This is a genomic window from Aeribacillus sp. FSL K6-8394, from assembly GCF_038008865.1.
Taxonomy (GTDB): Bacteria; Bacillota; Bacilli; order Bacillales; family Aeribacillaceae; genus Aeribacillus; species Aeribacillus composti.
Genome location: NZ_JBBPAA010000001.1, coordinates 2,077,672 through 2,193,014, shown reverse-complemented (window position 1 = coordinate 2,193,014; position 115,343 = coordinate 2,077,672). Strand labels below are relative to the sequence as shown.

At 36.9% G+C, this 115,343-nt stretch carries 102 protein-coding genes, 10 pseudogenes and 2 riboswitches (2 of these 114 only partly in view); of the genes and pseudogenes, 55 read left to right on the top strand and 57 right to left on the bottom strand.

The genetic code is table 11. The annotated features are described in order from the left end of the window. The 4 genes from NSR00_RS10445 to NSR00_RS10430 all read right to left on the bottom strand — a co-directional run. On the bottom strand, positions 1-445 hold the beginning of the coding sequence (locus NSR00_RS10445) for an ABC transporter substrate-binding protein (protein ID WP_340788567.1). The gene continues 536 nt to the left of window position 1, outside the view; only the first 445 of its 981 coding nucleotides appear in the window; its start codon is at positions 443-445; its stop codon lies beyond the left edge, outside the window. A 186-nt stretch (positions 446-631) separates the two neighbouring features. Then, positions 632-1,747, bottom strand: a complete 1,116-nt coding sequence (locus NSR00_RS10440; RefSeq protein WP_340786703.1) for an IS4 family transposase — start codon at positions 1,745-1,747, stop codon at positions 632-634. 168 nt (positions 1,748-1,915) lie between these two features. After that, a complete protein-coding gene (locus tag NSR00_RS10435; RefSeq protein ID WP_340788564.1) occupies positions 1,916-2,707 on the bottom strand; it encodes an ABC transporter ATP-binding protein in 792 nt (263 codons plus the stop codon). A 638-nt stretch (positions 2,708-3,345) separates the two neighbouring features. Continuing rightward, positions 3,346-3,792: a winged helix-turn-helix transcriptional regulator gene (locus tag NSR00_RS10430; protein WP_066247718.1), complete on the bottom strand. Its 447-nt coding sequence runs from the start codon at positions 3,790-3,792 to the stop codon at positions 3,346-3,348. A gap of 126 nt (positions 3,793-3,918) precedes the next feature. Between NSR00_RS10430 and NSR00_RS10425 the strand changes: the two genes are divergently transcribed. Together NSR00_RS10425 and NSR00_RS10420 are read left to right on the top strand one after the other, a co-directional pair. Beyond that, positions 3,919-4,452 carry a DUF4242 domain-containing protein gene (locus tag NSR00_RS10425; protein ID WP_066247720.1) on the top strand — a complete coding sequence of 178 codons (534 nt, stop codon included), beginning with the start codon at positions 3,919-3,921 and terminating at the stop codon, positions 4,450-4,452. A gap of 387 nt (positions 4,453-4,839) precedes the next feature. Next, positions 4,840-5,895: an acyl-CoA dehydrogenase family protein gene (locus NSR00_RS10420; RefSeq protein WP_311066519.1), complete on the top strand. Its 1,056-nt coding sequence runs from the start codon at positions 4,840-4,842 to the stop codon at positions 5,893-5,895. 169 nt (positions 5,896-6,064) lie between these two features. Here NSR00_RS10420 and NSR00_RS10415 read toward each other — a convergent pair whose 3' ends face one another. From NSR00_RS10415 to pdxR, 4 genes are all read right to left on the bottom strand, one after another. Then, positions 6,065-6,232: an Arc family DNA-binding protein gene (locus tag NSR00_RS10415; protein ID WP_065095528.1), complete on the bottom strand. Its 168-nt coding sequence runs from the start codon at positions 6,230-6,232 to the stop codon at positions 6,065-6,067. 15 nt (positions 6,233-6,247) lie between these two features. Continuing rightward, positions 6,248-7,090, bottom strand: a complete 843-nt coding sequence (locus tag NSR00_RS10410; RefSeq protein ID WP_339197507.1) for an SPFH domain-containing protein — start codon at positions 7,088-7,090, stop codon at positions 6,248-6,250. Positions 7,091-7,338: 248 nt separating this feature from the next. Further along, entirely contained in the window at positions 7,339-7,587 is a 249-nt protein-coding gene (locus tag NSR00_RS10405; RefSeq protein WP_063386782.1) for a hypothetical protein, read from the bottom strand. Between the two features lie 65 nt (positions 7,588-7,652). Beyond that, on the bottom strand, positions 7,653-9,092 hold the full coding sequence (gene pdxR, locus NSR00_RS10400) for a MocR-like pyridoxine biosynthesis transcription factor PdxR (protein ID WP_340788560.1): 1,440 nt from the start codon (positions 9,090-9,092) through the stop codon (positions 7,653-7,655). Positions 9,093-9,949: 857 nt separating this feature from the next. Here pdxR and NSR00_RS10395 point away from each other — a divergent pair. Both NSR00_RS10395 and menC read left to right on the top strand, forming a co-directional pair. Continuing rightward, positions 9,950-10,906, top strand: coding sequence for a carbon-nitrogen hydrolase family protein (locus NSR00_RS10395; RefSeq protein ID WP_340788558.1), 957 nt, complete (start codon positions 9,950-9,952; stop codon positions 10,904-10,906). A gap of 265 nt (positions 10,907-11,171) precedes the next feature. Beyond that, positions 11,172-12,281, top strand: a complete 1,110-nt coding sequence (gene menC / locus NSR00_RS10390) for an o-succinylbenzoate synthase (protein ID WP_340789218.1) — start codon at positions 11,172-11,174, stop codon at positions 12,279-12,281. A 41-nt stretch (positions 12,282-12,322) separates the two neighbouring features. On the opposite strand, the pseudogene thiT reads toward menC, so the two are convergent. Then, positions 12,323-12,870 (bottom strand): annotated as a pseudogene (gene thiT / locus NSR00_RS10385) (energy-coupled thiamine transporter ThiT). A gap of 69 nt (positions 12,871-12,939) precedes the next feature. Then, positions 12,940-13,043, bottom strand: a riboswitch (TPP riboswitch). A gap of 172 nt (positions 13,044-13,215) precedes the next feature. Here thiT and NSR00_RS10380 point away from each other — a divergent pair. The 3 genes from NSR00_RS10380 (at position 13,216) to NSR00_RS10370 (ending at position 15,493) form a co-directional block, all read left to right on the top strand. Beyond that, the gene (locus tag NSR00_RS10380) at positions 13,216-14,451 is read left to right on the top strand and encodes a DUF418 domain-containing protein (RefSeq protein WP_340788556.1); all 1,236 of its coding nucleotides are present in this window, start codon (positions 13,216-13,218) and stop codon (positions 14,449-14,451) included. A 103-nt stretch (positions 14,452-14,554) separates the two neighbouring features. Continuing rightward, the gene (locus tag NSR00_RS10375; RefSeq protein WP_340788554.1) at positions 14,555-15,100 is read left to right on the top strand and encodes a DUF2179 domain-containing protein; all 546 of its coding nucleotides are present in this window, start codon (positions 14,555-14,557) and stop codon (positions 15,098-15,100) included. 21 nt (positions 15,101-15,121) lie between these two features. Continuing rightward, the gene (locus NSR00_RS10370; protein ID WP_340788551.1) at positions 15,122-15,493 is read left to right on the top strand and encodes a DnaJ family domain-containing protein; all 372 of its coding nucleotides are present in this window, start codon (positions 15,122-15,124) and stop codon (positions 15,491-15,493) included. A 41-nt stretch (positions 15,494-15,534) separates the two neighbouring features. Here NSR00_RS10370 and NSR00_RS10365 read toward each other — a convergent pair whose 3' ends face one another. Both NSR00_RS10365 and NSR00_RS10360 read right to left on the bottom strand, forming a co-directional pair. Further along, entirely contained in the window at positions 15,535-15,717 is a 183-nt protein-coding gene (locus NSR00_RS10365) for a hypothetical protein (RefSeq protein WP_063386775.1), read from the bottom strand. 511 nt (positions 15,718-16,228) lie between these two features. After that, on the bottom strand, positions 16,229-16,459 hold the full coding sequence (locus NSR00_RS10360) for a DUF1128 domain-containing protein (protein WP_063386774.1): 231 nt from the start codon (positions 16,457-16,459) through the stop codon (positions 16,229-16,231). 150 nt (positions 16,460-16,609) lie between these two features. Here NSR00_RS10360 and NSR00_RS10355 point away from each other — a divergent pair, with 150 nt between their 5' ends. Genes NSR00_RS10355 through NSR00_RS10345 form a run of 3 tightly spaced genes read left to right on the top strand, consistent with a single transcriptional unit; the run spans position 16,610 to position 18,280 of the window. Continuing rightward, positions 16,610-17,083, top strand: coding sequence for a low molecular weight protein-tyrosine-phosphatase (locus tag NSR00_RS10355; protein WP_066247737.1), 474 nt, complete (start codon positions 16,610-16,612; stop codon positions 17,081-17,083). A 16-nt stretch (positions 17,084-17,099) separates the two neighbouring features. Continuing rightward, on the top strand, positions 17,100-17,423 hold the full coding sequence (locus tag NSR00_RS10350; RefSeq protein ID WP_063386772.1) for a YtxH domain-containing protein: 324 nt from the start codon (positions 17,100-17,102) through the stop codon (positions 17,421-17,423). Positions 17,424-17,452: 29 nt separating this feature from the next. After that, positions 17,453-18,280 carry a YihY/virulence factor BrkB family protein gene (locus NSR00_RS10345; protein WP_063386771.1) on the top strand — a complete coding sequence of 276 codons (828 nt, stop codon included), beginning with the start codon at positions 17,453-17,455 and terminating at the stop codon, positions 18,278-18,280. Between the two features lie 414 nt (positions 18,281-18,694). On the opposite strand, the gene NSR00_RS10340 is transcribed toward NSR00_RS10345, so the two are convergent. Further along, positions 18,695-18,841 carry a BH0509 family protein gene (locus tag NSR00_RS10340; protein ID WP_063386837.1) on the bottom strand — a complete coding sequence of 49 codons (147 nt, stop codon included), beginning with the start codon at positions 18,839-18,841 and terminating at the stop codon, positions 18,695-18,697. A gap of 184 nt (positions 18,842-19,025) precedes the next feature. Between NSR00_RS10340 and NSR00_RS10335 the strand changes: the two genes are divergently transcribed. Next, entirely contained in the window at positions 19,026-19,412 is a 387-nt protein-coding gene (locus tag NSR00_RS10335; RefSeq protein ID WP_063386769.1) for an OsmC family protein, read from the top strand. A gap of 90 nt (positions 19,413-19,502) precedes the next feature. Further along, the gene (locus NSR00_RS10330; RefSeq protein WP_063386768.1) at positions 19,503-20,093 is read left to right on the top strand and encodes a nitroreductase family protein; all 591 of its coding nucleotides are present in this window, start codon (positions 19,503-19,505) and stop codon (positions 20,091-20,093) included. A gap of 173 nt (positions 20,094-20,266) precedes the next feature. Here NSR00_RS10330 and NSR00_RS10325 read toward each other — a convergent pair whose 3' ends face one another. Both NSR00_RS10325 and NSR00_RS10320 read right to left on the bottom strand, forming a co-directional pair. Continuing rightward, positions 20,267-22,642 carry a YhgE/Pip domain-containing protein gene (locus NSR00_RS10325; RefSeq protein ID WP_340788548.1) on the bottom strand — a complete coding sequence of 792 codons (2,376 nt, stop codon included), beginning with the start codon at positions 22,640-22,642 and terminating at the stop codon, positions 20,267-20,269. A gap of 77 nt (positions 22,643-22,719) precedes the next feature. After that, positions 22,720-23,292, bottom strand: a complete 573-nt coding sequence (locus NSR00_RS10320) for a TetR/AcrR family transcriptional regulator (RefSeq protein WP_066247743.1) — start codon at positions 23,290-23,292, stop codon at positions 22,720-22,722. Between the two features lie 461 nt (positions 23,293-23,753). On the opposite strand from NSR00_RS10320, the pseudogene cax reads away from it, so the two are divergent. Beyond that, a pseudogene (gene cax, locus NSR00_RS10315) lies at positions 23,754-24,807 on the top strand (calcium/proton exchanger). Between the two features lie 89 nt (positions 24,808-24,896). Then, positions 24,897-25,646 (top strand): YfkD famly protein, encoded by a 750-nt coding sequence (locus NSR00_RS10310; protein WP_420534710.1) that lies wholly within the window; start codon positions 24,897-24,899, stop codon positions 25,644-25,646. A gap of 57 nt (positions 25,647-25,703) precedes the next feature. On the opposite strand, the gene yfkAB is transcribed toward NSR00_RS10310, so the two are convergent. Then, a complete protein-coding gene (yfkAB, locus tag NSR00_RS10305) occupies positions 25,704-26,825 on the bottom strand; it encodes a radical SAM/CxCxxxxC motif protein YfkAB (RefSeq protein ID WP_063386763.1) in 1,122 nt (373 codons plus the stop codon). An 804-nt stretch (positions 26,826-27,629) separates the two neighbouring features. On the opposite strand from yfkAB, the pseudogene NSR00_RS10300 reads away from it, so the two are divergent. The 3 genes and pseudogenes from NSR00_RS10300 to NSR00_RS10290 form a co-directional block, all read left to right on the top strand. After that, positions 27,630-28,335, top strand: a pseudogene (locus tag NSR00_RS10300) (UPF0236 family transposase-like protein); the annotation flags it as partial. Beyond that, complete coding sequence (locus tag NSR00_RS10295) at positions 28,313-29,029, top strand: SAR2788 family putative toxin (protein ID WP_340788542.1); 717 nt, start codon at positions 28,313-28,315, stop codon at positions 29,027-29,029. The pseudogene NSR00_RS10300 and the gene NSR00_RS10295, both read left to right, overlap by 23 nt. A 109-nt stretch (positions 29,030-29,138) precedes the next feature. After that, the gene (locus NSR00_RS10290; protein WP_340788539.1) at positions 29,139-30,320 is read left to right on the top strand and encodes an IS701 family transposase; all 1,182 of its coding nucleotides are present in this window, start codon (positions 29,139-29,141) and stop codon (positions 30,318-30,320) included. A gap of 136 nt (positions 30,321-30,456) precedes the next feature. Here NSR00_RS10290 and NSR00_RS10285 read toward each other — a convergent pair whose 3' ends face one another. The 11 genes and pseudogenes from NSR00_RS10285 to NSR00_RS10240 form a co-directional block, all read right to left on the bottom strand. Beyond that, entirely contained in the window at positions 30,457-31,179 is a 723-nt protein-coding gene (locus NSR00_RS10285) for a LytR/AlgR family response regulator transcription factor (RefSeq protein ID WP_340788537.1), read from the bottom strand. Between the two features lie 3 nt (positions 31,180-31,182). Beyond that, positions 31,183-32,463 (bottom strand): sensor histidine kinase, encoded by a 1,281-nt coding sequence (locus NSR00_RS10280; protein ID WP_340788535.1) that lies wholly within the window; start codon positions 32,461-32,463, stop codon positions 31,183-31,185. Positions 32,464-32,612: 149 nt separating this feature from the next. After that, positions 32,613-33,245: an ABC-2 transporter permease gene (locus NSR00_RS10275; RefSeq protein WP_340788534.1), complete on the bottom strand. Its 633-nt coding sequence runs from the start codon at positions 33,243-33,245 to the stop codon at positions 32,613-32,615. Next, entirely contained in the window at positions 33,242-33,673 is a 432-nt protein-coding gene (locus NSR00_RS10270) for a hypothetical protein (RefSeq protein ID WP_340788532.1), read from the bottom strand. The genes NSR00_RS10275 and NSR00_RS10270 overlap by 4 nt, the downstream gene beginning before the upstream one ends. Then, entirely contained in the window at positions 33,670-34,083 is a 414-nt protein-coding gene (locus tag NSR00_RS10265; protein WP_340788530.1) for an ATP-binding cassette domain-containing protein, read from the bottom strand. The genes NSR00_RS10270 and NSR00_RS10265 overlap by 4 nt, the downstream gene beginning before the upstream one ends. Before the next feature lie 325 nt (positions 34,084-34,408). Beyond that, positions 34,409-34,528, bottom strand: a complete 120-nt coding sequence (locus tag NSR00_RS10260) for a class III lanthipeptide (RefSeq protein WP_340788528.1) — start codon at positions 34,526-34,528, stop codon at positions 34,409-34,411. Between the two features lie 98 nt (positions 34,529-34,626). Next, positions 34,627-34,743, bottom strand: coding sequence for a class III lanthipeptide (locus NSR00_RS10255; RefSeq protein WP_340788527.1), 117 nt, complete (start codon positions 34,741-34,743; stop codon positions 34,627-34,629). 29 nt (positions 34,744-34,772) lie between these two features. Then, entirely contained in the window at positions 34,773-37,391 is a 2,619-nt protein-coding gene (gene lanKC, locus NSR00_RS10250) for a class III lanthionine synthetase LanKC (RefSeq protein ID WP_340788524.1), read from the bottom strand. Next, positions 37,384-39,120: an ABC transporter ATP-binding protein gene (locus tag NSR00_RS10245; RefSeq protein ID WP_340788521.1), complete on the bottom strand. Its 1,737-nt coding sequence runs from the start codon at positions 39,118-39,120 to the stop codon at positions 37,384-37,386. Before NSR00_RS10245 ends, lanKC begins: the two co-directional genes overlap by 8 nt. Before the next feature lie 257 nt (positions 39,121-39,377). Then, positions 39,378-39,653: a DUF6044 family protein gene (locus NSR00_RS18085; RefSeq protein WP_445659564.1), complete on the bottom strand. Its 276-nt coding sequence runs from the start codon at positions 39,651-39,653 to the stop codon at positions 39,378-39,380. Between the two features lie 188 nt (positions 39,654-39,841). Then, positions 39,842-40,210, bottom strand: a pseudogene (locus tag NSR00_RS10240) (transposase); the annotation flags it as partial. A 754-nt stretch (positions 40,211-40,964) separates the two neighbouring features. On the opposite strand from NSR00_RS10240, the gene NSR00_RS10235 reads away from it, so the two are divergent. Beyond that, positions 40,965-41,120, top strand: coding sequence for a hypothetical protein (locus NSR00_RS10235; RefSeq protein WP_340788518.1), 156 nt, complete (start codon positions 40,965-40,967; stop codon positions 41,118-41,120). 368 nt (positions 41,121-41,488) lie between these two features. Here NSR00_RS10235 and NSR00_RS10230 read toward each other — a convergent pair whose 3' ends face one another. Beyond that, positions 41,489-42,715 carry an IS110 family transposase gene (locus NSR00_RS10230; RefSeq protein ID WP_044897903.1) on the bottom strand — a complete coding sequence of 409 codons (1,227 nt, stop codon included), beginning with the start codon at positions 42,713-42,715 and terminating at the stop codon, positions 41,489-41,491. Between the two features lie 305 nt (positions 42,716-43,020). Here NSR00_RS10230 and NSR00_RS10225 point away from each other — a divergent pair, with 305 nt between their 5' ends. The 7 genes and pseudogenes from NSR00_RS10225 to NSR00_RS10195 all read left to right on the top strand — a co-directional run. Next, on the top strand, positions 43,021-44,037 hold the full coding sequence (locus NSR00_RS10225; protein WP_263115627.1) for an FtsX-like permease family protein: 1,017 nt from the start codon (positions 43,021-43,023) through the stop codon (positions 44,035-44,037). After that, positions 44,030-45,115 carry a hypothetical protein gene (locus NSR00_RS10220; RefSeq protein ID WP_094245971.1) on the top strand — a complete coding sequence of 362 codons (1,086 nt, stop codon included), beginning with the start codon at positions 44,030-44,032 and terminating at the stop codon, positions 45,113-45,115. Before NSR00_RS10225 ends, NSR00_RS10220 begins: the two co-directional genes overlap by 8 nt. Before the next feature lie 2 nt (positions 45,116-45,117). Beyond that, entirely contained in the window at positions 45,118-45,813 is a 696-nt protein-coding gene (locus NSR00_RS10215) for an ABC transporter ATP-binding protein (protein WP_094245972.1), read from the top strand. A 120-nt stretch (positions 45,814-45,933) separates the two neighbouring features. Beyond that, positions 45,934-46,122: a hypothetical protein gene (locus NSR00_RS10210; protein ID WP_263115623.1), complete on the top strand. Its 189-nt coding sequence runs from the start codon at positions 45,934-45,936 to the stop codon at positions 46,120-46,122. Positions 46,123-47,375: 1,253 nt separating this feature from the next. Beyond that, positions 47,376-48,723 (top strand): annotated as a pseudogene (locus NSR00_RS10205) (IS4 family transposase). 45 nt (positions 48,724-48,768) lie between these two features. After that, a complete protein-coding gene (locus NSR00_RS10200) occupies positions 48,769-49,191 on the top strand; it encodes a DUF4304 domain-containing protein (protein WP_144598486.1) in 423 nt (140 codons plus the stop codon). A gap of 65 nt (positions 49,192-49,256) precedes the next feature. Beyond that, positions 49,257-50,411 (top strand): annotated as a pseudogene (locus NSR00_RS10195) (IS3 family transposase); the annotation flags it as partial. Between the two features lie 248 nt (positions 50,412-50,659). On the opposite strand, the gene NSR00_RS10190 reads toward NSR00_RS10195, so the two are convergent. Beyond that, on the bottom strand, positions 50,660-50,914 hold the full coding sequence (locus NSR00_RS10190) for a BREX system ATP-binding domain-containing protein (protein WP_242009363.1): 255 nt from the start codon (positions 50,912-50,914) through the stop codon (positions 50,660-50,662). Further along, positions 50,914-51,498, bottom strand: coding sequence for a hypothetical protein (locus NSR00_RS10185; RefSeq protein ID WP_144598484.1), 585 nt, complete (start codon positions 51,496-51,498; stop codon positions 50,914-50,916). Before NSR00_RS10185 ends, NSR00_RS10190 begins: the two co-directional genes overlap by 1 nt. Before the next feature lie 364 nt (positions 51,499-51,862). Further along, positions 51,863-51,968, top strand: a riboswitch (SAM riboswitch). Between the two features lie 78 nt (positions 51,969-52,046). On the opposite strand from NSR00_RS10185, the gene NSR00_RS10180 reads away from it, so the two are divergent. The 6 genes from NSR00_RS10180 to mtnA all read left to right on the top strand — a co-directional run bounded on the left by NSR00_RS10180 (position 52,047) and on the right by mtnA (position 58,123). After that, complete coding sequence (locus tag NSR00_RS10180; protein WP_340788509.1) at positions 52,047-53,270, top strand: 2,3-diketo-5-methylthiopentyl-1-phosphate enolase; 1,224 nt, start codon at positions 52,047-52,049, stop codon at positions 53,268-53,270. Next, complete coding sequence (locus tag NSR00_RS10175) at positions 53,267-53,956, top strand: 2-hydroxy-3-keto-5-methylthiopentenyl-1-phosphate phosphatase (protein ID WP_186439276.1); 690 nt, start codon at positions 53,267-53,269, stop codon at positions 53,954-53,956. Before NSR00_RS10180 ends, NSR00_RS10175 begins: the two co-directional genes overlap by 4 nt. Further along, positions 53,953-54,600, top strand: a complete 648-nt coding sequence (locus NSR00_RS10170) for a methylthioribulose 1-phosphate dehydratase (protein WP_063386760.1) — start codon at positions 53,953-53,955, stop codon at positions 54,598-54,600. The genes NSR00_RS10175 and NSR00_RS10170 overlap by 4 nt, the downstream gene beginning before the upstream one ends. Before the next feature lie 22 nt (positions 54,601-54,622). Then, on the top strand, positions 54,623-55,153 hold the full coding sequence (locus NSR00_RS10165) for a 1,2-dihydroxy-3-keto-5-methylthiopentene dioxygenase (protein WP_063386759.1): 531 nt from the start codon (positions 54,623-54,625) through the stop codon (positions 55,151-55,153). A gap of 671 nt (positions 55,154-55,824) precedes the next feature. After that, entirely contained in the window at positions 55,825-57,102 is a 1,278-nt protein-coding gene (gene mtnK, locus NSR00_RS10160) for an S-methyl-5-thioribose kinase (protein WP_082830237.1), read from the top strand. After that, complete coding sequence (mtnA, locus tag NSR00_RS10155) at positions 57,062-58,123, top strand: S-methyl-5-thioribose-1-phosphate isomerase (protein ID WP_063386758.1); 1,062 nt, start codon at positions 57,062-57,064, stop codon at positions 58,121-58,123. The genes mtnK and mtnA overlap by 41 nt, the downstream gene beginning before the upstream one ends. 66 nt (positions 58,124-58,189) lie before the next feature. Here mtnA and NSR00_RS10150 read toward each other — a convergent pair whose 3' ends face one another. Then, positions 58,190-58,972, bottom strand: coding sequence for a carbon-nitrogen family hydrolase (locus NSR00_RS10150; protein ID WP_063386757.1), 783 nt, complete (start codon positions 58,970-58,972; stop codon positions 58,190-58,192). Positions 58,973-59,059: 87 nt separating this feature from the next. Here NSR00_RS10150 and NSR00_RS10145 point away from each other — a divergent pair, with 87 nt between their 5' ends. The 5 genes from NSR00_RS10145 (at position 59,060) to rlmD (ending at position 65,171) form a co-directional block, all read left to right on the top strand. Continuing rightward, positions 59,060-60,223: a pyridoxal phosphate-dependent aminotransferase gene (locus NSR00_RS10145; RefSeq protein ID WP_063386756.1), complete on the top strand. Its 1,164-nt coding sequence runs from the start codon at positions 59,060-59,062 to the stop codon at positions 60,221-60,223. 147 nt (positions 60,224-60,370) lie between these two features. Continuing rightward, positions 60,371-61,915, top strand: a complete 1,545-nt coding sequence (locus NSR00_RS10140; RefSeq protein WP_063386755.1) for a fumarate hydratase — start codon at positions 60,371-60,373, stop codon at positions 61,913-61,915. Positions 61,916-62,038: 123 nt separating this feature from the next. Beyond that, entirely contained in the window at positions 62,039-62,836 is a 798-nt protein-coding gene (gene pdaA / locus NSR00_RS10135; protein ID WP_327019714.1) for a delta-lactam-biosynthetic de-N-acetylase, read from the top strand. 59 nt (positions 62,837-62,895) lie between these two features. Then, complete coding sequence (locus NSR00_RS10130; RefSeq protein ID WP_063386754.1) at positions 62,896-63,786, top strand: DNA-3-methyladenine glycosylase family protein; 891 nt, start codon at positions 62,896-62,898, stop codon at positions 63,784-63,786. Beyond that, complete coding sequence (gene rlmD, locus NSR00_RS10125) at positions 63,783-65,171, top strand: 23S rRNA (uracil(1939)-C(5))-methyltransferase RlmD (protein WP_327856985.1); 1,389 nt, start codon at positions 63,783-63,785, stop codon at positions 65,169-65,171. The genes NSR00_RS10130 and rlmD overlap by 4 nt, the downstream gene beginning before the upstream one ends. Positions 65,172-65,205: 34 nt before the next feature. On the opposite strand, the gene NSR00_RS10120 is transcribed toward rlmD, so the two are convergent. From NSR00_RS10120 to NSR00_RS10105, 5 genes are read right to left on the bottom strand one after another with little or no spacing between them, the layout of a single operon-like run. Continuing rightward, a complete protein-coding gene (locus NSR00_RS10120; RefSeq protein WP_340788500.1) occupies positions 65,206-65,733 on the bottom strand; it encodes a hypothetical protein in 528 nt (175 codons plus the stop codon). Next, positions 65,679-65,891 (bottom strand): recombinase zinc beta ribbon domain-containing protein, encoded by a 213-nt coding sequence (locus tag NSR00_RS18080; protein WP_445659577.1) that lies wholly within the window; start codon positions 65,889-65,891, stop codon positions 65,679-65,681. The genes NSR00_RS10120 and NSR00_RS18080 overlap by 55 nt, the downstream gene beginning before the upstream one ends. Then, positions 65,866-66,009: a recombinase family protein gene (locus NSR00_RS10115; protein WP_327856987.1), complete on the bottom strand. Its 144-nt coding sequence runs from the start codon at positions 66,007-66,009 to the stop codon at positions 65,866-65,868. Before NSR00_RS10115 ends, NSR00_RS18080 begins: the two co-directional genes overlap by 26 nt. After that, entirely contained in the window at positions 66,006-66,680 is a 675-nt protein-coding gene (locus NSR00_RS10110) for a recombinase family protein (protein ID WP_340788496.1), read from the bottom strand. The genes NSR00_RS10115 and NSR00_RS10110 overlap by 4 nt, the downstream gene beginning before the upstream one ends. Further along, on the bottom strand, positions 66,677-66,847 hold the full coding sequence (locus tag NSR00_RS10105) for a hypothetical protein (RefSeq protein ID WP_340788493.1): 171 nt from the start codon (positions 66,845-66,847) through the stop codon (positions 66,677-66,679). The genes NSR00_RS10110 and NSR00_RS10105 overlap by 4 nt, the downstream gene beginning before the upstream one ends. A 607-nt stretch (positions 66,848-67,454) precedes the next feature. Here NSR00_RS10105 and NSR00_RS10100 point away from each other — a divergent pair. The 5 genes from NSR00_RS10100 (at position 67,455) to NSR00_RS10080 (ending at position 76,720) form a co-directional block, all read left to right on the top strand. Continuing rightward, entirely contained in the window at positions 67,455-68,918 is a 1,464-nt protein-coding gene (locus tag NSR00_RS10100) for a type I restriction-modification system subunit M (RefSeq protein ID WP_340788491.1), read from the top strand. Positions 68,919-68,922: 4 nt separating this feature from the next. Beyond that, entirely contained in the window at positions 68,923-70,122 is a 1,200-nt protein-coding gene (locus tag NSR00_RS10095; protein WP_340788488.1) for a restriction endonuclease subunit S, read from the top strand. Positions 70,123-70,140: 18 nt separating this feature from the next. Beyond that, complete coding sequence (locus NSR00_RS10090) at positions 70,141-73,479, top strand: DEAD/DEAH box helicase family protein (protein ID WP_340788483.1); 3,339 nt, start codon at positions 70,141-70,143, stop codon at positions 73,477-73,479. A gap of 832 nt (positions 73,480-74,311) precedes the next feature. Further along, complete coding sequence (locus tag NSR00_RS10085; RefSeq protein WP_340788480.1) at positions 74,312-75,931, top strand: DUF4435 domain-containing protein; 1,620 nt, start codon at positions 74,312-74,314, stop codon at positions 75,929-75,931. A 297-nt stretch (positions 75,932-76,228) separates the two neighbouring features. Further along, entirely contained in the window at positions 76,229-76,720 is a 492-nt protein-coding gene (locus NSR00_RS10080) for a hypothetical protein (RefSeq protein ID WP_251246392.1), read from the top strand. 74 nt (positions 76,721-76,794) lie between these two features. Here NSR00_RS10080 and NSR00_RS10075 read toward each other — a convergent pair whose 3' ends face one another. The 5 genes from NSR00_RS10075 to NSR00_RS10055 form a co-directional block, all read right to left on the bottom strand. Next, positions 76,795-78,426 carry a recombinase family protein gene (locus NSR00_RS10075; protein WP_340789215.1) on the bottom strand — a complete coding sequence of 544 codons (1,632 nt, stop codon included), beginning with the start codon at positions 78,424-78,426 and terminating at the stop codon, positions 76,795-76,797. Next, on the bottom strand, positions 78,401-79,825 hold the full coding sequence (locus NSR00_RS10070) for a recombinase family protein (protein WP_340788477.1): 1,425 nt from the start codon (positions 79,823-79,825) through the stop codon (positions 78,401-78,403). Before NSR00_RS10070 ends, NSR00_RS10075 begins: the two co-directional genes overlap by 26 nt. A 6-nt stretch (positions 79,826-79,831) precedes the next feature. After that, positions 79,832-80,002: a hypothetical protein gene (locus NSR00_RS10065; RefSeq protein WP_172967550.1), complete on the bottom strand. Its 171-nt coding sequence runs from the start codon at positions 80,000-80,002 to the stop codon at positions 79,832-79,834. A 59-nt stretch (positions 80,003-80,061) separates the two neighbouring features. Continuing rightward, positions 80,062-80,196, bottom strand: coding sequence for a hypothetical protein (locus tag NSR00_RS10060; RefSeq protein ID WP_268235420.1), 135 nt, complete (start codon positions 80,194-80,196; stop codon positions 80,062-80,064). A 352-nt stretch (positions 80,197-80,548) separates the two neighbouring features. After that, the gene (locus NSR00_RS10055; protein WP_340788464.1) at positions 80,549-80,941 is read right to left on the bottom strand and encodes a hypothetical protein; all 393 of its coding nucleotides are present in this window, start codon (positions 80,939-80,941) and stop codon (positions 80,549-80,551) included. 501 nt (positions 80,942-81,442) lie between these two features. Between NSR00_RS10055 and NSR00_RS10050 the strand changes: the two genes are divergently transcribed. From NSR00_RS10050 to NSR00_RS10035, 4 genes are all read left to right on the top strand, one after another. After that, positions 81,443-84,439: a DEAD/DEAH box helicase gene (locus NSR00_RS10050; RefSeq protein WP_340788462.1), complete on the top strand. Its 2,997-nt coding sequence runs from the start codon at positions 81,443-81,445 to the stop codon at positions 84,437-84,439. Positions 84,440-84,470: 31 nt separating this feature from the next. After that, entirely contained in the window at positions 84,471-86,024 is a 1,554-nt protein-coding gene (locus NSR00_RS10045) for an RNA-directed DNA polymerase (RefSeq protein ID WP_340788459.1), read from the top strand. 153 nt (positions 86,025-86,177) lie between these two features. Next, complete coding sequence (locus NSR00_RS10040) at positions 86,178-87,293, top strand: IS4 family transposase (RefSeq protein ID WP_340788456.1); 1,116 nt, start codon at positions 86,178-86,180, stop codon at positions 87,291-87,293. A gap of 143 nt (positions 87,294-87,436) precedes the next feature. Further along, entirely contained in the window at positions 87,437-87,814 is a 378-nt protein-coding gene (locus NSR00_RS10035) for a hypothetical protein (protein ID WP_340788454.1), read from the top strand. Between the two features lie 94 nt (positions 87,815-87,908). Here the strand turns inward: NSR00_RS10035 and NSR00_RS10030 are convergent, their stop codons facing one another. The 7 genes and pseudogenes from NSR00_RS10030 to NSR00_RS10000 form a co-directional block, all read right to left on the bottom strand. Next, positions 87,909-88,493, bottom strand: coding sequence for a zinc ribbon domain-containing protein (locus NSR00_RS10030; RefSeq protein ID WP_340789205.1), 585 nt, complete (start codon positions 88,491-88,493; stop codon positions 87,909-87,911). 29 nt (positions 88,494-88,522) lie between these two features. Further along, the gene (locus NSR00_RS18075) at positions 88,523-88,630 is read right to left on the bottom strand and encodes a recombinase family protein (RefSeq protein ID WP_157727858.1); all 108 of its coding nucleotides are present in this window, start codon (positions 88,628-88,630) and stop codon (positions 88,523-88,525) included. A gap of 341 nt (positions 88,631-88,971) precedes the next feature. Beyond that, positions 88,972-89,317: pseudogene (locus NSR00_RS10025) on the bottom strand (transposase); the annotation flags it as partial. A 147-nt stretch (positions 89,318-89,464) separates the two neighbouring features. Then, complete coding sequence (locus NSR00_RS10020; RefSeq protein ID WP_340788452.1) at positions 89,465-89,707, bottom strand: hypothetical protein; 243 nt, start codon at positions 89,705-89,707, stop codon at positions 89,465-89,467. A gap of 16 nt (positions 89,708-89,723) precedes the next feature. Continuing rightward, complete coding sequence (locus NSR00_RS10015; protein WP_340788449.1) at positions 89,724-89,906, bottom strand: hypothetical protein; 183 nt, start codon at positions 89,904-89,906, stop codon at positions 89,724-89,726. A gap of 124 nt (positions 89,907-90,030) precedes the next feature. Then, a complete protein-coding gene (locus tag NSR00_RS10010; protein ID WP_340788446.1) occupies positions 90,031-91,167 on the bottom strand; it encodes an IS701 family transposase in 1,137 nt (378 codons plus the stop codon). Between the two features lie 610 nt (positions 91,168-91,777). Next, positions 91,778-92,931, bottom strand: a pseudogene (locus NSR00_RS10000) (IS256 family transposase). A 223-nt stretch (positions 92,932-93,154) separates the two neighbouring features. Here NSR00_RS10000 and NSR00_RS09995 point away from each other — a divergent pair. The 3 genes and pseudogenes from NSR00_RS09995 to NSR00_RS09985 all read left to right on the top strand — a co-directional run. Then, entirely contained in the window at positions 93,155-93,466 is a 312-nt protein-coding gene (locus NSR00_RS09995; protein ID WP_130158900.1) for a nucleotidyltransferase family protein, read from the top strand. Further along, a complete protein-coding gene (locus NSR00_RS09990; RefSeq protein ID WP_063389150.1) occupies positions 93,454-93,849 on the top strand; it encodes an HI0074 family nucleotidyltransferase substrate-binding subunit in 396 nt (131 codons plus the stop codon). Before NSR00_RS09995 ends, NSR00_RS09990 begins: the two co-directional genes overlap by 13 nt. Positions 93,850-94,144: 295 nt before the next feature. Next, positions 94,145-94,643 (top strand): annotated as a pseudogene (locus NSR00_RS09985) (transporter associated domain-containing protein); the annotation flags it as partial. A gap of 1,055 nt (positions 94,644-95,698) precedes the next feature. Here NSR00_RS09985 and NSR00_RS09980 read toward each other — a convergent pair. Continuing rightward, positions 95,699-96,816: pseudogene (locus tag NSR00_RS09980) on the bottom strand (IS3 family transposase). A 420-nt stretch (positions 96,817-97,236) separates the two neighbouring features. On the opposite strand from NSR00_RS09980, the gene NSR00_RS09975 reads away from it, so the two are divergent. After that, complete coding sequence (locus NSR00_RS09975; protein WP_340788443.1) at positions 97,237-98,028, top strand: TerC family protein; 792 nt, start codon at positions 97,237-97,239, stop codon at positions 98,026-98,028. Positions 98,029-99,582: 1,554 nt separating this feature from the next. Here NSR00_RS09975 and NSR00_RS09970 read toward each other — a convergent pair. The 4 genes from NSR00_RS09970 to NSR00_RS09955 all read right to left on the bottom strand — a co-directional run bounded on the left by NSR00_RS09970 (position 99,583) and on the right by NSR00_RS09955 (position 104,888). Beyond that, the gene (locus tag NSR00_RS09970; RefSeq protein ID WP_340788441.1) at positions 99,583-100,083 is read right to left on the bottom strand and encodes a PTS sugar transporter subunit IIA; all 501 of its coding nucleotides are present in this window, start codon (positions 100,081-100,083) and stop codon (positions 99,583-99,585) included. 543 nt (positions 100,084-100,626) lie between these two features. Continuing rightward, on the bottom strand, positions 100,627-101,418 hold the full coding sequence (locus NSR00_RS09965; protein WP_340788439.1) for a MurR/RpiR family transcriptional regulator: 792 nt from the start codon (positions 101,416-101,418) through the stop codon (positions 100,627-100,629). Positions 101,419-101,724: 306 nt separating this feature from the next. After that, complete coding sequence (locus NSR00_RS09960) at positions 101,725-103,083, bottom strand: 6-phospho-alpha-glucosidase (RefSeq protein ID WP_340788436.1); 1,359 nt, start codon at positions 103,081-103,083, stop codon at positions 101,725-101,727. 188 nt (positions 103,084-103,271) lie between these two features. Beyond that, positions 103,272-104,888, bottom strand: a complete 1,617-nt coding sequence (locus tag NSR00_RS09955; protein WP_340788432.1) for an alpha-glucoside-specific PTS transporter subunit IIBC — start codon at positions 104,886-104,888, stop codon at positions 103,272-103,274. A 346-nt stretch (positions 104,889-105,234) separates the two neighbouring features. On the opposite strand from NSR00_RS09955, the gene NSR00_RS09950 reads away from it, so the two are divergent. The 3 genes from NSR00_RS09950 (at position 105,235) to NSR00_RS09940 (ending at position 107,542) form a co-directional block, all read left to right on the top strand. After that, positions 105,235-105,414: a hypothetical protein gene (locus NSR00_RS09950; protein WP_340788429.1), complete on the top strand. Its 180-nt coding sequence runs from the start codon at positions 105,235-105,237 to the stop codon at positions 105,412-105,414. A gap of 631 nt (positions 105,415-106,045) precedes the next feature. Continuing rightward, positions 106,046-106,897, top strand: a complete 852-nt coding sequence (locus NSR00_RS09945) for an ABC transporter ATP-binding protein (protein WP_340788426.1) — start codon at positions 106,046-106,048, stop codon at positions 106,895-106,897. Further along, complete coding sequence (locus NSR00_RS09940; protein ID WP_340788423.1) at positions 106,898-107,542, top strand: ABC-2 transporter permease; 645 nt, start codon at positions 106,898-106,900, stop codon at positions 107,540-107,542. A gap of 1,186 nt (positions 107,543-108,728) precedes the next feature. Here NSR00_RS09940 and NSR00_RS09935 read toward each other — a convergent pair. The 3 genes from NSR00_RS09935 to NSR00_RS09925 all read right to left on the bottom strand — a co-directional run bounded on the left by NSR00_RS09935 (position 108,729) and on the right by NSR00_RS09925 (position 111,308). Continuing rightward, positions 108,729-108,854: a hypothetical protein gene (locus NSR00_RS09935; protein ID WP_277986815.1), complete on the bottom strand. Its 126-nt coding sequence runs from the start codon at positions 108,852-108,854 to the stop codon at positions 108,729-108,731. Positions 108,855-109,186: 332 nt separating this feature from the next. After that, entirely contained in the window at positions 109,187-109,657 is a 471-nt protein-coding gene (locus NSR00_RS09930) for a YrvL family regulatory protein (protein ID WP_235600456.1), read from the bottom strand. A gap of 277 nt (positions 109,658-109,934) precedes the next feature. Further along, positions 109,935-111,308 carry an IS1380-like element ISGsp2 family transposase gene (locus NSR00_RS09925; RefSeq protein WP_044899598.1) on the bottom strand — a complete coding sequence of 458 codons (1,374 nt, stop codon included), beginning with the start codon at positions 111,306-111,308 and terminating at the stop codon, positions 109,935-109,937. A gap of 239 nt (positions 111,309-111,547) precedes the next feature. Between NSR00_RS09925 and NSR00_RS09920 the strand changes: the two genes are divergently transcribed. The 3 genes from NSR00_RS09920 (at position 111,548) to NSR00_RS09910 (ending at position 113,808) form a co-directional block, all read left to right on the top strand. Further along, a complete protein-coding gene (locus tag NSR00_RS09920) occupies positions 111,548-111,994 on the top strand; it encodes a GNAT family N-acetyltransferase (RefSeq protein WP_094244518.1) in 447 nt (148 codons plus the stop codon). Between the two features lie 246 nt (positions 111,995-112,240). Beyond that, on the top strand, positions 112,241-112,681 hold the full coding sequence (locus tag NSR00_RS09915; RefSeq protein ID WP_063388404.1) for a MarR family winged helix-turn-helix transcriptional regulator: 441 nt from the start codon (positions 112,241-112,243) through the stop codon (positions 112,679-112,681). Positions 112,682-112,716: 35 nt separating this feature from the next. Beyond that, positions 112,717-113,808 carry an SDR family NAD(P)-dependent oxidoreductase gene (locus NSR00_RS09910; protein WP_340788416.1) on the top strand — a complete coding sequence of 364 codons (1,092 nt, stop codon included), beginning with the start codon at positions 112,717-112,719 and terminating at the stop codon, positions 113,806-113,808. A 668-nt stretch (positions 113,809-114,476) separates the two neighbouring features. Here the strand turns inward: NSR00_RS09910 and NSR00_RS09905 are convergent. Both NSR00_RS09905 and NSR00_RS09900 read right to left on the bottom strand, forming a co-directional pair. After that, positions 114,477-114,887 (bottom strand): DUF5367 family protein, encoded by a 411-nt coding sequence (locus NSR00_RS09905; RefSeq protein ID WP_340788413.1) that lies wholly within the window; start codon positions 114,885-114,887, stop codon positions 114,477-114,479. Beyond that, positions 114,884-115,343, bottom strand: the 3' portion of a protein-coding gene (locus tag NSR00_RS09900; protein WP_063388407.1) for a TetR/AcrR family transcriptional regulator. The gene runs 125 nt beyond the window's last position; 460 of the gene's 585 nt are visible here — the last part of the coding sequence; its start codon lies beyond the right edge, outside the window; it ends in the stop codon at positions 114,884-114,886. Before NSR00_RS09900 ends, NSR00_RS09905 begins: the two co-directional genes overlap by 4 nt.

The following is a 115,343-nucleotide window of genomic DNA, read 5'->3' as shown; positions in this document are numbered from 1 at the left end:
GAGTGGAGAATTTGTGTGGAATAGCAAAATTTTTCCCCTTTAAGTCTTTAACACTATTAATATCATTTGCTACGACAAGTACGTTCCCATCTCGATGTCCTAATGCGACAGCTTTTAAATCTATGCCTTGCTCTTTTGCCTTCATAGCCAAAGTAACTAGCATGGAAGCTCCGTCAATATTGCCTGTGTTTAAGGCGTCTACAAGCTCAGGCCACGAACCGAATTTCACGAGTTCAAGATTGAATTTTTCATATTTTTCTAATTCCTTCTCGATAAACAGAGGTACTGCATGAGTAATCGGTAAATACCCGATCTTGATTGTTCTTTTTCCATCTTTGCCACTTTCGGAAGTATTATCGCTTCCGCTTGCTCCACAAGCAGCCATTGTCAATAACAATACTGATATAACTAATAGAAACAGTCCAGATTGAATAATCCTTTTCATCTAATTTCCCCTTTTCCTATTTTTATTTTTTATATACAATCATTAGCATTGCATAAATATAGTTAGAATTTTCTGTTAATTATTTTTTGTGAATTTGTGCCAAAAAGACAAAACCTAAAGAAAGGTGGCACTGCCCATTTGGTAAATATATACAGTTAAATCAGAGCGACAACGACAAAAGGGAGATTATGGACTGGCTCGCCCATCAAATTTTCGCAACCAAACATAAGCTGGTTTCCACAGAGCTCTCTTTAACCAACGAGTAATTCGAAGTAGGGATTTCTTACTTTTCATCTCCAATTGAATGAGAACATGTAAGCAATACGTGATAAGGGCTAAGAAAATTTGATTTTGAATAGCTGTTTCACTCATTCCATAAAAGTGCTTAATTTCTACGTGTTGCTTAAGCCATTTGAAAAAGAGTTCAATAGCCCAGCGAGATCGGTAAATATCACTTATCTCTTCTGCTTTTAAATCAAATCGGTTGGTAATTAAACGAAGTAAGTTCCCTTTTGTGTCCATAACTTCTAGTAGACGATAGACATTTTCAGTACGATTTTGTGTGGTACCAATGTAGACCATTTTATCGGATAGAACGTGACAATCATCAGGAAGTGAAAATGTATAGACTTCACGAATGACTGCGTTTTTCTTCAGTCTTGAAACGAAGAAATAGCCATCATCTGTCATCCGGTCAAAACGTTCATAGTCCACATAACCGCGGTCAAACACATACATGGCTTCTTTATCATCCACTAGGACTTCGAGTTGATTTCGGTCATGTTCTTTTGCTGTCGTAATCACTGCTTTTTCAGGATAGACGGTGTCTTTATCCATGAAAACGAGCCGTAAGTGTAGCTTTACACCAGCTTTTGTTTTACGGAATTTTGCCCATTTATAATTGGTCAAATTCAACGGGAGTGTACTCGAATCAATGATTTTCAGTGGCATATTCTTTCCGTTTTTATAATGGTACCGTTGAATTTTCCAAACAAGATCCAAGAACAAATTTGCAAGAATTAGTGGGTTGATCTGATTGTTTTTTCGGGATAGCTGAGAGGCACTTATCGATTCAAATCCGAGTGCTTTTTGAAGATCTTCGTCTACAAGTGCATCACTCATTTCCTCTAAGCTCTTAAATTCGAGCAGTTGGGCTACCAATAAAAGTTTAATATAGGCTTCTGTTGTCAGCTTTTTTGTGTAATAGTCCTGTTTCAATTCTTTGACTTGTTCGCTAAGTTTTTGAATATTTATGGGTGAAACCCATTTACCAAATGATGAAATTAGTGTATTCTTGTCCATAACAGTTATCCTTTACGATTGGATTTGGACAGGAACCACCTGTACTTCCATTGTAAAGGATTTTTTTGTTTCGAAATCAATAAAAAATTGAACATTCTTAGTATTTTGAATCATCAGATTTAATTACTGCAATGCTAGTGATATACAATGTGAGCTTGCTTTGAAAAATTAGATATAATACTCCGTTGTTACATTAGGATGGTTAAAGTGGAATTCTTCAAAAATGATTTTTCGATAATACTGAAAATCAGAATGGCTTCGGTCTCGAGGCTTCGAGAGAGCGATCTTGATCTCCCTGTGAATATGACCGGGATTTGGATGCATAATGAGAATCCGGTCTGATAAATAGATTGCTTCATCAATATCGTGGGTAACTAAAATAATAGTTGTATTTTCCTTTTGCTGGATGCGAAGCAGTTCATCCTGCAAATAATAACGATTAAACGTGTCCAATGCTGCAAACGGTTCATCCATTAAAATTAATTCTGGCTTCAGTGCAAGTGCTCTGGCAATTCCTGCTCTTTGCTGCATTCCTCCAGAAAGTTCATGAGGAAACAAATCTTCTTTTCCTTTTAGACCAACCAATGCCAAGTAATGTAACGCTCTTTCCTTTCGTTCTGCAGGATGAAGCTTGAGACCTTCCAGCCCCAATTCTACATTTTTAAGCACTGTTCGCCATGGGAGCAGTCCATAGTCTTGAAACAGCATTATGCATTTGCGATTCGGCTGATTCACCACATTCCCATCAAGCAAAACTTGACCGCTATCCGCCTTTTCAAAGCCGCCGATAATATTTAAAAAAGTGCTTTTCCCGCAGCCGCTTTCTCCTAATATGGAGATGATTTCACCTTGCTTTATTTCTAGTGAAATATTGTCTAGAACGTGTATTTCTTTATTTTTATTTGTGAAGCTCTTGCTCAAATTTTCAACTTTAATAATTGTAGACTGCTGAGAATCCATTCATTACACCGCCTCTTAGTCGTCGGATTTTCATTAATATTCGGTTAATTCATTAACAAAATAATTCTTATAAGAATAGTGAGTTTTAATATTTGTAGATCATTTTATTATACTTTGTTAGTTTTTTCAACTATATATAGAAAATATTTTTTAGTGTCAATGATTTTAATTTTTGAGAATGAATCGTGTTATTTTGATTGTGAGCGGTTTGCACCGATGTATCTGGACGTTTTGTAGAAGAAGTGATGGGAGTTCAATGAGGATAAGCTTAGTCATTGCGTTTTTATAGATTTTTATTATGATGGACGTTTGCGGATGGCATTTTTGAAGCCGGAGGCAGGAAAACATTTTAAGCTGTAAGCGGGATTTTTAAAGTGATGCTTTAAGAATAGGTAGGTGATTCAAGCATACTGGATTTTACGCAAGGTGTTGAAAAAGGAGAACAAGGGAATGATGATAACCTGGAATAGGGGATTTATAATATGGACTTCGTATTCGTTAGACAAAGGGAAATGAATTTATGTAAAAATTGGTATCTAAGAGGCTAGACGCGTGGAAAAACTCCTCCTGAAAAGGCAATTGCCGGAGCTTCCAGCACGCCTATCCTTAAACTAGTCTTAGAGGACCTGACAGCATTTTTATTTAATATTTTGAAGCTCACTTTCAATAGAAATAACTTCAACATTTTGGACAAGTTCGCCTGTTTTTTTGGAATAATAGGCAATGTCCACCTCATCACCTGTAGCCGGGTCAATCAGTTTTTTATAACATTTTTTTAAATGTTTGCTTCCCCAAATAATAAGTGCATTGAAAACATGCTCTAAATCTTTTCCGCTTTGTGTTAATACATAGCGGTATCGAGGTGGATGCTGTGAATAAAGCTCTGATTGAACAAGGCCTTCTTCTTCTAAATATCTGAGACGTTCCGAAAGCAAATTAGAAGAAATTCCCGGTAAAGCTTTTTTAATTTCATTAAAAAGTGCATTTCCGTTTAAAATTTCATGAATAATTAACAGTGTCCAACGATCTCCAATGATATTAAGTGATTGCGCGATGTTGCAAGGGATATCATATCTTATTTTCATAAACTAATCTCCTCCATTTGTTACAATCCATTTTAACATAAAATAATTTAAAAGTGATTAAGTTGATTTTTTGAACTAAGTATATTAAAATGACTTTATGATAATAAAAAAGTGGGGGATAAAAATATGGCGCTATACTTAATTGAATCATCCTTAAATGGTATTGTATCAGCAAAAGAGGAATTAGATCAAAAAGTTTCAGAGCTTCAAGGAAAATTAAACGAAAATCAGGCATCATTAATTGAACTTCAAGTATCAAAGGATTTCTCACGCGCATTCTTTATTGTTGAAGCAGAAAATCAAAAAGCTGCCACTGAAACGTTAAAAGATATTCATATACCTATTCATCTAGTAAAACAAGTTCGTCTTGTTGGAAAAGAACTCGAAGATGTAAAGAAAAATAATGAAGTTGTCAATTATTTGGTTGAATGGAATTTACCAGAAGATTTGACAATGGAACAATATTTGGAGAGAAAGAAGAAAAACTCTGTACATTATCAAGAAGTTCCTGAAGTAACATTTTCGAGAACTTATGTTTGTGAAGATATGACAAAATGCCTTTGCTTCTACGATGCACCAGATGAAGAGGCTGTTAAGCGTGCCCGCAACGCAGTAAAAACACCAATTGACTCCATTACGGAAATATTGGCAGATAAATAATAAATTTTAATAACCTTTTTTTAAGAGGCGGGGCTGTCCGATAAATCCCTAAAATGAAGCAAGTGGAGAAAAACAATGCGTTTCTCTCCACTTGCTTTTATATTTTTTCGATTTTTATCTGAAAGTAGCTTGCGGATGCCGGCTACTTTCAGGAAGTTGTAATAAACCAAGCATTGGTTTATTGTCTTTTTTTTTGCAAAGCTCTTTTGAAATACATATACAGGTTCATCTTTATCAAAAAAATAGAAGGGGCGGCAAAATAAAGATTGATTTTTTGAACCTAATATAATAAAATGACTTTAAACCGACTAAACACGTAGGAATTATTTATTTAATAATAATTGGAATGCCTGATTTCGGACATTATGAACGCGGGTGATGAATGAAATGAATAGTTTGGACGAAAAAGTTGAAACGTTGGAGCAGTTAATTGAAAAAGAATTGAAACCATATGTGAAAAAAATTGATGCGGAAGGTTTTTACCAGGAGCAATATTTGCGGGAGCTAGGGAAAGCTGGATTTTTCTCTACGAATCATAAGTCGCAAAAGGAATATATTTTACAGGAAATGAAAGTGGTAGAAGAAACAGCAAAATGGTGTATGACGACTGCATTTTGTCTATGGTGCCATCTGGCCGCTTTAACTTATGTACGAAATTCCAACAATCTTTCATTAAAAAATAAATTGCTCCCTTTGCTGGAGAGTGGAAAAATTTTAGGTGCAACAGGCTTATCGAATCCGATGAAATATTATGCAGGACTTGAAAAATTGCACTTAAAGGCAAAACCTAAAGAAGATGGTTATATACTTTCAGGTGTTTTGCCGAATGTATCCAATCTAGGTGACAATCATTGGTTCGGTGTGATTGCTGAGGTGGATGAACACAAACGAATCATGTGCTTCATTCCGAGCAATGCAGAAGGATTAATATTAAAGGAAAAAAATGATTTTCTAGGTTTAAATGGAAGCGCAACATATTCTTGTACTTTTCAAGATGTTTTTGTCCCGAATCAGTGGGTTTTATCTGACGATGCGGATCTTTTTGTGGAGAAAATCCGCCCGGTTTTCATTTTATATCAAATACCTCTTGGTTTAGGTGTTATACGATCTTCCATCGCCTCCATTGAAAAGGTTATTAATAAACAAAATGGCTGCAACAGCTTTTTGAAAATACAGCCGGGTCAATTGAAAACACAAGAGCGCAAAATTCAAGATGACATTCATGCATTGTTCAGCGATCAAAGACTCGACTGGAAAGAAATTGCAAAGATACGTTTGGAAGCTGCTTATTTAACCCTTGAAGCTGTACAGGCAAACATGCTTCATCACGGAAGTGCCGGATATCTCATGCATAGTGCACCTTCCCGCAGACTCCGCGAAGCGTATTTCTTTGCTAATTTAACACCAACAGTGAAACATTTAGAAAAAGTTCTTCACTCATAAAAAATCCCTCATGGTTCTCCATAAGGGATTTTTTGTATGTGCTGGGCATCTGTACATTCGCCAAGCTTTAAAGCAGCAGTATTTTGTTTAAGACAAGGGTGTCTAGGGCGCCAAGATCTGAAGGAAGTCAGCAGCCAATTTTCGACTTGCGGAAAAGATGATCGATGTTTTATTCTTTCTCCTTTTTTTTCTTTAACCTTCCTTCGCGTCGAGCAGCGTCCCGCAATAAAAATTCAATATGGGAATTGACGCTGCGGAATTCCTCTTGCGCCCAACGTTCAATAACGGCATACAATTCAGGATCGATTCTTAAAGGGAAATTTTTCTTTTTTGCCATGGTGCGACACAACCATTAATATAGACTTCCGGTATTTATGACCGGCTGGGTGCCGCGATCGGAGATGATCGCAACCATTAAATTATTCACCATGTTAACCTTTCTTTCTTCATCAAGCTCAATCGTTCCGTCGCTAGCCAGCTGCTCGACAGCCATTTGGGCCATACTGACGGCTCCTTCGACAATCTTTTTTCTCGCAGATAAAACGGCGGCTGCCTGCTGGCGCTGAAGCATGGCGCTGGCAATTTCAGTCGAGTAAGCTAAATGAGTCAGTCTAGCTTCTATTACTTCAACTCCAGCGACGTTCAACCGTTCTTGCAATTCATCTGCCAGCTCTTTTGAAACAACATCGGCGTTGCCTCTTAATGTAATATTGTGGTCATCAAACGTATCGTAAGGATATTTCGTTGCTACATGACGAATGGCAGCCTCGCTTTGGATTTCCACGAATTCTTCATAATCATCCACATCAAAAGTTGCTTTTGCGGAATCGATTACTTTAAAGACGATGACCGAAGCAATTTCAATCGGATTCCCTTCCACATCGTTTACTTTTAGCTTTTTGCTGTTAAAATTTCGAACGCGAAGGGACACCTTTTGTCTAATAGTTAATGGAACCGTTAAGGCAAGGCCACTTTTCCGAATGCTTCCTAAATAACGTCCGAAGAAAATGACAACGTTTGCTTGATTCGGCTGTACAATGGTAAGACCGCTTCCAAGCAGTACGGCAAGAACAACCAATACAATTGCAAGAACAATAAACTCCTGGATAAATGTAAAAGCTGCTCCGAGCAAAAGTGCAACGATTAATACAATTCCAATAAACCCGTCAATAAACCATGCCTTTTTTTCTTTCAACTTTCATTGCCCCTCTCATATTATTTTTATATTAAAATGATATCACTTTTTGAAATAAATGTAAATATATATTGTCAAAAAATTTTGGCGAAAAACGTTTTTGGAGCTATGAAAATTCAATGAAAACCAAAATAAAAAACCTCAACTAACAACCATGCTAAACGTCATTCGTTAGCAAGGGTTAGTCGAGGATTTCGGTTTAAATATATTTAGTTCATTATTGTTTGCATAGGTTCGTTTCTTTAGCATTAAAACAGAAAAATAAGACATACAATGAGGATGACAATAAACAATAAGGTATAAATCCATGTCAACGAGCGAACATTGCGAAAGGAGCTTGTTTCATATTCCCTTGACCTTGCAAGTTCATCATGGGGACTGTTCCCGATCGCTTTATATGTTTCTATTTTGTTTCCTACTTCTTTTCCGATAAACGCAGTTAAAATGAGTGCAAGTACACAAATAATAATGCCTACGGTCAATAACATACTATACATAAAACCATCTCCCTGTCTCTTTACATTGTGGTAGAGAATTTTGATAATCACCTGAAAATAGGAATTTATTTATGCTGAATATTATAAAATGCATCAGCAAATCTTTTTATTCCTTCATTTATATTTTCTTCATTTTCTCTTGCGAAGGTAAAACGGACATATTTTGTACTTGATCCAAGCGTTGAGCCCGGAACATAAATAACCCCGCGCTTGATCGACTCTTCTAGCAGCTGGATCTCATTAAAGTCTTTCTTTATTTTGCACCATAAATGAATGCCTCCTTGTGGGATATAAAAATCAACATCGTCTTTTAAGTAGAATCGAAGGCTTTTGACAATTTGATCCCTTCTGTTTTCGAGCCGTTTGACTAAGCAGTTGATATGGGCATCGAAGTCGTCAGATTCCAGAAAATCATTGGCAATCCATTGAGTAAAGCTGGCATGACCGAAATCCACTTGCTGTTTGGCATCAGACAATCTTTCAATCACAGGCTTTGGTCCAATAACCCAACCAATTCGCAAACCAGAAGCAACAATTTTTGACAATGAGCTGATATATAAGACATTTCCATGCTTATCCATTGATTTTAGCGGGTAGGTCTCTTCCCCATTAAAGGACGTTAAACTGTAAGGATCGTCTTCAACAATCGGTATTCCATACTCAGACGATATTTCCAATATTTTTTCCCGCCGGTTTTTATGAAGGAAAGCGCCTGATGGATTTTGGAAAGCAGGATTTAAAAAGATCATCCTGATTCGATGTTTTTTATGCAATAGAAGCAAATCATCCGGGTTTATACCGTCTTTGTCAACTGGTAAATAGAAAGGTCTAATTCCGGTTGATTTAAAGACCGGGAGACTGTAATAATACGAAGGCTCTTCTAATGCTATCGCATCACCCGGCTTTAATAAGCATTGGACGATTAAATATAAAGCTTGCTGCGCTCCTGATGTGATGAGAATGGAAGACGGATTTGTCTCAATTCTCCGATATCGTTTCACATGCTTTGTGATAGTTTTTCTTAATATCTCATTCCCTTGAGGATGATCATATCCTAGGCTTCCGATAAATGACCTTGTCGAAATGATTTCTCTTAAGGAGTCGATTGGAAAAAGATCTTCCGACAATTCACCGCTAGCTAAATTGATTAGTTTATGCTCTTCCATCTCTTTGCGTATTCTCTGGGTCACAGGTAAATTCGGCAAGAACGATCCTGCCTCAATATACCGATTCCAGCTTGGTACACGCTTCTTTGTCATGCCCCATATATCTTTGCTGATTGTTGTTCCGCTTCCTCTCTTTCTCTCGATAAGTCCGTTTGATTCTAATTCGTCATATGCAGCCACAACTGTGCTTCTGTTTATTTGCAGCTTATTGGCCAAAAACCGTTCAGAAGGCAGCGGTTTATCAGGGGGAAATGTGCCATCCGCAATTCCGTTTTCAATATATTCGGCCAGCTGTTTATATATAGGCTTTTTTGCATTTCGATCCGGTTTCCAGTCCATATGCTTCACCCTTTAGATTTGCTTGGCACTTCCTGCTATACGGCAAGTTAACCAGGTTCTTTGTTATTTATCTATAGAATGTTCCTATTGAACATAATCGAAAATGTTGTTATATCCATCAAAATTTGAACCTGTTCAAACATTAATTATAACGCTAGATGAAAGAAAAATGCCCATCCAATTCAGTAACATTTTACCCATCCACTTTTATTTTGACTTGGAGTTTTTAGCACATGATTTGAACGCTGCTGAAAAATCATTATCTTTTGTAACATGGACGCAATGCTTAAAGCTGTCCTGCCCGATTTTTTCTTTACTTGAAGTTGAAAACCCTTAAAATAGATGTGCGATTTTCGGCAAATTTATTTCACTTTATGGTTCATCTTGGATAAATGGCTGTTGCAGTATTGAAATTGGATGATTGACAAAATCTTTGATTGGATGGTCCAAAAATTTTTGAACATTTTTATTATGAATAATATACTCCAATTCAAACCGTTTTTCATATTTTACGCTTAATGCTTCTATAGAATTAAGTGTTGATAGTTAGTTCGACACTCAGCCACAGCTGTATTGTACAAAGGAGCATGCTAAGAAATTACCATTAAATTACTTCAGATGAGATATCACATGAAAAGCTCTCATGGAAAAACATAATCCAATTATTTTGAACTCTAATACATGGGCCGGCCCTTCTATGCTTAAAAAGAGGATTATTCAAAGTGTTTTCCTTCCTGTGCAGATTTTTTATGGAAGATGAATAGGGGGCAACTTCCGAAGGTTATTGACTTTGAAGGTTCATGAGCTTCGGCATTTAAGATGGCTTTAGATTTTTCAATTTGGTGGAGGGGAAGAATATGTCGAACAGAGCACAAAAGGTTAAAGTTGCTGTTATACAAGCCTCATCTGTTATTATGGACCGGGACGCCACGACAAAAAAGGCGGTTAGCCTCATACATCAAGCTGCTGAAAAAGGAGCAAAGATTGTTGTATTTCCTGAAGCTTTTATTCCCGCTTATCCTAGAGGCATATCTTTCGGTACAACGATTGGGAGCCGTTCGGCTGAAGGGAGGAAGGATTGGTATAGATACTGGAGCAATTCTGTAGCTGTTCCGGACGAAACGACGGAACAACCGGGCGAAGCGGCTCGAAAAGCAGGTGTCTACCTTGTGATAGGCGTTACAGAAAGGGATAATGAATTTAGCGGCGGGACTCTTTACTGTTCTGTTTTATTTTTCGATTCTGACGGACAGTTGTTAGGAAAACACCGCAAATTAAAACCGACTGCAGCAGAACGGATTGTTTGGGGGGAAGGGGATGGAAGCACATTACCAGTGTTTGACACCCCTTATGGAAGAATAGGGGCGCTAATCTGCTGGGAAAATTATATGCCGTTAGCAAGGGCTGCGATGTATGCACAAGGAATTCAAATTTATATTGCCCCAACGGCTGATGCAAGGGAAACTTGGCAGTCAACAATCCGCCACATTGCTTTGGAGGGGAGATGCTTTGTTTTGTCTGCCAATCAATATGTGACAAAAGATATGTATCCGAAAGATTTGGCTTGTTATGATGAACTTGCTTCTTCACCTGAAGTAATGAGCAGAGGTGGTAGCGCGATTGTTGGACCGTTGGGCGAATATGTGGCAGAGCCCGTATTTGGCAAGGAAGACATCATCATTGCAGAACTGGATATGAAACAAATCGCCTATAGCCAGTTTGATTTTGATCCTGTTGGGCATTATGCAAGACCTGATGTTTTTAAATTGCTAGTCAACAAAGAGAAGAAGACAACTATTGAGTGGAAAAATTAATCTCATGATGAGACTCGTTTCTACGATTGATCTCATTATTTATTTGAGATTTTTGCAGTTCAATAAACAATAAGGGAAATAAAGAAATCCCTTGCTCCTTTACATTAAGAAAGCGTTTATTTTATAATTAGTGTAAAACAAACGTTCGAGTGGATTCGCTATTTTAAGAAATATTTTCCGGGAAATATCGAGCCCTCTGGCGAATGGGAATGATTTTGTCGAACTTAGCTGAGAGCTTGGCTAAAAAAGGAGATGCTCTTAATTGATAAAAATTAAGAAAATTGTTTTGCATATATTACAGATGCGTTTGAAAGCCCCATTTTCTACTAGCTATGGAGACATTCACGATCGCGAATTGTTGATCGTAGAAGTAAAGGATGATGATGGTGCAGCCGGTTTTGGAGAAGGGGTTGCTTTTTCCATTCCATGGTATACAGAAGAAACCGTGAAAACAACTGTGCACATGATCGAAGATTTCCTCATTCCGATTTTATCAAAGACGACGTTTCATCATCCTCGTGAGTTGGCTGAATCGTTTCGTTTTATTCGCAGAAATTATATGGCAAAAGCGGCTTTGGAAGGTGCCGTGTGGGATCTATATGCAAAACAGCAAAATATACCTCTTTCACAAGCTCTCGGGGGAATGAAAAAAGAAGTTGAAGCTGGGGTGAGCATCGGTATTCAGCCAACAATAAAAGATTTAATCAGTCTTATTGAACAATATCAGGAGGAAGGATACAAGAGAGTAAAAATAAAGATTAAACCAGGTTGGGATATTGAAGTAGTTAAGGAAATACGGAAGCATTTTCCGAACTTGGATTTAATGGCTGATGCGAACAGTGCCTATACATTAAAAGATATAAATCATCTAAAACAATTGGATGAGTTTCAATTAATGATGATTGAGCAGCCTCTTGCGCACGATGATATTGTGGATCATAGCAAACTTCAAAAAGAATTGGACACACCGATCTGTTTAGATGAAAGTATTTGCTCCTTCGAAGATGCTCGAAAGGCTGTTGAACTTCGAAGCTGCAAAATTATGAATATAAAAATCGGCCGTGTTGGCGGTTTGACAGAAGCAAAAAAAATCCATGATTTTTGCAAAGAGCAAAATGTTCCAGTTTGGTGCGGAGGGATGCTTGAATCAGGGATTGGACGGGCCCATAATATATCCCTAGCGACACTTGAACAATTCACACTGCCAGGAGATATATCCAGTTCATCTAAGTATTGGGAAGAAGATATTATTGAACCGGAAATATCGGTTTATAATGGAAAAATTGCCTTGCCTGATAACCCGGGGATCGGTTTTCATGTAAGCCGTGAAAAATTAAAAAAATACACTGTTGAAACGAAAGTATTTACCCTATAAACAAAATCATCCTCTGCATGTTTTGCAGAGGATGATTTTGTTTATTTTACAACCAATCTTGGCGCTGCCATAATGAGAATAACAGTAACGACAGCGCATAATACAAACGCTCCTATCATCGTAATGCCGTTTACGATCAAAGAATAAACGACCGCTGACATTCCTTCTGGTGCATATTCTCCGAAGAAAAAGACACCGCTGATAAAATGCCAAAAATAACGTGCAAAAGCTCCGATGAAGACGCCAAAGATGATGAAAACAAGAGCAGAGCTTTTCTTTCCATCTTTCAGCTTATTTTGGATAGTTTTGCAGAAAAGACCGGCTAAACCGATAAAGGAAAATCGATGAAGCCTTGAACAGGCGTCAGGATGTATGCATCACCTAATACAATTTGCAATAATCCCCATAAAAAGCCGGAAATGAAGCCAATCTTTGCACCGGATCGAAACGATAATATGAGTACAGGCACCATGGCAATGGATATAGAAATGGCTGATGATAATTGAATGGAAGGGAGAAGATCAAGTATAACTGCCAATGCTGCAAAGATTGCTGCTTCTATTAATAGTAATAAGCGATTTTTTTCCAAAAATAAACCCCCCTGTATATTATTTGCTATCAACAAATATCCATAAGGGGGAAAAAGGCTGTATCATGGATCAGTATACTTCCACATCCCTACGCTAGCATTAACTAACAGGTTCAAAGGGTCTGGACGAAATATCCGTCCACTCTCAGCATATAGCTCCCCTTGTGGATCTGTTGATATTCGAATCTTATGTCTATCATAATAGACTATAAGAAAATTGTCATTCTTTTTTCGCTATATTCAAATAAATTTAAACACGATAAAGCTGAAATGCAGCCTTTGGACAAAAAATAATGAAAAAAGGGCGTTAACAATAAGAACTTTTTTCAGAATGGGGGTTTTGGTTTGAATCTTAATCGTGAGCGTTATGAAGTAGTGGATGTGGTGCGGGGGGCTGCGATATTTGGCATTTTACTTGTGAATATGGCGCATTTCAGCTATCCAGATGTATATTTATACCAAATAGGCAGCGAAAATTTTTTTACTGAAACATGGAGAACATGGGATTTTCTAACGAAAAATATTTTGGAAATATTTGTACAAATGAAGTTTATTACAATGTTCTCATTATTGTTCGGATTTGGAATCATCATCATGGAGGAACGGGCTTTAGGAAACGGCAGGAACTTTGTTTCTATATATATACGCAGACTGGTGGTGCTTTTTGTATTTGGACTAATTCATTCATTTTTCATCTGGGATGGAGACATTTTAATGGATTATGCTGTGCTGGGGTTTCTTCTCCTTTTTTTCCGGAAGTGTTCCTGGAAAACCCTTTTGGTATGGACTGTATGTTTATTTAGTTTATATTTGCTCCTTATTGGTTTGATGACGGCTGTATCCAATGGTGAGGATGCTTTAGTCCAAAAAAGAGAGCAGGCTGCCTTACTGGAAGAGGAGGCAAGAAACGCAATCCATTCATATCAAAACGGAAGTTTTACTGATATTTTCCATCAGCGTATTCATGATCGGCTTTTTTACATGTCTATGTCTGGCATGTGGCCTTTTCAACCGCTTGTCTATATAATAAACATGCTCCCATATATCAGCATGTTTTTAGTTGGCATGATATTTGCGAAACAAAAGCTTTTTCAAGAACCGGAGAAGCATCGAAGGTTATTAACAGCCATCTGGTTTTTCGGGCTTATCATTGGGCTTCCGTTAAATATTTTTGCGGTCACCGCTAAAAATAGTTTTTACATGGTGTTCGGTGCACCATTTCTCATGTTGTTTTATGTGATCTCTCTCATATTTTTATATTTTCACCCAATCTGTCGGCAAATTGTTAAGAAGATTGCGCCTGTTGGACGCATGTCATTGACAAATTACATCATGCAATCTGTTATTTGTACATATATTTTTTATCATTACGGATTGGGATTGTACGGTAAAGTATACCCCTTCGCCGGTTTTTGGCTTGCACTCGCAATTTTTGCCGTGCAGCTTATCATCAGCCATATTTGGTTTAAATATTTTCAATTAGGGCCGTTGGAGTGGGTATGGAGAACAGCGATGTATTTCAAGCGCCAGCCTATTCGCATGAAAAAGGAAGTTTCGAAGCATAATAACAGATCAAGATGAATTGTAAAAATGTAGTTTCAAATCTCAGATTTTGAGTTTATGATAGCTCTTTCTTTTCGAAAATAATTTATAGTATGATGGAACAAAGGAGTGTCTAGGCAACATGTTTCTACAAGCAATTTTTATTTTTTTGCTGCAATTATTGTATGTACCAGTATTGACGATCCGAACTATTTTGTTAGTGAAAAATCAAACAAAGGCTGCTGCTGGTATAGGTTTGCTAGAAGCAGCGATTTATATTGTCGCTTTAGGAATAGTTTTTCAAGATTTATCTAATATTTACAATATTAGTGCATATATTATCGGTTTTGGTGCAGGGCTGTTGTTGGGCGGTGAACTGGAGAAAAAGCTGGCTTTTGGATATGTAACATACAATGTGAATTTAATGGATAAAAATTCCGAATTAGTCAAAAAATTGAGGGAGGCTGGTTTTGGGGTTACGGTCTTTCAAGGAGAAGGAATGAATTCGATCAGGTATCGTTTGGACGTTGTTGCCAAACGGTCTCGGGAGGAAGAATTTTTAAACCTTGTCAATGAAATAGAACCAAAAGCGTTTTTAAGCTCATATGAAATTCGTTCTTTTAAAGGCGGATATTTAACAAAAGCGATGAAAAAGCGGGTAAAGCGTTTAGAAAAAGAACGAACATAACGGTCGAAGGGAGGATGAAGCGTGGATATATTTACACAAATTGCTGAGGATCGGATCAAAAAGGCATATGAAGAGGGAGAGTTTAAAGAACTTCCCGGGATGGGGAAGCCTCTCCCGCATGACGATTTGTCTGATATTCCGGAAGAACTTCGAATGGCTTATCGTCTTTTGAAAAACGCCGGAATGGTCGATCAAGAAAATGACTTGAAAAAGGAACTATTAACTATTCAAGATTTACTAAAATGCTGTGAAGATGAAGCAGAAAGGAAAAAATTACAACAAAAGCTGTCGGAAAAACAATTAGCATTGGAACGAATCGTGAAGAAAAGGAATATATTCAACACATCTGCATCTCAATTTTATAAAGATAAAGTTTATAAAAAGCTTATTTGACGTTTTCGAAAAAGAATGGTGCCTTTATTTTCGCCATTCTTTTAAATTTGCTGTTTTTTCAAGGCTTCTCTATGGAAGACATAATATAAAGCAAGATTGAAAAAGCCTAAGAAAATGACTATCACCGAAAGCGGAAGCTCCTTTGCAAAACCGACCAAAATTCCAGACAATAAACAGAAGAGAGCAACGAATAAATAAAAATATTTCATAAGTGTCACGACCATTTTTTTGACCCCCAAACAAAGAAAACGTTTTCTTTTATTATAAATCATTTGTCACAAAAACGAAACAAAAAATTCACATTTTGTTCAAAAAATAGACACCGTTTTGACAAAAAGTTATTATACAAAAAGCAGCTTATACTGAATTTATAAAGCTGCTTTAAAGTAAAAACGATTTCTTCTGAAATCTGGCATCTAAACAACAAGGAGGTCTATCTTTATTTTTCTCCTGCAAAAGAAAAAAGAGAATGATGAAAATGGAGCGCGTACACGATTCGCCTGCTTTAGAATCCAAGCTAAACCTCTGATGGATGGCAGATTGGGCGGTTCCTAATGTGACTCGAACATCGTTTTGAGAAGCGTATAGAACCACATATAACAAATCAACTGAAGCAAGCTGATGAGGACAGCAGCTGCGAGTTTTCACAACACTTCAACATCGCTAAGTTAAACACTAATTGCCGTCATTTGCACAAGCCCATTCGAAAACGAGCCAACAGAAAGCTCAATTCACTTAAAGAGTGCTCTTTCGTAGGTTCCCCAATTCCTCTGCAATTGCTTGCATTTCGCTGGGGCTGAAAGTATTTTTTTTCATTACATGGTCATAAATTTCTTTTAGGTCTTCATACATATTTACATTAAAATGTGTTGGTTGAACTGCACTGATGTTGATCATATTCAATTTTTCTGTAATTTTTTTAATCATGTATTCCATATTTTCTGCTGATTTTTCACATAAATTCAATTGATTTCATCCTCTCGTTTTTTTATTTGTTTCATTGTATCATGTATTATGAAAGATTGAATATTATGATCAAAAAAATTGATCTTTCCAAACTATTCTTTGCAGCTTATGAAAAAACGATTGAAGCAATGGTTTCAGGAGGTTTCAGCAATGATAAAAGTACTTTTTGTTTGTTTAGGAAATATATGCCGTTCGCCAATGGCTGAGGCGGTTTTTCGTGATTTAGTTAAACGGGAAGGTCTGGAAGATAAAATTTTTGTCGATTCAGCGGGAACGGGAGGCTGGCATGTAGGAAGCCCGCCACATAGAGGGACTCGAGAAATATTAGACCGTTACCAAATTTCTTATGAAGGTTTAAAAGCACGTCAAATTCATAAGAATGATTTATCAGATTTTGATTATATTATTGCCATGGATGGAGAAAACTTAGGAAATTTGCACCGGATGGCAGGATATAACAATACGGGTGAAATCAGTCGTTTAATGGATTTCGTACCAGATGCTGATATTTTGGACGTCCCTGATCCGTATTATACTGGGAACTTTGAAGAGGTTTATGACATGGTTGTCAAAGGCTGCAAAGGGCTGCTCCAGAAGATCAAAGAAGAACACCATCTTTCGTAGAAGAGGTGAAAGTCAAATGAAATCGCAAAATAAATTGTTAAAAGGGCTGTTCATCGGAGCGATCGCAGGCGCAGCGCTTTCTTTATTGGATAAAAAAACAAGGGACGATGTAATCAGCAAAAGCAGATCAGCTTTTAGCAAAATCAAGCAGTGCGCAGAAAATCCGATGGAGATTGCTGATAAAACAAAGGAAAAAATGAACTCTGTCAAAAGAACAATCGAGCAAACAATCGAAGATATTGAATTTGTTTCTGAAAAAGTGAAAGAATTAAAAGAAACGACACCGAAAGTAATGGAAATAATGAAAGAAGCAAAAGAGAAATGGAAGGAGCGCCTTTGACAGAAACTAGTTTGAAATGAGGTGCCAAGATGGATGACCACATCAACCTTCTTCAAATCGCTAAAGAGCTTTTTAAACGGTTTAAAGAAGATGAAATATCAAGTTTAGCTGCGGAGTTAGCCTACTTCTTTCTTTTGTCTCTTTTTCCATTCCTTATTTTTTTAATGAATCTCCTTGCATATTTGCCCCTCTCTTCAGATGTTGTTCTTGATTTTGTCGCACAATATGCACCGGGAAATACAATGAAATTGATCGAAAACAATGTGAGGCATATTATTGAAACTCAAAATGTGACCCTTTTGTCGTTCGGAGTCATTGGAACAATTTGGTCTGCCTCAAATGGGATTAATGCGATTGTCAGAGCTTTTAATAAAGCATATCAAGTGGAAGAAAACCGTCATTTCCTTGTAGCTCGCTTGATGTCTATTTTGTTGACTTTTGCCATGATTTTAGTCATTTTAGTTGCACTGCTGCTTCCGGTGTTTGGCAGAGAGATAGGCTTGTTTATATTTCGGGCGTTCGGATTTACAGAAGTGTTTTTAACGATATGGAATACGATAAGATGGTTATTAAGTGCTGTTATTTTGTGCATCGTTTTTACAGGACTGTATTTTATTGCGCCAAATAAACGGATGAAAATTTCTGAAGCATATCCAGGCGCTTTATTTGCTACCGTTGGCTGGATTGTTGTTTCTCTTCTATTTTCTTACTATGTCGGAAATTTTGGGAATTTCAGCGTGACATATGGAAGCCTCGGCGGGGTGATCATTCTTCTAATTTGGTTTTATCTTTCCGCGGTTATTATTATATTAGGCGGGGAGATCAATGCAATTTTATCAAAAAATTCCAATAATTAATAAAGGCCGCCATTTATTTCGAAGACTTTTTTTCATTTCACATGGTCATATTAAAAATGAGGCTGAAAAAATTGACGTAAACAGGAGGACATACGAGTGGCAAAGCAATCAAAAAAAGGCGGTCAACACAACAAGCAAAACTCAAAATCCAAGCCGAAGCATAAAACAAGCGGAAGTGCGAACGGCCAAAACGGCTACCATTAAGAGAGATATTATCAAGCGCATTCCTCGGGCTGTCGACTTTTTCGACAGCCCGGGTTTTTGTATTCAGCAAGAATTTAGCTATGTTTGCCATGAGTTCAGAGCTATTAAATAAAGTTCGGCAATAGGTGAGTGTCTGCGCGTTGAAGCTTCTTTTTTTTGCGGGAATGTTCGCATCGGACCTCCGGCGGCAGAAGGCTTCTTTTGCGTTTTCTACTCAGCCATTTCTAAATATCGATCATAAATAGAAGCATAAATGTGTTCAATGTCCGCATCCGTCATGTACATAAGCGTTTCCCGATCAATATTTCCTATTTTTTCAATAAAATCAATCATATTTTTTCTTTCCTGCCGTTTCATCATTTTTCCCCTCTCCTCTATAATGTTATGATACAGTTTTTTTATTTTGTAACTATTATATAACAGATGGAGTAGATGTTCAACTTATTTTTTAATTTTTTTCCCGCAATTTGTATTAATTGCAAATAAAAAAATTAATCAATTACAATAAAATTGTAGATATTAATGGAGGAGATGATACAGCATGGAATTTCAAATGAAGGAAATTGGATATAAAACAACTTTTGAATACGGAGAACTGCATGTGGCAGGTGATGTTACATACGGATTCCGTCCATTTCAATTGATGGTTTCCGCCATTGCTGGCTGCAGCGGAAGTGTTTTCAGAAAAATTTTAGATAAAAAAAGAATCGTTTATGACGATATTACGATTCAAGCTGAAGTTGAACGGAACGAAGAAAAAGCGAACAGAATTGAAAAAATTCATCTTCATTTCATCATTTCAAGTTCCAGCGAGGATTTGGACCGTGAGCAAATTCAAAAATGCTTGGAGCTGGCGCACAAAAATTGTCCAATGGTTCAATCAGTAGAAGGCAGCATCAACATTACGGAAACATTTGAACTAAAATAAAAGCTTTTATGAGCAAAAAAATTGTTTTTAGAAAAAAATGTAATACAATAAATGTGTATAATTCCGATCTGATTTCTAGGAGGTAATGTGATGACACAAACGAAGCTTGCCCGCCAGGCCGAATATGAAATTGATTCTATTTATTTAAAACGCTGGTCTCCGCGTTCGTTTTTAACTAAAGAGGTTCCGGAGGATGTGTTACTAAGCCTTTTTGAAGCAGCACGCTGGGCGCCTTCTGCTTTCAATTTCCAGCCATGGCGTTTTATTATCGCTCGCACAGAGGAAGACCGCAAAAGATTTATGTCATTCATTGGCGAGTTTAATCAAATTTGGTGCAAAAACGTCCCGGTTTTTGCCTTGATTATTTCTAAAAAGACTAGCGAGCGGGGGGAAATCGGTTCCCACGCCTTTGATGCAGGTGCAGCTTGGGGCTATTTATCATTAGAAGCAACAAGAAAAGGCTTGATTACGCATCCGATGACAGGCATAGACTTTGAAAAAGCACGTCAAGTTTTAAACATCCCTGAAGAGTATGCAATCAATGCGCTCATTGCAATTGGCTATCAAGGGGAAAAAGAAGCTCTGCCGGAAAGCCTGCAGGAAAGAGAGGCACCAACCCCTCGTCGTCCTATAAAAGAATCCATTTTTGAAGGCCTTTTTGGCGAATCGCTGAATGAATAAAAGTTTCAACAAAAAATAGAAGCAGATGATAGAGATCTGCTTCTATTTCATTTTTATGAAGAGGAATTGTGGCATTGCCGGTTTACCACATTTAGTTCTGAAAAATTTCCTTTCAGTTATTACGCTAGAGTCGAAGGTGTAAAAGTTCGTCCGGCAAATTCAAAAACAAATAGTTATACGGCCTCGCTAAAACGGCGTTTATGTTGGATTGTAAAGTAGGTGATCGTTGTGAGAACAAACACGATCATAAAAATGAGCAAAATAAATGCATTTTGCCACATAAACGCATAATCGCCGCTCGAAATGACTGAACGGAAGCCGGCTACGGAATATGTCATTGGCAGCCAGTTGTGGAGCGGCTGCAACGCTGTTGGGATTAACTCTAACGGGAAGGTACCGGCGCTTGTAGTTAATTGTAAGATTAAGATAATGATTGCTAAAAATCTTCCCGGATCACTTAACGTTGTGACAAGCAGCTGAATTAACGTCATGAACGTTAAGCTTGTGATGATCGTAAATACGATAAATCTCGCAATACTTTGCACTTCAATGCCTACTCCTGCTAGTAAAATTGTATCGGCTATCAACGATTGCATGACGCTGATCATAACGAGAACACCAAACTTGCTAAAAAACCAACTCATTCCCGTTTTAGGTGTAGTTGCTGGTTCACGAAGAGGGTACACAATTGTTACGAACAAGGCGCCGACAAACAATCCCAGCGATAAGAAGTACGGAGCAATCCCCGTTCCATAGTTAGGAACTTCGTTTAATTTTTCGTTTTTAATTTTAATAGGTTTTGCAAACATATCGTATATTTCTTTGTCCGCTTTGACGTTGCTGGCATCTTTGGCTCCATCGTGCAATTTTTCTGCCAATTCATTAGAACCTTTATCCAGCGTCGTCATTCCTTCCGTCAATTGACCAGACCCGTTAGAGAGCTGCTCGATTCCGTGTGAAAAGTTCCCTAACCCATTTGTGAGTTTTTCCATTCCGTTTGCTAATTCGCCGGAACCAGCAGCAAGCTGATTAGTGCCATCTTGCAGTTGATCAGAACCGGAAGCGAGATCATGCAAGCCGGCTGATAATTGTCCGCTTCCTTCCATCAGCTGGGTTATTCCGCTTTTCGCTTCATTCATTTTTTCACCGAATGTCGATAATCCTTGGGAGAGCTCCTTCTGTCCGCCAGCTAATGATTCGGCACCTGCGGCGAGCTGCTCTTGCCCTGCTACTAGTCGTTTGAGACCGTCGCTTAAAGCGACTGTTCCGCTATGCAATTGCGCTGATCCAGAAGAAAGCTGATCAGCTCCATCTTTCAATGCTGCAGCATTTTCGGAAAGCTGACTGATACCGCTTGTTACTTGTTTGCTTCCATCCGCCAGCTGCCCTACACTTGCACGCAGTTCTTTGAGTGCCGTTTTTTGCTGCGGATCAGACGTTTGAGCGATCATAGCATCAAGCCGGGCTGTCAGTTGTTCCAGTCCGGCACTCACCTGTGCCGCTCCCGTTTTCGTTTGTTCTGCTCCCTTAGCCCATTGTCCGAGTGATGACGACAGATTGCTGGCTCCGCTTCGTACTTTCTCGGCTCCGTTTGCGAGCTGAGGAGCTTTTTCATTTATTTGTTTCATTCCATGAAGTGATTGCTTTAATCCATCCGCCAGCTGCTGAGAACCATTTCTTGCCTTTTCTGCACCATCGAGCAATTTCTCTTGGCCTGCAATCAATTGTTCAAGACCAGAATTAAAACGGTTCATTCCGCTGTTCAGACGCTCGGCTCCGGAACTAGCGGATTGCAGCCCATTTTTAAATATCAATGATTTTTCAGCCATCGTTTTTAAATGTCCATATATTTCTTGAACTCCTTGTTCCGCAGAGAGCGCGCCGTTGTACAGCTCTTGTGAACCATCTTTGGCCGAATCAACCCCGTCCTTCAGCTTTATTGCTCCTTGTTTTGCTGAATCAATGCCGTCATGCAGTTTCTTTGCTCCTTCGCTTGCCGATTCGAGCCCTTCTGCCAGCTTCTTAATATTTTGGAACATTGTTTCGGCATATGTTTCCGTTAATGTATCACCAACTTCTTCTTTCAGTTTTTCAATGGTTTTATCCCCGATTTGTGCTGCGAAAAAGTTCATGCTCTCATTCGGCATATAAATGAGCTCCATTTTTTGAGGGTGTTCGTCCTTTATCGTAGTTGCATGCTTTGAAAAGTTTTCTGGAATTTTGATAACTAGATAATATTTCCGGTTTTTTAATCCGTTTTCCGCTTCTTTCTCGTCAACAAATTCCCAAGCAAGCTGCTTTTTCTTTTTTAGATTTTCCACTAGATCGTCGCCGATCTTTAACTTTTCCCCATTCAATGTTGCCCCTTTGTCTTGATTGACTACAGCGACCGGCAATCTCTCTAAGTGACCATACGGATCTCCAAATCCCCATATAAACATTCCGCTATACATAATGGGGATAAATAAAATAGCGATAACAGGAATCAAAATTTTCCGATTCGCTACAATCATTTTTAGCTCATGTAAAAATAATGAGATTCCACGCAACGGTTATCTCCTTCCTTTTTCGTACTTTTGACCATTTTGCTCATTTAGTCATTTTATGATAAAAGAAGAAGGACTATCTATTTCGACAATCCTTTTAAAAAATACAGTTCAAATAATTCAGCGATTTTCTCCTTTGGCAGCGGCTCATGTTCCTTTTCCCAATCAAAGTTTAGGGCGATATACATTTTTAACATTAAAAAGGCGGTGATTTCGGAATCACAGTTGCGAATTTCTCCTTTTTTTATGGCGTTGTCAATTTTTTCGCGGATAAAGGCGATAATCGCCCGATCCAATCTTTTCATCACTTCTTGAACGGCCGGAGTCCCGATATCCCGAATTTCTTGGAGAAGCTTAATTGTTAATGGATGTTGCTTTCGAAACTCTGCAATGCGATATAAAGCGCGATGGGCGTTTTCAAGAAATGGACGATCGGGGTCCATTGCATGCTCTGCCGTTTCTTTTATTTCTACTATAACCGAGGAAATAATTTCGTCTAACAAATCCTCTTTGCTTTTAAAAAACGTATAAATTGTTCCTTTGCCTACATTCGCGAGTTTCGCCACTTGTTCTATCGTCGTTGCCTTATACCCGAATAAGGAAAAAGATTTTGTCGCCGCATCAATAATATTTTGTTTTCGATCGATAGCCATGCACCTCATCCTCTTGATTGACTAAATGGACATTTTGGTCATTTCGTTAAAATTATCATACTATATCGCCTGATTAAAATAAAGGGGTTTTTTTACAAAATGATCGACAGGCTTTACACATGCGGCTGTCCTCATTTTTAAAAAGGGAAGAAGGTCCAAGCACGATAACGTTGTGAAATGTTTGCAAAAACCACCATATTATAGTATACCGTCAATCATCCGAAGCTGTAATCGGCAAAAGGCTTCTGCTTCAGACATCATTTTTTTCTTGTTGTTGTATTTTTTAGATTTATCAAAATATAGTGCTTATGTCAGAATAAAAATAATTTTTACGGACAAATTTTTTCCATAATTGTAAACGGCCTTTTTTTAGAAGGAAATGTTTATTTTAAACAACTTTTGTTAAAATAAGTAAGCAAAGTTTTCGGGAAAATTATTGCTAAATATGGGTGGTGAGCTTTATGTTCAATCGTATATTATCGATCTTGGTTGTTGTTGGATTGCCGTTGTCCTTTATTGGCAGTTTGATGCATTGGAATGCACTGCTTCTATTTGCAATTTATTGTTTAACGATTATCGGACTTGCCAGTTTTATGGGAAGAGCGACAGAAAGCTTGGCGATTGTGGCAGGTCCACGAATTGGCGGACTGTTGAATGCGACTTTTGGGAACGCTGTTGAGCTCATTATTTCAATCTTTGCGTTAAAAGCAGGTTTAATTTCAGTTGTTTTAGCATCTCTCACAGGTTCTGTAATCGGCAACTTGCTGCTTGTTGCAGGTTTATCGTTTTTTGTCGGTGGATTAAAGTACAAGCGGCAGAAGTTTAATGAATACGACGCAAGACATAATTCTGGATTGTTAATGTTTGCGGTCATTGTTGCCTTTGTCATTCCAGAAGTGTTTGCACAAACAATGAATGATACGGACACATTGACGTTAAGCATTGGCATTTCCATCATTATGATCGGGCTCTATTTAGCTGCGTTGTTTTTTAAATTGGTAACCCATCGGGGAGTTTATCAGAAAAAAGAGGAGCAGATCGAAGAACACGAAAGCCCGGAATGGTCTGGCAAGATCGCAACCATCATTTTGTTTTTGGCAACAATTGCGGTTGCATATGTTTCGGAAAATCTTGTACATACGTTTGAAACGGTCGCTCATGAACTTGGCTGGAGTGAATTATTTATTGGGGTAATTGTCGTTGCCATTGTTGGAAATGCAGCGGAGCATGCGTCTGCGATTATTATGGCTTACAAAAATAAAATGGATGTAGCGGTTGAAATCGCCATCGGATCAACCTTGCAGATCGCCATGTTTGTTGCGCCTTTGCTTGTATTAATTTCGGCAATCAACTCAGGAAGTGTAAAGACGAGCGGCATTTTTTCTGAAAACAGAAGCCATGGCGACAGGAGTACTGCTCATGATTGTAATTTCCAATGACGGCGATACGAACTGGTTTGAAGGGGCTACTTTGCTTGCTGCTTATGTCATCATGGGGAAGATATTTTGCGGATAAAATACAAATAGCTTGAAAAAACTAAAAGCAAAGGCTACTTGAAAGGAGATAACCACATGAAACAGCTAATGACGTTATTTATTTCAGTCATGCTTGCATCGGTTTTTTCAAGCTTAAGCTTCGCTGAAGCACCAACTATCCCCAAATCGGTGATGGATATTTCAAAAGAAAATACGTATCCAAATCCGAGTCAAAATCTTCCTTATTTACAGCCAAGTGAATTAACAAAAGAGTTAATCAAAACATCCAACGTCCCGATTGAAAATCCTGTTTTAATTAAAATGTTAAATGAGTCTTCCATTACACCTTCTCCAACCGCCATAGGATATAGAGCCGCCATTTACTTGGGACGGTGGGCATTGAATTATGAATCTGAGGAAACAACCGTCAATTGGGAGTATCAAAAAATCAATACAAACTTTTTTGACAATCGAGGCGGTAAGTCGCCCGTTCAAATTAGCTATAAACAGGAGGCGCAAAAACGGGTAAAAGGAGGATTAACCGCTAGAATTTCTGATCATAAAGATGTCAAAAAATTGATGCTGATGAAGGCGGCAAAGAAATCGAAAATGCCGCTAGCATTTGAAACAATTGTCGGCTTCGGGACGAAAAAAAATCAAGTATATAATATCCCGCCGAAAAAAATGGGGTATTTATACGCATACGTTCCCGCTGTCAACGAAAAAGGAAAAGTCACTTACGGAGAAGTGTATTTAATGTTAAAGGGAAGCAAGAAGCAAATTGTTGTCAAAAATGTTACGCAACAAGGCATTGGAGCATGGATTCCTGTGCAGGATCGGGCATCCTTCCACTTTCTTATTACCAATCAGCCTAGATAATAGAAAAGGGCGGGCGAAAGGCAAGTATATTGCCGAAAGAAGCCCAAGCCCTTTTATTTATATGCGCGCTTTTCTTTTTGTAAAATCTAAGTCTCGGTAATAACTATTTTTCACTAAAAGATTCGGCCCAAGACACGCTACGTTTGGACAATGGCAATTCAGCTGTTGGGCAATCGGGGATTGCATCCATTTTTCATAGGCTGATAAAAGAGTATCTTTTTTGATGTTTCCAAGCGGCGGTACATCGCCGAAATCTGTCACAATAATGTCCCCTGTAAAAATATTGACATTGAGACGGGATCTGCCGTCAGGGTCATTTCGAACAGTCACGTTTTTGCTTTCTCTCAATCGCTTCAGCAATGCTAAATCTTCCTCATTGTCGCTGCAAGCGTAAAACGGGAGTGTTCCAAACAGCATCCACACTGATTCGTCGCGGATATCCAAGAGCTTATGAATTGCTTCGCGTATCTCATCCAAGCTGAGCGTTTCAAGATTGCTAGCGAAATCACTTGGATACATTGGATGCACCTCATGGCGTTGACATTTCATTTCGTCTACAATTTGTCTATGGATTTTTTCAAGATGAGGAACCGTCCGTTTATTCAGCATCGTCTCCGCTGAAACAATTACTCCCGCTTCAGCCAGAGCTCTAGAGTTTTCAATGATTCGTTCAAAATATTTTGCACGTTCTTTATATGGAGGCTTCTTTTTCATCATTGCAAATCCGGCTTCAACAAAATCATCGACTGTTCCCCAGTTATGGGAAATATGCAAAACATCTAAATACGGGATAATTTTTTCATAGCGTTTCAAGTCCAATGTTAAATTGGAATTGATTTGGGTTCGTATCCCGCGTTCATGTGCGTATTTTAAAATGGGAACGACATAATTTTCCACAGATTTTATCGAAAGCATCGGCTCCCCGCCGGTAATCGAAAGGGATCGCAATGTCGGCACTTCGTCTAGCCTTTTTAAAAGTAAATCGAGCGGCAGCCCTTCCGGATCTTTCGGAGATAAAGTGTATCCTACAGCGCAATGCTCACATCGCATATTGCAGATTGTGGTGGTGGTAAATTCTATATTTGATAATGTTAATTCACCGTATTCCTTCATATCTAAATAAGCTTCCCAAGGGTCATAGGAAGGAGTAATCTTTTTGAGGGTTGTATAAGTTTCCATAAAAATCATTTCTCCTTTAATTAACGTTCTCAAGACATAACGTTCCTTATGACGATATTGCTCTGTTACTTCTACACCGTTTTTTGAATTAATGCTTCCAGCAATGCGGAATACCCTTGAAGCATCAACCGCCCTAGAGTCGCCCCCTAGCTCTTTTAATTGTTCTAAGAAGTGATTTTGTACCGCTTGCCATAACGGTAAAGCTTTGTAAGGAACAGGCTCTATAAGCCAAATTAAAACCATTCCTTGACCGCTAAAAATGATTATATTCGGCTCTGGAATCGATTGGCCAAAATAATCGTATTCTAATTTGCCGATTATCCAGTTCGGATTATAATTAAACAAATAAAAATCTAAATCAACATATAACGACTTTAATTGCCTTATATTCGTAATTTGTCGGCTAGGCTTATAAAATGTATTCTGGCTAAAATAAACATCCTCTTCGAGCCATTCTGTTAGTTTTTCAGCCAATTCCTGTGGTTTGTAATGATATTGGATGAATTTACCTTCTTTTTTCTTTGCAACAGTAATCCATCAATCAGAGTTATGATGATGAAACCATGCATGGTATCTAGCGTTATCTAGCTTTGCATTTTCCATAAATATTTTCTGGTGTGCGTAAAATGTTTGTGGGAGAAATTCTTAGAATTCCCGATGAGGGGGGGAACGTAGGTTCGTAATCCCCTCATCGGGGTCACCAAGCGAAAGCGCGGTAGGATCCCAAGCAGGAACATGAAAAAAGGACTCTCTCCCTGATAAGATGATTATTGACCACACTATCAAACAGGAGGAGAGAGTCCCATGAATATTCAACAACATCTTACCACAAATTCGTTGACATGGAAAGAGATCGAACTTGATTTGTTTCGAGCCCTGCAAAACGCCTTCGCTGAGCTGTTTACGGCTTTGTTGGAGGACATCGACCGACAATTGGCGGAAACCCGGGACAAGCGCCGGTACCACTTGAAAGACAAACGACGCACCACGATTCAAACCCTGTTTGGCGAAGTCACCTTTGAGCGAAACTACTATTTAGACCGAGAACAAAACCGTTACACGTTTTTGCTTGACTCCCTTCTAGCGTTTGATGGATCGCAGTCAATCAGTCCTTGTCTAGAAGAAACGGCGGTGGGATTGGTTGTGGAGTGCTCTTCTTATCGCAAAGCGGCTTGTACGCTTGCCCAGATGGTCGGGTATCCGGTGATAAGCCATGAGGCGATCCGCCAGTTGGTGCTCGAAGCCGAAGCTCCGCTGCACTGCCCGGTTGACCAGCAATATGGACGGATGCTGTTTGTGGGAGGCCGATGGACTGTTTGTCTCTCGCCAAGGGAAGAGAAAAACGGGCTAAGGAAGACAAATCCTGATCGTTCACGAAGGGTGGAAGCGCAACGGCTCACGGATCGAATTCGTGAATCAGCGCCATTACGTCCATGAGGGCAAGAGGGAGGTGTGGGAAGGCTTCGAGGAATTTTTGATGAACGAATATGCCTATGATCCGTATCGGGATTAATAATGCAGAAAAAATTAAACCTACTATTCAAAACCTAGACAGCAATGGAATCAAACTTCAATTAGATATTGATACAGATGAATATGCTACGGATTTAATTATAGATTCAAATCTAAAAGGTAATGATATAACAGTTAGTTCCGTATTAGATGTTGGGGATAAGATTGAAAAAACAGTATATGATGTAAAAATAATTGAGAATACTGAAGAACAATTTAAAGCTATTTTAATAGAAAAAAATACTGGTGAACAAATAACCATCTCTGAAAATGAAGCTAAAGCATCTATAATAAGTGTTGTTGTACGTATAATTGGCGGAGCAATTAAGTATGTTTCCAAACAATCAGGTAAACAAGTTACAAAATCAGCTGCAAAAAAAGCTAAATTATCTTTTAGTAGTGGAAGAGCTGGAGAGAAGTATTTAGAAACATTAGTAAAAGTAAGAAGTAAACAAGAATATTTTAGAACTCCTTTAGGTGGTAGATATATAGACGTGCTCGATACTTCTGGAATTGGACATGAATCTAAAGTTGGTTATGTTTCGTTAAATTCAACTATAAGAAAACAGATTGATAAAGACGCCTTATTAATCAAAAAGAAGGAACTAAAAGGTGCTAAATGGCATTTCTTTAGAAGTGATACTACAGGAAAAGTAGGGGCAAGTAAACCTGTACTAAACTACTGTAGATGAGCAAATTCACTAACATAAATTTACATCCGAACAAAAAAGGAGACATGAACCCGATTCCTTGATTAGAATAGATGTGTCACCAAACCATTCTCAAGGAGGTTCATGTCTCATGAATAGACTACCACATCACCAAGGAATCGACAAGTTTTTCGCAATGTTGGGGCTGGCCCTTTATTTCTCTAAGCCGGTCATGAAGCATCTCGTTCATATTATCGATGCGCTGACAACGAAAGGATTTGTGGGAACCTTGACCGATCTGCATCATGAGAGCTTTCATCCCAACCATCGAACGACACTGAGCCATTTTTTCACGAAAAGCCCTTGGGATGAAGAAATCTTGCTTCGCAAACTCCAGCAGTGGATGCTTCGTCATGTGGAACGAACGGCCAAGCGAGAGAATCACCCCATTTTTGTTTCGATCGATGATACGATCTGCCGAAAAACGAAGCCTTCGTCACAGGCGAAACACGCTATTGAAGGGTGTAATTGGCATTATTCTCACGCGGACAAAAAGTCGATTTGGGGACACTCTCTCGTCTGGCTCATGGTTCATACGATGACGCAAGCCTTTCCCTTTGCGTTTCGCCTCTACGACAAGGCGGATGGGAAAAGCAAGGGTCAATGGGCCATCGAGATGCTTTCTTCTTTGGATGTGCACGGTTCTGTTTATGTGCTGATGGATTCTTGGTACCCATCGAAAACACTCGTGGAAGCCTGCCTGAAAAAAGGATTCCACGTCATTGCGATGCTCAAGACGAATCGGGTTCTTTATCCAAAAGGCATCGCCATCCAAGCCAAACAGTTTGCCCGCTATATCGAACCGAACGACACCCATCTCGTCACGGTGGGAGAAGAGCGTTATCGCGTGTATCGCTACGAGGGAGCGCTGAAAGGTCTCGATGATGCCGTTGTGTTGTTGGCTTGGAAAGCCGATCAGCCGATGACACCTGAACATCTTCACTGCGTCTTGAGCACCGACCGGGATCTAAGCGATGAAGAGATCTTGCGCTACTATGCCCAGCGTTGGTCGATCGAATGTTTTTTCCGTCAAGCGAAAGACCAGCTGAAACTCGATGGATACCGCGTTCGCGGACGTCGGGCGGTGAAACGCTACTGGATCTTGGTGCAGCTTGCTTACGTGTACAGCATGTTCGAGTCGAACAGCGATTTTTCTGATGGGCTCGATCTTCTGCGCAAGAGAAAAGGACATAGCCTCGTGGAGTTCATTTACCGTGCAGCGAAACAAAATATTCCCATTGATACCGTGAAAAAACAGCTCCACGTGGCATAAGGGGTACCCTGTTTGTCTCTTTTATATGGTAATTATTGTAATTAAAATTGCTCAACTACAGTAATATGATAAGAAATTAAATATTTATTCCATTCAAGCCCCCTTACTGTCTTTATACATTTCTCAATATGAAATTTCATTTCAATTTTTTCATACCTCTAACCGAGACCAAGCAGATCTCATCATTCTTCATGACCACCCGTTTATTGGTTTTATCTATATATTTAATATTATTTTTATTCACAACATAAGACTTATGACAACGGCAAAATTCTTCCCCCAATCCTTCCAGCTCTTTGATTGTGCCATAAAACTCAACATTCGAATTTTCTAAATGCATAATGATTTTATGGGGTACGGAGGATGATTCGAAGAAAATAATATCAGAATAATTGACGGTCCGTATTTGATTTCCTACTTTATATTTAAAAATTTTTTGTTTTCCCCCTTTTTCACATAAATACCTTTTATAGGATACGTCAATACAATCCCGGATCCGACCTGTCAGTTCACCTAAATTTTCCTTAATGATGTAATCCATGGCTTCAATTTTATATGTAAATGTCATAAAAGATAATTCACTATGTGTGGTGATGAACACAATTTTCCCTGTGACATCCAGGTCTCTGATTTTTCGTGCCAATTCTAAACCGTTCATGTCTGTTTGTAAATTCACATCAATAAAATACAGTCCGGTATCATTTGGATTTTCCTGTACATGATTTATCAGCAAATGAGGATCATCCGTAGATAATTTCAATTTAGCATCCAGGTCCTCTATCATAATATAGTTTTCTACACATTTTTCTATGAATTTTCTTTCTGAAAGGTTATCTTCACAGATATATATGAAAAACATGTACTAATCCTCCATGTATATATAGATGATTTGGGTAAATAAGTTATCTCTTATTGTCGTTTCAGTTGTAACATTTTTTAACGGAGATAATAATTCATGGAGATTACTTAAACCTAATCCTCTACCCTTCCCTTTAGTGGAAAATCCCGGTTCTTTCAACAAATGGATTTTCGGGATATTACTGCGGCATGAATTCTGAACAATGATTGAAAAACAGTTTCCATCCTTAATGATGCCTGTTGACAACTCACCATTTTTGATATGTATTAATTCTTCAATAGCATTATCCAATAAAATGCCGACTGATGTGATTAATGTATAGGAATCGATGGGAAGTTCGAAAATATACGTATTGGCTTCAAACCTTGCATTGATGCCCAATTCTTGAGCTAGCATCAGCTTAGAGGCAAATATACTTTTCAATTCTTTGATTTTGATTTTGCTTAAATTTCCCAATTTAAAATTATTCTCATACAGGAATTTCGATGTCGGTTTCAAAACTTCTTCGTAATATTTTTTTAATCCTTCCAGATCCTTCTCAGAAATAAATATTTCAATGGATAAGAGGATATTTTGATAATCATGCCTGAATTTCCTCATGTTTTGATATTGTTTTTCAATTTCACTGGTATATTTCATCAAACTTTCAAATTCTTTTACTTTCTTTTGTAAGTTAAATTGTTTTTTTAGATGAATGGCATAAATAATGAATGTAATAATGGAAATAGATAAATAGATTAAAAAAAATAATAGGCTCAACCCAATAAATTTACCGGTTTCACCTGTAGAATTTAACCCGAAAATTAAACCGTAATAAATAAAAACAGTGGAAAATCCTATAAAAGCCATAAATGTTATTAATTGGTGATTAACAATATATTGAAAAAGTTTACGTACGATCAAAGAAAGCAATATCCCGGACACGGAATAAACAGTAAAATGAAATAAAATCTGAATATCTGTCAAATCAGGAATCGAACCAAAGCTGATTGTATCAATATAATAAGAAATATGATCACTGACAAGTACAACCAATAAGGTATAAGAACCGTAAAACAACGAATTAATAAGTTCCTTGTGATAGTAATAACTTAGACAACAGGTGAACGGAAACAAAATCACCGAAGCATAAGAACCAATGATTCCGGTTAGGATCATTGTCATAAGACTCATAACTAAAACAATGATTACATCCATTAAATTAAATCTTTTTATATTTGAAATGATTTTCAAGGACATCACTGTTATTGCGAATTGTAAAAACAAAACAGCGAGAGTAGACAAACTCATCCTCACCTTGACAATATCACTTATCTAAGGCAAGTATATCTCTTTTACCATTATTCCGTCTACAGTAATTTATGATTATTTTAATATTTCAATGAATTTATTTACAATATCATAATATGTCCTTCTAGAACCTGCCGTTTTTACTAAAAATCTTTTCTTTTATATACAATTATGGAAATGAAATATGAAATGATAAAAAATAAAACAGATACAAACAAGAAACTTACAGCAAATAGTTGATCAGCATTTTCTTTTTCACCCATGAATGTGGATACTAATAAATAAATACTTCCAAATAATCCAATGGTAAAAATTAAACTGATCATCCTTGTTAACTCCGTTTTGTCATTCCCTAATATATACGTTAGCGGATAAGTGGTAGATGCTGTACAAAACATGATGCCCATCCCCCAAAGCATATACTTAAGATTTACACCTTCAACAGAAGGGAGAAAGTTAATCAAAAAAACAATTGCAAGAGTTACCAATATACTGAATAAAAGCGACAATAGGAAAGTCAGATATTTACTTTGGATAATTTGATGTCTCTCTACAGGAAGGATACGTTCGTAATGATTCCAACCTGAAATACTTTCTTGCCTCAAAGCATCAAATGCAATAGACGATAAAACCGGAATTGGCAAGAGTATGGCAATATTGAGCGCCAATGATTTTTTTGTGATAATCAAAACCGCTACAGCTATGATAGTTATAAAAAGGGATAGTTTAATACCTTCCTTGACTGAATAAAAACTATTTAAAATCAACCCCTTCATCGTTTTTCCCCTTTCAATAATAGCAGTGTCATATCATCAATCGAAAAGTGTTCCTTGGCGAATTTATCCGGAATATCATTTATATCCGAAACTAATACTTTATTTTTATAAGTTGTAACAATTAGATGGTCCATGCCCTTCCATTCATTTTTATCATAGGTAAAAATCCCATAGTTATTAAGCCATTCAGATTTATCGACTGTTAAAATAATCTCCCCATTTTTTATAAAAATCAGAGAATCTGCTACTTTTTCAATGTCGCTTGTAATATGAGATGATAATAGAATCGAATGTTTTTTATCTTTAACAAATTCTTGAAAAATATCCAAGATTTCATCTCTGACAACCGGATCTAAGCCTGAGGTGGCTTCATCTAAAATTAATAATTTAGGATCATGGGAGAGGGCAACGGCGATGGAAAGCTTCATTGACATGCCTCGGGAAAAGCCCTGAATTTTTTTTTCGTGGGAAGCGAAAATCTTTTAAGATATTCAAAATATTTTTCCTGATTCCACTGCTTATAAATATTCTTCATAACTTTTGATAGTTCATTTGCATTCAAATTACCGGAAAAGTTTATTTGATCAAAGACAACGCCTATATCTTCCTTGATCTTTGCATCGGTTTCATTTATCTCTTTTCCAAATATTTTTATCGAACCGCCGTCTTTTTTTAATGCTCCCACGATTGTCCTCATTGCTGTTGTTTTGCCAGCGCCATTTTCACCAATAAAACCAACAATCGAACCGTATCGAATTGAAAATGAGACATTATTTAATTTAAAATGAGAATTCGGAAATGTTTTTTTTAAATTTTCAACTTTTAGAATATTATCCATACTATTTCCTCCAAAAAAAACTGTTATCTGATAAAAATTCATGTTGAAATAACTGGTTCCAGCAGGTGATTTTTTTATTTTTTCAAAACACGATTTTGTATACAGTAAAATTCTAACATGTGCCAGTATAAAATTTGCGTATTCGTCACAAAAACCTAAATATTTAGCATAAACGCTTTTTGATGACAAAAAAAAGAACAATTTCGATGTCAGATTGTTCATTTGGATTAAACTGGAAAAGGAATAGCATAAGGATTATTGTATAACTTGCTATTCCTTTCCTGCTATAGTATAATTCTATCTGTTATAAAAATGGAGAGTTGTATTAATTACAGTTATTGCTGATTGTTGACAAAAATCCAGTTACTGTCCAAGTAATTGTTGTCCAGCCTTGCGGTTCAACTTCTTGGCTTTCCAAATTTTGCAGTGCTAATACTTCCTTCATCATTTTCACGTCCTTTCATGTCCTGTTATATTCATTCCTTCGTAGGCTTACTAAGTTGAGAGTTTCTTCGATGATAAATAAGAATAAGATCTGTTTCCTCAGCAATTATTGCTGATTGTTGACAAAAATCCAGTTACTGTCCAAGTAATCGTTGTCCAGCCTTGCGGTTCAACTTCTTGACTTTCCAAATTTTGCAGTGCTAATACTTCCTTCATCATTTTCACCTCCTTTCATGTTCTACAGATCAAGCTCGTATTATATGTTCACTAAGGATATTCTTTGTCTTGATTATAAAACTATCGATATTGATAATAGGCAGCCAGTATAATGGATTAGATTTCAAAATTGCACACAAAGCTAATATTATTCCCGAACTACCCGTATACAAATCATCAGATAGACGGTAACAGAAATTACCTGGAAATCGAATTTCGTCTTCCCGGCGAATAAGAAACAGATTTAATTTATCAATAGACTCCATGATATTTTTTTCCATGTTCTCAATTTTATCTCCCATTATAAGCGGCAATAATAAGAATCCGCCTATTCCATCAAATAATCCTCCACTGAATGTACATCTAATTCCATTGAGATTAACGATTGATCTCAATTTTTCCTGATGCAAATTTTCGCCAACTACATGATTTAAATACCAGATAGCCACTCCAATGCCTATTGCTCCACCAGATAAATATGGCAATAAACGATTTCTGTCATCAATCGTTTGTAAGATTTGAATACTTTCATCTAATCTCGTATTTTGTAAATCTTTTCCAATTAAATCCTTGGCCAAATAATAAAATTCTAGTTTTTTTGTAACAGAATAAATAGCTGTATAAAATAAGGCTATACCAGACCAACCATCCAATAATCCAATCGGAACAGCTGCCCAATCATATACATTCAAACTTTTGTAATTCTCAATAAATTTTTTAATATGTGTGGCAATTGATTCCGCTTTTTTCAGATAATTACTATCATTTTCTTCCAAATATAGACTAATATAAGCCAAGCCGATCCCGGCTAAACCAGACCTTAGTGATACATCATTTAAATCAAGGTTTTCAAAATATCGATTAAATAATGACAAGGCCTCTTCTTTATATCCCAATTCATATAGTGTTGAAGCAATACCGACCTTTCCTGTAAATAACCCTTGCTGTGATACAGAATGCGATTCATTGATTAAATAGTGTTCAATCCATGTGTATACTTTTTTATCAACATAACCGGATCTGGATAAAGCAAGAGCTGCCCCAGTCCCGCCCGTAAGTACATTATATTTTCCCCCAGGAGTTTCATACTGCCTTATATCCCCATGAATCAGTCCTTCTTCCGGTATTAAATTTTTCATTATTCCTTTTCGTAATCCCTCAAGGATTGAACTTATTTCTTCTGTTGGTTTTTTATGGGGATTATGAACAACGGCAAATTCTTTATCCTTCGTTTCAGATAAATGTTTATCACAAATCCTTTCTATATCTCTGAAAAAAGTATAAAATTCTTTTCCGAATTCTCGTTCAATCCATCGGTTTTGGTATGATGTCATACTTTCATCAATACTGCTGACGGGTCCGATTGGCAATATACAATATCTTAAAATTTTCTTAATTGCATACCAATCCCGTTCTTTATGATTTTTATTTTTATGACTGGCAAAACCAATTGTCTGCATTGCTGCTTGAGTATCGTCATCTAAAGGGGCTGCTGATTCAAAGTCGATCAGTGTGACATTTCCTTCTTGATCTATCATTATATTTGACGGTTGTAAATCACCCATTCCTATATTCTTGCTATGCATTGCTAAAATAATATCGATTAAACTAAGGATGATTTTTTTGACATGAGCAATATACGTTTCTTTATCATTTTTACGATGGAATGGATATCTGACAGAAATCCATTGTTTTAAATCAAGCCCTTCAATATACTCTTCAACAAGAAATAAGTGCTTCCATGATTTAAAATAATCAATAATATTCACTACACCTTTAATTTCCGCAAGTTGGGTCAGAGCTTTATATTCCACGTTAAGCCTCTCAACTGCATCTCTTTTTTTGCCATCCAGACCTACTTTTGGTCTGGCCTCTTTGATCACAACCTTTTTCTTATCGTCTACCCGCTCAGCTAAATATATTCCGCCTCCATTTGTATAGCGAAGTACTCTTTGAAAATTGTATTTTTTCAGCTGCTTTCTATCCTCTTCATTTCCTTCATCTAAAATATTTTTTGAATCCAAAAATCGGTCAAACTCTTCAACAAACTTAGGCACTTGATAATATGGGGTACGATAATCCGGTATCAAATTACCATCCGGGTCTTTAATGCAAGGTTCCCCTTTTTCATTAGAAATTGTTCTAAATCCCCCGTAACGGTAAAAGATGTTACTATCCTTCCAACATTTATCACTTAGAATATAAGGACCGTTTTCTTTGTCTTTAACTTGTTCATACAAAATATCAAGTAATTCTAAAAAAACTTCATCAGTCGGAGGATATATGGTTATGAATTTACCTGAATTTGTTCTGTTCCCATTTTTTGAATTTATGGTAAGTAAACTAGATTCATCCATAATATGTTTAAAAGCAATTTGCCGATCGATTAAAACTTTACTTACATCCTCTAAAATCTCATGTGCATTATCTAGTGTTGCGCTTACATGTATTTTCCATCCTTGATCTTTAATTTTTTTCCCTTTGAAAGTATAGAAAACCCAAGGGGAGTTTTCTTCATTAGAAGTAACACAACAATCTGGTAAATTTGGCACCTTATAAACCTTACTATTAACCATTCGCCTTGTTCTTATGTAATATTCTGAGGAAGCGTTCAAATAATTGAAATAAAGATGATTTTTATTATCCAATCATAATCCCCTCCTTTTTTACCGAGTTTTGAAACTGCAGTTCACAAAACTGGTTATATAATGGATGATTCTTTTGTAATTCTTCATGATTACCCTGCCCCGTTATTCTACCGTTTTCCATGAAGATTATTTTATCCGCATTGATGATAGTAGATAATCGATGTGCAATAACTATTGCGGTCCGACCTTTTATAATATTTCTCATCGCAGCTTGTACTTTTTGCTCCGATTTACTGTCCAGATTTGCTGTGGCTTCATCCAATAAAATTATTTTTGGGTTTTTAAGAAGCATCCTTGCTATTGCAATTCTTTGCTTTTGCCCTCCAGAAAGGATTAAACCTTTTTCCCCTAAATGTGTATCCAATCCATCAGGCAAGTCTTTAATAAATTCCCAAGCATATGCCATTTTACAAACATTGATGATTTCTTCCTCATCCGGAAGATCTCCATCAATGCCAAATAATATATTTTCTCTTACAGTACCGGTAATCAAACTATGTTCTTGCGATACATAACCAATTTGTGAACGCCAAGATTTTAGAGAAAAATCCTCGATATTTTGTCCATCTATGAAAATACTTCCATTCGTAGGTCTATAAAATCTTTCCAATAGGGAAAAAAGAGTTGTTTTTCCGCTGCCGCTCGGACCAACCAATGCATAAGTATGACCTCCTTTTAATGTCAAATTAATATTTTGTAAAGAAAATGACTGATTTTCTTGAGTCACATATTTAAAGCTAACATTTTTTAGTTCTATGTTTTTACCTGTAACATTTAATGGCTTTCCTTTATCAAGATCCTCCTCACTCTCATAAATTAATTGAGAGATTCTTTCGGTCGCGCCTTTTGTTTTTTGTAATTGAGAGAAGAAACCTCCGAAATTAGCAATAGGTCCTGTAATATAAAAAATCAGTGTTAAAAAAGCAATGAATGTTCCTGGTGACAACTCACCATTCGCAAGTTTCACTCCACCATACCCTACAATAAAAATAATTATTAACATCATAATCAAATTAATAATAGGATTAATCACAGCCATCCATTTAGCTTGCTTTATCCCAATATTCCTAAGCTCATTTATGTTTTTCAATCCTTTATCTATTTGAAGATCTTCGGCGGTGAAAGCTTTAATCAATTTATTTTCCGTTATCATTTCAATGGCATTAATATTAAGCTTTCCTGTCAAACTTTGCATTTTTTTGGAAAGTTCAGATAGGATCCTTCCTAATGGAACAAAGAATAAAAGAAATAATGGAATAGCCATAATAATAATCAAAGATAATTCCCAGTCATAATAAAATAACCAAAAACCACAAAGTATTATCATTAATATTGCGTTAACAAATTGTGAAAATGAAATACTCACCAAATTGTAAATAACTGTTGTATCATTAACCAGTCTGCTAGCGATGTCACCCGATTCATTTTTGTCGAAGAATTCAGTCGACAACTTTACAATTTTAGTCCATGTAATCTCTCTTAAATTTGTGACAATGTTTAAACCGACCACGCTTAATAAGTAGCTGGCTACCACGCCGGTTCCTATATGAATAACAAACAATATGACCAGCCACAGTAATATTTCTCCATCGATGCTGCTGGATTGAGCAAAACTATCAATAAATTTTTTCAAAAAATTCGGGACAAACGTAGAAATGATTGCACTAACAGCACTAGTCGTACAAGCAAAAATAAATAAACCAATATTAGGTTTTGATAAGTTTATCAACTTAAAAAACTCTTTCCATGAGTAATTCTTAATTTTGCTTTTCCTCCTTAGCATTTTTTTCACCTTTTTTAATTTACTACTATTTTTTAATCAGATTATAACCTGTATTTACATAAAATTTTTAGATTCATCACAAAAGACTAAATATTAAGCGTAAACGCCTTTTATTTACAAAAAAAGAACAGTTTTGATGTCAGTATTGTTCTTAAAAGTGGAAATATGTCGAGATGACACCGTCTATTTCTTCCCCATCCCTCTTAACAATAATAAAGCCCTCGGTCTCTCCAACAAGTAATAAGAAAAAATCTTGCGCGCCATGATAACACCCATATGAAACCGATCACGAAAGAACTGAAAAATGGGGATAATTTTAAGCACAAGGAACTCCAACTTGATTTCTTCCAGGTCTCCGATAAATATAAAGAGAGGAATTGGGTGAGCGAAAGATAAAGTGGCCTGATTTTTTCCCCGCCAACGAGGTAAAAGGGGAACAGATTGAAAATCATGGTTACAACGATAATAAATCCATACAATTTGGCATTCTAATAAACTGTACTTGAGCAAATTTACTAACATAAATTTACAAATAAACATAAAAAGAGACATGAACCGATTTCTTGGTTAGAATAGATGTGCTACCAAACTACCCAAACAAGGAGGTTCATGTCTCTCGTATGGATAGATTAGCACATCATCAAGAAATCTACAATACATTATCTTCTCTCCGCTTATAACCGGATGTACGCTTATCGATTCGGTTATCAATCCCATTGATTTGGGAATTCGTAGAGCTTAATAAAGCAAAATCAATAGGCAAAAATGTAGCACCATCTGACCAGCCGAGTGTAAGCATACGAAATCCTTTGTAATAACGCATTTTTTGAGAAGAATGATCGAAACAGCGAGCAAGCAGTTCAACCTTTTTACTGCGATTTCGTTCATAAGATGAGTCGTCCACGATCAGCACTTTCGGACGGTCGTGTCTCGTTAAACTACTTACCTTCATAATGGTGAAAGTACTCAAAACAAGTAAAAACCTGCGCCAATTGTATTGAGGGTTATTTAAGAAGCGATAAATAGCGTTTTTTTCCGGCAAATCTTTAGCTTTTTTACTTTGAAGAAGTAAAAACAAATTTTTGCCTTATAGCTTTTACTTCTTTTGGTAGTTGATTGTTCAGTCTGTTATTCGTTATCATAATAAGAGACACCTCACCTGCTTTTGGTAATGTTTTTTCTGGACAATTAAACTATACCAAAAGTTGAGGTGTTTTTTTTTGCAAATTTTTATGTCAAGAAGTATTCGAAACAACCAACAAACCCATTAACCGTAAGGCTTAGAAATCCAATTTACTGTGAGAAAGTTGAGTATATAATTATTCTTACAACCTTTTTATTTTAGAATGAGTGTATTGAACAATTCTATTTGATATGCAACATACACTTTACTGAGGGATAAATCCTATTAAGTTAAAAATGCCTTGTGGCTCTATGGTTGTGGAAATATATGCTTTACGTCATACGAAATGTGACAGGAACCATAAAATTTCCGTTTGGAAGTTTTATGGTTCTTTTTATTTTAATGGAATTTTATATACTTGTCGAAGCAAAAAATAAAGTGTGATGTCCCCTTTATGCGATCCTATTGTAGTAAAAACAAAGACATGTTTGGATTATCCAATCCTTCATAAATTTTACTCCACCATTTTTACCTATATATTTTAGTGCAAAAATACTAAACCTTAATTGATGCTAGTAATATTGTTTCATTTTGTCAAAATAGAGAGGAATTTATTGTTAATTGTTGAAAAGATTACTGTGAAAAACTTGGAAAGGGGGGATAAAAAATGAATAGTAGTCTTGGAGTTTCTCGCTATGTGCGAAATGTATTTGTCTTAATCATTGCGGGGCTTTTAATTACCTTATGTCTCTCTTTTACTCAAACACAAGCAGCCGGTCAGAACTATGCTAAAGCATGGGAAACACTAATGGGGGCAAAATGAAATGGCTATGTCCAAATCAAAGCCTCGTATAATGATAATGGCAAACACGCGAAACAGGGATATCACCGGTTTACTCGTCAGGCGGGACCTTCTCTTGATACAGGACGTCTTTACACTTCAAAAGCAAGTTCGAAAAGTGATACAAGAGTTCATTCCCGCCAAGACTCTGTTTGGGACTCACCACTTTGGGGTGACAAATATGTAACTCGCTATAACTATAACTTTATTTACTTCTAAAATTATAACCTATCCCGAAAATTTAAGTCCATGAAAAAAGCACAAAAAATCCAGGGGGTGTTAACACCAGCAGATTGGTATTTGCTGGAATAAGTCATGTTTATGCACCTGATGGTTACTGTTTCGGTTAACTACGCTGTTTGATTTGACGGCTCTACCATGACCTTAAACCCTAGTGTTTCCAACTTCCGAATCGCTTGTCTGGCGACTTGATGGCGCTTGCGTTCTTCGTAGTAATGTGGACCAAGTTCGATGTAAGTCTGCTTCTTTTTGAGGAGATGGTAGACAATAGTCAGGATGCTATGAGCGACCGCAACCGCTGCACGATTGGCCCCCCGGCGTGCAGCAATACGGTGGTACTGGCTGGATAGATAGGTGTGTTTGGACCTAGCAGCGGCACGGGCGGCTTCCACCAGGGTGCTACGAAGCTTCTGGTTTCCCTTGCGGGTTTTCCCTGACTTTCGTTTTCCGGCACTTTCGTTATTCCCTGGGGCGACTCCTGCCCATGAACACAAGTGAGCTGCCGAAGGAAACTGTGTCATGTCAGGGCCAATCTCAGCCAAAATATGCTCCGCTGTGCGCCGACCAACGCCGGGGATCGTATCTAACCGCTCCAGGTCATCTTCAAAAGGGCGCATCCGCTCCTTGATTTCAGCATCCAGTTCTTCAATCAAGGCATCTAAGTGATCAATATGCTCAAGCTGGGTTTTAAGCATCAGGCGTTGATGAGGGCCGATGAGGCCCTTCAGGGCCTTTTTCAACTCCTCTTTCTTCCGTTTGAGACGGCGCTGAGCCAGTTCGGATAGCACATCGGGGTCAGTTTCACCATTAATTAAAGCCTCGATCATGGCTCGACCCGATTTGCCCAGCACATTGGTCGCCACCGAGGAGAGTTTGATGTTAGCCCCTTCCAGTACCTTCTGGATGCGGTTGATTTCGCGAGCCCGCTCTTCAATCAGGCTGCGACGATAACGGATGAGTTCCCTCAACTCCCGTTGCTGGCGGTCAGGGATGTAACTACCTTGTAGCAATCCATGGCGTAAGAGTCCAGCGATCCACTCGGCATCCTTTACATCTGTTTTGCGACCAGGCACATTTTTGATATGTTTGGCATTGACCACTAAAATCTTGATGTCTTCCATCTCCAACAGGTTATAAATTGGCTTCCAGTAGGAACCTGTACTTTCCATGGCCACGTGAGTGACGCCATGCGCCTTGATCCAGTCTACAAGCATAAGCAAGTCTTCAGTCATGGTAGAAAACGTGCGGATCTCTTGATGATCCGGAGTAATAATACAAGCGACGACGTTCTTCTTATGAACGTCTAATCCACAAACATGAGTATGGATAATGTCCATGTTCGTTCCCCCATGCCTAACATGTAATAAACACAGGCTGGCGGTGCAACGACCATACACGTCATTCTATCCCGCGTGCTTCCCCAGGGAGCAACAGTCTGTGGTGCACCAGGTCGTCGGGGTCTGTCTAATTAACGGGCTCATGGCACCAAGGTAAGACGACCTCGCTGGCCAGCCTAAGATTAAGTATACATGGACGAACTATTTTCATCATCTGCTGGTGCCGCTTTTGCGGCATGGGGGTCTAATTAAGTTTTACTTTCTAGAATTTGGATCAAAGCACGTAAATTGAGGAGGGCGTTGACATGAATACAAATAAATGGTTTCTATTAAATTTAAGACTTGCACTTAGTTGCGTCCTTCTCAGCATGCTAACATCTTTCATGGTGCAAGCATTTCAATGGACGCTTGAAAGCCGCCAAGAAATCACATTCGGCTTAACAGGAGAAATAACTGTCTTGACCATGATTAATGGTCCACAAGAGGTTACAAAAACTGAAGCATCTTCTGCACAAAGTATGTTAATTGACTATATTGATAAACAGTCACTATCTCTTGTTTATTCTTCGTTAGGCGATGGTCGACCTGAAATCATTGTTTACGACCCACATGGATCCCTGCCTTGGTTTCCAAAAGATTCAGATGAAAGTACGGACTTAACAACTTCTCATGCCTATCTTTTCCGAGGTACATACACTGAAAAACAGTGGTCGAATTCTGGTACAGCATCTCTTTTACCAAAGGAAGTTGAAATTTCCGGAGTGATTGATTCGCCATCTGCAACAGATGATTATCAATATGCACGTACGATTAATCTAGATCCACTACCTCCTGGAAATTACACGATAAATACTTCGGATCCGGATCAAGTAAAACATATATTAAACTTGTTCTATCAGATGGGGTTTGTCCCTCAGGTAAGTAAGGAAATCCCATTATTTACATATTTCATTAATAATCCATTTGTTGTAATCACTGTCATTTTTCTAGTTATGGGTCTTTTATGTGTTGTTTTGGACTGGTTTTTATACAATCAAGAACGTACTCGAGAGTTTGGCATTCGAAGACGTTATGGAGCCTTGCCCACTACCCTCGTGCGAGAAAATCTATTATTTGGGATAGCTGGTCTTCTAATAGGGAGTGCTATAGGTGGAATTATGTCAAAACTTCTAATAGCAGAAGTTAGCCATACTGATATCCCATTATTCAATTTACAAACATTCGCTAGTATTGCTATCTCATTCATTATTGTCATCTTGACATGGTCTTTGATACTTTATGTGGTTATAAAGACAAACAAGGAGGTAAATGTTGATGCGTGAGTTGTGGGCAGGGGTTATTATGGCTTGCCGACGTTGGCAGGCCATGTTAGGAATTTCATTGATGATTACCGCAGCCTGCGTTGTTTTTGCACTGGCCTTAGAGGATGTTGTATCCCAGGTTGCTGTATTAAAAGGAGGCCAGCAATTACGGGAACAGCACGCTGTCACTTTTACCCCTTACTATCCATCCGATGGTGAACCGAGTCAAGTAGGGACGGATACTATACAATTTGTGATAGACCAAATCAACGATCAAAAGGGCTATACTGCAATCATTAATAACATGGGACTTGATGATCCTGAATTTGCAGATGGACATCTTACACTAATACTGTTCGGTGATGTTATTTCAGATTTATTTCCTGAGCTTCAGCTGTGCGAATCCGTACCATGTGCTATGCAAGGGTCAAAACTTGCTGGTGAAAATATGGACTCTGTAAATATAGCAGGAGAAAACATACCAGTAGTCGGCACACTTCCTGCAGGAGCTACCTTTTTTGATCCTTCGGCGGCAGGTTTACCCTTAGACAATCGCATCGTGATTAGAGCACCATCTAACCTTCTTCCACTACTCAGTCCTATTGAGCAAGAAGAAGCTATAGCTCGAACGGTCTTGCTTGATCCGGAAGCTAAAGCGGTAGGTACGTTTGTTAAGATGAGTGCAAATAGTGACTTGTTTCTTATTCCCCATGACATAGCTGTGGATCAACCTCAACGATTTCGTGAAATAATGGGACGTTCCGCTATATATATTGTAGGTATGTTAAGTTTTCTGTTACTAGTTTTTATTGCTTTCGTGTCCTCTGCACGTTTGACGATTCGTCAAGAGCATCGGGCTTTTAAAATCAGGGTTATGTATGGAGCAACGCCTTTTCATATTAGTCTTCGCATTGGGGGATTTTTGGCAGCGGTGGTGCTGATCCCACCGATTACGATACTTACACTGCTCTTATGTTACTTACATCTTGCGGGTGCACCATCACCAAATGTACCGTTATGGGTTATGTTAGGAATCTTAGTGACATTTTTTATATTATGGTTATGGTCCATGCGCAGCACAAAAAAGATAGGAGGCTGAAAATGAAACCAATCCTTGAAGCTCGAAACATTTCGAAGGTTTATGGTAGGGATCGCACACAAGTAACGGCTCTTGAAAAAGTTTCTTTACGACTGAATGCTGGTGAATGTGTTATTTTGATGGGGGCGTCAGGTAGCGGTAAATCTACATTATTAAATATATTAGGATTAATTAGTAAGCCAACGCGGGGCCATATCCTCATTCAAGGAAGAGAAGTATCAGAACGCGATCGTAATAGGGCTCGTCTACGAAATGAGTATTTTGGATATATCCATCAGGATTACGCAATAATTGAGAATGAAACTGTTGAAAGTAATGTCATGATACCATTGCAATATGCAAGACCCTTACCAGGACGTAAGGAGAGAAAAAATAGAGTATTAGAGGCATTAGAGAAAGTCGGTCTGGATTGGGCATTAAAGAAGAAACCATCAGAACTTTCTGGAGGTGAACGACAGCGAGTTGCTATTGCTCGTGCTCTGGTGAACAATCCTGATGTGATACTCGCCGATGAGCCGACAGCAGCCCTTGATAGCGAGACAGCGCAAACAGTAATGTCTCATATTCTTTCTTTCAAAGAAAAAGGTGCTGCAGTGCTTGTTGCGACCCATGATGATAAGGTGGCTAAGCTAGGGGATCGAATTCTACGAATTAATGACGGTCAACTCATAACAAGTAAGGGGCTGTCCAAAAAGTGACTAATTTTCACTTTTTGGCAGCCTCTTTCTGTTAATTCATGCTTAAAAATACAAAAAAATCACCTTTTCTAGTAAAAGGTAAGTGACCAAACAAACATTTTAGAAAGAGGGCGATTTTTTATGAGTAATCAAAAGACTACTATAATGAATGATACCATGCAATTGTCATTTTTTCCAGAAATACATGATAAAGAACCTTCAAAACAGCAAAGAGACATTACTCCTACATTTAAAGAATACAACAATAAGCAAGTTATGGTTATTTATGATATTGAGGGGTTATTCCCATACCGACATCAAAAGCAATGACGCTTTGCATATACATTCCCCCTGATTTTTATGTAGAAGTCTTCACTTCACCTTATCGATTCCCTTTTCTTATACACGATCTCAAGGATCCAACATACTGAAACTGATTCTTATAAGGGCAGTGAAGTAGGCCAGTTTTTTCATTACGAACTCAAGGTTCTGGGGCTGTCACGACCTATTCTCCACTTCTACTATAAAAATCGAGTAGGAGGGAGCGATTAACTCCCGTCCTCTCACACCACCGTACGTACGGTTCCGTATACGGCGGTTCAATTAAGATAATTGACGCAAGTCTTTATAACTTCCGTGAATAGCTGTTCTCTTTATGCCAGTGGTCACTCCACCCTCCAAGAGGTCTCCCACGGGATTCACCGCTTCCTCCCTCAAGTGAGGTACTACGTTTTCTGTGTTCATCATGACTCACTGAATGCCAAGGGCTATTCTCTCTTAATTGTTCGGTCCTTCTTAGTTGTTCTAGACCAACTAATACTATGACCTCTGCTGACTTCTGACGGTTCAGCTACTTATCACTAAGTAGGTTATGAAGAGTACTTCACATATCCGCCAGACCTCCCCGGGTAAGAGTGTAATCTTTCCTTCCATCCATCTGCTTCATTTACTCTGTATCACCTTCGGCAGAAAGGGCTTTGTTTTGTCTTGCAAACTCACCCAGTGATACCTAGCCTCATATGAAGTTCGTGTTCCTCAGACCGGAAGTTTGCCGCTCGCTTCCTTCAGATTCCGCGTCACCACGGACACCCTTGCGTTAAGCTAACTGCTACTTCTGCCTTCGCAGCTCGGGACTTTCACCCTATAGATTACACCCATGCCGGGCGCACAAATAGTAGCACAGACCATGGCCATGGTCTGTGCTACTAATCTTAGTATGTTTTTTTGGTTAAAATTTTTCTTCATAGTTAAGATAAAAACCCAGTGGGTTCAAAGGTTTATCCTATGTCATTGACAAGTTTCAATTCCTTATAGTTAAGATAAAAACGAAAATTCTCGCATTGCAGGTGGAGCTTGGGGAACTTTGGTTTCAATTCCTTATAGTCAAGATAAAAACACTGCACCGACTTTTATATATTTTACTCAGCTTTCGCAGTCCAAAATCTTGTTTAAATGCTTGATGTAAATGGTTTTGGGAAGTACAAAATTATCATTTGCCATTTTTTAAAACATAAAGAAAGACACCTATTCTTTTGGTAAACTATTGGTGACGAAACCAAATCCAAAAGAAAGGTGTCACCACTATGATAACGAATAAAGACTACTTTGCGCAATTACCAAAAGAAATTAAACAAGGATTTTCCGAATTAAATATTGGATATCATTTAAGAAAAGCGAATATTACGAAACTTTCCGGGTATTCTTGTCTTACTGTTTTCAAACTGATTTTTCTTTTAGTCTTCCAATATAAGAACTGGTTTCGTGCTTTTATGAGTAAACGATCTCAGGATCTGCCCGGAAAGGATACAGTCTATCGCTTTTTAAATACACCAACCTATCATGCTTTCATTAAGCAGTGAAATGATCCGTCTGCTTCAACCATTAACTTCAAAAGATCGTGTCACAGCTTTTGTGATTGATGATTCTGTCTTTTCAAGAAACCGTAGTAAGTCGGTTGAACTGTTGGCTAAGGTTTTTGATCACTCTACCCATCAGTACTTGAAAGGGTTTCAAATGCTTACCCTTGGCTGGACCGATAGTTTTACTTTTATTCCCGTTGATTTTGCTCTTCTAAGTTCACCGAAAAAGGAAAATCGCCTGCAAGAAATCAATACCAATATTGATAAACGAACATCTGGCTATAAGCGTCGCCAGGAAGCTCTGAAATCAAAACCGGACGTGGCTTCAGCTTTACTTGATCACGCGCTTGAAAAAGGGATTGTAGCTGACTATGTTCTCATGGATTCCTGGTTTACACAAGCGCCTTTAATTGAGAAGATTACGAACAAAGGGTTATTTGTCATTGGCATGGTGAAGCAATTAAAGCAGCGATACGTTTACAATGGTGAACGTTTCACACTGAATCAACTTTACAAATTGGCAAAACCTCACATGGGTAAAAAAGACATTCTCGGATCCGTTTATGCTACTTTAGACAATGGAATTCCAGTAAAAATTCTATTTGTACGAAACCGTAATAAACGGAGCGAATGGCTTGCCATTCTCAGCACAGATACAACATTAGAAAATGAAGAGATCATTCGTATTTACGGCATGCGTTGGGACATTGAAGTCTTCTTCAAATGCAATAAATCCCTTTTAAATTTAGAGAAAGAATTCCAGGGACGTTCCTACGACATGTTAATTAGCCATACAACCATTGTTTTTACACGATATATTCTCATTGCTTGGCAAATGCGAAAAGAGGAGGATCCTAAGACGATTGGCAACCTTTTTTACATCCTTTGCGAAGATGTAAAAGACATAGATTTTATTACTGCCCTTCAATCACTTATTGACCTTTTCCAAACTTTGGCGGAAGCTGAGGTTTCTTTGAACATGGACATCTTTAAAAATCAAATGAATAAATGGTTGGCCACTATACCTAATTATATCAAGCAATGCTTAAATATTTCTGTGTGCGAAAGTTGAGTTAAGATATAAAAGACAAAATGAATTTTTGGAGGAATACTAAATATGGCTTCCAATGACCGTCTAAATATGACTAATGCATTAAAAAAGATTGTTGTTCCTTATTTAAGAGAACATGGTTTTAAAGGATCATTTCCACATTTTAGAAGGAAAAATGAAGATAATATTGACTTAATAACTTTTCAGTTTAATCGTTATGGTGGATCTTTTGTTGTAGTTTTAGCTATTTGCCCAATTGAAGGAGTAACAACGAGTTGGGGAGAAGAAATTCCGCCAAGTAAAGTGACTGCACACGATGTAGGTATAGATTACCGATATAGACTCACAGAAAATATAAAAGAATCCAATGAAACTTGGTTTAACTATGAGGATGCAAAGAATGAAGAAGATTTTGACTTAGTCGCATCAAGAGTGTTGAGTTTATTACATGTGTCAGACAGAAATTGGATTAAGAATCTTTTTAAATAATATAACTACTGATGCTAGTATAGTTTCATGGACACCCTTTAGTGAAATATAATATTAACGAAGGGATGTGTCCTGATATAGGTAACACAAGCGAAAAACGTAAACGTTATCATGCTGAATTTAAGGAAATGGTGGTTGAGCTTTATCAAACTGGAACACTAGTAAAACAGATCTTGAGCGAATATGGCCTGTCTGAAACGACATTCTACAAATGGATCAGAAAACAAAAACCGGTTAAGGTGGATGACGGGGGCTCTTTTACCCCGGAAGAATTTCTGAACCTGCAAAAAGAATTGCATCGGCTGAAAGAGGAAAACGAAATCTTTAAAAAAGCTATGGTCATATTCGCAAAGAAGTAGATTCAAACCACTGTTATATCCATGATTGACGAGATAAGAGCCAGACACCATTATGACCTTAAAACCATGTGTACGGTCCTTGGCGTGCCGAGAAGTACCTACTATCAATCCAAACAAAAAACAGAATCAAAAACAAAACGGAAAACCGGGAGCTGACAGACAGAATACGAAAAATCCATACGGAAAGCAAGCAGAGATACGGAGAACCGAAGATCCACCATATGCTTGAAAAAGAATGGCTCAAAGTCAGCCTGAAACGGGTTCAGCATTTGATGAAGGCTGCAGGCATTTATTCCATTATCAGAAAAAAGTATCGCCCCCATTCCAATAAGGGCAAGATGGAAGAACACGATAACCTGCTGAACCAGGACTTCTCAACGACAACCATCAACGAGAAATGGGTTACGGATATTACGTACATTCATACTTTGAGAGACGGTTGGTGCTACTTGGCTTCCGTAATGGATTTACATTCCAGAAAGATTGTTAGTTACGCTTTTGACCGTCACATGACGACTGAACTGGCTTTAAAGGCAGTAGAAAACGCTTATCAGGCACAACGTCCAGGTCCGGGATTGATCTTGCATTCTGATTTGGGATCCCAGTATACAAGCGAGAAATTTGTAGAATACATGGAAAAGAAGCAGTTCAAACACTCCTTCAGTAAAAAAAGGTTGCCCATACGATAACGCCTGCATTGAGTCTTTCCATGCAATTCTGAAAAAGGAAGAGATCTATAGAATCAACTATTTGAACTTTCAAGCTGCCAGAAGAGCCTTATTCGAATTTATAGAAGGCTGGTACAATCGGAAACGGATTCATAGCTGCCTGGGCTATATGACGCCACAAGAAACAGTAGACAGTATCAAAGGGCAGCGTAGTGCTCTTCACAATTTTACAAGCATCCGCTTTACATGGAGTGGGGGTGTGGTAGGCTTATTTGCCATGCGAAAGAATTCATTGCCCCTTTCGCCCTTCGCATAACACCACGCCCGCAGAGGCTCCATGTCAAGCGACAAGCGATGTCAATGAGATCAAAATTAAATTTCACTTATTGGTGTCCAAAATACTGACTTAAATCCAGTTTAATTCTTTCTACAGTACTAGGACTAATAATTTAAAAGAGAATGGACATCGTTCCCCTCTTTTGCAGCGTCTAATACGAATATAAATTCACGTAAAAATGTCCTTGGAAGTACAGTGATTTCCTGTTCAAAGGCAACAGTAAATGATTCAACATATTGCTTAATAAATGTATCATCAATAACTGTCTCTGGTATCCATTTGTGTACCATACCGTGGATTTCCCTAACTTTATATGAAACTTCTATTAATTGTTCAGTTGAGAAACGGTTTAATTTCATCAATGGGGTTGAAAGTACACCACTAACCCTTCCATTTTTTGTGAAGATAAAGGTTTAATTCTAGAATATAAAACATCATGTTCTTTAATTGATCGATCCTCGTTTTTAATTAAATCATCCGTTCCAGTAAATAACATATAACATCCTTTCCTTACATACGATTCACTTATTCCTAGCAATTTAGCTAATTTGTAATTCGAGAAATCAGGATTCAACTCAATTGCTTGTCTAAGTTTTTCTAAGTTCTTATCCGTTTTATTGCGCTGTTCTTTTAAATACTCCTCACGGCTTTTTACGCCCATTTCCCGGCGTTTTTGTTTCCTTCTCCGCTTTTCATTCGCATCTATAATCGTGCTTAAATGGCGTTGTTCGTCCTCTGTTATATCTAACCATTCAATTAATTTTTTATTGCTGATATTATATCCAGCGCCAGGATACCCTTTTTCTCTAGCTATTCGGTTTGCTTCTTCGTTATTCCGTGCATAATAGGCCTTTTCAGCGCTTCTGGTGGATCTTCTTAAAGGCTCATTAAACTGTAAATTAAACGTTAGCGTTTGTTTTAAGGCTTCTTCTGGATCATTCAAAAAGCAACATAACCAATAACGGTACAAGAAACAAATTGTCTCACGATAACCAGTAACGTTATAATTGCGTAATTCAACCAGTTTTTCTAAGTCTAGTAATCTAGCATGATGCGATCGGAAGACGTTAAAAAGATGTTGTACCTTCTTTTTTCGTCCTCTTTTTTTAGGCTTTCCTGTTTTGGCTCAACCTCAAGTTCCGGTAAATACCTCAAATTGTAAACTGCACCATTAAATAATTGTAGCATGCCATCAGAAAAATGTAAGCGAATTTGAATCGAATATGATGTAAAAAAGTGTTGACAGAGGGGAAGGATAGTGGCATAATCCAAGTAAACGAATAAGAATTATAAAGTTAATAATAAAACTCTTATCAAGAGCAGGTGGAGGGATGAGCCCAATGAAGCCCGGCAACCGACTCATATGATGAGCACGGTGCTAATTCTCCCAACAGAGATGTTGAAAGATAAGAAGTTGTTTTGACAAAAAACCTCTTCTTATTGAAGAGGTTTTATTTATATAAAAAAATCTGAATGAAGAGGATTGAAAAAATGGGTCACGTAACAGCAGTATACCAAATCATTGCGAAACGAGAAGATTTAGAAAAAAAAGCAGAAGGCATTGCTCTTGGATTAACGGTAGGTTCGTGGACTGACCTTCCTCTTTTAGTGCAAGAGCAGTTAAAAAAGCATAAAGGACAAGTGGTTGAGATAAAAGAAACAGGCGAGGATCCATCCTCCGGCAAAACGATTGCACAGCTTCACATTCGCTTTCCGGGAGAAAACTTTTCTAAAGACATTCCTGCCATCTTAACGACAACTTTTGGAAAATTATCACTAGATGGAGAAATAAAATTACTAGATTTGCAGTTTGACGATGAGATCTTTCGGTATTTTCCAGGTCCTCGATTTGGAATTCAGGGGTTACGAGAAAAACTTGGCGTTTACGACAGACCGTTAGTGATGAGCATCTTTAAAGGTGTAATTGGACGTGATATGGATTACCTTCTTGCCCAATTGCGGGAGCAGGCTCTCGGGGGCGTCGACTTAGTAAAGGATGACGAAATACTTTTTGAAAATTCGCTCACATCATTTGAAACAAGAATAAAGGAAGGCAAAAAAGTTCTTGATAACGTGTATCAAGAAAAAGGGCACCGAACTTTGTATGCGGTCAATTTGACGGGAAAAACATTTGAATTGAAAGATAAGGCAAGAAAAGCAAAAGAATTAGGTGCCCATATTTTGCTATTTAATGTTTTTACATATGGCCTCGATGTGCTGCAAGCATTAAGGGAAGATGATGAAATCGCCCTCCCAATTATGGCTCATCCGGCGTTTAGCGGATCGTTTACTTCATCCGAAAAATATGGGCTCTCTCATTCCTTATTGCTTGGAAAATTGATAAGAATTGCTGGAGCAGATTTTTCGTTGTTCCCTTCACCATATGGCAGCGTTGCATTGGAGCGTGACAAAGTTTTAAAAGTGAAAGAAGAATTGGTGAAGGAATCAGTTTTAAAACCAGTTTTTCCTGTTCCATCTGCTGGCATTCACCCGGGTCTTGTTCCCATTTTAATTCATGATTTTGGAAAAGATTGCGTCATTAATGCAGGAGGCGGTGTTCACGGTCACCCGCAAGGTGCTAAAGGCGGAGGAAAAGCTTTCCGTCAGGCAGTTGACGCTGTTTCCCGGGGTGTTCCCCTTAATGAAGCAGCTGAAGACATAGAATTACAAGAAGCAATTCGGCTCTGGGGATGGAAGGAGGCACCGTCCAATTGAAGCCAGTAATATTTTGTGATTTTGATGGAACGGTGACAAAAAAAGATAACATCGTTAGCATCATGAAGCGTTTCGCTCCAAAAGAGTGGGAGCAATTGAAGGATGGCGTCCTTTCCCAGTCGATTAGTATTCAGGAAGGAGTCGGCAAGATGTTTGCACTTCTTCCATCTTCTTTAAAGGGTGACATCATTCACTATATTTTAGAAACTGCAGAAATAAGGGAAGGATTTCGCGACTTTGTTCATTATGCGAAAAACATGAACATTCCTTTATACATTGTCAGCGGCGGAATCGATTTTTTTATTAAACCGCTGTTGCAGCCTTTTGATTCTATTACCGCACTGTTTTGCAATAAAGCGGATTTTAGCGGAGAAACGATCACCATTCATTGGCCTTATACGTGTGATGAAAAATGTCCCAACCAAAATTGTGGGTGCTGCAAACCGACAATTATTCGGCAAATTGCAAATGCTGACACTCATTCCATCATCATCGGGGATTCCGTCACAGATTTAGAAGCCGCGAAGATTGCAGATACAGTTATTGCACGTGATTATTTATCAAAAAAATGTCAAGAATTTTCTATTCCTTATCAATCTTTCGAAACATTTTACGACTGTATTGACATTTTAGAGAAGACAATAAACAAAACAAATTTCATAGAAGAAAAAGGTGGCGCAAAATGAGTGTCGTTTTAACTCGTGTTCATGAGCTTGCGGAGATTAAAGAGGAGCTTGCTGCGCGGGATTGGTTTATGGGGACAAGCGGCAATTTAGCCATAAAAGTTCAAGATTCCCCGCTTCAGTTTCTTGTGACCGCAAGCGGCAAAGATAAACGAAAAAAAACGAAGGAAGATTTTTTGCTTGTAGATGGAGAAGGAAATCCTGTAGGCGCAACACAGCTGAAGCCTTCGGCAGAAACGCTATTGCATTGCGAAATATATAAAAGAAGCAAAGCCGGCTGCAGCCTGCATGTACATACGGTTGCAAATAATGTCATCTCTGAACTTTATGGTGACGCTGGGAAAATTGTATTTCAAGGACAAGAACTGATAAAAGCGTTTGACCGCTGGGAGGAAGATGCAGAATTACAGATTCCGATTATTTATAATTATGCCCATATTCCTACATTAGCAAGCACTTTGGGCGATTTCGTGAAGGAGGATAAAGGGGCAGTTCTTATTCGCAACCACGGAATTACTGTATGGGGAAAAGATGGCTTTGAAGCAAAGAAAATTTTAGAAGCTTGTGAATTTTTATTTCAGTATCAGCTTGCTCTTATTCAAGCAAAAGCCGGTCTCCTTGCGAGTACAGGAGCTTTAAATAATTAAACATTTTAAGGAGGTATTTTACATGACAACGATTAAAATTCAAGGAACAAACGAAGTTATCAGCAATCAAGAGGAAGTGATTTCATTTTTAAATCAACAAGGTGTTATTTACGAGCAATGGGATATTGCCAAATTACCAGAGCATTTAAAAGAGAAGTATCTTTTAAATGATGAGGAAAAACAAACGATTTTACAATCTTTTGAAAATGAAATTAAAGATATTTCAGCAAGACGTGGCTACAAAGCTTGGGATGTCATTTCTTTAGCAGATCATACGCCAAACCTTGAAGAGCTGCTGAAAAATTTTCAGCGTGAACATCATCATACAGATGATGAAGTGCGCTTTATTGTAAGCGGCCATGGAATTTTTGTTATTCAAGGACAGGACGGGAAATTTTTTGAAGTGCATCTTAATCCGGGAGACCTTATTTCTGTTCCAGAGGGCAGACGCCACTATTTCACATTAGCTGATGACCGAAAAGTTGTTGCGATCCGCATCTTTGTGACAGAAGAAGGCTGGGTGCCAGTTTACGAAAAAGAAGAAGTAAATTAAGTTTACAAAAAATTTATGAAAAAGCGGCTTTAAACATTCACAGCTGCAAGCTTAACATCATCTTTTTCATATGACTGGCTGCTCTTCGGATACACAATTCATCCAGCTCAGTGAACAATGTTCCTGAATGCAAAGAAACTATGAAAATACCACAGCGGCTGCTGGCCCGGTTTTAATAGGTTTACACATTTTTGCGAAGAAGCTTGCAGCTAAAAGAGCACCACAAAAATAGGCTTGTCTTATGTTACAAGAGGATATAGTTTCACTTGAAAACCAAGTAAACACAGATAATTTATCAAGTATTATGGCGGGATGGGGAAAATCAAGAATAAATGATGCAGATTTATATTTTTAGGAAGGGGCTGTCTTCAAAAGACAAAATCCACTGAAAACGAAACATCATAAGCATTGATATATCAACGTTTCTAAAACATTAAAGGGGCGTCTATAAGCCGGAAAATCGACTTATTAGACAGCCCCCTCTATTTAATGGATGCGGCGGCTGCTTTGGATCTAGAAATCTGAATCCATTTGGAGCATTTGCCGGAATCGGCTTTTACAAGCAGGTGACGAAGTGGTCTTGTAATAATGTCATCCCCATATTGTGAATGGATATTATGAAAGACTCTTTTTTCACTTTATGACAAACAAAGATAGAGGAGGGAATTTTTTTGAAGGATTTTACAACATATTTTACGATGACTGAGCAAGATGTCATCGAATATGTACAGAAAAAACTCGATATTTTTGAACAAAACGCAGAATTGGAATGTCGAGAGATTGGCGATGGCAACTTAAATTATGTATTTCGTGTCGTTGATCAAAATAGCGGCCAGTCTGTCATTATTAAACAAGCTGGTCCGGTTGCGCGTATTTCAGACGCCTTTAAAGTTTCACCAGATCGCAATCGGATTGAAAGCGAAGCATTGAAGCTGCAAGGGGAATTAGCGCCTGGATTTGTACCTAAGGTTTATTCGTATGATCCGATTATGAATTGTTGTGTGATGGATGATCTATCTGACCATGAAATTATGAGGACAGCTCTTTTAAAACATAAAAAATTCCCTTTGTTTGCCGACCATATTACAACGTTTCTTGTCAACACCTTATTGCTTACTTCAGATGCCGTTATCGATCATAAAGAGAAGAAAGCATTGGTGCAAAAATTTACAAACCCAGAATTATGTGAAATAACAGAAGATCTCGTGTATACAGAACCTTTTTACGATTGTGAGCAAAATGATGTATTTCCAGAAACGAGAGAATTCATCCGCGAAGAAATTTGGAATGATTCAAAGCTTGCATTGGAAACAGCTAAACTGAAGTTTGATTTTATGACAAAAGCACAGTCCCTCCTCCACGGCGACCTTCATACCGGTTCCATTTTTATAAAGGAAGATTCAACAAAAATAATCGATCCTGAGTTTGCTTTTTATGGACCTGCTGGGTTCGATATTGGGAATGTGATTGCAAACCTTATTTTCGCCTATGTAAATGCAAGCTTTACAATTGAAGATCAAGAAACAAAGGAAGACTACTTGCAATATATTCAACAAACAATCTCAGACGTAATAGAGCTGTTTACAAAAAAATTTTTACATGCTTGGGATGAGAATATAAAAGAAAGAACTGCAAGTGCACCTAGTTTTAAAGAATGGTATTTAAATTCCATCCTTGAGGATGCCTCAGCCGCTGCCGGACTTGAATTATGCAGAAGAATTATTGGGATCGCCCATGTAAAAGACATCACGTCAATTGAAAATAAAGAATCCCGAGCTTTGGCTGAAAAAATTTGTTTAACAGCTGGTAAAACCTTTATTCTTGAACGTGCAAACATTCGTACAGGCGACGACTTTGTGAATGTTTTATTACAAAGTGTCCGCAAATTTATTGAAGGGGAAAAGTTTTATGACAGCAGTAAAAGCCATTCAATCTGTACAACTGGATGATGAAAACAATACGGTGATCATACTCGACCAAACGCTATTGCCGAATGAGAAAGTATTTCTGCATCTTTCTACTCCAGAAGAAATATGGGAGGCCATTTACCATCTGAAGGTTAGAGGAGCGCCTGCGATCGGAATTGCTGCTGCATTCGGTGTTTATTTAGGCACGAAGCAATCAAAAGCGTCGACTTATGAACAGCTTTTGGATGATTTTCAAAAAATCAAACAGTATTTGGCTTCATCGCGGCCGACTGCAGTGAATTTATTTTGGGCTTTAGATCGCATGGAGGATAGACTCAAAGTAGAAAAAGACAAAAGCATCGAGGAAATTAAAAACGCACTGAAGGAAGAAGCAGAACATATCCGTAATGAGGATGAGCAAGTCTGTTATTCGATTGGCGAGCATGCCCTGTCATTATTAAAACCCGGCTGGGGTCTTCTGACCCATTGCAATGCAGGAACAATTGCGACGGCGAGGTATGGGACTGCGTTAGCTCCCATCTACTTAGGCCAAGAAAGAGGCTACCATTTCAAAGTTTTTGCAGATGAAACAAGACCGCTTCTTCAAGGTGCACGTCTAACTGCATGGGAATTGCAGGAAGCTGGTGTGGATGTAACGTTAATTTGTGACAACATGGCATCCATTGTGATGAAGGAGGGAAAAGTACAAGCGGTTTTAGTCGGGTGTGATCGAGTTGCCGCAAACGGAGATACTGCCAATAAAATTGGAACTTCCGGAGTGGCAATCTTAGCAAAATATTATGGAATCCCGTTTTATGTTTGTGCTCCGCTTTCAACAATCGATTTAGATTGTCCGACAGGGGAACATATACCGATCGAAGTGAGAAAAGCAGAGGAGATCACGACAAAATGGTATGAAAAACCGATGGCGCCGGAAAATGTGCAAACATATAATCCGGCATTCGACGTGACCGATCATGAACTCATTACGGCAATTATTACAGAAAAAGGGATTGCCTATCCACCCTTTACCAAAAGTTTAAAACACATGAAAAGCGTTTAATTGCCTTTTCATACAAAAACCCCTTAAAAGGGAATGCTTTCACATTCTTTTAAGGGGTGTAAAATTTTATTCGAAATATAATTCCGGACGTCTGTCTTGAAAAATAGGAATGGTTTTTCTTACACGGTCAATTTCTTGAAGATCCAGTTGGGCGTAAAAAATTCCTGCATCTGTTTGATCATGAACAAGAAGCTCGCCCCAAGGGGCAATGACCATTGAGTGTCCATTAAATTCATTATTTTGATCCGCTCCGACCCGGTTTACTGCTACAACAAACATTTGATTTTCAACTGCCCGTGCTTGGAGAAGCAATTGCCAATGGTCAATTCGCTTTTTCGGCCATTCGGCAGGAATGAACATAATGTTTGCACCTTTTAATGCATGGGTGCGAATCCATTCCGGAAAACGCAAATCATAACAAATAACACCACCGCAAGTGACGCCGTCCAGCTCAAATATATTTACTTTTTGACCGGCACTCATAAATTTATGCTCATCCATCAATTTAAACAGATGGGCTTTGTCGTATTCAGCGGTGATATTTCCGAATCGGTCGACAACGTACATGGTATTAAAAAATTGTCCGTTTTTTTTCGTTGCAACTGAACCACCGACAATATTGACATGATATGTTTTAGCAAGGGATGTCAGCAGCTCAATTGTTTTTTCTCCATTTTTGTCTGCAAGCTCATCAAGCTGATCAAGGGCGTATCCTGTATTCCACATTTCAGGCAAAACAATTGTATCCGCTTGATGGTTTGCTGCTTCTATTATATTTTTTTGAGCGATTTCATAGTTTTGGTCCGGTTCGCCTAAAATGATATTCATTTGTATACAAGCAACTTTCATGATTTTCAGCCCCTAGACATTTTTATATAAAGACTATAGAATTTTTATGATAATTTCAACTATTTTTATAAAAAAAGGTGGATTAGAGTGGAGATTTCAGAACGTTTAAAAAAGCTTCCAACACAATTTTTCTCTGCCCTTGTGAAAAAAGTGAATAACGCTGTAGCTGAAGCAAGAGATATTATTAATTTAGGACAAGGAAATCCTGACCAGCCGACTCCCCCGCATATCGTCAAAGCGCTGCAAACCGCAGCAGAAGACCCGAAAACACATAAATATTCACCATTTTCAGGTCTGATTGAGTTAAAACATGCGGCTAGTGAATATTATAAGAAACAATACGGTGTCGATATAGATCCAGAAAAAGAAGTAGCGATTTTATTCGGTACGAAAACTGGACTTGTTGAATTGCCGATGTGCCTATTAAATGAAGGAGATCTAATGCTATTGCCCGACCCGGGTTATCCAGACTATTTATCAGGCGTTGTTTTAGCCGGGGCTCAATTTAAAACGTTCCCGCTGTTGGCAGAAAATCGGTTTTTACCTGATTACAACGCCATTTCGTTGGAGGATAAAGAAGCGGCAAAATTGATGTATTTAAACTACCCGAACAATCCGACAGGAGCAACGGCCGATCTTAAGTTTTTTGAGGAAACGGTTACGTTTGCAAAGAAGCATCGAATTTCCGTTGTCCATGATTTTGCGTACGGTGCGATCGGCTTTGACGGCAAAAAACCGACCAGCCTTCTTGAAGCGGAAGGAGCTAAGGACATCGGCATTGAAATGTACACATTGTCGAAAACCTACAATATGGCCGGCTGGCGCGTTGGATTTGCTGTAGGGAACCAGAATATCATTGAAAGTATTAATCTTATTCAAGATCACTTATATTGCAGCCTTTTTCCAGCAATACAATTAGCAGCAGCTGCCGCATTAACAGGCGATCAGTCGTGTGTAGAGGAGCTTGTCTCCCTTTATGAAAACCGCCGAAATACGTTTATCAATGCTATTCGGCAAATTGGCTGGAACGCTCAAGCTCCGAAAGGATCATTTTTTGCCTGGCTCCCTGTTCCGAAAGGATTTACTAGCGAAGAGTTTGCCGATTATTTGCTTGAAAAAGCAGATGTCGCCGTTGCGCCAGGAAACGGCTTCGGACAATATGGAGAAGGATACATACGCGTTGGTTTATTAGTTGATGAGAGCAGGCTTTTAGAAGCGGTTGATAGAATTCGCAAGCTGAATCTTTTTTAACTGCTGCAATGAATGTTGAAACACTCTCCTTATCCCCCTAAAAAAATGATCAGCACGTGAATGCCTTTCCAATCAAAATTAAAAGAAGTATAATAAAAATTGTGTTAAGTGGGAGTTTTTTGACTGAATGTAAGGGGGATAAGCGGGATGGAAAAATTATATGAGAGTATGTATCAATTAATTGTGGAAACGTCTACAAAATTGCCGAAGGATGTCCGCCGCGCTATTTTGAAGGCGAAGCAGCGTGAAAATGCTGGTACAAGAGCTGCGATGTCGCTTGCCACGATAACCGAAAATATTAAAATGGCAGATGAAAATGTATCGCCGATCTGCCAAGATACCGGATTGCCGACATTTAAAATTAAAGTGCCAGTCGGTATCAATCAAATTCAAATAAAGGAAACAATAAAAAAAGCGATCGCTCAAGCGACGAAGGACGGGAAGCTTCGCCCGAACTCGGTCGATTCACTCACTGGAGAAAATTCCGGCGATAACTTGGGCGAAGGGCTTCCAGTCGTAAAATTTGAACAATGGGAAAAAGATTATATGGATGTTCGCTTAATATTAAAAGGCGGCGGCTGCGAAAACAAAAATATTCAATACAGCCTGCCGTGCGAACTAGAAGGATTGGGAAGAGCCGGCAGAGATTTGGATGGAATCCGCAAATGTATTTTGCATGCGGTATATCAAGCACAAGGCCAAGGATGCAGCGCAGGATTCATTGGAGTTGGAATCGGTGGAGACCGTTCATCGGGGTACGATTTAGCGAAAGAACAATTATTCCGCGAAGTCGATGACGTAAATCCGAACGAAGAATTGCGGCAATTGGAAGAATATATTATGGAAAATGCAAACAAGCTTGGCATCGGAACGATGGGATTTGGCGGGGAAACCACTTTATTAGGCTGCAAAGTCGGCGCAATGCACAGAATCCCTGCGAGCTTTTTTGTTTCTGTCGCATACAACTGCTGGGCATTCCGCCGTTTAGGTGTGCATATCGATCCAAATACGGGTGAAATCATAAAATGGCTTTATCAAGATGGAGAAGATGTTGATTTTCAAGAAAATGCTGCACAAGAAGAACATGCAGCATCAACGGACTCTGAAAGACGTGTCATCACGCTGCAAGCGCCAATTACAGAAGAACAAATCCGCGAGCTGAAAGTCGGCGACGTTGTTCGCATCAACGGAATCATTTACACAGGAAGGGATGCCATCCATAAATATTTAATGGATCATGATGCGCCGGTTGATTTAAACGGTCAAATTATTTACCACTGCGGACCTGTCATGTTAAAAGATGAAAACGGCAATTGGGAAGTGAAAGCGGCCGGGCCGACCACTTCCATTCGCGAAGAGCCTTATCAAGGGGATATTATGAAAAAATTTGGCATCCGTGCGGTAATGGGCAAAGGCGGCATGGGGCAAAAAACGCTGCAAGCTTTAAAAGAGCATGGCGGAGTATACTTGAATGCGATTGGCGGTGCTGCTCAATATTATGCGGATTGCATCGAAGCGGTTGAAGGTGTTGACTTGCTGGAGTTTGGAATTCCAGAAGCTATGTGGCATTTGCGCGTAAAAGACTTCACGGCCGTTGTCACAATGGATTCACACGGCAACAGCCTGCATGAAGACATTGAAAAATCGTCATTAGAAAAGCTTTCTCAATTTAAAGAGCCGGTATTTAGCTAAATATTAAACTCAATGCCATAGCCAGATGATTGGCTATGGTATTTTTTTGAAATCAAGATGGAGCATAATTCCTAAAAACGGATAAAGACTAATAGTAAAAATGATGGAAAGGAGATTCACAGCTTGAATTATTTCCGGATTTTATATTGCTCTGTCTTGTTATTTTTTTCTTTTTTTAGCTGCGCCTCTGCTGCTGTCAGCAATCACCCGATTCATTGGGGTTTTCAAAAAAACAATAATCATCAGCCTCCTGATACCGGGAAAGAATGGAATGAACTTTTAAATAAATATGGAGCGTTTTATTTAGGAGATCCCAGCAAAAAAGAGATTTATTTAACGTTTGATAATGGCTATGAAAACGGCTATACATCGAAAATTTTGGACGTACTGAAAAAGCACGATGTACATGCGACGTTTTTTGTAACAGGCCATTATTTAAAAACAGCCCCTGATCTTGTAAAGAGAATGGTGAAGGAAGGGCATATTGTCGGCAATCATTCATGGAGCCACCCTGATATGACGACAATAAGTGCTGATAAAATAAAGAAGGAGCTTGATGCCGTCAGCGACAAAGTAAAGGAGCTTACAGGCCAAGAAGGAACAGTATATGTGAGACCGCCAAGGGGCATTTTTAGCGAACGCACACTTGCATTGTCCGAAAAATACGGTTATCGCAATATTTTTTGGTCGCTTGCATTTGTCGACTGGAAGGTGAATGAACAAAAAGGCTGGCGATATGCATACGACAACATTATCAATCAAATTCATCCGGGCGCGATCATTTTGCTGCACACCGTATCAAAAGACAACGCTGATGCGCTTGATGAAGCGATTAAAACTTTAAAACAGCAAGGCTATACTTTTAAAAGCTTAGACGACCTAGTGATGGAGAAAATGTTTGAAAGTCCATTTCTTTATTAATAGAAGCGGATTATGTGATATAATAGCTCCGAAAAAATACGATAAAGGTCGGTAAAAACATGTGGAAAGTGACGATAAAAGCGGCGCCGCCGTATGACTTCGACCGCGTGTTAGAGCGCCTTTCACTTGATCCGTTGAACAAGGTGGACGTGCACAAGCGAACCGTCCTTGTTCCTCTTTATAGTGAAAAAGAAGAACCTTTTGTTGCCGCTGTAAAAGCAATCGGATCGAAGGAAAACCCAGTATTTGAAATATCAGGGGAACAGGATGAACAAAAAGAACGAGCCATCCATGAGCTGACACGCATATTTCAATGGAAGAATTCGCTTAAAACCATTCAAGATCATTTCCTGCAAACCAACCTTGCTCCGCTTTTTCAAGAGCATGAAGGGACGCCGCTCGTGTTAGATTTTCATCCGTATGCTTGTTTAATGAAATGCATTATTCATCAGCAATTAAATTTATCATTTGCCTATCAGTTGACGACCGCTTTTGTGCAAACTTTTGGTTTTCAAGTAGAGAATGTATGGTTTTATCCCAAACCGGAAACAGTAGCCAAATTGAATTATGAGGATTTGCGGGCGCTGAAATTCAGCATGAGAAAAGCGGAATATGTTATTGATACCTCCAGACTGATTGCAGAAGGAGTGCTGCCGATTCAGGCCTTCCATGAATGGAGCGATGATGACATTATGAAAAAATTGGTTCAAGTGCGCGGCATCGGCCCGTGGACGGTGCAAAATTTTCTTTTATTTGGGCTGGGCAGGCCGAATCTGTTTCCTGCTGCTGATATCGGCTTGCAAAATGCGATCAAGCATTATTTTCAACTGGAAAAGAAACCGACAAAAGAAGAAATGGAAAACTACAGCCGCGAGTGGGCTCCTTATTTAAGCTATGCAGCTTTTTATTTATGGCGAAGCATCGAAAAGAGACGGGGAGAAGCGAAATGAAGATAAAAAATAGATCGGTATCTGTGACGATTCAAAAGGGACAGCAATTTCCGCTGACCATTAAGCGGCTTGGCATTAACGGAGAAGGTGTCGGGTATTTTAAGAAACAAGTCGTCTTTGTCCCGGGAGCTTTGCCCGGGGAAGAAGTGGTCGTTCAAGCAGAGAATATTCAACCAAATTATGCAGAAGCCGTTATTAAAAAAATACGGAAAAAATCCCCTCATCGTGTGAAACCGCCCTGCATCTATTATGACCGATGCGGAGGCTGCCAATTGCAGCATTTGCAATATGAACAGCAGCTTGCTGCCAAACGGGACATTGTCATTCAAGCGCTTGAGCGCCATACGAACCTAGAGGTTGACACCCTCGACATCCGTCCGACAATCGGTATGGACGACCCTTGGCATTACCGCAATAAAAGTCAATTTCAGCTCGGAAATGAAAAACAGCAAGTGATAGCGGGTCTGTATGGTGCGAATTCACACAAGCTTGTTCCAATTCACTCTTGCATGGTCCAGCACCCGCTGACAGATAAAATTACCCAAACGGTAAAACAAGTACTGGAGGATTTTCACATTCCGATTTACCATGAGCGAAAACGGACGGGCATCGTTCGCACAATCGTTGTACGCGCCGGAGTTCAGACGAACCATGTGCAAGTCGTCCTCATTACAAAAGGGGAAGAATTGCCGCGAAAAGAACTGATTGCAGCGGAGATCATGAAGCGCGCGCCGGAAGTAAAATCAGTCATGCAAAATATAAATGGAAGCAAAACATCGCTGATTTTCGGCGACAAAACGGTTTTGTTAAAAGGTGAAGAAGTCATCCAAGAAACATTGGGCGACCTTTCCTTTGAACTATCCGCCCGCGCTTTTTTCCAGCTTAACCCGGTGCAAACGGTCAAACTTTATGACGAAGTCAAAAAAGCAGCAGGTTTAACAGGAAGCGAAAAAATCGTAGATGCCTATTGCGGCGTCGGCACGATCGGCTTGTGGCTGGCAAAGGATGCAGCAGAAATCAGAGGAATGGATGTCATTGAAGAATCCATCCGTGACGCGAAAAAAAACGCCGAAAAACACGGGATCAAAAATGCAACATATGTCACAGGCAAAGCAGAAACATGGATGCCAAAATGGGCAAAAGAAGGCTGGCGCCCAGATGTTGTCGTCGTCGACCCTCCCCGCACCGGCTGCGACCGAGCGTTTCTCAAAACAATCAAAAAAGTGAAGCCAAAACGATTCGTTTACGTCTCATGCAATCCGTCCACCCTGGCAAAAGACATTCAATTTCTTTCCAGCTTGTACAAAGTCGAATACATCCAGCCCGTCGACATGTTCCCGCACACGGCGCATGTTGAGTGCGTTTCGCAGATAGTTTTAAAATGAAAAAATGAGGCAAGATAAGCTTTCTTTCTTGCCTCTATTCAATTTTTGGTGTGGTAAACCGGTAATGAATTATTGGTGTACCGTCCTCTTTTACCTCGATTCGATTAATCAGTCGATGGAGAATATCCTCGGTTAATTCTTCGAAATTTAGGAATTGAAGTAATTCCTTTTTGAGCTTTTCAATCGTTTCGATTACATCCTCGCTTTCCATCAATGAAAGAAGTTCATTTTTCTGTTCCATTAATTCAGTTAAATACTTGTTCGTTACTTCAATACTCTCTTGATATTCTTCATGTGTGATAATTCCGTCAGCTAACAGGTTGATGAATTTCCTTTTTCGATTTTTTAAAACATCCATCTGTTTGTTAATCTTATTAATTTGCTTTTGAGAATCCAATTTTGTACTTTTCAATTTTCTCTCCATCTTCTTTATAGATTTCTCTTTATCAACTTGTTGAATTAAGGTTTGGATGTCATCTAGGATCGTTTCTTTTAGAAAATCCTCTTTTATATCGTGTGGGCGGTACAAGCCTTTTTGCCATGACGGGCATAATTTCCACAAATGTAGCCCCGACGATTACTTCTATACCATATTCCTGTACCACAGCCAGCACAAGAGAGAATGTTGGTAAAAAGATGTAATTTGGGTGCTGTAATATATCTTCTTCTCTGCTCTAATTGATTTTGGACAGCATCAAACGTTAGATATAATTGGCTCATGTGCATTTTTGACAATAAACTGTTTTTCTTTAGGAACGTTTTTTCTTCTTTTACTTGTTACACTTACTGTCGTTGTTCCTCCTTGAACAAGATCCCCAACGTAATGGGGATTTGTCAAGATGCATCTAATGGTCGAATCATGCCACTTATCTCCTGCGTTTGCTTTTCCAGCATTTGAGCAGGAGTAGGAACTCCCTCGTTATATAGCCGTCTTGCAATACTTTGTCGTCCGTTTCCTTCCAAATATTCTTTGAAAATTCGTCTAACAATATTTGGTGTTTCATCATTTCGGATATACAATTTTCCATCTCTTACTTCATACCCATATGGAGGATTCGAACCTTTAAAAAGTCCATTTTTTGCTCGAGTTTTTAATGTCTCTTTCACACGATTACTCGTGTTTTGAGATTCTTGTTCGTACATCCATGCATAAAGGCCAAACATATGAGTGTTCCCTGTTAATGTATTGATCGCATTATCTAATGTAATAATGTGAATCCCTTGGTTTTCGCATAAGTTTTTGATTTTATAGGATAACTCTCCATTTCGGGCAAGGCGTGATAACTCTTTGGCAAGAATGATATCGAACTTCTTATCCTGAGCATCTTCAATAAGTTTTTGAAGTTCTTCTCGTTTTGCCGTCGTCCCGCTCTCAACGTCAATATAAAATTTGTAAATATCCCAACCTTTTTCCGCTATATAATTATAAAACAGTTCTTGCTGATATTTTAAGGAATCTTTTTGTTCTTCTTTATCGGTAGAAACACGAACATATACTGCACATCTCATTTTGATTCATACTCCTTCTCGTCTTTTGGAGATGTAGCAGTGTTTACCTTACTAGCATTATTGACGAGTTCTTCAATTTTATGATCAATAATTGAATTTATAACATCCAAGAAAGTGAGCGAAGTATCTGCAAAAATTCGCTCAACGGTGTTTTCTGATCTATTCATGATTTATCGCTCTCCCTTTTATAATTTTTCAATTTAAAAAAATCCGCAGAATTACATAACCAACAATGTGAATGGTTACGTAACCTCTGCGGATCTCGCTTTTTATTGGGTTACCTTATTTATTTGACTTTGACAAATATTCCTCAATGCGATGTTTATAGGTATTTCCCTTTCCATTGTAACTATTTCTTCTATACTCAAATAAGAAATTAGTTAGCTGTGAATGTTCTTCTGTTGAAAGTTTTGATGGATGATTCACTCTTATATAGAGAAATCCCTTTAGATTTCCTTGGTTGTTAATCATTTTTCTTCTCCTTTTTTTTGTATTTTTCGTTTTGCATAATGCATTGTATCTTTGATTTTTCATATTTGAAGAGAAATAAGGAATTTTTTTTAAAAATTTTAAGTTGATTTTTTGATTAACCGATTTGTTCTGAAACATTATACTTATCGATTCAATGTATTTTAATAGGATTTTAAAATTTTTTAAGATATTTTGGATTAAATCAATTGGGTAAATAGTTATAGGTCTCTAAGATTATCCTTTTAATAAAATGAGATAAATAGGTATAATGAAGATATATAAGATGCGGCAGGAGGAAGTTAGATGATTACAGGGGAAATTAAAAATAAAGTTGATAAAATATGGGAAACGTTTTGGACAGGTGGAATTACAAATCCACTAACTGTTATCGAACAATTTACTTATCTTTTATTTATAAAAAGTTTAGATGAAGCAGAAACAATTAAAGAGAAAGAAGCGGAAGTTCTAGGAATACCATTTGAAGGGATCTTTCCAGAAGATAAACAACACTTGCGCTGGAACCGTTTTAAACAGCTCGGTTCACCGGAAGAAATGTATCGAGTTGTTTCTGATGAGGTTTTTCCTTTCATTAAAAACTTACATGGGAAAGATAATTCAGCATACTCCAAGTACATGGGCGATGCGATGTTTTTAATCCCAACAGCGAATATGTTGGCAAAAATTGTCGAAGGAATTGACAATCTTCCTTTAGATGATCGGGATGTACAGGGGGATTTATATGAGTATCTACTTTCCAAATTATCAACGTCTGGTACAAACGGACAATTCCGTACACCAAGACACATTATTCAAATGATGGTTGAACTTATGAAACCAACGCCAGAGGATATTATTATTGACCCTGCAATGGGGACTGCTGGATTTTTAGTTGCTGCAAGCGAATACTTACGTAAACATCACAATGACATGTTCCTTGTTCAAGGACTAAAAGAACATTATCATAACACCATGTTCTACGGAAATGATATGGACCGGACAATGCTACGTATTGGTGCCATGAACATGATGCTACATGGTGTCGATAATCCAAATATTGACTATCGAGATTCCCTTTCTGAAATTAATAAAGATAAAGAAAAATATACGTTGGTACTCGCTAATCCGCCATTTAAAGGCTCATTAGATTATGAAGCGGTTTCGAACGATTTATTAAAAATAGCGAAAACAAAGAAAACGGAATTATTATTTCTCTCCTTATTTATTCGTATTTTAAAACCGGGTGGACGAGCTGCGGTCATTGTTCCAGACGGTGTATTATTTGGAAGCTCAAAAGCACATAAAACGATACGAAAGGAAATCATTGATAACCATAAATTGGAAGCTATAATCTCCATGCCGAGCGGAGTGTTTAAACCGTATGCAGGAGTTTCAACGGCGATTATGATTTTTACAAAAACCGGTGCAGGTGGGACAGACAACGTTTGGTTCTATGATATGAAAGCAGACGGATTTTCATTGGACGACAAGCGTACACCGATTGAAGAGAATGATATACCGGACATTATTAAACGATTTAACAATTTAGAAGCGGAAAAAGAAAGGAAACGGACAGAACAATCCTTCTTCGTACCGGTTGAAGAACTACGGGAAAATGACTATGATTTGTCGATAAATAAATATAAAGAGATTGAATATGAAGAAGTGGAGTATGAAGCACCACAATTGATTCTTGAAAAAATTGAGAAATATGAACATGAGATAATACAAGGAATTAAAGAACTGAAAGATTCATTAAAAGGGTTGTGAAAAGATGGCTGTTATTTATAAAAAGCTAGGAGAAATTGCTGATATTTCAGCAGGTGGTACACCAAAAAGATCTAATCCAACTTATTGGAAAAATGGGAATATACCTTGGGTGAAAATTAGTGATGTAAAAGGAAAGTACTTAGAAAAAACTGAAGAATTTATTACAGAAGATGGATTAAATAATTCTTCTGCAAAATTGTTTAAGAAAGGAACTTTACTTTATACAATCTTTGCAACAATAGGAGAATGTGCAATATTAAATATAGATGCTTCAACGAATCAAGCAATTGCAGGAATAAATGTTAAAAGTGAAAAAGTACTGACTGAATATCTATATTACTTTTTGAAATCTATAAAAAATACAGTAGCAAATACTGGTCGTGGTGTTGCTCAAAATAATATCAACTTATCTATATTGAAAAATATTGATGTTCCACTTCCAGAAATTGAAGTTCAGAAGAAGATTATTAATTTATTGAATAAAAGTAATGAACTAGTTATAAAACGAAAAGCCCAAATCGAAGCATTAGACCAATTAACGCAAAGTGTGTTTTTGGAGATGTTTGGGGATCCAGTGTTAAATAAAAACAACTACAATGTATGTAAACTGTCAGAGTTATGTATAAAGATTACTGATGGTACACATCATTCTCCGCCGATGGTTAAAGAAGGTATCCCTTATATTACTGCAAAACATCTAGGAAAAGGTTATTTAGATTTTTATAGTGATCCTACTTATGTCTCATTAGAAGATCACAAAAAGATTTATTCTAGATGTAATCCAGTAAAGGGTGATGTACTTTATATTAAGGATGGTGCAACAACAGGCATTGCTGGTATTAATCATTATGATTTTGAATTCAGTATGTTATCTAGTTTGGCTCTAATTAAAGTTAATCCTTCAATGTTAAATAATTACTACTTAGTTTATTATTTAAATAACAAAGGAATTTTTAATAGAATCATACAAAATATGAGTGGAGGAGCAATTAAGAGATTAACTATCAAAAAAATTAACGACATAAATATAGTAGTTCCACCAATTCATTTGCAAAATAAATTTGCAGAGTTAATTGTAAATATAGAAGGAAAAAAACAACTATTAACAAATAGTTTAAAGGAATTACAAAACAATTATTATTCTATAATGCAACGCGCTTTCAAAGGTGAATTATTTACCGAAGAAAAAGTTTCTAACCTTTAATCAAAGGGAGGTGGCAATGTGTCAAACTTTAGCTTTCTAAAGGAAAAGAAGCAATATCGCAGTTTTGCCAATGCTTGTTTTGAAGCGGAAAAAGGTTTAGTTGTCAGCCCAGCTGTCAGCGCCATTCAGTCTCGTCGAGCGCTGGAGCTGGCTGTTAAGTGGGTGTATAGTTATGACGGTGCGTTAAAAGTTCCATATCAAGATAATCTTTCCAGTTTGATTCACGACCGGGAATTTTTAGGTATTATTGATGAAGATTTATTGCCGATGATGAAGTATGTAGTCAAACTTGGTAATCAGGCGGTTCATACAAATGCACCAATTACTCGAGATGAAGCGGTGTTATCCCTTCATCATCTATTTCAATTTATTGCATGGATTGATTATTGTTATTCTGATGAATTTACGGCCGGGGAATTTGATGAATCCTTACTTCCTGTTGGTGAAGAAAAAAAGGTTCGCCCAAAAGAATTACAAGATTTATATGAACAATTAAGTGCGAAGGACCGGAAACTTGAAGAAATTATTAAAGAAAATCAACATCTACGTAAGAAGGTAACTGAAAAACGTGAACAGAACACGAAAGAAAATAATTTCCAAGTAGATCAATTAAATGAATTTGAAACAAGACTAAAATATATCGATTTAGACTTGAAACTTGCAGGTTGGGAATTTAATAAAGATATTATTCGAGAATATCCAGTAGTAGGTATGCCCAACAAAGAAGGTAAAGGATTCGCTGATTACGTTTTATTTGGAGATAATGGGAAGCCTCTTGCTGTAGTAGAAGCAAAGAGAACGTCAAAGGATCCAAAAATTGGTCGCCAACAAGCCAAACTTTATGCTGATTGTATCGAAAAAATGTCAGGTGTTCGCCCGGTGATTTTCTATTCGAACGGCTTTGAAACGTATATTTGGCATGATCAGTATCCGCCAAGAAAAGTTTCTGGATTTTACAATAAAGAAGAACTAAGTTTGTTAATCGAACGCCGGAAAATGAAAAGTCCATTATCAAATGTACAAATAAATGATGATATTAGTAACCGTTATTATCAAAAAGAAGCCATTTTATCTTTTTGTGATGCATTGAGTCGTAATCAAAGAAAAGCACTTCTTGTAATGGCTACAGGTAGCGGGAAAACGAGAACGGCAATTTCAATTGTCGATGTTTTGACTCGGCATAATTGGGTGAAAAATGTTCTCTTTTTAGCAGATCGTAAAGCTTTAATAAACCAAGCATATCGTAATTTTAACAACTTACTACCAAGTATACCTTTATGCAATCTTTTAGATAACAAGGATAACCCAGAGGAAAGCCGAATCGTCTTTTCTACATATCCAACGATGATGAATGCCATCGATGAGGCAAAAAGAAAAGATGGGAAAAAATTATTTACCGTGGGACACTTTGATCTCATCATCATTGATGAGTCGCATCGAAGTATCTATAAAAAATACCGCAGCATTTTCGATTATTTTGATGGAATTTTACTCGGCTTAACGGCAACTCCAAAAGATGAGATTGACAAAAATACCTATGCAGTCTTTGACTTGGAGAATGGGGTTCCAACATATGCCTATGAACTTGAACAGGCTGTTAAAGATGAATATTTAGTTGATTACCGAACAATTGAAACAAAAACAAAGTTTCTAGAAGAAGGTATACACTACGATGATTTATCGGAAGAAGATAAAGAAAAATATGAAGAACTATTTGATGAAGAAGATTTCATAGAAGATATTGATAGTTCTGCTTTGAATGAATGGCTTTTTAATGACAACACAATTGATATGGTGTTGAAAGACTTAATGGAAAAAGGCATCCATGTTGAAGGTGGAGACAAACTAGGTAAGACAATTATTTTTGCGAAAAATCATCGTCATGCCGAAAGAATCGTAGAACGGTTTGACGCATTGTTCCCAGAGTATGGTGGAGATTTTGCTAGAGTCATTGATTATAGCATAAAATATGTTCAAACATTAATAGATGACTTTTCAGATAAAAGTAAAATGCCACAAATTGCTGTATCTGTGGACATGCTTGATACAGGTGTGGACATACCAGAAGTGGTTAATCTTGTATTCTTTAAAAAGGTTCGTTCGAAAACAAAGTTTTGGCAAATGATTGGTCGTGGAACACGGCTTTGTCCAGATTTATTTGGAATTGGACAAGATAAAACCCATTTCTTAATCTTCGACTATTGCGGAAACTTTGAGTTTTTCCGTGAAAATCCAAAAGGAATGGAAACACAAATCGGTAAAAGCCTAACGGAAAAATTGTTCAATGCAAAAGTTGATATTATCCGTGAATTACAAGGGACTGATTATCAAACAGAAGAATATATCAACCATCGAAATGAATTAGTCCATGATGTAACGAGGGATATACTTGCATTAGATAATGAAAATTTTCGAGTCCGACAACATTTACAATATGTGGAGAAATTTAAAAACAAGGATAATTGGATCTCATTATCAGTTCTTGATACGAATGAAATAAAAGAACATATCTCACCAATCATCGTCCCAGTTCAGGATGATGAATTTGCTAAACGTTTTGATTTATTAATGTATACGATTGAATTGGCAAAATTACAAGCCAACAATGCCACAAAACCAATTCGCAGCGTCATTCAAACGGCGGAGGCACTTTCTAAACTTGGTACGATTCCACAAGTGATGGAGCAAAAGCATGTCATTGAAAAAGTATTGACGGAAGAGTTTTGGGATAGTGCTGATATATTTGAACTAGACGAAGTGCGTGAAGCATTAAGGGATTTAATCAAGTTTATAGAAAAAGAAACACAAAAGATTTATTATACAAACTTCCAAGATGAAGTAATTGAAGTAAAAGAAAACGCTTCGATGTTCAATGTAAATGATTTACAAAATTACCGGAAGAAAGTAGAACATTATCTTATCGAACATAAGGACCAAATGGCGATTTACAAGCTGAATCATAATAAACCGCTAACAGCCCAAGATGTGAAAATGCTTGAAGATATCCTCTGGAAAGAACTAGGTACGAGAGAAGATTACGAAAAAGATTTTGGCGACACACCGATTACAAAACTAGTTCGGCAAATTGTTGGCTTGGATCCGAAAGCAGCCAACGAAGCATTTTCCGAATTCCTTTCAGAGGAGCGGTTAAATCTAAACCAAATTCGATTTGTTAAACACATTGTTGATTATGTCATTAAAAACGGAACACTCGATAAAAAAGTATTACAACAAGAACCATTCAGATCAGTTGGCAGTATTGTTGAACTGTTCAAGGACAATATGGATGATGCAAGAAAAATCATTGGCATTATTGATGAGATCAATCGAAATGCGGAAGATATTGCTGGGGCGTAAAGACAGCTTAGAAAGGCACCTAGGAATAAAGAATTCTAGGTGCCTTTTATGTGCGCCCGGCATGTACATGAACTATAGGGTGTAAGTCCCGAACCCCGAAGACAGAAGTAGAGGTTAGCCAAGAGCAAGGGTGTCCGTGGTGACGCGGAATCTGAAGGAAGCTGGAGGCAAAACACCGGTCCGAGGAACACGAACCTCATATAAGGCTAGGTATGATTGAGTGAGTTTGCATAACAAAACAAAGCTCTTTCTGTCGAAGGTCATATCGAGTAAATGAGGCGGATAGATGGTGTGAAAGTGCATGTACTTACCCGGGGAGGTCTGGCGGATATGTGAAGTACTCTTCATAACCTACTTAGTGATAAGTAGCTGAACCGTCAGAAGTCAGCAGAGGTCATAGTATTAGTTGGTCTAGAACAACTAAGAAGGACCGAACAATTAAGAGAGAATAGCCCTTGGCATTCAGTGAGTCATGATGAACACAGAAAACGTAGTACCTCACTTGAGGGAGGAAGCGGTGAATCCCGTGGGAGATCTCTTGGAGGGTGGAGTGACCACTGGCATAAAGAGAACAGCTATTCACGGAAGTTATAAAGACTTGCGTCAATTATCTTAATTGAACCGCCGTATACGGAACCGTACGTACGGTGGTGTGAGAGGACGGGAGTTAATCGCTCCCTCCTACTCGATTTTTATATAAGAAAAAAGAAATTTTTCATAGTTTAAGACATCCGTAAAGAATTAGGGAAATAAGTAGAACATTAATGTGAACTTCTATTAATACTGTTTTAGACTATGTTTAAGGAATTAATCTAACGGGGAGGAGTAATTTTTGAAAATAAAGTTACCGAATATTAATGGTGAAGAAAAGTATATTGAGGACAAACAATCAATTATATTAATTGGTGCTAATGGTTCAGGTAAAACAAGAATGAGCATCTGGATTGATGAAAACAATCCTAATATTCAAATTCATAGAATTTCAGCACAGAAATCATTAAATATGCCATCTATTGTAAGTCCAACTGAACTAGAAATAGCACAAGAAAAATTTTTGTATGGAGTGACAAATGATAATAAAGATTGGTTAAAAACTGTTGGAAAGAAAAATAGTAGATGGGGCCAGAAACCAGAAACTCACCTATTAAATGACTTTGACCATTTAATGGAGTTTTTAATGACTGAAAATTTTCAAAAGAGTATAGAATATAGAGAAAATCATAAGGGTGGAGATACGGAATTTGATAATGAAACTAGGTTAGAAAAAGTTAAAGAAATTTGGGAAAATGTAATTACCCATCGTAAACTTAAAATTAGTGCTGGTAAAATAGAAGTGCTAGATATTGAGACTAAAGATGATGATAACTTTTATAATGGTAGTGAAATGAGTGATGGAGAAAGAGCAATCTTCTACTTTATTGGAGAAGCTTTATCCGTACCAAAAGGAAGCCTGATAATTGTTGATGAACCTGAAAACCATTTACATAAATCTATATTAGTTAGACTATGGAACGCTATTGAGGTTGCGAGGCAAGACTGCGTATTCTTATATATTACTCATAGTTTAGAATTTGCTAGTACTAGAATAAATTCACAAATAATTTGGGTTAAAGGGATAAAAAGCGAGTCTGAATGGGATTATGAAGTAATTGAAAGTATTAATGCATCAGATAAATTAATGCTTGAAATACTAGGGAATAGACAAAAAGTACTTCTTGTTGAAGGTACACCTGATAAAAGCACTGATAAAAAGTTATACGCAACGTTATTTCCAGAATATAATATTATTCCTGTCGATAATTGTAATAGTGTTATACAGTATACGAAAGCTTATCAAAAATTAAAAGATATTCATTATGTGGATGTAAAAGGGATTATTGATAGAGATAGAAGAAATAATGAAGAAATTGTTGCTCTTAAAAGATATGGTGTTTATGCTCCCGAAGTCGCAGAAATTGAAAATTTATTCTTGCTACCAGAAGTAATTCAAACAGTTTGTATAATGTACTATAAAAAAGAAGAATATGAAGAAATTCTAACATCAGTACAAGAAAGAACATTTGAATTTTTAAAAAGGGAAATAGAGTCTCAGGCATTGCTGTTTACTAAACAAAAATGTCAGAATGAAATTTATAAAATAATTAATGCCAAGGTTAACACAATTGAGGAGTACAAGATAAATATTTCCTCAATTGAAAAAGCAATTAGTGTTGATAATATTTATAATGAATGTTTACAAGAACTAAATAATATTATAGAAAATAGAGACTACTTAAAAGCTTTGAAAGTTATAAATAATAAAGGACTATTACCATATACTCAATTATCAACTTTCTTTGGTTGGAAAAAAGATTTTTATATTGATTCTGTACTTCAACTTTTGAGTAAAAACGATGAAATGAGTATCAAATTGAAATCATCATTTAAAAAGTATATTAGCTTAGAAGAATAAAAAATAAAACATGTAAATTTTTATATGATTTAAGAACTAGTGTAGACAAAATAATAATTATTCGGTAATGTGAGCTGATAAAATATTATTTTTTCGGTAAAGTACTCATCGAAGTATCCTTCGATGCTTGCTTTACCGAATGTTATTATCAAGAATCCCTTGATATCAAAGGGTTTAACCAGTTCTTGAATTTTACTCAATAAGCTGACCGGTGAATTACTCGGTAAAGTAAGCAGTGATAAGATAAATTATTCGGTAAAGTAAGCAGATATTTTTTTGTATTGGAGGGATATGAAAGTGAGAGATCCGAAGAGGATTCCAAGGATTTTAACTCTGTTGTTCAAAATATGGGAGCAGCAACCGGATTTGCGATTTAATCAGTTAGTTCAAAATCTACAAGCTTTATATTCCCAGCAAAATAATAACTTTGGTAAAAGAAATTTCTATGAAAAGGATGGGGAGATTACTTACCAGAATTATTATATAGATTTATTTTACTTGGAGGATGACCAGTGGGAACAATTTTTAAGAGATTATTGGTCAGAAATCGAAGCAGAGTTGCAAGAGAGAGAAAAGCAAATTACTCCTGAAGTAATAGAAGAAGTTGTGCAACTATTTATTGAAGCAGGGATGATTGAAACAGAAGTATCAGATTCTTTAAAAGAAAGAATTCGGTTATTTTTGAAAAAGGAAAGCAAATGGTTAACCATTGACGCTCTGTTAATCGCAATTAAAACACTTCCTTTGGAAGAACGAAAAGAATTAATTGAAAAGATTAAGAGAATATAAATGACATAATCTTTTGCTGAAACTTTTAGTTTAATTAAAGAAAAAACTGTTGCCCAAATTAATTGGACAACATTTTACGCACTTTCGATATCTAGCTGCTTCATTAAGTCTTCAATCTCCACATATGGTGTGAGCCGGTAATCGATTCTTATATGGTTATCTTTCGAAAAGTTAATTCCTATCTTTTCGATTGCCAAAAGAAATATAGCGCGTTTTTCTTCATTTGAATAACTATGAATATCTTGTTTAAAACGACCGATTAATTCGGATTGCATTTCATCTTTTGACAATATATCAATCTGTTCTCTTGTTGTGTTGTATTCTTGTATTTCGTTTGTAGTAGATAATATTTGCATTTCAAAGATTTCTTTTAACACCAGATAGTACTCATTATTTTTATCTAGTGTGGATAAAAGATATTTTAGTTTTTCAAGGTTTTCGTTCAAGTCATTGATTTTTTGTTCAAGCCCTTTTTTCCATCGATTTAAGATTCTTTCTGTTTGCTTTTCATAATATTTCAATTCCCTGCCCCATCTTAATGAAAAATCAGCAAATATACTTTCATGAATTTTTTCAGATGATATTTTCTTTTTACATGAAGGGCAACAGTAATACATATATTTTTTCTTGGACTTAGCTGGAGTTGAATTTCTCGTTACCAGTTTTTCTTTACATTCATGGCAATAAATTAAATCACGCAATATAAACGGACTATCCATGTGATCTTTATTTTGTTTATAATTCCTGAAAAATTGGGTGACATTCCACAAGTTAGCACCAACTAAAGGTTCATGATGATTTTTGAATAGAAAAATGTCTTCCTCTGGTTTCTTTTTACTATTATCAAAACTGGTACGGGTAAACCAAGCTAGGTCACCGATATACCAACGATTGTTTAAAATATATCGTACGGTTGAATCACTCCAGCCTTTTGCATCAATACTTGGCGGTGGAATTTCCGCTTCATTTAATAAATTTGCGATTTTTCGATCACTATAACCGTAACTGTATAAATAAAAGATAAGAATGACAATGGTTTTATTTTCATTGGTTTCAATCGTATTGTCCTTTGTTGTTAGAGAATAACCATAGGGATTTCTAGATCCGGGACGTTCGGGTTTCGATGAATTTACTACAGACGTATGGTAATCAGATGCTCTCCGAGACTTCTCTACCGATTCTTCATGAGCAAATGACAATCTTGCTTGAACATAAGGATTGTTTTCGTTCCATTCACCTTCTATCTTCGTTGAGTATACTTTAAAATTTGGTCGGGCTTCTTTAATTGGTCCGAGTACATATAATACAAAGTCTTCAATTAGCCTTGTAATTCTTGATTCTTCATAGAAAATGACAGCTTTCACATTTTTATTATTTAAAATGAATTGCTTCATATTTTGCATTTGAACCCTTTTTTGTGCAGGAATATGATAGGCGGATTTTGCTTCTTCAATAAAAGATGCGACAACTTGAAATCCTTCTCTTTTTGCTCTAGCAACAATTTCGGATTCTTGGATATGCAAAGAATGGCCGAATGTTTGTCCATCATCAGACCAGCGAATATACGATGTTGCTAAAGGAATAGAATCTTTAAAAATATTAAAAGGTAAATTTACCTGTTGAAGATTCGGTCTAGGTGTTTCTGTCAATAAGTAAATCCCATTTATTAAGTAAGTGTATTTATGCATAAAGTGCATATGGCTCACCAACTTTCAAAAATTCTCCAAAGGGAACATGATAAATAAATGTATCCGGGCCGATTTCTACTTTTTCAAGGAATAGATGGCATAAATAGTATAAATTGTAGTTTTGAATTTCCAATTCTAAGTTCTGCTTAATGGTTTTGACAAGATCATTTACCGAATTTCGTGCTTCAGCAATTTTTGCTAATTCAATATGGAGATGATTGATTTTACTTTTTATATTCATTGACTCAATAATGAGTGAATCGATGTTCTTTTTTGCCGCATATTTTTCTACTATAGTAGAATGAATTGAGCTTAACTTTCGATTTAAGTTAATGATCTCATGATTGTAATCCTTTTCGATTCTAGATAAATGGGAAAATACAAAGCTTTTAATTGTGTCAACTGGGATATGTTTTATAATGATTGAAAGTTTAGATTGAATGTTCTCATTCAATTGTTCCACCGTAATTCTGATTTCCTCATGTTTTCTTTTACAGATATAGTAACTGCTTTCTCCCAGTTTTGAAGTTTTAAAAGTCATGTCTTTTTTGCAAAATATACATTGTGGAGTAATGTATCCTCTGTCCTTTGCATTGGTTATGGCTTGAAATACTTCATCTTTCAATTTTTTTAGCACTTCTTGAATTTTTAGATGTTCTTCTAGTGAGATAATCGGTTCTACATGATGGAGAACTTCAAAACCGTACGAAGTCTTCATATGTGCCGAATAAAAAGGATTTTCTAGATATTTTAATAAATCCTCGTACCTTTTGTTTTTTAATATCTTTTTGTATTTCATTATAATATTGAACAAATCATCTGCTTCATTGGTTTCAGCCACTTCATAGTAAAAAGATTTTAATTCATTAACCACTTCTGGATTCGGGATATACTTAACATCCTTTCTTTTTCCAATCCGTTTATATCCAAATATAGAAGAAGGAAATTGTTTCATAGTATCCTTTCTTCTACCGGAAATATTCTGGCCCTCGACTTGTGCGAAAATCCCATATAGTGCTTCGATCGACAGTTTAGGAGAGAACGGTGGTTGTTTCGTTGATGTAAAAATCACCTTGATTCCGTATTTATAAAACTCTTTAACTATTGCAACGTATTCATAAAAATTTCGCGCTAAACGATCACGACTGTATACAATGACTGTTTTTACTTTTTTCTGTTGAATAAGTAATCGTAACTTTTGTAAATCTGGCCGATCCTCAATGGCTAATTTATTGGCTGAAACATTATCATCTTTTAACCAAATCACTTTATCTAAATCAATCCGATTATTATGAATATAAGATTCAGCAAGTAGAATCTGCTTTTGAATGTCCTGCTGAGCTGTACTTACCCTGCTATAAACCGCAATAAAATCTTCATAGTATTTATTGGGTTCATAATATTGGTGTGATTCCATGAGAGTCTACTCCTTTTCTACAATTTTATTACTTTCTTCAAGAAGGAAACCCTTCATTTTTGGTTGTAATTCAAGCTGATCGATTAAAACTTTTTCAACTAGCCTTTTCATAAAGTAATAAGATTCCTCTTGTAAATCTTCATTAAATGAAACTTTTACTATATCTTTTCGAGACATAAATACTCCTCCCGTCAAAGCCTTTATTAAAAGGATTGACGGGAGGGAAAGGTTTTAAACTATTTATGTTGTTTATCCAAATCTAAATCCATTTGCAATTGATATTCGTAATTTGTTTGTTTCGGTGATTCAATGAACACTTTTGTCTTAATGGGAACCCCTAACTCTTTCAGTAGATCGAGCAGGTTTGACATTGTAATTTTGAACCTTTCCATAGAACAAGATAAATCGTTCAATGATGCTTTTAGAGATTCCAACCTTTTCACAGCTATCTAAAATCTTTTTGAAAAATTGCTTTTGGCTTTCTTGTTTACTTATAGAATATCCCTCCAATAAAAAACGCGGCACATGATGCTATCAATGATGGATAACATCATGTAACCGCGGTTTTCGCTTATTATGGTTACTTTTATTTACTTTTGAACAAATCGGTTAATCAGAAAACATTATAGCTTCAGAATTAAGGATTTTAAGAGGGAATTAAAAAATTACTTATTTCTATTCCCTATTCTCTATGAAATCCTTAAAAGAGTTGACTCTGACTTTTTACAATAACCATTTATCAGGAGAAAGCAAATCTTTTTGAAATTTATCAGGAATAATAGAATTTATATCATCAAAAGTAAAATCATTAATGCTAATCATTCTTTCCAAAATAATTCGAAGTTCATTTTTACGGTAATCTGCCAAAATGGAATTAAATACTGTTTCGACATCAATAACTCCGTATTGTTTAAAATAATCGGTAATTAATTTAAAATAATCATCATCTATTGTGGGATATAATGCTTTTATCGTATCTGGTTGATGTCCGCGACTTAGCAGATTATGAATGACTCTCCAACTTTCTATAACTTCTACGATTGTTGCTAATTTCCAGTGTAGATGTTCGGGTAAAGGTATTTTATTTTGTAAAAGTTTTCTTTCTGATTCTTTCAATCCGTTAGTCTCCTTTCCTAATCTGAAGAATAAATGTTGTATTAATCCCTTTTTTGGTAATTGATCCCATACCTTTCTTAAATAGGGATTTCTCTTCTTTATCCTTATTTAGAATATCGTCCATTAATATAAGGATTCATAAAAATTTTCTATTCAAGTCAGTTAATACTAGTAACTCTCATATTTGAAAAAGAAACACGCACCTTTGTTTATTTTGGTAACTAGTTAATAAAAAACAAAATGTATTGATATTTCATGATTTCAAGTCAAATTAAAAAAGAAGAAATGTAGTAGTGAGGCATTTCTTCCATGTCAGAACTACAAATTGCCTAACATTTAATAGTTTTAACAAGTTTGTTATTGTTATACTAATAATAAGTATTTAGTAAAATGGTTCTAGTTCAAAGAGAATAAATATCTAACAATTTGGGAACGGTTTGATAAAATAATAATAATTAAGTAATAGTATTTATTACGAATTATTAAAGTAGGAGGGGCATAATGAGGACGAAGCAAATTAAAAAGGGCAATAATCTCCTTTTCTGTAATATAAATGAAATGGAAGAAGTTAAAAATCCTAAAGATGTTGGTGTTACTTGGACTAATAGTTTCAAAGAAGTTCTTGCAGATGATAATAATCAATTAGGGCTTAGAACACCTCAGTTTGGAGCAATTTGTGCAATTCGTTCGCATTGGACGGTAAGTAGAGAAGCTGCTACTATTGTAATGCCTACTGGAACTGGAAAAACAGAAACTATGTTAGCTACAATTGTTGCCGAAAAGAGCTTAAAGACTTTAATTGTTGTTCCTTCTAATCTACTTAGACAACAAATTTTTGAAAAAGCAAAGACGTTTGGGGTTCTTTACAAAATTGGTGTTCTTGATGACAAATTTGTTTTGCCTCCAAACGTTGCGCTTTTAGCAAGTAAATTTGATAGTTTTAAGGAATTTAAGGAATTTGTTGAACCAGCTAATATAGTAATTACAACTATGCAATTAGCAAATTTATTCCCAGATGATTATAAAAAATACCTTGCAGAAGCATGTGATACTTTAATTGTTGATGAAGCACACCATATTGGCGCAAAAACATGGAGTAAATTCAAAAGTTATTTTGTTAATAATAGAATTCTCCAATTTACAGCAACTCCTTTCAGAAACGATGAAAAAAAGATAGATGGAAAAATCATATATAATTTTCCCTTATTAAAAGCACAAGAGCAAGGATATTTCCAACCAATTATGTTTTATCCATTAGAAGAATTTAATGATAAGAAAAGTGATGAAATGATAGCGCGGGAAGCGGTAAAGATTTTGGAAGAGGATATTAAGGCTGGCTATGAACATATATTATTAGTTAGAGCTAGTACAAAAAAACGTGCAGAGGAATTATACTATTCTATATACAATAAAAAATATAAAAGGTTTAATCCAGTTTTGTTAATTAGTGATATTAGTAATCGCGAAAAAAGAAAAGGGTTTCAAGCTTTGGACGATTTGAAATCTAGAATTGTAGTTTGTGTGAATATGTTTGGAGAAGGTATTGATATACCAAATTTAAAAATAGCTGCAATTCATGATAAATACAAATCCCTTCCTATAACTCTTCAATTTATTGGGAGATTTGCTAGAACAAAAAAAGGTTTAGGCGATGCAAAAATTGTAGCAAATATTGCAAATGAAGAGGTGCAAGAAGCTATAAGAGATTTATATAATAAGGATTCAGATTGGAATCAACTATTATCAATCAAATCAGAAGGGCTTATCAATCGTGAAGTAGCTCTACAAGATTTAGAGGAAAGGTTTAAAGGGAACGGTATCGATAAAATTGGTATAAAACAAATTATTCCAAAGGTGAGTATGTACGCATATAAAGTAAAATCAAAATCTTGGGCATGGGAAAAATGGACTACAGTTCTTGATGAAAACATATGCAGGTACTATATAAACGATGAAGAGAAAGTTTTGGTCGTTATAGAACCGAAAGAAAGTAATGTTGGATGGACTACTCAACATAATATTTCAAATCTTAGTTGGGAGTTATATGTCATTTACTGGAATCAAAACAAAAATGTTGCTTTTGTTAATGCTACAGATAAATCTTTAGCGAATAAGCTTGTCGAAGCTATCTTCGGGGAGAGTAACAGAATAACTGGAGAAAGTATATTTAGATGTCTATATGGTATTAATCATCTTATGCTAGCAACGGTTGGTTTAAACTCTGCTATTAATGGTCCAATAAGATACAAGATGTTCGCTGGTATAGATATAGCACAAGGTTTGTCTGAGGCCACAAAAAATAATAGTTATAAATCTAATCTTTTTGGAGTTGGATACAATGGTAATGGAAAGGTTAGTATAGGCTGCTCACATAAAGGTACTATATGGGCAAAATGGGTTGAAAGTATTGATTATTGGATGAATTGGTGTAATGAAATAATAGACAAAGTTTTAGATTCAACTATTGATTCTCAAAAAATATTAGAAGGTGTATTAGTTCCAAGAGTCATTAAAGAAATTCCAAGTGAGATTCCCTATAGAATTGATTGGCCATTAGAGCTAGATTTCTTTACCGATGATAACTTATTTTTAGAACGGGATAAAATTAAAATACCCATATACGAAGTTGCTATTAAGTTGTTAGAAATACAACCCAAAAAAGATGTACTACAATTCTATGTAGGAAATGAGAATTTTAAAGAGACCTTTGAATTATCAATATCGGATAATACTTTTCGAATTAAATCAGTTTCAAAAAGTAAAACAACAATTGCTAGGAGTCAGAAAAGGACTTATCTTGCCGACTTCTTTCAAGAATATCCGCCAATCATTAAATTTATAGACCAGTCTACTCTTGAAGGAAATTTATATGTAACATTAAAAGATAGATATAAGGACAAGAGTTTTCCACCAAATCAAATTTTTACTTATGATTGGGAAATATTGGGGGTAAATATTAAAAGAGAATCTCAAACAATTGAAAAATTCCCTGATTCCATACAGTATAATGTCATAAAAAAATTAATAGAAACTGGTGATTACAGTATTGTTTTTGATGATGATGATGCAGGTGAGATTGCCGATATAATTGCTATTAAGGAAAGTGAGAACGATATTATATTTGAATTTTATCATTGTAAATATTCTCATGGGGATTTACCCGGATCAAGAGTTAGCGATTTATATGAAGTTTGTGGTCAAGCTGAAAAGTCTGTAATTTGGAAGCAGGATACAAGAGATATAGTGAAAAGAATGCGAAAAAGAGAAATTCAAAGAATGGAAAAGGGTTCCGTTTCACGTTTTGAATTAGGAGATCTAGAAAAATTAAAGGAAATTGAAAATAAACTTAGAGTATATGGTTCAAAGCTAGAAATAAACATTGTTCAACCCGGTGTCGATCATACAAAGATTACTAGTGACATGGATAGAATTTTAGTTTCTACTCAATCTTATCTACTTGAAACATATGGAATTCGAATGAATTTGTTATGTAGCTAGATAATTATTAGAATGATGTGGAGGGGATAAAATGAAGTTAGATAAGGAATCAATATTATGGGGAATTGAACATGTTTACAAAGATAGTGATACAGACTTATTTCCTAAACCAGCAGAAATTAACATAATTTATAATGATAAGGAGCATGTTTCGAGTAAGCTGGAAAATATTGATATAAGCAATTATACATGGAAACCTTGTAGAAGGTTTATAATTCCAAAATCAGACTTATCTTATAGGGTAGCAACTCAGCTAGATCCTTTGGACAGTATTTTATTGGCAGCCATAATATATCAGTTTGGGAATAAAATTGAAAGTAAAAGGGTCCCAACAGAAGAAAAAAAGGTATTCAATTACCGTTTTAACCCAAGTCCTGATGGATATTTTTATAGTGATTATGATTCATGGAACCAATTTTGGAGTACTTGTAAAGAAAAAGCACAGAATTATAAATTCGCGGTATATGTTGATATAGCAGACTTTTACAACCAAATCTATCATCATACAATAGAAAATCAATTAATAAATTGTGGATTTCCTAATCCTGTTAAAAAATCAATTATGAATCTCTTAGAATCAGTTACACAGCGTGTATCTAGAGGTATTCCAATTGGACCACACTCTGTGCATCTTTTAGCTGAAATGTCATTAATACCAGTAGATAATAGCCTTATAACTAGAGGGATCGAATTTTGTAGATATTCTGATGACATTGTAATGTTCTGTAATGATTCAAAAGAAGCTCATAAATTAGTGTATGAAATTGCAACAATATTAGATAGACAACAAAGATTGATACTACAAAACCAAAAGACTAAAATATATTCAAAATCAGACTTTATTGAGGTTTGTGAAGAAAAAATAAAGGATAATCCTATAGATAAAATAGAAGAAGATATGATATGTATCTTGAAGGAGTACACTACTGGTGGTTATGGAGCTATTCGATCCAAAATGATACCGGAGGAAGGAAAGAAAATATTCTCAGAAGAAAATATTGAAAATGTACTAAATAAATACCTTCAACAAGAGGAACCAGACTTTAGTAGGATAAGATGGTTCTTTCGAAGATTATCCATGTTAGGTACTCCTAACGCTATTCGTTATGTCTCAAAAAAATTTAGTAGACTAATTCCAGCTATTAGTGATATTTGTAGATATTTTATTTCAGTAGCAAATAATCAAAATGAAAAGATGTATGATGTGGGGGAAGAACTAATTAATTTACTAAATACTGGAATAATTAGAGGTAATGAATATTTCCAAATATCTATATTGAGTTTATTTACTAACACTGTTCATTTTAATCATATCCACAAAATAATTGAAATGTATAGAAATGGTTCTGAGAATATAAAGAGAGAGGTCATACTTTGCGCTAATATTTTTAAAAAGTCAGACTGGTTAAGAGAATTAAAAGAAGAATATCCAAGATTAGATAATTGGAGTCAAAGAGCCTTGCTAATTGCCTGTAAGAATTTCCCGCAAGATGAAAAGAAGTTTTATCTGCAAGGAATCAAAACTAAACTGAACTCTGATGCTATCCTTGAAAAAATCATAATTAATTGGGCCATAAAATCATAGATATATAAATAAACACTAGCATTGCAGTAATTAAATCTGATGATTCAAAATACTAAGAATGTTCAATTTTTTATTGATTTCGAAACAAAAAAATCCTTTACAATGGAAGTACAGGTGGTTCCTGTCCAAATCCAATCGTAAAGGATAACTATTATGGACAAGAATACACTAATTTCATCATTTGGTAAATGGGTTTCACCCATAAATATTCAAAAACTTAGCGAACAAGTCAAAGAATTGAAACAGGACTATTACACAAAAAAGCTGACAACAGAAGCCTATATTAAACTTTTATTGGTAGCCCAACTGCTCGAATTTAAGAGCTTAGAGGAAATGAGTGATGCACTTGTAGACGAAGATCTTCAAAAAGCACTCGGATTTGAATCGATAAGTGCCTCTCAGCTATCCCGAAAAAACAATCAGATCCACCCACTAATTCTTGCAAATTTGTTCTTGGATCTTGTTTGGAAAATTCAACGGTACCATTATAAAAACGGAAAGAATATGCCACTGAAAATCATTGATTCGAGTACACTCCCGTTGAATTTGACCAATTATAAATGGGCAAAATTCCGTAAAACAAAAGCTGGTGTAAAGCTACACTTACGGCTCGTTTTCATGGATAAAGACACCGTCTATCCTGAAAAAGCAGTGATTACGACAGCAAAAGAACATGACCGAAATCAACTCGAAGTCCTAGTGGATGATAAAGAAGCCATGTATGTGTTTGACCGCGGTTATGTGGACTATGAACGTTTTGACCGGATGACAGATGATGGCTATTTCTTCGTTTCAAGACTGAAGAAAAACGCAGTCATTCGTGAAGTCTATACATTTTCACTTCCTGATGATTGTCACGTTCTATCCGATAAAATGGTCTACATTGGTACCACACAAAATCGTACTGAAAATGTCTATCGTCTACTAGAAGTTATGGACACAAAAGGGAACTTACTTCGTTTAATTACCAACCGATTTGATTTAAAAGCAGAAGAGATAAGTGATATTTACCGATCTCGCTGGGCTATTGAACTCTTTTTCAAATGGCTTAAGCAACACGTAGAAATTAAGCACTTTTATGGAATGAGTGAAACAGCTATTCAAAATCAAATTTTCTTAGCCCTTATCACGTATTGCTTACATGTTCTCATTCAATTGGAGATGAAAAGTAAGAAATCCCTACTTCGAATTACTCGTTGGTTAAAGAGAGCTCTGTGGAAACCAGCTTATGTTTGGTTGCGAAAATTTGATGGGCGAGCCAGTCCATAATCTCCCTTTTGTCGTTGTCGCTCTGATTTAACTGTATATATTTACCAAATGGGCAGTGCCACCTTTCTTTAGGTTTTGTCTTTTTGGCACAAATTCACAAAAAATAATTAACAGAAAATTCTAACTATATTTATGCAATGCTAATGATATACGATATAAATTATATTTTAGGAGATATTTATTTTATTAAGTATATGTATGGGAATTTAGAATATGGAGAAAAAATTATATATGGAGAAAAACTTTACAAATACGTGAATGGTCCAGATTATTATGATTTGATTAGTCATGATCACACTGTTAAAGAAATAAAATCTAAATTATCATTAATTAGGGATAATTATGACTATTTATCAGATGGTAAGTTTGATTTAATTCAGAAGAGATTATTAAAAGAAACGTATTGCTATCAACAAATGAGTTATCCAAATCCCCACATGGATAATGAAGAGGTAGAAGGGGAGTATACTTTAGAGATTCACTTTGATTTTGATTTATTTTTTGATTGCATTAATTTGTAGTTTGTTATTAGGTAAACACTACTACATCAATTATTGTCTGCGATTACCAATCAAGTCATGTTGAATGTGTGTCGCAGATAGTTTTGAGGGAAAATTAAGCAGAAAGAGCCGAAAATCTGTAAAAGATTTTCGGTGTTCCATCTGCTTTTATTTCAATTCTTCTAACAAATCGGTGTAGCATTCCCTCTGTTAAATCATTGAACAAAAGGTATTTGTCTAACTCGGCTTTTAGCTTAGCAATTTCCTCATGGATATTTTTACTTTCCAATGAGTGTTGTAATTCAGTCTTTTGAGCAGACAGTCTTTTCAATTCTCTATTGATTTCTTCAATAGCCCGTTGATAATCAGCTTTAGTAATGATTTCATTTGCTAACAGGTTGAGAAATTTACTTTTTCTTTCAACTAGCCGTTTCATTTCCCTTTCAATGTTAGCTAGCTTTTTGTTCGTCGTTTTCTCGGCTCTCACCGTTTGTTGTTCTAGTTTCTTTATTAAACCTTCTTTACTGATTTCCCTTGCGTATTTTTTTAGGTTAGAAAGGATAATTGATTTAAGGTCACTTTCTTTAATAGCATGGTGACTACATTTTTTGCTTCCATGGCTACCGTATCCCCCACATATATATCCCTTTCGATTTTGTCTGTACCACATGCCTGTTCCACAGTCTGCACAAAAAGCAATATTAGTAAATAAATGCTTTTTAGGAGCAGTTATGTCCTCTTTCTAATTTTCATTTGTGCTTGTACAGCTTCAAAATCTGCTCTAGAGATAATGGCAGGGTGGGAGTTTGATACAATTACTTGATTTTCAGCAGACACTTTCTTTCTCCCTTTTATTGAACGGATAGAAGTAGATAACAACCAAAATGTTAAAATTTACTACAAGTTTGCGCCGATTTAGTGTGTAAAAGTTTAAACACGCTCAATCATTTTTTAACACTAGCCGTGAAACACACTCCACATGGCTCGAGTTGATAGATTTGATGTCTGCCTAATTTGCCTGTTTGGGAAACATGTCCATGGACCTTTTATTACTATAGAATGTCATTACAATATAATTTACAAAACCATCCATCATCATGAGCAAGATAAACAAAATTATTATTTATTCGATTAAAAAATGGTGTTATTAAGGATTTCCCAAAATGAGGCAAATATAAAATTTCAGTCATTGTGATGTCTTTTTGAAACAAAAGAATGACGGTTGCTCCAAGCGTATCGTTTGAGCACTTATATGGAGCCACGGTTGTTGTTTAAACTCGCCATTAGATCACGTGTCGGATATTTAGGTCACCAAAATCGGTGTGTAACTTACGAGAATAAGAACCATTGCGCGAATTACCTGAGTTAAAGCCGATACGATCGTACTTTTCGAAGTCTAAAAAGAATGTTAGTTCTGTCGCAAGTAACGTATTCACTGCCGTTTCTAAATGCGTACGGAAAACCTCGGTGATATCTTGTTTTTTTGACTAGTGCATCGACAAGCTCTGTTGTAAACTGATTCATAGGGAGATCTCTTTTTCTGTGAATTTTTTGCGATAACTCAATTCTATCAAGAAAAGGTCTTCCTTTTTTATCATTATATTTATTTACACAAAATATTTCATACTCCCAAAAACTTTTTTAAATCATACTCCCTTTAAATATTGTAAGTTAATATTTGTTTTTTAGTTCTTTATAGGCTTTTAATTGTTGCTCCATCATTTCAACAGAATCGTGTTGAATGGCATTTGGATCCTTCTGAAGAAGTCCTTTAAAGTAGCGTTCATATTCTTTAAAGAAAGCTGTAAGAAAATCTTCAAACTCACCTTGAAAGGCGATTTCTGTTGTATTGTCGTATTCACTGTAGGCTTTAATAATAAGCAATTTACCAGTTTTGTTTAAAGTATATTCCATTGCATTTTCATAGGTTTCAAATCCAAAGAATTTTCCCCATACCTAAAAGCAAGGCGTCATGGAAAGTGGAATTACAAAGTTCTTTTTTTTCCCCATTTTGCTGCACAAAAATAGATAAACGACAGGCTAAATAGTCATCTATATTAAAAGGTTGTCCAATCATTTCATCATATAATTCAACAAAAAAAGATATTTTCATTATAATAACTCCCTCTTTAAATGTTGAGATATCAACGGTTTAACCCGTTTATACCTTATTAACTGTAGATGAGCAATTTTCATAACAATAATTACCATACCAAAAGAGACAAACAGGGTACCCCTTATGCCACATGGAGCTGTTTTTTGACAACATCAATGGGAATATCTTGCTTCGCTGCATGGTAAATGAACTCGACAAGACTATGCCCTTTCTTCGTTCGGAGAAGATCAAGCCCAGTAGGGAAATCCCGGTTGGACTCGACCATACTGTACACATAAGCGAGTTGCACCAAGATCCAATACCGTTTCACCGCCCGACGCCCGCGAACGCGGTACCCATCGAGCTTCAGCTGGTCTTTCGCTTGTCGAAAAAAGCATTCGATCGACCAACGTTGGGCATAGTAGCGCAAGATCTCTTCATCGCTTAGCTCCCGGTCGGTGCTCAAGACGCAGTGAAGATGTTCGGGTGTCATCGGCTGATCGGCTTTCCAAGCCAACAACACAACGGCATCATCGAGACCTTTCAGCGATCCCTCGTAGCGATACACGCGATAACGCTCTTCTCCCACCGTGACGAGATGGGTGTCGTTCGGTTCGATATAGCGGGCAAACTGTTTGGCTTGGATGGCGATGCCTTTCGGATAGAGAATCCGGTTCGTTTTGAGCATCGCGATGACGTGAAATCCTTTTTTCAGACAGGCTTCCACGAGCGCTTGCGATGGATACCACGAATCCATCAGCACATAAACGGGACGGCGTACATCCAAAGAAGAAAGCATCTCGATCGCGAGTTCCCCCTTGCTTTTCCCAGCCGCCTTGTCGTAGAGGCGGAACGCAAAGGGAAAAGCCTGGGTCATCGTATGAACCATGAGCCAAACAAGAGAATGTCCCCAGATCGACTTTTTCTCTGTGTGAGAATAGTGCCAATCACACCCTTGAATGGCGTGCGTTGCCCGTGACGAAGGCTTGATTTTTTGGCAAATCGTATCATCGATCGAAACAAAAAGGGGTTGATTTTTCTGTTTGGCGATCCGTTCGACACGATGAAGCATCCATTGCTGGAGTTTGCGAAGCAGCGTCTCTTCATCCCAAGGGCTTTTCGTGAAAAAATGGCTGAGTGTCGTTCGATGATTGGGGTGAAAGCTCCAATGATGAAGATCGGTCAACGTTCCAGAAAAGCCTTTCGTGATCATCGCATCCACGATATGAACGAGATGCTTCATGACAGGTTTTGAAAAATAAAGTGCCAACCCCAACATCGAGGTAATAGCGATGTCCGCTATTTCTTGTTTCCCAATGGATAGAGAATACGCTGAAAAATATTTTCCCCACAGGAATAACGGAAAAATGCGGGCTTAAAGGTTTTTGGGTTACGAAAAATTCAATTTTACTCCCATAAAAAAACAAAAAATGGACCCCTTGGTGTAAAATTAAGTTAACAACCAAATCAACTTAATGAACCAAAGGAGGATCCATTTATGGCTATTATACCACAACTTAGTCTCTTTGCATGGGAAGAAATTGAAGAATTAGGTGATTTAGAACGGCTTCGTCTTGTCATAACATCGTGAAAAACTTGTGGATTCCTTGATGATGTGCTAATCTATTCATGAGACATGAACCTCCTTGTGTGAATGGTTTGTTGGCACATCTATTCTAACCAAGGAATCGGGTTCATGTCTCCTTTTTTGTTTCGATGTAAATTTATGTTAGTGATTTTGCTCATCTACTGTAATGTAAGATAGATAGGGCATCTCTGAAATGGATTTAGAATAGAGGGGGGATATTTCCTCCACACAGAAGACTGAATATTCAGTCTTCTGTGTGGAAAGGGAGAATCCCCTTATTTTGTTTATTTACAATATTTGGTTAACAATAACGTTCTTCAAACATTCGTTGAAGGGCTTCATGCACTTCGGCAAATCCTCGCAACTTTCGCCCTGCCTATTTCTCATTAAAATCTTGAACAGTCAAATACACGACTTTTTCCGCGGCTTCTAAACTGTTCAAACTGTTCATCGACTTTAGGCGTTTCCGAATCTCCTTGATCGTTCGTTCGATGGCATTGGTTGTGTAAATCACACTTCGAATACTGTTTGGATAATCCATAAATGTAAGGAGGACATCCAACTCGTTGGCCCAAGATTGAACTTCTCTCGGGTACTTACCAGACCATTTTGATTCAAACTGTTGAAACATCTCCAGTGCAATTTTTTTATTCGGAGATCGATAAATGAGTTTCAAATCTTCCGCCATTTCGAATTGGTCTTTTTTCCGAACACGACTAAGTGTGTTACGGACTTTGTGAACGACACAACGCTGCACATCGGCTTTCGGATAAACCGCCTGAAAGGCTTCCTCTAAACCCGGTAGTCCATCGAATACGCCCAGAAGCATTTCTTGTACGCCTCTTTTGTAGAGCTGTTGAAGAATCTCCTGCCATCCATAGGCACTTTCTTGTCCTCCCACAAAGAAATCAAGAATTTCACGATATCCTTCTTCGTTTACACCTAACACGACATAAATAACTTCTTTTTCTACCGTATCTCGACGAAGTTTCACGTACAACCCATCCAAATATAAGACGGAATAACGCTTATGTAGAGGACGAGTGTGCCATTTCTCGATGTCTTCCTTCACGACATCGGTAATATGACTAATCGTTGTTGGTGAGTAGGCATTTCCTAAAATTCGTTCAATAAACTTACCAATTTCCCGCGTACTCATGCCACTTTGATACATTTGATGACGGCTTCCTCGAGCCAGCCAGTATGACGTTGGTAAGGTGCAAACAGCTGCGTTTGAAATTCCCCATTTCGATCTCTTGGGACCAAAAGACCTTCAATCCGGCCATATTGCGTATCTAGATTTCGTTGATAGTAACCGTTTCTCATATTCGACGTTCCAGCCTGTTCCATTTCGAGGAAATGTTTTATTTCTTCACGCATGATGAGTTCTAATTGACGAATCGCACTTTCCAGTTGATTTGCCCAGTCTACATTCGGTATACTTCTTTTAGACATAGGTAGGGTACTCCTTTCTCTGGAATGTGTTATGGCTGAATCAGAGAATACCCTACCTTTTTTCTTTTGATCTAGCAAAATGCTTTACACAAAATTTTATACATCATCAACAATCCTTTCTGATATTCCATGATTCGCTAAAAATTTTCCTTAGGTTACAATATTTCGTTTCTTCATTTTATGGTATAATCATTTTCAAATTCAAAAAAGGGTTTGATAAAAAATGGATTTAAATTCGGCTGATCGGGAGCAGATACTGTCGTTTTTGAAAAAAATAATTGTTGAAACATTGCATGATCAATCAGTAAAAGTCTATCTGTTTGGTTCGTGGGCTCGTAAAGAGGAAAAGAGGACATCCGATATTGACATCGCTCTTTCTGCAGATTCAGCTATTCCGATTTCTAAGTGGGTGGAACTTCGTGAACGAATAGAGGAATCGCCATTACCGTACAGAGTAGATCTTGTCGATTTATCTAAAGCCGATCAGGCTATGAAAGAAAAAGTGAAAAAGGAAGGAATTTTATGGAACGGTTAAAGGAACGTATTCAACTTGCTTTAAAAGCTCTTCGTGCTTTCCAAGAGGTTTTGCTCCTAGAGAATCCAACGGAAGTTGAACGGGATGCAGCTATTCAGCGATTTGAGTTTAGTTTTGAAGCTTGTTGGAAAGCAGTAAAACAATTTTTATATGATAAAGAAGGAATTGATGTCGGTTCACCTAAAGGAGTAATTCGTTCAAGCAGGGAAATTGGAATTTTATCTGATGAGGAAACGATCATTGCATTAAAAATGGTAGATGATCGGAATTTGACTGTTCATACATACAATGAAGAGCTAGCTGTTGAAATTTTTGGCAATCTCCATAAATACTATCAACTTCTCTATAACTGGATTATCCGTATAGAGAAGAGAGAATATTAAATATAGTTGGAAGAGTAAAATTCCGTTAACGATGTATCGTTATTTTTTAAGATTGGCATTTGCAGTTCGCCCACTCAATTTTCTACGCCTGGGAAGAATTATGAACATCGTTTTATATTGAACAGATTTTCCCTATCTTTTCTCAAACAATCGATTGTTTATCGTCAATACCGAATACATGCATTCGGTATTGACTTGTGTAAATGAAATTTGCTTCATCGGTACCGGCAGTATTCGGGAGAAAAGCGGAAAAACGGCTCTACCGGTCGGGTCTGAAGGATCGGCTGACAATTGCATTCAAAATCCACAAGCGGTTGAAAAAAAGTTAGATGGTTATATTCGTCCAATTATACAAGTAATCGAATCGATCCCTATTCATGACTTGCTTGTGAAAATGCAGCGGGAACGAGTCCATATGGCGATTTTAGTCGACGAATACGGCGGGACGGCCGGTCTTGTGACGGTTGAAGATATATTTGGAGGAAATTGTCGGTGAAATTCAAGATGAGTTTGATATAGATGAAGTTCCAATGATTCGCAAAGTGAACCAACATACTACCATTGTTGATGGAAAAGTCTTAATTGAAGAGATAAACAATTTACTTGGAACGGATATCGATGATACGGATGTTGACACGATTGGCGGTTGGATTTTAACGAAGAAATTTGATATTCAACAGGGCGAGATTCTCTCTCACGGTGATTATGAATTTAAGGTATTAAAAATGGAAGGTCGTCATATCCAATTAGTTGAAATTACAAAACGTGTGCAATCTCCTTTACTTGCCGTATAAGAAGCGATAACAGAATAAGAAGTGAAAGAGAAGCTGTCTCAAACGTCCATGCCTTACTTAGCAAAGGATAATGTTTAAAAACAGGATTCATACCCTAGTGACTAACAAAAATAAAAATAATAATTGACAGATTCATATAGGTTATTTTATGATTAAATTGGACAGTTGAATAGTTCTCCTAAAGGGGAGTAGCTTTTACAACAAAGTCGTCATTTCGGAGTTTTGCCGCTCCCGGCTTTGTTGGCAACGTTAACGTTGTTAGCAAGACCTTTACCCGTTGGTAAAGGTCTTTATTTGTATGTAAAACCTTTACCATACATGGTAAAGGTTTTTTATGTGCGCCCGGCATGTACATGAACTATAGGGTGTAAGTCCCGAACCCCGAAGACAGAAGTAGAGGTTAGCTCAACGAAAGGGTGTCCGTGGTGACGCGGAATCTGAAGGAAGCTGGAGGCAAAACACCGGTCCGAGGAACACGAACCTCATATAAGGCTAGGTATAATTGAGTGAGTTTGCATAACAAAACAAAGCTCTTTCTGTCGAAGGTCATATCGAGTAAATGAGGCGGATAGATGGTGTGAAAGTGCATGTACTTACCCGGGGAGGTCTGGTGGATATGTGAAGTACGCTTCATAACCTACTTAGTGATAAGTAGCTGAACCGTCAGAAGTCAGCAGAGGTCATAGTATTAGTTGGTCTAGAACAACTAAGAAGGACCGAACAATTAAGAGAGAATAGCCCTTGGCATTCAGTGAGTCATGATGAACACAGAAAACGTAGTACCTCACTTGAGGGAGGAAGCGGTGAATCCCGTGGGAGACCTCTTGGAGGGTGGAGTGACCACTGGCATAAAGAGAACAGCTATTCACGGAAGTTATAAAGACTTGCGTCAATTATCTTAATTGAACCGCCGTATACGGAACCGTACGTACGGTGGTGTGAGAGGACGGGAGTTAATCGCTCCCTCCTACTCGATTTGATAATCTGGGAGGTAAGTGTATGAAAAAAAGACAGCATTTACTCGTTGTAAAAAGGAATGGTATGTCAACACTAAACTAGACAATTTTTTTGAGGTGTTTCTCTTTGTACTCCACCGGGCTTAAATACCCAAGTGTTCCATGTATTCTAATATGATTAAACCAATGAACATAATCATCTAATTCCAGTTTCAATTGGTCTAAATTTTCGAAATATCTACCCTTAACAAATTCAGTTTTGATAATTTTAAAGGTTGCTTCAGCTACTGCGTTGTCATAGGGGCAGCCCTTCATGCTTAACGACCGATTAATCTGAAAAGTATCTAGAGCTTCATCAATTGTCTTGTTCTTGAATTCATTGCCTCTGTCTGTGTGGAATAATTGAATTTGCCGTAAATCTGCTTTCACGGTCGATAAAGCTTGGTAGACTAGCTGAGCATCTTTGTTTGGGCCTGCACACTATGACCAATAATTTCTCGATTATAAAGATCGACAAATAAACAGATGTAATGCCAGCTTTTTTCTACTCTAACGTATGTTAAGTCACTAACCACAACTGTTCATTTTTTTGTTGATCAAATTCTCGTTTTAACACATTTTCAACTTTTGATTCATTGCATTTATCTACATGAGGTTTAAACTGGGCAACCGTATAATTTGATACTAGCCCGTTTTCTTTCATGATTCTGCCAATTCTTCGTCTTGAGGCAATCATACCAAGCTTCTCTAATTCATGTTTGATTTTACGTGTACCATAGTTTTTTCGGCTTTTCTGGAAAATTTCCAGAATGGCGGCTGTCAGTTTATCTTCTGCATTCCTTTTTTCTTTTGCTTCGTAATAATAGGTGCTTCTTGGAAGTTGTAGGACATCGCACATTGCTGATATCGAGTATTTGTGTCTGTTATTCTTGATCACATTTACTTTTGTCCTAGTATCACGTGGCTTGCTTTAAAATATCATTCTCCATCAATAAACGCTTGTTTTCTTTTCGAAGCTGGATCAATTCATTTTCTTCTGGAGAACGATTGTCCTTTTCCTTAAATGAACCGGATGTTTTGCTTTGTTTGATCCATTTGTCCAAGGCTGAAGGCGTTAAATCATATTCACGAATAATATCTTTTCTTGGTTTCCCATTTTCATAAAGCTTGACCATTTGAGCCTTGAATTCTACAGTGAATGTTCGTCTGTTTCTCATTTTTAAACTCTCCTTAACTGTGGTAGTGTTGAAGTAGACCACCAAAACAGTGGGTTTGCGACGAAACTTGACATGGAGCCTCTGCGGGCATGCTTTCCCAGCCAGGAAGTCAGATGATGTGTTCATCTGTCTCGCCGACAAGGCTAGCATCCCCGCCACTCCACGTAAAGTTTCTAGTACGGATCCTTTATGTTTAATAAGCAGTATACCCAAATTTGGTGTTTAGTCTACTTGACCTTAATTTTATTGTCCAGTTAAGTGTAGCCGATTCAGATGATTTATTTGCTTGAGTGTATAAAAAGGATAAAATTCATAATGATTGGTAAAAATGAATGTTGGCTCTCCTAAAGGAAAATACGGTCTTATTTAGAAAATGAAATATCAAACTACAGTAAAATACTAAAGGAGGATTCAGGTTACATGGAACTTTCAATTTTATTAGAATACAGCTGGGTATTACTACTTCTAATTGCACTTGAAGGGATTTTGGCAGCTGATAATGCACTTGTTTTAGCTATTATGGTCAAGCATCTTCCGGAAGAACAAAGAAAGAAAGCGTTGTTTTATGGGCTTGCAGGTGCATTCGTTTTCCGTTTTGCTTCACTATTTGTGATTTCATTCCTTGTCAATGTATGGCAGATTCAGGCGATAGGTGCTCTTTATCTTTTATTCATCGCAATCAATCATATTTTTAGAAAAGTTGCTGTAAATAAAGAAAAAGAAAAAAATAAAGAAATACAGGAAAAGAAACAATCCGGATTTTGGGGAACTGTTTTCAAAGTAGAATTGGCTGATATCGCATTTGCGGTCGATTCCATTCTTGCAGCAGTAGCATTGGCCGTTACGCTTCCGAATACAAATCTTCCGCAAATCGGCGGGATGGATGGAGGCAAGTTCCTTGTTGTCTTTGCTGGAGGATTAATAGGCTTAATTATTATGCGCTTTGCCGCTAATCTCTTTGTAAAATTGCTTCATATGAAACCTGGCTTGGAAATCGCCGCGTTTCTCATTGTTGGATGGGTTGGAGTAAAGTTGGCTGTTTATACGCTATCACACCCTCAGCTGGCAATATTGCCTGAAGGATTTGCAAAATCACCGGAATGGAAAATAACCTTCTATTCTGTACTCGTTCTGATCGCATTAGGTGGCTGGTTTTTATCAAAGGAGAAAAAAGAACTGCCTTCCGCAGAAGAATCCAATGGAAATGGGTAGTACCAAAGATTTTCCCTTTTAGAAACATAGCTTGAGCCGTCCTTTATTTGGACGGCTCGGGCTTTAATAATCTAGAAAGAGAACATTTATTTGAAATCGTTCAATGAATTGGTTCAAAGGTGTGTACAAAGAAAAGTTCGAGAATATTACTGAATGATAAGAACAAGATTTGAAATTTATCGGCGCAGGAAAAAGCAATTTTAAGATTCAGTCAACAAATATAAGTTAAGAATTTTGTTGTTATCTAGAAATACTATGATGTTTTATTATAAATTGATTAGGCGGACAACCGGAGCAATCAGGAATGTTTGTTCTGCTTTGGCGATTATGAGTATCTTTGTTCCCTGGCTCATTAATTTTACTGATTATTGAACGCGCGTTCTTTACTTACGCTTACGGCTCAGGGCTTGTCGGACTGTTTTTTTCATAAACTGACATATGCTATTATTTATACCTAAACAGGGAACTAACCGAACCCTCTATTTGCTTGATGGGTAAAAAACCGAAAAATGAAACCACCAATTTTTTTAGAAAAACCCTTAAAATCAGTAGCGTTGCATAAAAAATAAAAACATTTTATGCAGAATTTTCTGGATAAAATATTTTATGATAAACGAAAAACAAGGCAGTAACCAACTAAAGGTGGTCACTATACATTTGGTAATAAATGTATTTGTTTTATTGTTACATGGCTAACGCGCTTCGTCGACTTTTTTCACTCATTCTCGTTGAATTCGTTCCACCCACACGGTACTTGGTTTCCAAAGAAAAACGCAAAGCCAACGATAAATCTGGGTGAGAGAATGTTTCGATTTCATTTCAAGTTGAATAAGAATGAGTAAACAGTAAGAAATCAGAGCTAAGTAAACCTGATTTTCTACAGCTTCTGAGTGTTAAACGTTGCTTAATCCACTTAAAAAATAGTTCAATGGCCTTATCGAGAACGATAGATATCACCAAGTTCTTCTGGATCTAGGTCGAATCGGTTCGTAATGATGATATTAGGTCAATAAAGTAGACACAAAAATTTATAGATTTTTTTTCGCAGCTACCGCGCTATCGCTTGGTGGCCTTTTAAAAATAATTACGACGTTGTCCTAACTTATTTTTAAAAGGTAAATTTTCGGGTTATTCTATTAATATGTTCATTAAGCTCCCTTTTTATAGTACATACGTTCGTGTATGGCAAAATAAAAGTGCAGAGAATTGCAAAATCCTTATGCAGTGATATGCAAAGGAGCTTTACATGGAGGAGGAGCCATGATAACCTTTTTTGGTTTTGCCAAAACTGTTGAAGCTGGCGCTTGGCTAAAGAATCATGGCTACAGAAGATCCATGTCAAGCCCTTGATGGATAGATCACATATCTGTATATTTATTCAAAATTTTGATAAAGATATACTGCAACACTCTGAATTTTCTTCTTGCAGAAAATACCTTGCATCATTTTACAGAAATATATTTGGAAAATGCACAAATGCTTGGTAAGAATGTGCATCATCTAGGGGATTCGCAAAATTTTTCGCGGTATTTCGGATGTTAGGATGAAATTACCTTAATTTACAACATAGCATTTCAATATATACTCTCCCCTTTGTATTTCACCAGCTTCCCGCACAACTATTTTCTCAGTCTTTTCAGCGCTATTTGTAATAATAATTGGCGTTACGATTTCTTTATTATTTTTTTCAATAAATTCTATATCAACATTCATTATGGGATCTCCAATTTTTACTTTTTGCCCTTCACTCACAGTTACTTCATAACCTTCACCATTTAATTCAACCGTATCTAGTCCAACGTGAATTAATATTTCTAACCCATGTTTTGTTCGAATACCTATTGCGTGCTTAGTAGGAAATACTTGAATAATTTGTCCTTTTACAGGGGACACCACCTTTCCGTCTTTAGGAATAACCGCTATCCCATCCCCCATCATCTTTTGGGCAAACACGGGATCCGGTACTTCTGATAATGAAATTACTTCGCCATACATAGGTGAAAAAATTTCTTCTATAATAGTTTTGGGATTTTTCGCAAATATTTTTTTAAACATACTAATTCCTTCTTTCTATCTATAATAATTTTATGAAAATTGTATTTTAATAATAAAGACAAGACAAAGAACAGACAGCAATCCAACAATAATGGTACTTCCGACAAATCTTAAATTTGCTCCTTTTTCCTTCCGGTTCAACGTACTATTTTTTATGAATTCTTTATGTGCTTTCCGGTATTTGCTAATAGCTAAAAGAAGCAACATACTGCCAAATATATTTCAACCAGCAATAATGAAATCGCCAACCTTCCTATTTCTAACTGGATCTGTTTAATAAATTTTTCGTTTTATAAATCTGACAACACCATTCTTGTCAATACACCAAAAAAAAGATTTAACATGGCAAACACAAACAAATTTTAATGAAAGGATCCTCTTTTACTTGAGCAAAAAAAGGTTGGTTTGCCTGCAGCGACATTATATATAAATAACTAAGAAAGAGAAATGGGACGTATAAAAAAGATGACCGATATTTTAAAAATGCGCAAACTTTGTAATATGGAAGGGGAATCATTCGAATGTTTTTGTTAGCACGTTGTATTATGCGTCTTCATCTTTTCCCGCCCTTTCAATTGTTTCTTTTTTCTCTTTCAGGTAGTCAACATAATGGCTAAAAATAGCTTCTCCAATAATAAAAAAAGGGGCAAATGTTTTCAATTTTGTTCCGTTATGGCTTGCGAGATTTGAACTCCTGGCATATAAATTATACGGAGTCATTCTAGCCAAACGATTATTTACTAAATTTGTTATAGAGATAAAAGGAATTCCTTTGGCAACTAAATTTTGCACTGCAGGAAAAATTGTTGGTGTATCTCCTGATAAAGAAAAAATGATCACAACATCGTTTTTCTGCAAATCCTTTACAATTATTTCAAACTCCAATTGGGAGTGGATAACATTCAAATACTTTTGAAGCGGCAGAAACATTCTTTGCAACTCTAATGCACAATGTAATTGTGCAGTGCCCGTCCCAAAAACAAATACTTGATTGGCATTATATATCAATTCACAAACATCCGAAAAATCTTTGGTTTGAATATATTTGATTGTTTCATGAAGATCTTCCTGCAAAATTTCTACACCGCTTTTTTCTTCTATCGGATCCTCTCGACCTTGCCATTTTAAGAACACTCGGAATTCACTATATCCACTAAATTCCAATTTTTGTGCCAACCGCAATATTGAAGAGCGGGAAACATTGCATTTTTCAGCTAGATTATTAATCCCTAACGAATAACAAGTATTTTTATTATTCATAATGTACTTTAAGATGTGTAAATCTGTCTCATTTAATTTTTTATAATGTTTATTAATAAGTTCTTCTAATCTCAAGCCATATCTCCTCCTTCAATAAATAATTTATGTTTGCTCTTGTCATCTCCAATGGCCGTGCCGTTAACTGCGAATAAATTCGCTGGCAGAACTATATGGAACTGTACTGGATTATTATCCTTTACATTCTTTCGGAAGCAGCCAAATGTAATGCCAGAACACTACAATACTTAGTTTAAAGGAAAAAAAGGTGTAAGTCTGCTGCTTGGCAAAAAATAATTATTCATTAACAGAAGGAGGAGTGAAACAAAAAAGTACAAAAGATTGTTACCCTTTTGTACTTTTTGTTTGATAAAATCGATCATCTTAAAAAAATTCGCTCACTACCACATCATCTTTATGAAGTTCAGGCCAGAAATCTTTATTTGCTTCAATTAAATCATCCAATATTTCTTTAGCAACTTTTGCACTCGGTACTGTTTTGGATAATGTTATTGCTTGCCATAATTTTTGGTAAGACCTTGTTATCCATGCTTCTACCACTAGCTTTTCCACAGATACTTGTTGTTCCATTAATCCTTTTTGGAATTGCGGGATTTCCCCGATCGATAGCGGTTCAGGACCATTGCTGCCGACAATGCATGGAATTTCCACCATTGCGGTCGGATCAAAATTGGAAATAGCCCCTTTATTTTCTACAATAAGCAACATTCTTTCATGAGTGTTATAAGCAATGGCACGCGCCAAATCTACAATATATGCTGCATGTTCATCTATATGAAGTTTACTGCCTTCTGTGGATTGATTTTCAATTATTTTTCTACATTCGCCGAAAACAAATTTTTCACGGCCTTCCATTACTTCATTTGCTCTTGTATAATTCGGGTTAGAATGTGCCACTACTTCATCCGGGAATAAATAGTATTTTAAATATGTGTTTGGCAACGTATCTGGGTCTAATGCATATACGTCTCTCGCTTTTAAGAATGTATCTTGCCAGCTAGCATCAACATGCTGATTGTCTCCGCTATCATTGACAACATACCCGTACTTTGCAACATGCTCCTTTAATTTAGGCATTAAATCATTTCCTTCTTTGTCGCGAATATCTGTCCACCATCCAAAATGGTTCAATCCATAATATCTTACCGTCATTTCTTTGCGAGATTTTAACCCTAAAATTCGCGCCATACGTTCTTCAATCCCGACAGGCATATCACAAATGTTAAGTACTTTCGAATGAGGACGGAGACGGCGCGTCGCTTCAGCTACAATCGCTGCTGGGTTGGAATAATTGAGCATCCATGCATTAGGAGAGTATTTTTCCATATAATCAATTAATTCTAATACTCCTCCAATAGAACGCATTCCATATGCAATTCCGCCTGGCCCGCATGTTTCTTGACCAACTACACCATGTTTCAAAGGTATTTTTTCATCTAATTCACGCATTGCATATTTTCCTACACGAATATGCGCCATGACAAAATCAACATCTGTAAAGGCTTCTTCAGGATTTGTTGTTGCCAAAAATTCTATTTCCGGAGCTCTTTCTTTGAGAATTATTTCGCAAGCCCCTGCAATTGTTGCTTGACGTTCCTCATCATTATCATAAAGTTTTAATTTCCGAATTGGAAACTTATTTAAATGATCTAATAACATCAAAACAATCCCTGGAGTAAAAGTACTTCCCCCGCCTGCAATTAATACCGAGAATTTTTTCATTTTTAGGTTTCCTCCTTTAATGCAATATCCTCTTTCATCCAAGTTATAACAATTCATTTGTATGAAAACAATATTCCTTAACCATTCTGGTCGCTATCTCAAGTTCAGTTCTATTTCCCACAAGAAGGGAATTTTCCCGCTTGTCAAATAAACAACATTTTAGAATTTGCAAGTAAATGTGAAGCCTTTCAGTTTTCTTTATATTGTTTTTTGCTAGAATCACTCAATAAATTCTCAAATTGTTCCCTTACTTGTGGAACCGATAAACCGACTATCACTTGAATTGCTTTCCCATTCTTAACAATTCCGTGGGCTCCAGCTGATCTAAATCGGCTATCAGGCGCTATTTTTGATTCATCTACTACTGTTACGCGGAGTCTTGTAGCACAGTTTGTTACATCGGCAATATTAGAAGATCCGCCTAGAGCTTCTAAAAATTCACTAGCTTGAACAAAATAAGCATTTTCTTTATTTGCACTATTTTTATTTTCTGCTTGCTTTTTAGCTTTGTAGTCTGCTTTTGTATACAGTTTTACTTCTTTTTGGTCATCTGCTTCACGACCTGGGGTAGCTACATTTAGCTTTACAATTAAATAACGAAACGTGAAAAAATAGATAACCGTAAATGCCAATCCAATTATCCACTGAGTGATATAAGTGGAAGTATGGTATTTGAATAACGGAATCCAGTTGGAGCTGGCAATTTCTAACAATCCACCACCCATATTACCAACTGCACCAAACGCATACATCACCGCAGCCATAGAAGCTGCTAAAAATGCATGTACAGCAAATAGAAGAGGAGCAACAAATAAAAATGTGAACTCTATCGGTTCTGTGATCCCAGCTACAACAGATGTTAAAGTTGCTGCAATCAACATACCTGATACGATTTTCTTTTTCTCAGGTTTTGCTGTTACGTATATCGCTAATGCAATGCCAGGGATTCCAAAAATTTTGGACATACCATGCAAAGCAAAACCGCCTTCCGGGAACATTTCTTTTAATGAATGAGCACTTGTTGCATATTCCGATAAATGCTCCATCCAATATTTTGCAATTCCGCCATCAACAACTGCCGGGCCGTAGATAAAAGGACCGTATATAAAATGGTGCAGCCCCGTTGGAATTAAGATTCTTTCAAGGAATGTATACAACCAAACCCCTAATACATCAGAGGAAGCCAAAAACCCTTGTAAAGAAGCAATTCCGTTCTGAATTATCGGCCATCCCCACGAGGTAAGCAAGGCAAGAGGCAACATAGCAAAAAAACAAACAATGACAACAAAGGATGTTCCTTGGAAGATACCTAGGAAATCTGGTAGTTTTTTGTCAAAATAATGATTGTGGATTAAAACAACAATGGAAGAAATAACAATCGCACCGATAATATTTGTATCTAAAGTTTTAATACCGGCAATTTCCGTTAACCCGCTCACTCCTCCAACTTCTTGGCTAAAATCGACACCAAAATTTTCCCCCCAAATCGTTAAAATAGCGTTTACAAAATAATTGAAAGTTAAATAGGTTACGAGTGCTGCTAAAACAGCTCTCGCATGTGCTTTTTTCGCTAATCCAATAGGGATGCCGGCAACAAAAAGCAACGGGATTTGATTAAATACTGTCCATCCACCTTCCTCTATTACCGTCCAGAATTTATACCATGCTCCATCTGGATCAGCCAAAGAACCCATAATATCCCCGTTTTTAAATAAAATTGTGAGACCTACAAGTATCCCCGCAAATGGGAATAATAATACTGGCACAAACATCGCCCCACCGAACCGTTGGATTTTTTGCATCATCCTTGATCCACTCCTTTTCTAGCAATTAAATAACAATACTTAAGAAGAAATTTGTGGGATCTGTTATTTCATGCAAAAGATGATTGCCATAGCAAAAATGTCAAGGTGCTTATAGTTGCAACTATAAACTGTCAGCGCTTACAATTAAGTTATATTAAAATCTAATTTTTAACAATAACTTGGCAAGATGTCGGGACTTATCCTTTCCATTTGAACATTTTCCCACAGTTTGAAAAATTTCACGAACTTTTCAAACTGGAAAAACATATAAAATTTCTTTCTCACAGTTATTCACTATGTAGCTTTAGCTTCCCTAAACATCGAGTAGGAGGCTAATGAATTAGAAGTGCCGCAGCATTTGAAAACCGGCGCAGCAAACGGTGCGCCTAAAGTCGGCCGATTCGTAGACAACGCCATAACAAATCTGAAAAATACGAACCCTGACCGGCAAATAGGATTCGCCATGCAAGGGGTTGGGGATGTTAAGGTTCCGGCGGAATTGAGGGGAATTTTGGTTACTCCATAATTAGTGGGGAAAGTAAAGAGCCTCAAGAAGTTATTAATACTGTATATGAAACGGTTTCTAGATTTAAAAGGGATCCGATAAAAAGAGATAATGCACAACGTGTAATAAATAAGGAAATTGGTTGCTTTTTAAGGTCTATTAATTCGCCTCAATTTATTGCAAATCAATTCACACGTTATCATTTCAATGGGACGAATTTATTTGACGTAATACAAATATTAGAAAAATTAACCGAAAAGGACCTAGAAGAAGTACTACACTTACATTTTTCTGATGAATCGAGTTCGACACTAATCATTAAGTAAATGATACTTGTTATTTTTCTATAAATTTTTTTTATTTAATGTAGTGTTAAGGTAGTATCCATCTATTAATTTAACATCAATCAATGGAAAAATACTATTTATTCTCTCCTATATTATTTTCATAACCTTGGATGTACAAACAAAAATAAGTAAAAACATAGGCTCTTAGACCTAATAAAAAAACAAAACGATTCAAAAGCCCCTTTTAAAATGTATTATTCTACATTATTATTCTGAATAGAAAAATAATTTTAAAAAAAATAAATGATTTAACGGGTGTAAGTAGAATACATATATATACTAAGATAATATGTTGGAGTGAGAAAATGTCGTACTTATTAGATGTTCAAAATATTACAAAGCGATATGGCAATAAAGTTGTTTTAAAAAATGTTACATTCAATGTTCCGTCAGGATCAATAGTTGGCTTTATTGGTGATAATGGTGCAGGTAAATCTACTACATTTAAAACAATACTAGGTCTAGTTTCTCAGGATTCAGGTAGAATTAAAATCTTTGGCAAAGAAAATATACATAAACAGCCTAAGATGAAGGAAAAAATTGGAGTTGTGTTCGATGCTATGAATTTACCGGCGCACCTAACAATCAAACAACTAAATAAAGTTTTTTTGAGAATATTTAATACTTGGAATCAAGATGATTTTTTCCGATTGGTTAATTCTTTTTCTCTCCCCGAAGATAAACAAATATATAAATTTTCTCGTGGGATGTCAATGAAACTTTCTATAGCTGTTGCACTGTCACATAATGCAAAACTACTATTACTAGATGAGGCAACAGGAGGGCTTGATCCCTCATCAAGAGAACAAGTCTTAGGTGAGTTAAAAAGCTTTGTGAGAGAGAGTAGTGGTGGGATATTACTTTCTTCTCATATTATGAGTGATATTGAGAAAATTGCTAGTCATATTGTTTTTATCAAAAATGGTGAAATTTTATTAAATGAGAGAAAGGACAAGATTCTTGAAAAATTTGCAATTGTTGATATCAAAAAGGAACGATTATCTTTACTAAATAGAAATATAGTTGTTGCAAAAAGGGACTATGGTTCTTATTCTAGAATACTTGTATCAAATAAAATGGAATTGCCAAAGGACCTTAGCTCTAAAAAGATTTCAATGGAAGAACTTAGTATCTTACTAACAGGGAGTGAAATTTAAGTGAAAGGTCTATTATTGACAAACTATTACCTAGTTTATCGAAGTATTTTTGCATATGTAGGTCTCGCATTATTGATTGCTGGTGTACTTTTATTTTTTGCAGGGCCTATGATAAGTGGTGTGGCCGCTATGTTAATTATATTATTAATGACTTTGCCTTCACTTGAAGTTATAAAAATAGAGAGTAAGTCTGGTTATGATAAATATGTACTTACCTTACCGGTTAGTAGGTCTCATATTGTCCGAAGTCACTATATTTTTTACTTATCGGTTGTGATTATCGGAGCATTTCTTTCATATATTGTTATTTATACATATGATCTAATTTTTGAAACACAAATAAATGGCATAATTAATATTATTTCTTCTGGTATTTTCGTAGTTCTTTTTGCAGGTGCGCTTATATACCCGTTCCTCTATATCTTTGGTGCAGACAAATCTGATGCATTTGTACTTGGAGGAGGATTTGTAGGTCTATTTGTTTATTATGGAATCAAATTCTTAGTAGAAGATTTAATAGTCAAATTACCGTTATCCATAGATTCGTCTTTATTAGTTCCGATTTTATTTATAGTACTTGGTATTACTGTATTTACTCTCTCATATTTAATTGCTGTAATTATTTTTCGAAAGAAAGAATTTTAGACTATGTGATTAGTACATCAAGTAGGCGCAAAAAATCGTGCCCGTAGAGGCTCCATGTCAAGCCTTTTTTGCACACGCACCACATTCATAGCGAAAGGAGAGAATGGATAACTTAAATATTATCAATTTGTGTCTTGACAAAGGGGTGCATTACAAAGTTTCTGTCTATCAAAAAAATTATGATAAAGACAATGTGTATTTCGATATGTCTATAAGATGTAAAACTGATATTGTCAACAAAAAAATGAGATTATATGAAGTCCAAAGAATAAAGAATTTTTGATTGGACAATATGCCGATTCGGAATTTGGCCAATTGGCATTTTATATTGTTGTGTATAGTTACTTTAATCAAGATAAACCAAGTAATAGCGTAAGAAAAATGCTGCGAAATACAGGAGAAGATGTAAATAAAGCAAATAAAATCCTTGAAGATCATATAGGGAAAAATTATTTTTCTTTGTAATTGGAAAAATAAATATTGATAAAATAAATGACGATCGTTGTGATGTTTTTTACTTGTCTCTTGAGAATAATATAATCCCAATTGTCCGAAACAAAAGATTGCCAAGTGCATTTGTGATAATTTACAATTATGGCTTTTATTTAAAGCAATTTGACTCCTTAATGAAAAAGATCATTTCACATTACAATTTAAAATTAAAGAAAGAAGAAACAGAAGAATTAAAGAGATTGTATTTAAAAAAAAATGTCAAATGATAATTTTGTACTTCCCAAAACCATTTACATCAAGCATTTAAACAAGATTTTGGACTGCGAAAGCTGAGTAATTTAGAAATTAATAAATGTTTTAAATTGAAAAGTTCATACTCTATTTTTGTTGCATGGACTGGAAATTCGATAAAAAAAACTTTCTGAAACTTAGTATACGAGGAGTGAGAGGCTATGGAAATATTTCTAGCTTGGAAGGATAATTCTTGATTGAATGTTTCTTGCTGCTCGATGTGTTTCAATAATTTAGAAATGTGATCATCCGAATGAGGGAACGAACGATTTTCGTTTGGTTTTTCAGCTGGAACGTGGCCCGTTACTTCTTCGAACGCCCCTTTCCCAAACCGGTCAACGACAACGATCGCGGCGTTCTCTAACTGCATGTTGTGTTGTTGAACAAGGGTTTGGAAGTGTAGTTTGCCAGGTCGCTTTCAATAAATAATCGCTGTACTCGGTCATTTTTGATGAAGGTATAACCGTTCTTTTCCAATAGCTAGGCACCATTTTCGTAATGTACTATCGCCAATTCCTAAGGTATGGCTCACTTCTTTGGTACTGTAAGCTCGTTCTTGCGATTTCATTCGTTCAACCTCCTAGTGGGATGGGACGGGATATAGAGCGTTCTCCTATCCGTTTTAGAAGCATTCGACAGATATAATTCATTTACCTGTTCTGTAAGGAGGAAAAGGGAGAGAAGGACTGCATAAAATCCGCCTTTTTTATGCAAGATTTAGAGCTTCATAAAAGGGGAAAACCCTTGATCCATCAGCGATGTATAAAATCCTGCATAAACGAGTCAAAACAGAAAACCGCCAATTCCTTGCGTATCAAGGGGTTGGCGGTTTTCATTACTTCCCATAGTTGGCTTTATGTTACCTAGATTTGTAGAAAGCATTCACATATGTTTAATGATTTATTTTTTGGGTTTAAATTTATTATCTATTTCTTTAAATTCCTCACTATCAATATCTGGTGGTTCATCCTCATCTTTTCTTAATTTCCAACCAATAAATCCAGTAACCATCGCAAATATGAGTGAACCTTGCCATTCGATTTCAATATTTGCCATAAAATTATCTATTACTTCAATCAATAAAAAGGTAAGAGTTGTATTCAAAATAAATGGTAGCCATCCTTTACTCGTTTGAAGTATGCCAACAGATTTTAAAGCTTTTGGTATTGCATCTGTAATAAAAGCAAGAGGTATTTCAAGGAATAAATACAAAATAAAGAACAATACTAAATCCAATAATGAATTATATTGGAAACCTATTATTCTTAAAATGATGTATTCAAAAAAAGCAATAAAGAGTAATATTATCAGTACGATAGAAATAGAGATACCAACAGTTTTAAATTTATTGATATGAACTGCCTCCTTCAAATTATTTTTCTCAATATTTTAAATTAGAACAGGTAATTATCATTACCAATTATTAGTAAAAAATGATTTACCTGAATCCGTGATGAATTGAAATCGACTTTGATTTTGTTGTAATTTTGATGGATTGATAATCCATAAAACCCCTTTTATGCTTATGACCTATGTCATCTCTATTTCCGAAAATGGAACAAATCTCTTTTTTAGGTATACGAACCAAAAAAATAGACAAAAAAGCACAGGGAGTGACGTTGGACATCAGTGCCCGAACATTCGTTCGTTATCTTGCCTCTCTCCATTTCTGATAGACGTTCAGTAGGGGCTCGCTATAGCCACTCCTTCGCGTCAGTTTCATCCAGATCTGTCGTGATCGACGGACGAGTCGCCCTGCCATCGTGATCACCGTCTGAATAATCGTCTTGATGCGGCGGCGTTTCACTTTGTGGTGCAACGGATGTCTCGGATCGCTTAATAGATCTTGTCCAATCAGACGAAGAAGATTGTAAACGAAGGCTCCCATGACCAACACGAGCGCATTCGTTTTCATCTTCCCAGATGGAAGCCGCTCTAAATCTAAGTCGCTCTTCAGTTCGCTATGAAACTGTTCGCATGTCGCATGGTCATGATACAACGCGAGCACATCGCTCATTCGAACATGCTCGTATCCTTTGAGCCGCACCCAATAGCTTTCCACTTCATAATCAGGAACGAGCATCAGCTGTCCATTGCGTTCCATCGTCCGTTCCGTCACTTGGGTGACTTGAACGTACGTATACGTGTTTCCATCGATCGCTGCCTTCTGTGGAAGGCATAGCTCATAGGTTTGTACTCCTTCGCTTTGTCCATCATCGACACGTTTGCCCTTTTGCGAAGCGATCTGGAACCAAAGCGCTTTCGATTCTCGGCGTAAGTTTCGCTTGATGACAAAGTCCACGTCTTCCTTTAGGCATACGTGCACATTCGCTTCTGCATCGTTTCCTGCATCCATGCGAACAAGCAGACGAGATGAAGTCAGTTGACGAGCTCGACGGATAGCGGTGACTAAAAACGAGGGCATGTTGTCTTGCACATGTTGTTTCCCTGGACGCAACTCGGCATGAACGAGATACCCTTCCTTCCCTGCATACGCAAACAACGGTGTAAAACCGTCAAATCCTTTATACGTTCGACTAACTCCTTCTTTTTTCGTATCGGAGTTGTCAAATGGGGAACCATCTATATCAAGGGGAAGCCATGTCGTCTTTCCTTTGGTCCAACAAGGGGACAAAGTGGCATGTCGTTGAATCAACAGACGTATGGACTCCTCCCAAAGAATCGTTTCGGTCATCGGAAGACAAGCGAGCTGATCGAGTCGTTGTCGCAAGGTTGGAGAGGAAGGCACGTGCTGAATCCCCATCGATGCCGAAAAGATATCGTCCTGACGATACGCTTCGATATGATCGAAATCCGTTTTTCCTGTGGCAAGCAAGCCAATCATCGAGCGAATGACATCGCTATGGGAAATGTGCACTTCTCGACGAACCGTTGGAAGCCGAAGTGCGTTTACCCGTTTATCCAGTTTCGTTCGATGGAGTAAGTAGCCAACGAGAGCAAGCCCAGCACTTGGGGTAATCGCTTCATCTGTCAATACAAACCGAATCGGGAAATCTTTCATCACATCACCTACTTGATGAAGAATCGTCAACGTCGTTTTCCCTTATCGTATCAACGGTTTGCGACCATTGTAAAGATGTTTTGTCACGGATTCAGGATAGATAGAAAATGGTAAGCAAAAACAACAGAGAAAGTTTTCTGTGCTGGCAACACCAAATCGAATAGTTTAATGGGGAGTGTTTTTGAACAGACGGGAGTCAGGATGCACTCCCCAGCTATTTACTATAGGGGGAAATTTTTGTGGCAGAAACAATTGCACCAATGACGGCAAAACATTTGGAACAATGTATTGAACTATATATGAAAGTTTTTAATCGTGACCCTTGGAATGAAAGCTGGACATATGAAACGGCTAAAGAAAGGCTTACAGATTTGCTGCATACTCCGAAATTTACAGGATTTTTTTGGGAAATCGATGGAACTCCCATTGGTTTTATAGCAGGGAACAGCAAGAAAACATATCAAGGAATAACTTTTTATTTAGCGGAATTATGCATCAATCATGAAATTCAAGGTAAAGGCTATGGCTCTAAGCTTCTCCAATATTTAGAGAAAGATTTACAAAAGAAACAAGTTAAAAGCATTTACCTCTTAACATCCACTGGAGGACTCGCAGAAAGCTTCTACAGAAAAAATGGTTATGCTGTGAATAACAATCGAATTGTGATGAAAAAAAATTTGTTTTAGACAGTTTTTTCCTAGCTGAAATTTTATCCAGCCAATTTTCGGTCTCCGCCAAAGAATCATGCAATCACTGTGCGCATATGAAACCGAATGAGATAATGTTTTAAAACGAGAAACGAATTCAAATTTTGTCAAGTGCTATTCCCCACGCTTATGTTTGGGGAAATTTTTTTTGTGATTGACAAAAAATAATGGTAAATAGTTAAATATATTTAATTAAATATATTTAACTATTTATTGGGGGATTTTATGGTTAAAGACAGCATTGCGTTTATTGCAAATTATTTGTGGAGGGAATCGATTAAAAATTTACATATGCATTTGACGGAGGCGGAGATTAAAAAATTCAGCAGCAATGACTACTATTATTTAACGACTATTTACTATATGGGGAAACCCAATTTTTCTCAGGTGGCAGAAGCTTTGAACCTCACGAAGCCGGCTGTTTCAGCGATGATTAGAAAGCTGTCAAAAATGGGCCTTATAGAAAAAATACAATCGCAGGAGGACAAACGAGTTTATTATGTAAGTGTTACAGAAAAAGGAAAGAACATTGTCGAAGGTGATGAAAAGCTCTACAAGAAAATTGACTTGCAAATAAAAGAGTGTTTAGGAAGCGATCATAAATATGAATTTCTGGAAACTTTATTGGCAGAAATCGTTCGTTATTTGCAAAAAACAGATCGCTAATGCATCATATACATTCTTACATGGAGGAGCTGTTCATGAAAAGGAGTTTTGAGGGTAAATCCGTTATTGTCATAGGCGCTTCAGGGGGATTAGGTTCAAGCTTTGCAAAAGCTTTTGCCGATAAAGGTGCAAGGCTTCTTCTTGTTGGAAGGAATGAACAAAAGCTTAAAAAGACAGCGGAGCAAATAACTGGAGATATAACAATTGCTACTTTTGACATCACCGATTTACAATCGATTGAGAAATTGATTGATTTTGCAAAAATGTGGTCAGATCCTATCGATATTGTCGTCAATGCTTCGGGTTATGACGTGAGAAAGTCTTTAGCTGAGCATAGTTATGAAGAAGCGAAGAACACGCTTGATATCAATCTTTTAGGAGCGATTCTTATAACGAAGGCATTCCTGCCGCATATGAGAGAACAAAAAGGCAGCACGATTATGCATATCGGGGGATTTGCAGATGGCCGCTTGGCTTTTCCATATTATAGTGTCGATGCTGCATCACGAGCAGGGCTGTTCACATTTATTGAAGCTGTAAACCGTGAATTGGAGTTGGAAGGCAGTCAAGCAAGGGTTGCCTTTTTTTCGCCAAGTCCTGCAGATACTGAAGCTGAAAGACCGTTTCATCCGCTTTGGAGGAAAATGGGTGTTTCCATTATGCCTGTTGAAAAAGTGGCAGAGGATTTGCTTAAAACAATTGAAAAAAAGAAGACAGTACGAATTATGGGAGGGATGTCCACGATCCTTTTTGCCAAGCTTAACTCCATATCGCCGAAGCTGGCTGATGCTATCATGATGAAAAAATATGGGAAAATGCTTCAACAATTTTTTTACAGGACAGAGGATGGCGGACAGCAAAAGCCGAGTAGGCATAAAAGAGGCTATCTCCGCAAGATTGCTGTCATTCTTATTATCGCCTCGTTTATTTTGTATGGACTAGCCGCCGTTGTCCCATTGCTTCCGCTCACTCTTACTCAAAAAGCGGCGGCTGTTCCGGCGCTGATTGCAATTGGCGAAATCGTTTGGTGGGCCGGGCTGGCAATCGCAGGTCGGGAAGTCGCTGCCAAGTACAAAAAATATCTTAATCCGTGCACTTGGTTTTCCTGTAAAAGAAAAACAATTTAAAGATTAGAAAAGTGCCATCAGCTGGAATTCTAAACTTTATGCGAGAAGTGAGGAGCTTGGAATTTTTTTTTTTTGCCAGATTGGCATATTCTTATTGTTAGTTGTTGGAATAGGATTCATTTCAAAATTATTGGGTAAATATAGTTTGTATTTTTTGCTGACTCTCACTTTTACAGTTTTAATTTTTGCTGTACTAAATACGAATGATTTTAGTAATCGGCCTTCTTATATGTTGTTTTATTTGGAACAGTTTGTCTAGCTTCAATGATAAAATTGATGATCCCAGCGTATAAGTTAAAATAAAAGGTTCTTCGGAGCTTTATCAGGTAGACGGCAGCTTATAAATAGCGTAAAAGGACATTTCGAAATTCTTTTTAATGAGAAAGACGTCCTCAACATCTATCTTGCTTTCTTCTAAATGTTGATTCGGTTATTAGGCAGGCGGCAGCATGGATTATTTAAATAAGGAAAAGAAAAGACTTACGTTTTGATAAGACGAAATCCCTTTAAATTCGAACAGTCATACAATGCCCTAAAGGGGCTGTCTTAGAAAGTCAAATCGTCATTGATAACCACGATATATCAACGTTTCTAAAACATTAATGGGGGCGTCAATAAGCCGTAAAAATGACTTATTAGACACCCCCATTTTGTGATTGCATTTTAATTCATTCGGTTTTAAGCTTCTTTTTCATTAATTCATTTATTATGGCAGGTATTAATAAATACAATGCGTAGGCAAAAGACATCCATGCTGCAAAAGCGATAACCTGCGGCTCATCAAGCTTAGGAAAAATCAGCTGGTGGTTGGATAAAGAAAAAGTATCTAAAATTAAACCAACGATCGTGCCGATGAATCCAAATTTCAGCGGTGAATTTTCGGCTTTGTCAAACAATACATATAAATACGTGGCTGCTGCCAATAAAACCCCTGTTCCAGCTATTAGCAAAGAGAGGCTGACAGCAAACTCTGCTGTACCCGGTCTGAAAAGAACGCTGTCCCCAAACATAACAAAAAACATTGTGGCAAAAAACCAAACAAAAACGCTCCAGCATGCTGTGTACAAATATCCTTTCATTTGTTCTCCACCTCTTGTAAGCCGCTCAATGCTATAAATAATTTCTCAAGTTCTGCGTATGTTTTCTCTACCGGAAAATTTTTTGACAATAGAGCCTGTAAGGCGATTCCGTCTACAACAGCGTTTAAAATGATCGCCCATGTGTCAAGCGAAATTCCTTTAATTGGTGATGAAGGCCATATTTTTAATAAATTTTCCGCTAGAGCTTTGTTTTCTTGTAAAATAATCCCCTCAAGCTGTTCCCTGATTTTATCATTATGAAAACCTGAAACGACGAGTGTTAAGAACAATTTATGAAAAAAAGAATCATGAGAACAACGGCTTTTCGCTGTCTCAATCGCTTGTTTAATGATGTTGCCGTCACTTTTCGATAATTCGTCCCAAGAACTGTCGCAAATATCTTTTACAATATCCAATAATAATTGTTCTTTAGTTCGAAAATGATAATAAACAGTC

What these genes read in the sequence shown, in the direction of transcription:
- NSR00_RS10440 (WP_340786703.1), bottom strand. Translation starts at nt 1,747, where the DNA reads ATGGACAAGAATACACTAATTTCATCATTTGGTAAATGGGTTTCACCC.
- NSR00_RS10435 (WP_340788564.1), bottom strand. Translation starts at nt 2,707, where the DNA reads ATGGATTCTCAGCAGTCTACAATTATTAAAGTTGAAAATTTGAGCAAG.
- NSR00_RS10430 (WP_066247718.1), bottom strand. Translation starts at nt 3,792, where the DNA reads ATGAAAATAAGATATGATATCCCTTGCAACATCGCGCAATCACTTAAT.
- NSR00_RS10425 (WP_066247720.1), top strand. Translation starts at nt 3,919, where the DNA reads ATGGCGCTATACTTAATTGAATCATCCTTAAATGGTATTGTATCAGCA.
- NSR00_RS10420 (WP_311066519.1), top strand. Translation starts at nt 4,840, where the DNA reads ATGAATAGTTTGGACGAAAAAGTTGAAACGTTGGAGCAGTTAATTGAA.
- NSR00_RS10415 (WP_065095528.1), bottom strand. Translation starts at nt 6,232, where the DNA reads ATGGCAAAAAAGAAAAATTTCCCTTTAAGAATCGATCCTGAATTGTAT.
- NSR00_RS10405 (WP_063386782.1), bottom strand. Translation starts at nt 7,587, where the DNA reads ATGTATAGTATGTTATTGACCGTAGGCATTATTATTTGTGTACTTGCA.
- pdxR (WP_340788560.1), bottom strand. Translation starts at nt 9,092, where the DNA reads ATGGACTGGAAACCGGATCGAAATGCAAAAAAGCCTATATATAAACAG.
- NSR00_RS10395 (WP_340788558.1), top strand. Translation starts at nt 9,950, where the DNA reads ATGTCGAACAGAGCACAAAAGGTTAAAGTTGCTGTTATACAAGCCTCA.
- NSR00_RS10375 (WP_340788554.1), top strand. Translation starts at nt 14,555, where the DNA reads ATGTTTCTACAAGCAATTTTTATTTTTTTGCTGCAATTATTGTATGTA.
- NSR00_RS10365 (WP_063386775.1), bottom strand. Translation starts at nt 15,717, where the DNA reads ATGGTCGTGACACTTATGAAATATTTTTATTTATTCGTTGCTCTCTTC.
- NSR00_RS10355 (WP_066247737.1), top strand. Translation starts at nt 16,610, where the DNA reads ATGATAAAAGTACTTTTTGTTTGTTTAGGAAATATATGCCGTTCGCCA.
- NSR00_RS10350 (WP_063386772.1), top strand. Translation starts at nt 17,100, where the DNA reads ATGAAATCGCAAAATAAATTGTTAAAAGGGCTGTTCATCGGAGCGATC.
- NSR00_RS10345 (WP_063386771.1), top strand. Translation starts at nt 17,453, where the DNA reads ATGGATGACCACATCAACCTTCTTCAAATCGCTAAAGAGCTTTTTAAA.
- NSR00_RS10340 (WP_063386837.1), bottom strand. Translation starts at nt 18,841, where the DNA reads ATGAAACGGCAGGAAAGAAAAAATATGATTGATTTTATTGAAAAAATA.
- NSR00_RS10335 (WP_063386769.1), top strand. Translation starts at nt 19,026, where the DNA reads ATGGAATTTCAAATGAAGGAAATTGGATATAAAACAACTTTTGAATAC.
- NSR00_RS10330 (WP_063386768.1), top strand. Translation starts at nt 19,503, where the DNA reads ATGACACAAACGAAGCTTGCCCGCCAGGCCGAATATGAAATTGATTCT.
- NSR00_RS10320 (WP_066247743.1), bottom strand. Translation starts at nt 23,292, where the DNA reads ATGGCTATCGATCGAAAACAAAATATTATTGATGCGGCGACAAAATCT.
- NSR00_RS10310 (WP_420534710.1), top strand. Translation starts at nt 24,897, where the DNA reads ATGCTTGCATCGGTTTTTTCAAGCTTAAGCTTCGCTGAAGCACCAACT.
- yfkAB (WP_063386763.1), bottom strand. Translation starts at nt 26,825, where the DNA reads ATGGAAACTTATACAACCCTCAAAAAGATTACTCCTTCCTATGACCCT.
- NSR00_RS10295 (WP_340788542.1), top strand. Translation starts at nt 28,313, where the DNA reads ATGCCTATGATCCGTATCGGGATTAATAATGCAGAAAAAATTAAACCT.
- NSR00_RS10290 (WP_340788539.1), top strand. Translation starts at nt 29,139, where the DNA reads ATGAATAGACTACCACATCACCAAGGAATCGACAAGTTTTTCGCAATG.
- NSR00_RS10285 (WP_340788537.1), bottom strand. Translation starts at nt 31,179, where the DNA reads ATGTTTTTCATATATATCTGTGAAGATAACCTTTCAGAAAGAAAATTC.
- NSR00_RS10275 (WP_340788534.1), bottom strand. Translation starts at nt 33,245, where the DNA reads ATGAAGGGGTTGATTTTAAATAGTTTTTATTCAGTCAAGGAAGGTATT.
- NSR00_RS10270 (WP_340788532.1), bottom strand. Translation starts at nt 33,673, where the DNA reads ATGAAGCTTTCCATCGCCGTTGCCCTCTCCCATGATCCTAAATTATTA.
- NSR00_RS10265 (WP_340788530.1), bottom strand. Translation starts at nt 34,083, where the DNA reads ATGGATAATATTCTAAAAGTTGAAAATTTAAAAAAAACATTTCCGAAT.
- NSR00_RS10260 (WP_340788528.1), bottom strand. Translation starts at nt 34,528, where the DNA reads ATGAAGGAAGTATTAGCACTGCAAAATTTGGAAAGCCAAGAAGTTGAA.
- NSR00_RS10255 (WP_340788527.1), bottom strand. Translation starts at nt 34,743, where the DNA reads ATGAAGGAAGTATTAGCACTGCAAAATTTGGAAAGTCAAGAAGTTGAA.
- NSR00_RS10235 (WP_340788518.1), top strand. Translation starts at nt 40,965, where the DNA reads ATGAATAGTAGTCTTGGAGTTTCTCGCTATGTGCGAAATGTATTTGTC.
- NSR00_RS10230 (WP_044897903.1), bottom strand. Translation starts at nt 42,715, where the DNA reads ATGGACATTATCCATACTCATGTTTGTGGATTAGACGTTCATAAGAAG.
- NSR00_RS10225 (WP_263115627.1), top strand. Translation starts at nt 43,021, where the DNA reads ATGAATACAAATAAATGGTTTCTATTAAATTTAAGACTTGCACTTAGT.
- NSR00_RS10220 (WP_094245971.1), top strand. Translation starts at nt 44,030, where the DNA reads ATGCGTGAGTTGTGGGCAGGGGTTATTATGGCTTGCCGACGTTGGCAG.
- NSR00_RS10215 (WP_094245972.1), top strand. Translation starts at nt 45,118, where the DNA reads ATGAAACCAATCCTTGAAGCTCGAAACATTTCGAAGGTTTATGGTAGG.
- NSR00_RS10210 (WP_263115623.1), top strand. Translation starts at nt 45,934, where the DNA reads ATGAGTAATCAAAAGACTACTATAATGAATGATACCATGCAATTGTCA.
- NSR00_RS10200 (WP_144598486.1), top strand. Translation starts at nt 48,769, where the DNA reads ATGGCTTCCAATGACCGTCTAAATATGACTAATGCATTAAAAAAGATT.
- NSR00_RS10190 (WP_242009363.1), bottom strand. Translation starts at nt 50,914, where the DNA reads ATGAAATTAAACCGTTTCTCAACTGAACAATTAATAGAAGTTTCATAT.
- NSR00_RS10180 (WP_340788509.1), top strand. Translation starts at nt 52,047, where the DNA reads ATGGGTCACGTAACAGCAGTATACCAAATCATTGCGAAACGAGAAGAT.
- NSR00_RS10170 (WP_063386760.1), top strand. Translation starts at nt 53,953, where the DNA reads ATGAGTGTCGTTTTAACTCGTGTTCATGAGCTTGCGGAGATTAAAGAG.
- NSR00_RS10165 (WP_063386759.1), top strand. Translation starts at nt 54,623, where the DNA reads ATGACAACGATTAAAATTCAAGGAACAAACGAAGTTATCAGCAATCAA.
- mtnA (WP_063386758.1), top strand. Translation starts at nt 57,062, where the DNA reads ATGACAGCAGTAAAAGCCATTCAATCTGTACAACTGGATGATGAAAAC.
- NSR00_RS10150 (WP_063386757.1), bottom strand. Translation starts at nt 58,972, where the DNA reads ATGAAAGTTGCTTGTATACAAATGAATATCATTTTAGGCGAACCGGAC.
- NSR00_RS10140 (WP_063386755.1), top strand. Translation starts at nt 60,371, where the DNA reads ATGGAAAAATTATATGAGAGTATGTATCAATTAATTGTGGAAACGTCT.
- NSR00_RS10130 (WP_063386754.1), top strand. Translation starts at nt 62,896, where the DNA reads ATGTGGAAAGTGACGATAAAAGCGGCGCCGCCGTATGACTTCGACCGC.
- rlmD (WP_327856985.1), top strand. Translation starts at nt 63,783, where the DNA reads ATGAAGATAAAAAATAGATCGGTATCTGTGACGATTCAAAAGGGACAG.
- NSR00_RS18080 (WP_445659577.1), bottom strand. Translation starts at nt 65,891, where the DNA reads ATGAGCCAATTATATCTAACGTTTGATGCTGTCCAAAATCAATTAGAG.
- NSR00_RS10110 (WP_340788496.1), bottom strand. Translation starts at nt 66,680, where the DNA reads ATGAGATGTGCAGTATATGTTCGTGTTTCTACCGATAAAGAAGAACAA.
- NSR00_RS10105 (WP_340788493.1), bottom strand. Translation starts at nt 66,847, where the DNA reads ATGAATAGATCAGAAAACACCGTTGAGCGAATTTTTGCAGATACTTCG.
- NSR00_RS10100 (WP_340788491.1), top strand. Translation starts at nt 67,455, where the DNA reads ATGATTACAGGGGAAATTAAAAATAAAGTTGATAAAATATGGGAAACG.
- NSR00_RS10095 (WP_340788488.1), top strand. Translation starts at nt 68,923, where the DNA reads ATGGCTGTTATTTATAAAAAGCTAGGAGAAATTGCTGATATTTCAGCA.
- NSR00_RS10070 (WP_340788477.1), bottom strand. Translation starts at nt 79,825, where the DNA reads ATGGAATCACACCAATATTATGAACCCAATAAATACTATGAAGATTTT.
- NSR00_RS10065 (WP_172967550.1), bottom strand. Translation starts at nt 80,002, where the DNA reads ATGTCTCGAAAAGATATAGTAAAAGTTTCATTTAATGAAGATTTACAA.
- NSR00_RS10060 (WP_268235420.1), bottom strand. Translation starts at nt 80,196, where the DNA reads ATGTCAAACCTGCTCGATCTACTGAAAGAGTTAGGGGTTCCCATTAAG.
- NSR00_RS10050 (WP_340788462.1), top strand. Translation starts at nt 81,443, where the DNA reads ATGAGGACGAAGCAAATTAAAAAGGGCAATAATCTCCTTTTCTGTAAT.
- NSR00_RS10045 (WP_340788459.1), top strand. Translation starts at nt 84,471, where the DNA reads ATGAAGTTAGATAAGGAATCAATATTATGGGGAATTGAACATGTTTAC.
- NSR00_RS10040 (WP_340788456.1), top strand. Translation starts at nt 86,178, where the DNA reads ATGGACAAGAATACACTAATTTCATCATTTGGTAAATGGGTTTCACCC.
- NSR00_RS10035 (WP_340788454.1), top strand. Translation starts at nt 87,437, where the DNA reads ATGATATACGATATAAATTATATTTTAGGAGATATTTATTTTATTAAG.
- NSR00_RS10020 (WP_340788452.1), bottom strand. Translation starts at nt 89,707, where the DNA reads ATGGAATATACTTTAAACAAAACTGGTAAATTGCTTATTATTAAAGCC.
- NSR00_RS10015 (WP_340788449.1), bottom strand. Translation starts at nt 89,906, where the DNA reads ATGAAAATATCTTTTTTTGTTGAATTATATGATGAAATGATTGGACAA.
- NSR00_RS10010 (WP_340788446.1), bottom strand. Translation starts at nt 91,167, where the DNA reads ATGTTGGGGTTGGCACTTTATTTTTCAAAACCTGTCATGAAGCATCTC.
- NSR00_RS09995 (WP_130158900.1), top strand. Translation starts at nt 93,155, where the DNA reads ATGGATTTAAATTCGGCTGATCGGGAGCAGATACTGTCGTTTTTGAAA.
- NSR00_RS09990 (WP_063389150.1), top strand. Translation starts at nt 93,454, where the DNA reads ATGGAACGGTTAAAGGAACGTATTCAACTTGCTTTAAAAGCTCTTCGT.
- NSR00_RS09975 (WP_340788443.1), top strand. Translation starts at nt 97,237, where the DNA reads ATGGAACTTTCAATTTTATTAGAATACAGCTGGGTATTACTACTTCTA.
- NSR00_RS09970 (WP_340788441.1), bottom strand. Translation starts at nt 100,083, where the DNA reads ATGTTTAAAAAAATATTTGCGAAAAATCCCAAAACTATTATAGAAGAA.
- NSR00_RS09960 (WP_340788436.1), bottom strand. Translation starts at nt 103,083, where the DNA reads ATGAAAAAATTCTCGGTATTAATTGCAGGCGGGGGAAGTACTTTTACT.
- NSR00_RS09955 (WP_340788432.1), bottom strand. Translation starts at nt 104,888, where the DNA reads ATGATGCAAAAAATCCAACGGTTCGGTGGGGCGATGTTTGTGCCAGTA.
- NSR00_RS09945 (WP_340788426.1), top strand. Translation starts at nt 106,046, where the DNA reads ATGTCGTACTTATTAGATGTTCAAAATATTACAAAGCGATATGGCAAT.
- NSR00_RS09935 (WP_277986815.1), bottom strand. Translation starts at nt 108,854, where the DNA reads ATGAAATCGCAAGAACGAGCTTACAGTACCAAAGAAGTGAGCCATACC.
- NSR00_RS09925 (WP_044899598.1), bottom strand. Translation starts at nt 111,308, where the DNA reads ATGAAAGATTTCCCGATTCGGTTTGTATTGACAGATGAAGCGATTACC.
- NSR00_RS09915 (WP_063388404.1), top strand. Translation starts at nt 112,241, where the DNA reads ATGGTTAAAGACAGCATTGCGTTTATTGCAAATTATTTGTGGAGGGAA.
- NSR00_RS09910 (WP_340788416.1), top strand. Translation starts at nt 112,717, where the DNA reads ATGAAAAGGAGTTTTGAGGGTAAATCCGTTATTGTCATAGGCGCTTCA.
- NSR00_RS09905 (WP_340788413.1), bottom strand. Translation starts at nt 114,887, where the DNA reads ATGAAAGGATATTTGTACACAGCATGCTGGAGCGTTTTTGTTTGGTTT.